This is a genomic window from Streptomyces sp. NBC_01317, from assembly GCF_035961655.1.
In the GTDB taxonomy this organism is placed as follows: domain Bacteria; phylum Actinomycetota; class Actinomycetes; order Streptomycetales; family Streptomycetaceae; genus Streptomyces.
This window is the reverse complement of sequence record NZ_CP108393.1, coordinates 2,277,501-2,392,843: the sequence shown is the minus strand read 5'-3', so window position 1 is coordinate 2,392,843 and position 115,343 is coordinate 2,277,501. Positions and strand designations below refer to the sequence as shown.

94 protein-coding genes and 1 rRNA gene (2 of these 95 cut by a window edge) are annotated in these 115,343 nt (G+C 71.3%); 61 read left to right on the top strand and 34 right to left on the bottom strand.

The features are described from left to right. The 4 genes from OG349_RS09895 to OG349_RS09880 form a co-directional block, all read left to right on the top strand. On the top strand, nt 1–68 hold the end of the coding sequence (locus tag OG349_RS09895; protein WP_327234270.1) for a YifB family Mg chelatase-like AAA ATPase. The gene continues 1,600 nt to the left of window position 1, outside the view; the window shows 68 of its 1,668 coding nt (coding positions 1,601–1,668); the start codon falls outside the window, past its left edge; it ends in the stop codon at nt 66–68. Further along, complete coding sequence (gene dprA, locus OG349_RS09890; RefSeq protein WP_327234269.1) at nt 65–1,261, top strand: DNA-processing protein DprA; 1,197 nt, start codon at nt 65–67, stop codon at nt 1,259–1,261. The genes OG349_RS09895 and dprA overlap by 4 nt, the downstream gene beginning before the upstream one ends. A gap of 154 nt (nt 1,262–1,415) precedes the next feature. Beyond that, on the top strand, nt 1,416–2,252 hold the full coding sequence (gene whiG / locus OG349_RS09885; protein ID WP_161310885.1) for an RNA polymerase sigma factor WhiG: 837 nt from the start codon (nt 1,416–1,418) through the stop codon (nt 2,250–2,252). A 61-nt stretch (nt 2,253–2,313) separates the two neighbouring features. Next, complete coding sequence (locus OG349_RS09880) at nt 2,314–2,883, top strand: TetR/AcrR family transcriptional regulator (RefSeq protein ID WP_327238511.1); 570 nt, start codon at nt 2,314–2,316, stop codon at nt 2,881–2,883. 739 nt (nt 2,884–3,622) lie between these two features. Here OG349_RS09880 and OG349_RS09875 read toward each other — a convergent pair. After that, nucleotides 3,623–4,138, bottom strand: coding sequence for a peptidoglycan DD-metalloendopeptidase family protein (locus OG349_RS09875; protein ID WP_327234268.1), 516 nt, complete (start codon nt 4,136–4,138; stop codon nt 3,623–3,625). 277 nt (nt 4,139–4,415) lie between these two features. On the opposite strand from OG349_RS09875, the gene rpsB reads away from it, so the two are divergent. The 9 genes from rpsB to OG349_RS09830 all read left to right on the top strand — a co-directional run bounded on the left by rpsB (nt 4,416) and on the right by OG349_RS09830 (nt 14,467). Beyond that, on the top strand, nt 4,416–5,375 hold the full coding sequence (gene rpsB / locus OG349_RS09870) for a 30S ribosomal protein S2 (RefSeq protein WP_327234267.1): 960 nt from the start codon (nt 4,416–4,418) through the stop codon (nt 5,373–5,375). A 105-nt stretch (nt 5,376–5,480) separates the two neighbouring features. After that, nucleotides 5,481–6,335, top strand: a complete 855-nt coding sequence (gene tsf, locus OG349_RS09865; RefSeq protein ID WP_327234266.1) for a translation elongation factor Ts — start codon at nt 5,481–5,483, stop codon at nt 6,333–6,335. Nucleotides 6,336–6,490: 155 nt separating this feature from the next. Next, the gene (pyrH, locus tag OG349_RS09860; RefSeq protein WP_327234265.1) at nt 6,491–7,288 is read left to right on the top strand and encodes a UMP kinase; all 798 of its coding nucleotides are present in this window, start codon (nt 6,491–6,493) and stop codon (nt 7,286–7,288) included. 157 nt (nt 7,289–7,445) lie between these two features. Further along, nucleotides 7,446–8,003 carry a ribosome recycling factor gene (gene frr, locus OG349_RS09855; RefSeq protein WP_161310366.1) on the top strand — a complete coding sequence of 186 codons (558 nt, stop codon included), beginning with the start codon at nt 7,446–7,448 and terminating at the stop codon, nt 8,001–8,003. Beyond that, a complete protein-coding gene (locus OG349_RS09850) occupies nt 8,003–9,073 on the top strand; it encodes a phosphatidate cytidylyltransferase (RefSeq protein WP_327234264.1) in 1,071 nt (356 codons plus the stop codon). The genes frr and OG349_RS09850 overlap by 1 nt, the downstream gene beginning before the upstream one ends. Before the next feature lie 170 nt (nt 9,074–9,243). Continuing rightward, nucleotides 9,244–10,356, top strand: coding sequence for a 23S rRNA (adenine(2503)-C(2))-methyltransferase RlmN (rlmN, locus tag OG349_RS09845; protein ID WP_327234263.1), 1,113 nt, complete (start codon nt 9,244–9,246; stop codon nt 10,354–10,356). Nucleotides 10,357–10,638: 282 nt separating this feature from the next. Then, entirely contained in the window at nt 10,639–11,742 is a 1,104-nt protein-coding gene (locus OG349_RS09840) for a thiamine ABC transporter substrate-binding protein (RefSeq protein WP_327238510.1), read from the top strand. A 59-nt stretch (nt 11,743–11,801) separates the two neighbouring features. After that, nucleotides 11,802–13,412 (top strand): ABC transporter permease, encoded by a 1,611-nt coding sequence (locus tag OG349_RS09835; protein ID WP_327238509.1) that lies wholly within the window; start codon nt 11,802–11,804, stop codon nt 13,410–13,412. Beyond that, complete coding sequence (locus OG349_RS09830) at nt 13,412–14,467, top strand: ABC transporter ATP-binding protein (protein ID WP_327234262.1); 1,056 nt, start codon at nt 13,412–13,414, stop codon at nt 14,465–14,467. The genes OG349_RS09835 and OG349_RS09830 overlap by 1 nt, the downstream gene beginning before the upstream one ends. Nucleotides 14,468–15,252: 785 nt before the next feature. On the opposite strand, the gene OG349_RS09825 is transcribed toward OG349_RS09830, so the two are convergent. Beyond that, nucleotides 15,253–16,395 (bottom strand): LOG family protein, encoded by a 1,143-nt coding sequence (locus OG349_RS09825; protein ID WP_327234261.1) that lies wholly within the window; start codon nt 16,393–16,395, stop codon nt 15,253–15,255. A 48-nt stretch (nt 16,396–16,443) separates the two neighbouring features. Next, nucleotides 16,444–17,217 (bottom strand): MBL fold metallo-hydrolase, encoded by a 774-nt coding sequence (locus OG349_RS09820; protein WP_327234260.1) that lies wholly within the window; start codon nt 17,215–17,217, stop codon nt 16,444–16,446. 69 nt (nt 17,218–17,286) lie between these two features. Between OG349_RS09820 and OG349_RS09815 the strand changes: the two genes are divergently transcribed. Next, nucleotides 17,287–17,922, top strand: a complete 636-nt coding sequence (locus tag OG349_RS09815; protein WP_327234259.1) for a TetR/AcrR family transcriptional regulator — start codon at nt 17,287–17,289, stop codon at nt 17,920–17,922. Between the two features lie 3 nt (nt 17,923–17,925). Here OG349_RS09815 and OG349_RS09810 read toward each other — a convergent pair whose 3' ends face one another. The 4 genes from OG349_RS09810 to OG349_RS09795 form a co-directional block, all read right to left on the bottom strand. Then, complete coding sequence (locus tag OG349_RS09810) at nt 17,926–19,128, bottom strand: hypothetical protein (RefSeq protein ID WP_327234258.1); 1,203 nt, start codon at nt 19,126–19,128, stop codon at nt 17,926–17,928. Further along, nucleotides 19,110–19,838: an ABC transporter ATP-binding protein gene (locus OG349_RS09805; RefSeq protein ID WP_327234257.1), complete on the bottom strand. Its 729-nt coding sequence runs from the start codon at nt 19,836–19,838 to the stop codon at nt 19,110–19,112. The genes OG349_RS09810 and OG349_RS09805 overlap by 19 nt, the downstream gene beginning before the upstream one ends. Before the next feature lie 174 nt (nt 19,839–20,012). Beyond that, nucleotides 20,013–21,392 (bottom strand): aspartate aminotransferase family protein, encoded by a 1,380-nt coding sequence (locus tag OG349_RS09800; RefSeq protein WP_327234256.1) that lies wholly within the window; start codon nt 21,390–21,392, stop codon nt 20,013–20,015. Then, nucleotides 21,377–21,880, bottom strand: a complete 504-nt coding sequence (locus tag OG349_RS09795) for an Lrp/AsnC family transcriptional regulator (protein WP_327234255.1) — start codon at nt 21,878–21,880, stop codon at nt 21,377–21,379. Before OG349_RS09795 ends, OG349_RS09800 begins: the two co-directional genes overlap by 16 nt. A gap of 207 nt (nt 21,881–22,087) precedes the next feature. Between OG349_RS09795 and OG349_RS09790 the strand changes: the two genes are divergently transcribed. Next, nucleotides 22,088–23,527, top strand: a complete 1,440-nt coding sequence (locus tag OG349_RS09790; RefSeq protein ID WP_327234254.1) for a gamma-aminobutyraldehyde dehydrogenase — start codon at nt 22,088–22,090, stop codon at nt 23,525–23,527. A 79-nt stretch (nt 23,528–23,606) separates the two neighbouring features. Here OG349_RS09790 and OG349_RS09785 read toward each other — a convergent pair whose 3' ends face one another. From OG349_RS09785 to OG349_RS09760, 6 genes are read right to left on the bottom strand one after another with little or no spacing between them, the layout of a single operon-like run. Next, nucleotides 23,607–24,803, bottom strand: a complete 1,197-nt coding sequence (locus tag OG349_RS09785) for a serine hydrolase domain-containing protein (RefSeq protein ID WP_327234253.1) — start codon at nt 24,801–24,803, stop codon at nt 23,607–23,609. Nucleotides 24,804–24,843: 40 nt separating this feature from the next. Further along, complete coding sequence (locus OG349_RS09780; RefSeq protein WP_327234252.1) at nt 24,844–25,611, bottom strand: response regulator transcription factor; 768 nt, start codon at nt 25,609–25,611, stop codon at nt 24,844–24,846. Continuing rightward, entirely contained in the window at nt 25,608–26,792 is a 1,185-nt protein-coding gene (locus OG349_RS09775; RefSeq protein ID WP_442806372.1) for a sensor histidine kinase, read from the bottom strand. Before OG349_RS09775 ends, OG349_RS09780 begins: the two co-directional genes overlap by 4 nt. Further along, entirely contained in the window at nt 26,789–27,592 is an 804-nt protein-coding gene (locus tag OG349_RS09770; RefSeq protein WP_327234250.1) for an SAM-dependent methyltransferase, read from the bottom strand. Before OG349_RS09770 ends, OG349_RS09775 begins: the two co-directional genes overlap by 4 nt. Continuing rightward, complete coding sequence (locus tag OG349_RS09765) at nt 27,589–28,440, bottom strand: glycerophosphodiester phosphodiesterase (protein WP_327234249.1); 852 nt, start codon at nt 28,438–28,440, stop codon at nt 27,589–27,591. Before OG349_RS09765 ends, OG349_RS09770 begins: the two co-directional genes overlap by 4 nt. A 27-nt stretch (nt 28,441–28,467) precedes the next feature. Then, a complete protein-coding gene (locus OG349_RS09760) occupies nt 28,468–29,493 on the bottom strand; it encodes an adenosine deaminase (protein WP_327234248.1) in 1,026 nt (341 codons plus the stop codon). Nucleotides 29,494–29,655: 162 nt separating this feature from the next. Here OG349_RS09760 and OG349_RS09755 point away from each other — a divergent pair, with 162 nt between their 5' ends. Beyond that, on the top strand, nt 29,656–30,390 hold the full coding sequence (locus OG349_RS09755; RefSeq protein WP_327234247.1) for a DUF4190 domain-containing protein: 735 nt from the start codon (nt 29,656–29,658) through the stop codon (nt 30,388–30,390). 70 nt (nt 30,391–30,460) lie between these two features. On the opposite strand, the gene OG349_RS09750 is transcribed toward OG349_RS09755, so the two are convergent. Then, nucleotides 30,461–31,048, bottom strand: a complete 588-nt coding sequence (locus OG349_RS09750; RefSeq protein ID WP_327234246.1) for an NADAR family protein — start codon at nt 31,046–31,048, stop codon at nt 30,461–30,463. Nucleotides 31,049–31,291: 243 nt separating this feature from the next. On the opposite strand from OG349_RS09750, the gene OG349_RS09745 reads away from it, so the two are divergent. The 8 genes from OG349_RS09745 to OG349_RS09710 all read left to right on the top strand — a co-directional run bounded on the left by OG349_RS09745 (nt 31,292) and on the right by OG349_RS09710 (nt 41,114). Next, nucleotides 31,292–32,809, top strand: a complete 1,518-nt coding sequence (locus OG349_RS09745; protein WP_327234245.1) for a gamma-aminobutyraldehyde dehydrogenase — start codon at nt 31,292–31,294, stop codon at nt 32,807–32,809. Between the two features lie 51 nt (nt 32,810–32,860). Then, complete coding sequence (locus OG349_RS09740; protein WP_327234244.1) at nt 32,861–34,108, top strand: ABC transporter substrate-binding protein; 1,248 nt, start codon at nt 32,861–32,863, stop codon at nt 34,106–34,108. Nucleotides 34,109–34,153: 45 nt separating this feature from the next. Next, nucleotides 34,154–35,338, top strand: a complete 1,185-nt coding sequence (locus tag OG349_RS09735) for an ABC transporter ATP-binding protein (protein WP_327234243.1) — start codon at nt 34,154–34,156, stop codon at nt 35,336–35,338. Beyond that, a complete protein-coding gene (locus OG349_RS09730) occupies nt 35,335–36,288 on the top strand; it encodes an ABC transporter permease (protein ID WP_327234242.1) in 954 nt (317 codons plus the stop codon). The genes OG349_RS09735 and OG349_RS09730 overlap by 4 nt, the downstream gene beginning before the upstream one ends. Then, nucleotides 36,288–37,091 (top strand): ABC transporter permease, encoded by an 804-nt coding sequence (locus OG349_RS09725; protein WP_327234241.1) that lies wholly within the window; start codon nt 36,288–36,290, stop codon nt 37,089–37,091. Before OG349_RS09730 ends, OG349_RS09725 begins: the two co-directional genes overlap by 1 nt. 39 nt (nt 37,092–37,130) lie before the next feature. Beyond that, nucleotides 37,131–38,546 (top strand): NAD(P)/FAD-dependent oxidoreductase, encoded by a 1,416-nt coding sequence (locus tag OG349_RS09720; protein ID WP_327234240.1) that lies wholly within the window; start codon nt 37,131–37,133, stop codon nt 38,544–38,546. A gap of 155 nt (nt 38,547–38,701) precedes the next feature. Further along, the gene (locus tag OG349_RS09715) at nt 38,702–39,139 is read left to right on the top strand and encodes a hypothetical protein (protein WP_327234239.1); all 438 of its coding nucleotides are present in this window, start codon (nt 38,702–38,704) and stop codon (nt 39,137–39,139) included. A gap of 148 nt (nt 39,140–39,287) precedes the next feature. Continuing rightward, nucleotides 39,288–41,114: a chitinase gene (locus tag OG349_RS09710; protein WP_327234238.1), complete on the top strand. Its 1,827-nt coding sequence runs from the start codon at nt 39,288–39,290 to the stop codon at nt 41,112–41,114. On the opposite strand, the gene OG349_RS09705 is transcribed toward OG349_RS09710, so the two are convergent. Next, nucleotides 41,102–41,854, bottom strand: coding sequence for a phosphatase PAP2 family protein (locus tag OG349_RS09705; RefSeq protein WP_442806226.1), 753 nt, complete (start codon nt 41,852–41,854; stop codon nt 41,102–41,104). The genes OG349_RS09710 and OG349_RS09705 overlap by 13 nt on opposite strands. A gap of 281 nt (nt 41,855–42,135) precedes the next feature. Further along, nucleotides 42,136–43,470: a 4-aminobutyrate--2-oxoglutarate transaminase gene (gene gabT, locus OG349_RS09700; protein ID WP_327234236.1), complete on the bottom strand. Its 1,335-nt coding sequence runs from the start codon at nt 43,468–43,470 to the stop codon at nt 42,136–42,138. Nucleotides 43,471–43,750: 280 nt separating this feature from the next. Between gabT and OG349_RS09695 the strand changes: the two genes are divergently transcribed. The 4 genes from OG349_RS09695 to OG349_RS09680 all read left to right on the top strand — a co-directional run bounded on the left by OG349_RS09695 (nt 43,751) and on the right by OG349_RS09680 (nt 52,101). Then, the gene (locus tag OG349_RS09695) at nt 43,751–45,949 is read left to right on the top strand and encodes an ATP-binding protein (protein WP_327234235.1); all 2,199 of its coding nucleotides are present in this window, start codon (nt 43,751–43,753) and stop codon (nt 45,947–45,949) included. Between the two features lie 122 nt (nt 45,950–46,071). Beyond that, nucleotides 46,072–47,622: a PucR family transcriptional regulator gene (locus OG349_RS09690; protein ID WP_327234234.1), complete on the top strand. Its 1,551-nt coding sequence runs from the start codon at nt 46,072–46,074 to the stop codon at nt 47,620–47,622. A 918-nt stretch (nt 47,623–48,540) separates the two neighbouring features. Further along, nucleotides 48,541–49,986: an aldehyde dehydrogenase family protein gene (locus OG349_RS09685; protein WP_327234233.1), complete on the top strand. Its 1,446-nt coding sequence runs from the start codon at nt 48,541–48,543 to the stop codon at nt 49,984–49,986. Between the two features lie 141 nt (nt 49,987–50,127). Then, complete coding sequence (locus OG349_RS09680) at nt 50,128–52,101, top strand: acyl-CoA dehydrogenase family protein (protein WP_327234232.1); 1,974 nt, start codon at nt 50,128–50,130, stop codon at nt 52,099–52,101. Nucleotides 52,102–52,197: 96 nt separating this feature from the next. On the opposite strand, the gene OG349_RS09675 is transcribed toward OG349_RS09680, so the two are convergent. Then, entirely contained in the window at nt 52,198–53,460 is a 1,263-nt protein-coding gene (locus OG349_RS09675; protein WP_442806371.1) for a glycoside hydrolase family 64 protein, read from the bottom strand. A 180-nt stretch (nt 53,461–53,640) separates the two neighbouring features. Between OG349_RS09675 and OG349_RS09670 the strand changes: the two genes are divergently transcribed. The 8 genes from OG349_RS09670 (at nt 53,641) to OG349_RS09635 (ending at nt 62,893) form a co-directional block, all read left to right on the top strand. Next, a complete protein-coding gene (locus OG349_RS09670; RefSeq protein WP_327234230.1) occupies nt 53,641–54,630 on the top strand; it encodes a GNAT family N-acetyltransferase in 990 nt (329 codons plus the stop codon). 66 nt (nt 54,631–54,696) lie between these two features. Beyond that, on the top strand, nt 54,697–55,440 hold the full coding sequence (locus OG349_RS09665; RefSeq protein ID WP_327234229.1) for a hypothetical protein: 744 nt from the start codon (nt 54,697–54,699) through the stop codon (nt 55,438–55,440). A 142-nt stretch (nt 55,441–55,582) separates the two neighbouring features. Beyond that, nucleotides 55,583–56,845, top strand: a complete 1,263-nt coding sequence (gene dxr, locus OG349_RS09660; protein ID WP_327234228.1) for a 1-deoxy-D-xylulose-5-phosphate reductoisomerase — start codon at nt 55,583–55,585, stop codon at nt 56,843–56,845. Beyond that, a complete protein-coding gene (locus OG349_RS09655; protein WP_327234227.1) occupies nt 56,842–58,143 on the top strand; it encodes a M50 family metallopeptidase in 1,302 nt (433 codons plus the stop codon). The genes dxr and OG349_RS09655 overlap by 4 nt, the downstream gene beginning before the upstream one ends. Nucleotides 58,144–58,339: 196 nt before the next feature. After that, nucleotides 58,340–59,497 (top strand): flavodoxin-dependent (E)-4-hydroxy-3-methylbut-2-enyl-diphosphate synthase, encoded by a 1,158-nt coding sequence (gene ispG / locus OG349_RS09650; RefSeq protein ID WP_161309630.1) that lies wholly within the window; start codon nt 58,340–58,342, stop codon nt 59,495–59,497. Between the two features lie 157 nt (nt 59,498–59,654). After that, complete coding sequence (locus OG349_RS09645) at nt 59,655–60,500, top strand: GNAT family N-acetyltransferase (protein ID WP_327234226.1); 846 nt, start codon at nt 59,655–59,657, stop codon at nt 60,498–60,500. 30 nt (nt 60,501–60,530) lie between these two features. Then, a complete protein-coding gene (locus tag OG349_RS09640; protein WP_327234225.1) occupies nt 60,531–61,097 on the top strand; it encodes a GNAT family N-acetyltransferase in 567 nt (188 codons plus the stop codon). Between the two features lie 101 nt (nt 61,098–61,198). Further along, nucleotides 61,199–62,893: a proline--tRNA ligase gene (locus tag OG349_RS09635; protein ID WP_327234224.1), complete on the top strand. Its 1,695-nt coding sequence runs from the start codon at nt 61,199–61,201 to the stop codon at nt 62,891–62,893. Between the two features lie 709 nt (nt 62,894–63,602). On the opposite strand, the gene OG349_RS09630 is transcribed toward OG349_RS09635, so the two are convergent. Genes OG349_RS09630 through OG349_RS09620 form a run of 3 tightly spaced genes read right to left on the bottom strand, consistent with a single transcriptional unit; the run spans nt 63,603 to nt 65,450 of the window. Beyond that, nucleotides 63,603–64,505, bottom strand: a complete 903-nt coding sequence (locus tag OG349_RS09630) for an aminoglycoside phosphotransferase family protein (RefSeq protein WP_327234223.1) — start codon at nt 64,503–64,505, stop codon at nt 63,603–63,605. A gap of 19 nt (nt 64,506–64,524) precedes the next feature. Next, the gene (locus OG349_RS09625) at nt 64,525–64,947 is read right to left on the bottom strand and encodes a ferritin-like domain-containing protein (protein WP_327234222.1); all 423 of its coding nucleotides are present in this window, start codon (nt 64,945–64,947) and stop codon (nt 64,525–64,527) included. Beyond that, the gene (locus tag OG349_RS09620) at nt 64,944–65,450 is read right to left on the bottom strand and encodes a hypothetical protein (protein WP_327234221.1); all 507 of its coding nucleotides are present in this window, start codon (nt 65,448–65,450) and stop codon (nt 64,944–64,946) included. The genes OG349_RS09625 and OG349_RS09620 overlap by 4 nt, the downstream gene beginning before the upstream one ends. A gap of 150 nt (nt 65,451–65,600) precedes the next feature. Here OG349_RS09620 and rimP point away from each other — a divergent pair, with 150 nt between their 5' ends. The 8 genes from rimP (at nt 65,601) to OG349_RS09580 (ending at nt 74,137) form a co-directional block, all read left to right on the top strand. Beyond that, on the top strand, nt 65,601–66,098 hold the full coding sequence (gene rimP, locus OG349_RS09615) for a ribosome maturation factor RimP (protein WP_327234220.1): 498 nt from the start codon (nt 65,601–65,603) through the stop codon (nt 66,096–66,098). A gap of 2 nt (nt 66,099–66,100) precedes the next feature. After that, nucleotides 66,101–67,216, top strand: coding sequence for a transcription termination factor NusA (gene nusA / locus OG349_RS09610; protein ID WP_327234219.1), 1,116 nt, complete (start codon nt 66,101–66,103; stop codon nt 67,214–67,216). Nucleotides 67,217–67,371: 155 nt separating this feature from the next. Next, nucleotides 67,372–67,662 (top strand): YlxR family protein, encoded by a 291-nt coding sequence (locus OG349_RS09605; protein WP_327238508.1) that lies wholly within the window; start codon nt 67,372–67,374, stop codon nt 67,660–67,662. A 177-nt stretch (nt 67,663–67,839) separates the two neighbouring features. Further along, nucleotides 67,840–71,004: a translation initiation factor IF-2 gene (infB, locus tag OG349_RS09600; RefSeq protein WP_327234218.1), complete on the top strand. Its 3,165-nt coding sequence runs from the start codon at nt 67,840–67,842 to the stop codon at nt 71,002–71,004. A gap of 137 nt (nt 71,005–71,141) precedes the next feature. Next, the gene (locus OG349_RS09595; protein ID WP_161311733.1) at nt 71,142–71,435 is read left to right on the top strand and encodes a DUF503 domain-containing protein; all 294 of its coding nucleotides are present in this window, start codon (nt 71,142–71,144) and stop codon (nt 71,433–71,435) included. Between the two features lie 39 nt (nt 71,436–71,474). Continuing rightward, a complete protein-coding gene (gene rbfA / locus OG349_RS09590) occupies nt 71,475–71,969 on the top strand; it encodes a 30S ribosome-binding factor RbfA (RefSeq protein ID WP_327234217.1) in 495 nt (164 codons plus the stop codon). After that, on the top strand, nt 71,966–72,868 hold the full coding sequence (gene truB, locus OG349_RS09585; protein WP_327234216.1) for a tRNA pseudouridine(55) synthase TruB: 903 nt from the start codon (nt 71,966–71,968) through the stop codon (nt 72,866–72,868). Before rbfA ends, truB begins: the two co-directional genes overlap by 4 nt. Before the next feature lie 324 nt (nt 72,869–73,192). Next, nucleotides 73,193–74,137, top strand: coding sequence for a bifunctional riboflavin kinase/FAD synthetase (locus OG349_RS09580; RefSeq protein WP_327234215.1), 945 nt, complete (start codon nt 73,193–73,195; stop codon nt 74,135–74,137). 709 nt (nt 74,138–74,846) lie between these two features. Here OG349_RS09580 and OG349_RS09575 read toward each other — a convergent pair. From OG349_RS09575 to eccE, 9 genes are all read right to left on the bottom strand, one after another. Beyond that, a complete protein-coding gene (locus OG349_RS09575; protein ID WP_327234214.1) occupies nt 74,847–75,845 on the bottom strand; it encodes an ABC transporter ATP-binding protein in 999 nt (332 codons plus the stop codon). A 31-nt stretch (nt 75,846–75,876) separates the two neighbouring features. Beyond that, nucleotides 75,877–76,950 (bottom strand): ABC transporter ATP-binding protein, encoded by a 1,074-nt coding sequence (locus tag OG349_RS09570; protein ID WP_327234213.1) that lies wholly within the window; start codon nt 76,948–76,950, stop codon nt 75,877–75,879. Next, the gene (locus OG349_RS09565) at nt 76,947–77,888 is read right to left on the bottom strand and encodes an ABC transporter permease (protein WP_327234212.1); all 942 of its coding nucleotides are present in this window, start codon (nt 77,886–77,888) and stop codon (nt 76,947–76,949) included. The genes OG349_RS09570 and OG349_RS09565 overlap by 4 nt, the downstream gene beginning before the upstream one ends. Further along, the gene (locus tag OG349_RS09560) at nt 77,885–78,961 is read right to left on the bottom strand and encodes an ABC transporter permease (RefSeq protein WP_327234211.1); all 1,077 of its coding nucleotides are present in this window, start codon (nt 78,959–78,961) and stop codon (nt 77,885–77,887) included. The genes OG349_RS09565 and OG349_RS09560 overlap by 4 nt, the downstream gene beginning before the upstream one ends. 3 nt (nt 78,962–78,964) lie before the next feature. Further along, a complete protein-coding gene (locus tag OG349_RS09555) occupies nt 78,965–80,869 on the bottom strand; it encodes an ABC transporter substrate-binding protein (RefSeq protein ID WP_327234210.1) in 1,905 nt (634 codons plus the stop codon). 198 nt (nt 80,870–81,067) lie between these two features. Next, nucleotides 81,068–84,598 carry an SCO5717 family growth-regulating ATPase gene (locus OG349_RS09550; RefSeq protein WP_327234209.1) on the bottom strand — a complete coding sequence of 1,177 codons (3,531 nt, stop codon included), beginning with the start codon at nt 84,596–84,598 and terminating at the stop codon, nt 81,068–81,070. A gap of 447 nt (nt 84,599–85,045) precedes the next feature. Beyond that, the gene (locus tag OG349_RS09545) at nt 85,046–85,279 is read right to left on the bottom strand and encodes a DUF397 domain-containing protein (RefSeq protein WP_161306834.1); all 234 of its coding nucleotides are present in this window, start codon (nt 85,277–85,279) and stop codon (nt 85,046–85,048) included. A 150-nt stretch (nt 85,280–85,429) separates the two neighbouring features. After that, entirely contained in the window at nt 85,430–86,149 is a 720-nt protein-coding gene (locus tag OG349_RS09540) for a hypothetical protein (RefSeq protein ID WP_327234208.1), read from the bottom strand. Beyond that, nucleotides 86,146–87,504: a type VII secretion protein EccE gene (gene eccE / locus OG349_RS09535; RefSeq protein WP_327234207.1), complete on the bottom strand. Its 1,359-nt coding sequence runs from the start codon at nt 87,502–87,504 to the stop codon at nt 86,146–86,148. The genes OG349_RS09540 and eccE overlap by 4 nt, the downstream gene beginning before the upstream one ends. Nucleotides 87,505–87,687: 183 nt before the next feature. Between eccE and eccB the strand changes: the two genes are divergently transcribed. The 7 genes from eccB to OG349_RS09500 all read left to right on the top strand — a co-directional run bounded on the left by eccB (nt 87,688) and on the right by OG349_RS09500 (nt 94,959). Further along, nucleotides 87,688–89,211, top strand: a complete 1,524-nt coding sequence (gene eccB, locus OG349_RS09530) for a type VII secretion protein EccB (RefSeq protein ID WP_327234206.1) — start codon at nt 87,688–87,690, stop codon at nt 89,209–89,211. A 32-nt stretch (nt 89,212–89,243) separates the two neighbouring features. After that, nucleotides 89,244–90,476 carry a type VII secretion-associated serine protease mycosin gene (mycP, locus tag OG349_RS09525; RefSeq protein WP_327238507.1) on the top strand — a complete coding sequence of 411 codons (1,233 nt, stop codon included), beginning with the start codon at nt 89,244–89,246 and terminating at the stop codon, nt 90,474–90,476. Nucleotides 90,477–90,715: 239 nt separating this feature from the next. Continuing rightward, nucleotides 90,716–91,192: a hypothetical protein gene (locus OG349_RS09520; protein ID WP_327234205.1), complete on the top strand. Its 477-nt coding sequence runs from the start codon at nt 90,716–90,718 to the stop codon at nt 91,190–91,192. A 3-nt stretch (nt 91,193–91,195) separates the two neighbouring features. Continuing rightward, the gene (locus OG349_RS09515; protein ID WP_327234204.1) at nt 91,196–92,851 is read left to right on the top strand and encodes a hypothetical protein; all 1,656 of its coding nucleotides are present in this window, start codon (nt 91,196–91,198) and stop codon (nt 92,849–92,851) included. Nucleotides 92,852–92,900: 49 nt separating this feature from the next. Beyond that, nucleotides 92,901–94,157 (top strand): S8 family serine peptidase, encoded by a 1,257-nt coding sequence (locus OG349_RS09510; RefSeq protein ID WP_327234203.1) that lies wholly within the window; start codon nt 92,901–92,903, stop codon nt 94,155–94,157. Between the two features lie 95 nt (nt 94,158–94,252). Further along, a complete protein-coding gene (locus tag OG349_RS09505; RefSeq protein WP_327234202.1) occupies nt 94,253–94,612 on the top strand; it encodes a WXG100 family type VII secretion target in 360 nt (119 codons plus the stop codon). 47 nt (nt 94,613–94,659) lie between these two features. Next, on the top strand, nt 94,660–94,959 hold the full coding sequence (locus OG349_RS09500) for a WXG100 family type VII secretion target (RefSeq protein ID WP_161312968.1): 300 nt from the start codon (nt 94,660–94,662) through the stop codon (nt 94,957–94,959). Between the two features lie 118 nt (nt 94,960–95,077). Here OG349_RS09500 and OG349_RS09495 read toward each other — a convergent pair whose 3' ends face one another. The 4 genes from OG349_RS09495 to eccCa form a co-directional block, all read right to left on the bottom strand. After that, the gene (locus tag OG349_RS09495) at nt 95,078–95,683 is read right to left on the bottom strand and encodes a hypothetical protein (RefSeq protein WP_327234201.1); all 606 of its coding nucleotides are present in this window, start codon (nt 95,681–95,683) and stop codon (nt 95,078–95,080) included. After that, nucleotides 95,680–97,980 carry a DUF6571 family protein gene (locus tag OG349_RS09490; RefSeq protein WP_327234200.1) on the bottom strand — a complete coding sequence of 767 codons (2,301 nt, stop codon included), beginning with the start codon at nt 97,978–97,980 and terminating at the stop codon, nt 95,680–95,682. The genes OG349_RS09495 and OG349_RS09490 overlap by 4 nt, the downstream gene beginning before the upstream one ends. Continuing rightward, entirely contained in the window at nt 97,980–98,468 is a 489-nt protein-coding gene (locus OG349_RS09485; protein WP_327234199.1) for a hypothetical protein, read from the bottom strand. The genes OG349_RS09490 and OG349_RS09485 overlap by 1 nt, the downstream gene beginning before the upstream one ends. A gap of 151 nt (nt 98,469–98,619) precedes the next feature. Further along, a complete protein-coding gene (gene eccCa / locus OG349_RS09480) occupies nt 98,620–102,597 on the bottom strand; it encodes a type VII secretion protein EccCa (RefSeq protein WP_327234198.1) in 3,978 nt (1,325 codons plus the stop codon). A 274-nt stretch (nt 102,598–102,871) separates the two neighbouring features. Here eccCa and eccD point away from each other — a divergent pair, with 274 nt between their 5' ends. The 6 genes from eccD (at nt 102,872) to OG349_RS09450 (ending at nt 110,076) form a co-directional block, all read left to right on the top strand. Continuing rightward, a complete protein-coding gene (gene eccD / locus OG349_RS09475) occupies nt 102,872–104,371 on the top strand; it encodes a type VII secretion integral membrane protein EccD (protein WP_327234197.1) in 1,500 nt (499 codons plus the stop codon). A gap of 249 nt (nt 104,372–104,620) precedes the next feature. Continuing rightward, nucleotides 104,621–104,911: a 30S ribosomal protein S15 gene (rpsO, locus tag OG349_RS09470; RefSeq protein WP_161312975.1), complete on the top strand. Its 291-nt coding sequence runs from the start codon at nt 104,621–104,623 to the stop codon at nt 104,909–104,911. Between the two features lie 316 nt (nt 104,912–105,227). After that, nucleotides 105,228–107,462, top strand: coding sequence for a polyribonucleotide nucleotidyltransferase (locus tag OG349_RS09465; RefSeq protein ID WP_327234196.1), 2,235 nt, complete (start codon nt 105,228–105,230; stop codon nt 107,460–107,462). Continuing rightward, on the top strand, nt 107,459–108,835 hold the full coding sequence (locus OG349_RS09460) for a M16 family metallopeptidase (RefSeq protein WP_327234195.1): 1,377 nt from the start codon (nt 107,459–107,461) through the stop codon (nt 108,833–108,835). Before OG349_RS09465 ends, OG349_RS09460 begins: the two co-directional genes overlap by 4 nt. Nucleotides 108,836–108,857: 22 nt before the next feature. Next, nucleotides 108,858–109,610 (top strand): 4-hydroxy-tetrahydrodipicolinate reductase, encoded by a 753-nt coding sequence (gene dapB, locus OG349_RS09455; RefSeq protein ID WP_327234194.1) that lies wholly within the window; start codon nt 108,858–108,860, stop codon nt 109,608–109,610. A gap of 13 nt (nt 109,611–109,623) precedes the next feature. Beyond that, on the top strand, nt 109,624–110,076 hold the full coding sequence (locus OG349_RS09450) for a hypothetical protein (RefSeq protein ID WP_327234193.1): 453 nt from the start codon (nt 109,624–109,626) through the stop codon (nt 110,074–110,076). An 89-nt stretch (nt 110,077–110,165) separates the two neighbouring features. On the opposite strand, the gene OG349_RS09445 is transcribed toward OG349_RS09450, so the two are convergent. Beyond that, the gene (locus OG349_RS09445; protein WP_327234192.1) at nt 110,166–110,714 is read right to left on the bottom strand and encodes a PH domain-containing protein; all 549 of its coding nucleotides are present in this window, start codon (nt 110,712–110,714) and stop codon (nt 110,166–110,168) included. A gap of 289 nt (nt 110,715–111,003) precedes the next feature. On the opposite strand from OG349_RS09445, the gene thyX reads away from it, so the two are divergent. The 4 genes from thyX to OG349_RS09425 form a co-directional block, all read left to right on the top strand. Then, nucleotides 111,004–111,741, top strand: coding sequence for an FAD-dependent thymidylate synthase (gene thyX, locus OG349_RS09440; protein ID WP_327234191.1), 738 nt, complete (start codon nt 111,004–111,006; stop codon nt 111,739–111,741). A gap of 218 nt (nt 111,742–111,959) precedes the next feature. After that, nucleotides 111,960–112,859 (top strand): 4-hydroxy-tetrahydrodipicolinate synthase, encoded by a 900-nt coding sequence (gene dapA / locus OG349_RS09435; RefSeq protein WP_161312982.1) that lies wholly within the window; start codon nt 111,960–111,962, stop codon nt 112,857–112,859. A gap of 196 nt (nt 112,860–113,055) precedes the next feature. Further along, entirely contained in the window at nt 113,056–114,741 is a 1,686-nt protein-coding gene (locus OG349_RS09430) for a ribonuclease J (RefSeq protein WP_327234190.1), read from the top strand. Nucleotides 114,742–115,262: 521 nt separating this feature from the next. Next, nucleotides 115,263–115,343: ribosomal RNA gene (locus OG349_RS09425) — 16S ribosomal RNA — on the top strand; it runs 1,445 nt beyond the window's last position.

Sequence of the window (115,343 nt, the reverse complement as noted above, 5' to 3'; positions counted from 1 at the left end):
CGCGGTCCGGAGCCGGCGGGGAGTCGGCGCGCGCCGACGCCGGGGTCGCGAACGGGGGACTGTCATGACGAGGTGGACGGGGACGAGTGACGCGGTGAGCGGTGGGGTCGGACCGGGGGAGCGGCTGGCGCGGGCCGCGCTCACGCGGGTGCTGGAGCCGGGGGACGAACACGGGGGCCGGTGGCTGGCGGAGTTCGGGGCCGCCGGGCTGCTCGCCAGGCTCACCTCCGGGGACGACGGACGCGACGAGCTGACCGGCGTCGGCGAACCACGCCTGGCGGGCTACCGGAACCGGGCCGCCGCCGCCGTGCCCGAGCGGGACCTGGCGGCCGTGCACGCGCTCGGCGGGCGCTTCGTCTGCCCCGGCGACCAGGAGTGGCCCAGCCAGCTCGACGACCTGGGCGACGCGCGACCGGTCGGGCTCTGGGTGCGGGGAAGGCCGGATCTGCGGATCTGGTCCGTGCGCTCCGTCGCCCTGGTCGGCGCCAGGGCGTGTACTCCGTACGGGGCACATATGGCGGCCTCTCTGGGCTCCGGACTCGCCGAGCGCGGCTGGGTCGTCACCTCCGGCGCCGCGTTCGGGGTGGACGGCGCGGCCCACCGGGGCGCGCTGGCGGCGGGCGGGGCGACCGTCGCGGTCCTGGCCTGCGGCGTCGACGTCGTCTACCCCCGGGGTCACGCCGAGTTGATCGGACGCATCGCCGAACAAGGACTGGTCGTCGGCGAATTGCCGCCCGGCGCCCACCCGACCCGCAGCAGGTTCGTCCAGCGCAACCGCGTGATCGCCGCGCTCACCCGGGGAACCGTCGTCGTGGAGGCGGAGTACCGCAGCGGATCACTCGTCACCGCGCGCTGCGCGCAGCGGCTCGGCCGGTTCACGATGGGCGTGCCAGGGCCCGCCACCAGCGGACTCTCGGCGGGCGTGCACGAACTGCTGCGCGGCGAGGGAGTGCTGGTCACGGACGCGGCCGAAGTGGCCGAGCTGGTCGGGGACATCGGCGACCTCGCACCGAGGCGGCGCGGGCCCGTGGTGCCCAGGGACCTGCTGGACCCGGCCAGCGCACGGGTGCTGGAGGCGCTGCCCGCCCAGGGGGCCGCCGACGGACGGGAGATCGCCCGGGGGGCCGGCACCACCGCCGACGAGGCGCTCGGCAGGCTCTACGAACTCCACTCGCTGGGCTTCGTCGAACGGCACGGCGACGGCTGGCAGTTGGCCCGGCGCCCGACACCGGCGGGCGCGGCGCGGCGAGGCGGTACTTGACCTGGGGCATTCGGGTGAAAAGGTGTGAGCGGCGCCGCTCCCCGTTCCGACAGCGGTCGCGCCCCGCTACTCCCCAGTCACGCTACGCTCACCTGGATTCCGGCCCAGAAAGATGTCCCCCCGCACGTCACAGCAGAACGGCTCAAGGGAACGCATGCCCCAGCACACCTCCGGGTCTGACCGCGCGGCGGCGCCCCCCGCTGCCCGGGGCGCCGTGCGGCCCCCCGCGCCCACGTCTCTCGACGAGCTGTGGCGGTCGTACAAGACCACGGGCGACGGCCGGCTGCGGGAGCAGTTGATCCTGCACTACTCACCCCTGGTGAAGTACGTCGCGGGCCGGGTGAGCGTGGGACTGCCGTCCAACGTCGAGCAGGCCGACTTCGTCTCCTCCGGCGTCTTCGGCCTGATCGACGCGATCGAGAAGTTCGACATCGAGCGGTCGATCAAGTTCGAGACCTACGCGATCACCCGCATCCGCGGCGCGATGATCGACGAACTCCGTGCCCTGGACTGGATCCCCCGCTCCGTACGGCAGAAGGCGAGGGCCGTCGAACGCGCCTACGCCACGCTGGAGGCGCAGCTGCGCCGGACGCCCTCCGAGAGCGAGGTCGCCGCCGAGATGGGGATCGCGCTGGAGGAACTGCACGCCGTTTTCAGCCAGTTGTCGCTGGCGAACGTGGTGGCGCTGGAGGAACTGCTGCACGTCGGCGGCGAGGGCGGCGACCGGCTCAGCCTGATGGACACCCTGGAGGACACCGCCGCCGACAATCCGGTGGAGGTCGCCGAGGGGCGCGAGCTGCGGCGGCTGCTCGCCCGCGCGATCAACACGCTCCCCGACCGGGAGAAGACGGTGGTCACGCTCTACTACTACGAGGGGCTCACGCTCGCCGAGATCGGCAACGTCCTGGGCGTCACCGAGAGCCGGGTCAGCCAGATCCACACCAAGTCCGTCCTGCAACTGCGGGCGAAGCTGGCCGACGTCGGGCGCTGACGGCGGGCGGGTGCCGCGGGATCCGTAGAGTGGAACCGTGCCCAGGATTCGAGCGGCCTCCGTGGCCGAGCACCGGACGATGCAGCGAGGCGCCCTGCTGGACGCCGCACGCTCCCTCCTGTCGGAAGGCGGCACGGACGCGCTGACCTTCCCCGCCCTCGCCGAACGCACGGGCCTCGCCCGGTCCTCGGTCTACGAGTACTTCCGCTCCCGCGCGGCCGTGGTCGAGGAGCTGTGCACCGTCGACTTCCCGGTCTGGGCGGCGGAGGTCGAGGCGGCGATGGCGGGCGCGGGGTCGCCGGAGGCGAAGGTGGAGGCGTACGTACGAACGCAGCTCGCGCTGGTGGGCGACCGGCGCCATCGCGCGGTCGTCGCGATCTCCGCGAGCGAGCTGGACGCGGGCGCCCGGGAACAGATCCGCGCGGCGCACGGGGGCCTGGTCGCCATGATCGTCGAGGCGCTGTCGGAACTGGGCCAGTCGCGGCCACGGCTCGCCGCGATGCTGGTGCAGGGGGTGGTGGACGCGGCGGTGCGCCGCGTCGAGCTGGGCGATGCGCCGGTGGACGCCGCGGAGGTGGCGGTGGGGGTGGCGCTGAGGGGTGTTTGCGGCCCGGTGGGCGCGGGTTCTTGACTGTGGCCTCTGCCACGGTGTCCGTTGCGCTTACTGCTTGTCCTCAAGCGCCGGACGGGCTTGGTTTGGCGTCTGCCTGGTGCGCGGGCGCGGGTTACTGATGTCCTCAATCGCCGGACGGGCTGGGTGTGTCGTGGTGGCGGGGGGTGGGGCCTGCGGAGGTGCGTATGTCCGGACTGCATGTTTTACGGCGCCTCAGGAGCTCTGGACATTCACGGTAGTCATGCGCCACAAAACACGCTTTACGTCCGGACACACGCACCTCCTCCGACCCCACCCCCCTCACGCCGGACGGGAGACGCAACGACCCCCCGCTGCGGGGTGGGTCAGTTTCCGCCGGTGGGCGGTGCCGCTTACTGATGTCCTCAAACGCCGGACGGGCTGGATTTTGGCCTCTGCCCGGTGCCGGGTGCGGGTTACCGCGTCCTCAATCGCCGGACGGGCTGGAGTTGTCTTGGCGCGGGCGTGGAAGGGGGACGGGCAGGGGTCGTGTCCGGAACGTAGAGCGTGTTTTGTGTCGCGTGACTACCGGTGAACCAAACAAGGTCCCGAACGCGACGTAAAACATGCAGTGCAGGACACGACCCCTGCCCGGCCCCCGGCAACAACCCGCACCCAAACCACCGGCCCGCAGCGGGCACAATCAAGCCCGTCCGGCGATTGAGGACAATCAGTAAGCCGCACCCACCCGCACCGGGCAGAGGTACAACCAGGCCCGTCCGGCGCTTGAGGAACGCGGTCACCACCCGAACGTCGGGAGTAGCCGCAGCCGAGGCCGGGTCAGGAGCGACACCGGGTTCAGATACGCGTCGCCCCGGCGCAGGCCCCAGTGGACACACCCCCGCGCGCAATGGGACGGCGTTCCCGCCCGACGAGCCACCACCTCCCCCGCCCCCACCTCGTCGCCCCTCGCGACCAACGGGTCCACCGGCTCGTAGGTGATGCGGAGAGGAGGGTCGCCCGTGTTCGTCAGGGTGATGGAGACGACTCCCCGGCCCGCCACCCGGCCCGCGTACAGGACCCGGCCCGCCGCCGCGGCCCGTACCGCCGTACCGGGGGGCGCCGCCAGGTCCACCCCCCGGTGGCCGGGGCCGTACAGGGACGCGGGTGGGTCCCAGGGCCGCAGGACGGACGCCGGGGTCACCGGCCAGACCGCGCCCGGTCGCGGCGGGGTGGGCGGGCTGCCCGGCGGTGGTGCCGGGGCGGCGCCGGTGAGAGTGAGCAGGGTCAGCGTCAGCAGCAGCGTGGGGAACATGGGGCCAGACTGGCCCGGACAGCGCGGCCCGCGCTGATCATGGTCCCGATCTGTGGACGGCGGCCCCGTTGTGGATATCGCCGTCACTCGGCAGTGCGCGGGTCCCGTACACTTCATGTGGCGATCCGGGTCACCGGGTCGACTTCGCACGCCCCGCCAGCGGCCTCTTCGAGCCGCCGGCCGCGCTACTCGGTCCTCCGTGGCACAGCGCGTCGGGGCGTCAGGCGCATCCGCCGTCCGGCGGGTGCGACAACCGAGAGCCTCTAGGAGTACGGCCATGGCCGTCGTCACGATGCGGGAGCTGCTGGAAAGCGGCGTCCACTTCGGTCACCAGACCCGTCGTTGGAACCCGAAGATGAAGCGATTCATCTTCACGGAGCGCAACGGCATCTACATCATCGACCTGCTCCAGTCGCTGTCGTACATCGACCGCGCCTACGAGTTCGTCAAGGAGACCGTCGCCCACGGCGGCTCCGTCATGTTCGTCGGCACCAAGAAGCAGGCGCAGGAAGCGATCGCCGAGCAGGCGACGCGCGTGGGCATGCCCTACGTCAACCAGCGCTGGCTCGGCGGCATGCTGACCAACTTCTCCACCGTCTACAAGCGCCTCCAGCGTCTCAAGGAGCTTGAGCAGATCGACTTCGACGACGTGGCGGCCTCCGGCCTCACGAAGAAGGAGCTGCTCGTCCTCTCCCGCGAGAAGGCCAAGCTGGAGAAGACCCTCGGCGGTATCCGCGAGATGCAGAAGGTGCCCAGCGCCGTCTGGATCGTGGACACCAAGAAGGAGCACATCGCCGTCGGTGAGGCGCGCAAGCTCCACATCCCGGTCGTCGCGATCCTCGACACCAACTGCGACCCCGACGAGGTCGACTACAAGATCCCCGGCAACGACGACGCGATCCGCTCCGTCACGCTGCTCACCCGCGTGATCGCCGACGCCGTCGCCGAGGGCCTCATCGCCCGTTCCGGCGTGGCCACCGGTGACTCGAAGCCGGGCGAGAAGGCCGCCGGCGAGCCCCTCGCCGAGTGGGAGCGCGACCTCCTCGAAGGTGAGAAGAAGGACGACGCCGAGAAGCCCGCCGACGAGGCCGTCGCCGCCGAGGCCGCTCCGGCCGACGCCGACGTCCAGACCTCCGCCGAGACGGAGAAGGTCGCCGACGCCGAGCAGGTCGACGAGGCCGCCGCCCCGGCCGAGCCCGAGGCTGCCGCCCCGGCTGCGGACAACGAGCAGGCCTGACCTTCACCGGTTCGGTTGCTGACAGCGGGAGCTGGTGCCGTACCCCGGCGCCGGCTCCCCGCCGTCCACCCGTAGATCTTCGACTTCCGAGAGAGATTCACAGACATGGCGAACTACACCGCCGCTGACGTCAAGAAGCTCCGCGAGCTCACCGGCGCCGGCATGATGGACTGTAAGAAGGCCCTGGACGAGGCCGACGGCAACGTGGACAAGGCCGTCGAGCTGCTCCGCGTGAAGGGGCAGAAGGGCGTCGCCAAGCGCGAAGGCCGTTCGGCCGAGAACGGCGCCGTCGTCTCCCTCATCTCCGAGGACAAGACGTCCGGTGTGCTGGTCGAGCTGAAGTGCGAGACGGACTTCGTCGCGAAGAGCGAGAAGTTCCTCACCGTCGCCAACACGCTCGCCACGTTTGTCGCCTCGTCCCAGCCGGCCGACCTGGGTGTCCTGCTCGCCTCCGAGATCGAGGCCGGCAAGACCGTTCAGGCGTACGTCGACGAGGCCAACGCCAACCTCGGCGAGAAGATCGTCCTGGACCGCTTCGCGCAGTTCACCGGCGGTTACGTGGCCGCGTACATGCACCGCACCATGCCCGACCTCCCGCCGCAGGTGGGCGTCCTGGTCGAGCTGGACAAGGGCTCCGCGTCGGACGAGACGGCCGCCACGGCCGCCAAGGATGTCGCGCAGCACATCGCCGCCTTCGCGCCGAAGTACCTCACGCGTGAGGACGTCCCCGCCGACGTCGTCGAGAACGAGCGCCGCGTCGCCGAGGCCACCTCCCGCGAGGAGGGCAAGCCCGAGGCCGCCCTCCCGAAGATCGTCGAGGGTCGCGTCAACGGCTTCTTCAAGGACGTCGTCGTCCTGGAGCAGGCGTTCGCGAAGGACAACAAGAAGTCGGTCCAGAAGGTCCTGGACGAGGCCGGTGTCACCCTGAAGCGCTTCTCGCGCATCAAGGTCGGCATCTGAGTCCGTACCGCGTTCGACGCAGGACCCCGCTAGGGTCTTACGGAGTCGTCACACGCGAACGCGACGGACGACCGCAGATCTGACGAGGAGGCCATTGCCGCACGGGACACACCCCCACCGGCAATGGCCTTCGTCGTATGTACGAGGAGATCCCCATGAACAAGGGCGCGGACGCCACCCAGTCTGCCGACGGCAAGGACCACACAGTGGGCAGCGGCGACCCGGCCAAGGGCGCCGGCCGCTTCATGCTCAAGCTGTCCGGTGAGGCGTTCGCCGGCGGGGGCGGCCTCGGCGTCGACCCCGACGTCGTACACGCCATCGCCCGTGAGATCGCGGCCGTCGTACGGGACGGTGCCCAGATCGCGATCGTCCTCGGCGGCGGAAACTTCTTCCGCGGCGCCGAACTCCAGCAGCGCGGCATGGACCGGGCCCGCTCCGACTACATGGGCATGCTCGGTACGGTCATGAACTGCCTGGCCCTCCAGGACTTCCTGGAGAAGGAGGGCATCGACTCCCGCGTCCAGACGGCCATCACCATGGGCCAGGTCGCGGAGCCGTACATCCCGCTGCGCGCCGTACGGCACCTGGAGAAGGGCCGCGTCGTGATCTTCGGCGCGGGCATGGGCATGCCGTACTTCTCCACCGACACCACCGCCGCCCAGCGCGCCCTGGAGATCGACGCCGAGGCGCTGCTGATGGGCAAGAACGGGGTGGACGGGGTCTACGACTCCGACCCCAAGACCAACCCGAGCGCGGTCAAGTTCGACGCGCTGGAGTACAGCGAGGTCATCGCCAAGGACCTGCGGGTCGCCGACATGACCGCGATCACGCTGTGCCAGGACAACAAACTGCCGATCCTCGTCTTCGAATTGCTGACCGAGGGCAATATCGCGCGCGCGGTCAAGGGTGAGAAGATCGGCACGCTCGTGAGCGACCAGGGCACCCGGAGCTGAGTCGCGCGGGACACACCGCGGGACACTTGATCCGTACGGCCCCGCACGGGGATGGACAAAGCCCTGACGGTCGGACACCGTGCAGGGCAGGACGCGACGCAGGATCCGCCAGGACCGGTAGCAGGCCCGGCCCACTCAAGACACGCAGGAGCAAGTGGTGATCGAAGAGACCCTCCTCGAGGCCGAGGAGAAGATGGAGAAGGCCGTCCTGGTCGCCAAAGACGACTTCGCCGCGATCCGCACAGGGCGGGCGCACCCGGCGATGTTCAACAAGATCGTGGCGGACTACTACGGTGCGACGACCCCGATCAACCAGCTGGCGTCGTTCTCCGTACCCGAGCCGCGCATGGCCGTCGTGACGCCGTTCGACAAGAGCGCCCTGCGCAACATCGAGCAGGCGATCCGCGACTCCGACCTCGGGGTCAACCCGAGCAACGACGGCAATATCATCCGGGTGGTCTTCCCCGACCTGACCCAGGAGCGCCGCAAGGAGTACATCAAGGTCGCCAGGACCAAGGCCGAGGACTCGAAGGTCTCGATCCGCGCCGTGCGCCGCAAGGCCAAGGAGACGATCGAGAAGCTCGTGAAGGACGGCGAGGTCGGCGAGGACGAGGGCCGCCGCGCCGAGAAGGAGCTCGACGACACCACCGCGAAGTACGTGTCGCAGGTGGACGAGCTGCTCAAGCACAAGGAAGCCGAGCTGCTCGAAGTCTGATGAACGACTCTTCCTGGGGTTCCCCGCCGACCGCCGACCTCTGGGGACAGCCCGACCAGGGGGCCGGCCCGGCGGGTCCCGCCTACGATGAGCCTGCCGCACAGCAGACTCGGCCCATGCCCATCGTGCCCGACGGACCCGCCCACGGCGGGGGCCAGGACAACGACCGGGGGGCGGCGCGGCCGGGCGGCCCCCTGTTCCGCGACCAGATCCCTCAGGAGCCCATGTCCGCGCCCCCGCCACCCCCGCCGAAGAAGCGGGCGGGCCGTGACCTGCGTGCGGCCATAGGGGTCGGCGTCGGACTCGGTGTGGTGGTCGTGGCCTCGCTCTTCATCGTCAAGGCCGCCTTCGTCGGGGTCGTCGCGGTCGCCGTCGTGGTCGGGCTGTGGGAGCTGACCTCCCGCCTCCACGAGAAGAAGGGCATCAAGGCCCCGCTCGTCCCGCTGGCCGTCGGCGGCGCCGCGATGGTCGTCGCCGGATACGCGCGCGGGGTCGAGGGTGCCTGGGTCGCGATGGCCCTGACCGCGCTCGCCGTCCTGGTGTGGCGGATGACCGAGGAGCCCGAGGGGTATCTGCGGGACGTCACGGCCGGGGTGTTCGCCGCGTTCTACGTCCCGTTCCTGGCCACCTTCGTCGCGCTGATGCTCACCGCGGACGACGGCGCCCGGCGCGTGCTGCTGTTCCTGCTGCTGACGGTGGTCAGCGACACCGGCGCGTACGCCGTCGGCTGGCGCTTCGGCACCCACAAGCTCGCGCCGCGCATCAGCCCCGGCAAGACCCGGGAAGGGCTGCTCGGAGCGGTCGCCTTCGCGATGGTCGCGGGCGCCCTCTCCATGCAGTTCATGATCGACGACGGCGTCTGGTGGCAGGGTCTGCTGCTCGGCATCGCGGTCGCCGCCAGTGCCACCCTCGGTGACCTGGGCGAATCCATGATCAAGCGCGACCTCGGCATCAAGGACATGGGGACGCTGCTGCCGGGCCACGGCGGCATCATGGACCGGCTCGACTCCCTGCTGCCCACCGCGCCGGTGGTCTGGCTGCTGTTGGTGATCTTCGTCGGCTCGGGGTGAGCCGCACCGGTACTCTTGAAGGGCTCGCCACTCACCGGTGGCGAGCCCTTTTGGTCCCCGCGCCCCGCGCGGGGCTGATCCCGTGAGGTCTCCCGGCACCGGCAACGTGGTGCCGCTCTTCCCCGTGGCACCGGGGAGCGGGCCTCGCCGCACCGAGGAGACTTGCGTTCATGGCCCCGCCGACCCCCGGAGAACTCACTTTTGTCGCGCCCCGCGGAGCCAAGAAGCCGCCGCGGCACCTCGCCGACCTCACCCCCGCCGAGCGCCGTGAGGCCGTCGCCGCGACAGGCGAGAAGCCCTTCCGCGCCCAGCAGCTGTCCCAGCACTACTTCGCGCGCTACGCGCACGACCCCGAGCAGTGGACCGACATCCCCGCCGGGGCGCGGCAGAAGCTCGCGGCGGAGCTGCTGCCCGACCTGATGTCCGTCGTACGGCACATCTCCTGCGACGACGACACGACCCGTAAGACCCTGTGGCGCCTCCACGACGGCACGCTGGTCGAGTCCGTGCTCATGCGCTACCCGGACCGGGTCACCATGTGCATCTCGTCCCAGGCGGGCTGCGGGATGAACTGCCCCTTCTGCGCGACCGGCCAGGCCGGACTCGACCGCAACCTGTCCACCGCCGAGATCGTGCACCAGATCGTCGACGGCATGCGCGCCCTGCGCGACGGCGAGGTGCCCGGAGGTCCCGCGCGGCTCTCGAACATCGTCTTCATGGGCATGGGCGAGCCGCTCGCCAACTACAACCGGGTGGTCGGCGCGATCCGCCGGCTCACCGACCCCGAGCCCGACGGCCTCGGCATCTCGCAGCGCGGGATCACCGTCTCGACGGTCGGCCTGGTCCCGGCGATGCTGCGCTTCGCCGACGAGGGCTTCAAGTGCCGCCTCGCGGTCTCGCTCCACGCGCCCGACGACGAGCTGCGCGACACCCTCGTACCGGTCAACACCCGCTGGAAGGTGCCGGAGGTGCTGGACGCGGCGTGGGAGTACGCGGCGAAGTCCGGCCGCCGGATCTCCATCGAGTACGCCATGATCCGGGACATCAACGACCAGGCGTGGCGGGGCGACCGGCTGGGCCGGCTGCTCAAGGGCAAGCGGGTGCACGTCAACCTGATCCCCCTCAACCCGACCCCGGGCTCCAAGTGGACGGCCTCGCGCCCCGAGGACGAGAAGGCCTTCGTCGAGGCGATCGCACGGCACGGCGTGCCGGTGACCGTACGCGACACCCGCGGCCAGGAGATCGACGGAGCGTGCGGACAGCTGGCCGCTTCCGAACGCTGAGGGGCAGCTGTGTAATCTGGCTTTGAACAACAGATTTTCCGTACGACACATATTCCGACAGGGGAGCGCCACAGCGCTGAGAGTGCGATACGGATCCGGCTCCACGAGCGGACACCGGTCGCAGACCCTCTGAACCTTGCCCAGGTCATTCTGGGTAGGAAGTTCGGACATCACTCAAGCTGTTGCGCCCTGCCCGGCGCCCGGCCCGCGTCCGTCGCGGCAGGGAGCCGGGCAGGGCCGCGTCTTCTCCTGGACTTCCCAGGAGGAAAACCAGTGCTGCGTATCACTCACGCAAGAAGAACAGCGGGCCTCGCGCTCGTCGCCGCGCTCGGGGTCTCGACCCTCGCCGCCTGCGGCGGATCCGACGGTACGGAGTCGTCCGGCGGCGACGGGGGCGGGACGAAGTCCAAGACCGTCACCCTCGTCAGCCACGACTCGTTCAACGCCTCGCCCGCCGTGCTCAAGGCGTTCACCAAGGAGACGGGCTACACGGTCAAGGTCCTCAAGAGCGGGGACGCCGGCGAGGCGCTCAACAAGGAGATCCTCACCAAGGGCTCCCCGCAGGGCGACGTCTTCTTCGGCGTGGACAACACCCTCCTCTCCCGCGCCCTCGACAACGGTCTGTTCACGCCCTACCAGGCGAAGGGACTCGACCGGGTCGCCGCCGACACGCGGCTCGACGCGGCGAAGAACCGGGTCACCCCGATCGACACCGGTGACATCTGCGTCAACTACGACAAGAAGTACTTCGCGGACAAGAAGCTCGCGCCCCCGCAGAGCTTCGACGACCTGATCAAGCCGGAGTACAAGAACCTGCTCGTCACCGAGAACGTGGCGACGTCCTCGCCCGGCCTCGGCTTCCTGCTCGGTACGGTCGCCCACTCCGGCGACTCCGGCTGGCAGGACTACTGGAAGAAGCTCAAGGCCAACGGCGTCCAGGTCGTGGACAGCTGGGAGCAGGCCTACAACGAGAGCTTCTCCGGATCGGCCGGCGGCAAGAAGGCCAACGGGGACCGCCCGCTCGTCGTCTCGTACGCCTCCAGCCCGCCCGTCGAGGTGCTGTACTCCGAGCCGCGGCCCAAGGTCGCGCCGACCGGCGTCGCCACCGGCACCTGCTTCCGGCAGATCGAGTTCGCGGGCCTGCTCGGCGGCGCGAAGAACGAGGCCGGCGGCAAGGCGCTGCTGGACTTCCTGATCAGCGACCGGTTCCAGGCGGACATGCCGCTGAACATGTTCGTGAACCCGGTGGTCAAGGCCGTCCCGCTGCCCCCGCTGTTCACCGAGTTCGGCGCGACCGCCGACCGGCCGGAGACGGTGGCGCCCGACAAGATCGCCGCCAACCGGGAGCAGTGGATCCAGACGTGGACCTCACTCGTAGTGAAGTAGTCCGCGAGCGCGAGCCGGATCGCCGGGCCGTACGGGCACACGCCGTACGGCTCGGCCTCATGGCCGTGCCCGTCGTGTTCTTCGCGGTCTTCTTCGCCTATCCCGTGACCGCGATCGTCGGCCGCGGGCTGCGGACCGGTGGCGTCTGGCAGTTCGGCCGCGTCGGTGACGTGCTGAGCCGCCCCGACATCCTCGACGTCCTGTGGTTCACGACCTGGCAGGCCCTCGCCTCCACGGCGCTCACCCTGGTCGTCGCCCTGCCCGGCGCGTACGTCTTCGCGCGCTTCGACTTCCCCGGCAGACAACTGCTCCGGGCGGTTGTCACCGTGCCGTTCGTCCTGCCGACCGTCGTGGTCGGTACGGCCTTCCTGGCCCTGCTCGGGCGCGGCGGACTCCTCGACGAACTGTGGGGCGTCCGGCTCGACACCACCGTCTGGGCCATCCTCCTCGCCCACGTCTTCTTCAACTACGCGGTGGTCGTACGGACCGTCGGCGGCCTGTGGTCGCAGCTCGACCCGCGCCAGGAGGAAGCCGCGCGGGTGCTCGGCGCGAGCCGCCTCGCGGCCTGGTGGCGCGTGACCCTGCCCGCCCTCGGCCCCGCCGTCGCGGCCGCCGCCCTGATGGTCTTCCTCTTCACCTTCACCTCCTTCGGCGTCGTGCAGATCCTCGGCGGTCCCGCGTACTCCACGCTGGAGGTGGAGATCTACCGGCAGACCGCGCAACTCCTCGACCTGCCGACCGCCGCCGTGCTCACCCTCGTCCAGTTCGCCGCCGTCGGCGCCATCCTGGCGCTGCACGCCTGGACCGTGCGGCGGCGGGAGGCCGCGCTGCGCCTGGTCGACCCGGCGCTGACGGCGCGCCGCCCGAAGGGGCCGGGGCAGTGGACGCTGCTCCTCTGCGTACTCGGTGTGGTCCTCGTCCTGATCCTGCTGCCGCTCGGGGTGCTGGTCGAGCGCTCCTTCGACGGCCCCGGCGGGTACGGCTTCACCTTCTACCGGGCGCTCACGTCCGTGGGGACGAGCGGCACCTTCCTCGTCCCGCCGCTGGACGCGGTACGGAACTCCCTGGAGTACGCGGTGGTCGCGACGGCGATCGCGCTGCTCGTGGGCGGGCTGGCCGCCGCCGCGCTGACCCGGCGCGCGGGCCGGCTCGTCCGCGGGTTCGACGCCCTGCTGATGCTGCCGCTCGGCGTCTCGGCGGTGACCGTCGGCTTCGGCTTCCTGATCACTCTCGACAAGCCGCCGCTGGACCTGCGGGCGTCCTGGATCCTGGTGCCGCTCGCGCAGGCGCTGGTCGGGGTGCCCTTTGTCGTACGGACCATGCTGCCCGTGCTCCGGGCGGTGGACGGACGGCTGCGCGAGGCGGCGGCGGTGCTGGGCGCGTCGCCGCTGCGGGCCTGGCGCGAGGTCGATCTCCCTTTGGTACGGCGGGCGCTGCTCGTCGCGGCCGGGTTCGCCTTCGCGGTCTCGCTCGGCGAGTTCGGCGCGACGGTCTTCATCGCCCGACCCGACCGGCCGACGCTGCCGGTGGCCGTGGCGCGGCTGCTGGGCCGGCCCGGGGAGCTCAACTACGGGCAGGCGATGGCCCTGAGCACCGTCCTGATGGTGGTGTGCGCGGTGTCGCTGCTCGTGCTCGAACGTATCCGTACCGACCGCTCGGGGGAATTCTGATGACGCTGCTCAGCCTCGCGGGGGTGACGGTACGGTTCGGCGACCGCAAGGCGCCGCGAACGGCGCTCGACGCGGTCGATCTGGAGATCGCCGAGCACGAGATCGTGTGTGTGCTGGGGCCGAGCGGCAGCGGCAAGTCGACGCTGCTGCGGGTGGTCGCGGGGCTCCAGGAGGTCGACGGCGGACGGGTGTCGCTCGACGGCGCGGACCAGGCGGGGGTGCCGGTGCACCGGCGGGGGGTGGGCCTGATGTTCCAGGACCATCAGCTCTTCCCGCAGCGTGACGTGGGCGGCAATGTCGCCTTCGGGCTGCGGATGCGGGGGGTTTCGCGGGACGAACAGGCCCGGCGCGTGGAGGAGTTGCTCGACCTCGTCGGGCTCCCGGGGGCTCGTGGCCGGGCCGTCTCCTTGCTCTCGGGCGGTGAGCAGCAGCGGGTCGCGCTGGCGCGGGCGCTGGCCCCTAGCCCCCGGCTGCTGATGCTGGACGAGCCGCTGGGTCAGCTCGACCGGAGCCTGCGGGAGCGGCTGGTCGTCGAACTGCGTTCGCTGTTCGGGCGGTTGGGGACGACGGTGCTCGCGGTCACCCATGACCAGGGGGAGGCGTTCGCTCTCGCGGACCGGGTGGTGGTCATGCGCGATGGGCGTATCGCCCAGACCGGGACGCCGCTGGAGGTCTGGCAGCGGCCGGCGTCCGCGTTTGTGGCGCGCTTCCTGGGCTTTGACAATGTGGTGCCGGCGACGGTTGTGGGGGCGGTTGCGGATACGCCCTGGGGGCGGGTTCCGGTGCCGCCTGGTTCTGCGCAGGGCGCGGTGACGTTGCTGGTGCGGCCGGGTGGGGTCCGCCTGTCCCCCACGCCCGACCCGGCGGCGGCCGGGCTGCGCTGCACGGTCTCGGCGCGTACGTTCCGGGGGAGCCGGGTGGTTGTTGTGCTCCGGCCTGAGGCGGGGCCGCTGCTGGAGGCGGAGTGCGGGTTGCGCGAGGCGCCGGTGGAGGGGGGTGAGGTGGGCGTGACGTTCGGGGTGGACGAGGTGGTGGTGCTCGCGTCTGCCCGGTGACCGGTTGCGCGTGTTGCTTGTCCTTGCGCCGGACGGGCGTCTGCGCCCCGGTGGTGGGCGCGGGTTACTGATGTCCTCAATCGCCGGACGGGCTTGGGTTTGTCGTGGTGGCGGGGGGTGGGGCCTGCGGAGGTACGTATGTCCGGACTGCATGTTTTACGGCGCCTCAGGAACTCGTCCAGTTCACCGGTAGTCATGCGCCACAAAACACGCTTTACGTCCGGACACACGCACCTCCTCCGACCCCACCCCCCTCACGCCGAGGGTGAGCTCAACGACCCCCCGCTGCGGGGAGCGCCTGGCGCCCGGTGGGCGAGCGCGGCTTACTGATGTCCTCAAACGCCGGACAGGCTGGAGTGTGCCCCTCCGCGGTGCGCGGGTGCGGCTTACCGATGTCCTCAATCGCCGGACGGGCTGGATTTTGGCCTCTGCCCGGTGCCGGGTGCGGGTTACCGCGTCCTCAAACGCCGGACGGGCTTGATTTGCCTTGACGCGGGCGTGGAAGGGGGACGGGCAGGGGTCGTGTCCGGAACGTAGAGCGTGTTTTGTGTCGCGTGACTACCGGTGAACTAAACGAGGTCCCGAACGCGACGTAAAACATGCAGTGCAGGACACGACCCCTGCCCGGCCCCCGGCGACAACCCGCGCATACGCAACCGGCCCGCAGCGGGCACAACCAAGCCCGTCCGGCGATTGAGGACAATCAGTAAGCCGCGCCCGCGCCCCGGGCAGACGCACAAACAAAGCCCGTCCGGCGATTGAGGACAACAAGAACCGCAACCCGGTCACCGAGAACGCGCGCCACCCGCCAGGCGGGACAGCGCCGCCGGGACCTCCTCGACGGAGTCCACGAGGGCGATCCGCGGCTCCATGGACCGGCGCCGCGCGAGCGACAACAGCAGCGGCCACGCCGGCAACCGCTCCGTCCAGTGCTCCCGGTCCACCAGGACCATCGGCGTCGGCTCGCCCCGTGACTCGTAATAGTTCGGCGTCGCGTTGTCGAAGATCTCCTGGACCGTTCCCGCCGCGCCCGGCAGGAAGATCACGCCCGCGTTGCACCGGGCCAGCAGCCCGTCCTCGCGGGTGGCGTTGGCGAAGTACTTGGCGATGTGCGCGGCGAACGCGTTCGGCGGCTCGTGGCCGTAGAACCAGGTCGGGATACCCACCGACTCCTCGCCCTTGGGCCACCGCGCCCGCACGTCGAACGCCGCCTGGGCCCAGTCGGAGACGGACGGGACGAACGACGGGGTCTCGGCCAGGAGTTCGAGGGCCTCGTCCAGCATGTCGTCGGGGTGGGGCGCCGCGTAAGCGCCCAGGTTCGCCGCCTCCATCGCGCCCGGCCCGCCCCCGGTCGCGACGGTCAGCCCGGAACGGGTCAGCGCACGGCCCAGACGCGCCGCCCCCGCGTACGCGTCCGTGCCACGGGCCATCGCGTGGCCGCCCATCACGCCCACCACCCGCGCCCCGAACAGCAGTTCGTCCAGGGCGTCGGAGATCGCGTCGTCGTGCACCGAGCGCAGCATGGAGGCGAAGATGTCGCCGTCCGACTTGGTGCGCTGGAACCACGCGTAGGCCCGCGCGTCCGGCGTGGCGTCGTACCCGTGGTCCGCGAGCCCGTCGAAGAGGTGGTCGGGGGAGTAGAGCAGCCCCCGGTACGGGTCGAAGGGGAGGTTCGGCACCGGCGGGAACACCATGGCCCCGTCGGCGCGGACCTTGGCCAGGGCGGCGGCCTCCATGGGGCAGCCGAGGAAGACGGCGCCGGAGGTGTCGGTGGCGATCAGGGTGTCCGTACGGCCGGTCAGGTCCACGGACTGGAGCCGGAAGCCGTCGAGCTTCCCGCCGGTTTCGACGATTCTGCGGTCGAACTCGTCGAGGGTCTCTATCTCCCGGTCCGTCGGCTGCGGTTGGAGGTCATCGCCATTCACCATGGCGTCACGATAGCGGCCGGTCCTTCACACCGTCCGCCCCGCCCGCACTCAGTGCCGCCCCGCCTCCCGCGCCCGCTCCACGGCGGCGCGCGGCCCCTCCGTGAAGGGGTCGCCGTGCCCGGGCAGGACAAGCGCCCCGGCCGGACCGGACAGCAGTTCCAGCGAGGCGAGGGCGGCGGCGCTGTTGTGGGTGAACCCGCGTGCGACGAGCGTCGGCCCGGTGTGACCGGTGAGGCCGTCGTACGTGACCAGCGCATCGCCGGTGAAGAGCAGCCCGCGCTCCGCGAAGAGGTAGGCGGTGCTCCCCGGGGTGTGGCCGGGCACGGGAACGGCCCGCGGGCCGCCGGGCAGCGTGGCGGGCAGCCCGGCCGTACCGAAGCTGTGTGCCTTCTCGACCGCCGGGGCCGTGAACGCGCCCCCGCGCGCCAGGTGCAGCGGGGCGCCGAGCGCGGCGGGCCGCCGCAGCAGGTACGGCAGCAGGCTCCGCTCCGGTTCGGCGTGCCGCATCGCGCTGCGGGGCCCGTCGCCCAGGGCCGCGGCGTCCCTCTCCTCGATCCAGATCCCGGCGCCCGCCCGGCGCAGCCGCTCGGCCAGGCCGGTGTGGTCCGGGTGGGCGTGGGTGAGGAGGACGGCCCGGATGTCCCCGGGCGTGCGGCCGAGCCGCTCCAGGACGGCCTGGAGTCCGTCGAAGTGGCGGGGGAGTCCGGTGTCGACGAGCGTGAGGCCGTCCTCGTGCTCGACCAGGTAGAAGTTGACCGTGCGGTCGCCGAGGCGGTGGACGCCCGGGGCGATCTCGGTGCGGTGGGGCGTCGGCTTCGCCATGGATCCTCCTGGGGATATTTTCATTACAGTTCACTGTACTGAATCTCGAACGAAGGAGGCGGCCGTCCGATGACCCGGCCCTACGACTCCACCCGCCGCCGCGCCTCCGCCCGCCACAACCGGGGTGTGATCCTCGACGCCTGCCGGGAGCTGCTGTTCCGGGACGGCTACCGGGCCACCACCGTCCGCGCCGTCGCCGAGCGGGCCGGGGTCTCGCCCGAGACCCTCTACAAGACGTTCGGCAGCAAGGCACAGCTCATGAAGGCGCTGTGGGACGTCACCCAGGCCGGTGACGACGAACCCCTCACCCTGGCCGAGCGGCCCGTCCTCCAGGAGGTGCTGCGCACCCGCGACCCGTACACAAAACTCAGGCTCTACGCGGGGTTCGTGCGGGGCGTCCACGAACGGCTCGCCCCGCTCTTCACGCTGCTGACATCGGCCAGCGGTGAGGTGGCCGAGCTGCTGGCCGGGGCGGAGGAGGAGCGGCTCACGGGGATCACGGCCTTTGTCGGGCACCTCGCGAGCGTGGACGTGCTCCCCGCCGGTGCGGACCGCGCGTACCTCGTGGACGCGTGCTGGGTCCTCACCGGACCCGACCTCTTCCAGCGGTTCACGGTCGCGCGCGGCCGGCACGCGGACACGTACGAGAAGTGGCTGGCGGACACACTGTCCGCGACGCTGCTCCCCGGCGTCGGCCCGGCGTGACCCTCAGACCGTCAGGGGGACCGCCGCCAGGGACGCCACCGCCCAGGTCAGCGGTACGAAGACCGCGAGCAGGGTCGCGGTCCGTACCGCCGCCGCCGTGCGGAGCATCGCCGCCGGGGCGCCCTGCCGTACCAGCTGTTCCGTCGTCGTCGCCCGCGCCTGGCGGGATTCCAGCGCGGCCGTGAGCAGGGTCGCCACCGTGCAGCCGATGACCAGCCCCGCGCCCAGCCCGGTCAGCGGGCCGAAGGGCCGTTCGCCGCCGGGCCCGTACAGGCTCGCCGCCGCGAACGCGCCGGAGACCACCGCGCACAGCACGCCCAGCGGACGGCCGATCCGCCCCGCCTCGGTCATCAGCGTGCGGCCCGCCAGCAGCCGGACCGCGCCGGGGCGCAGCGTCTGGAGCAGCCAGCCGCACAGGTGGGTGATGCCGGGCCCGGCCAGCGCGAGGCCGACGGCGGTCAGCGCCCAGCCCGCCAGTACGCCGGCCGAGCCGCCGTCGAAGCGGCCGGGCAGCGGCAGCGCGCCCGCGTTCCCGTTCCGGCTCGCGTACGTCTCCACCGCGAGGCCCGCCGCCGCGAGCGCGAACCCCCACGGCAGGCCGCCCGGCGCGGACGTCGGTGCGAAGGCGTCGGGCCGCCTGGGCTTCTCCCCGCCCGCGTCCGCCGCCTCCGTACCGCCTGCGGACCGGTCGGCCACGGAGAGGGTGGGGCGCGGTCGCAGTGCCAGTCCCGCGGCGACGGTCGCCAGCAGCGGCGCCGCCGCCAGCAGGGTCAGCGCCGCGCCCAGCGGCAGTGGCCGGTCGGCGGAGAGCAGGTCGGCCGCGTCGCCGTCGAACGGCATGCCCGTCAGATCGCCGCGCAGGTGCAGGAAGACGAGCAGCGCCACCGCGCTGCCGAGGGTGGTGGCCACGGCCGTCGACGCGACGGCCAGCACCGTGAGCCGTGCCGGGCCCAGGCCGACCGCGGACAGTCCGCGGCGGGGCCGGGTGCTCGGGTCGGTCCTGGCCACCGCCACCGCGAACTGGACGGTGGCGGCCAGCGGGACCAGGCACCACAGCAGCCGCAGATAGGACCCGGCCGGATGGCCGAGGGCCCAGCCGAGCGTGCACAGCAGCAGGAAACCGACCCCGGCGGAGGCCGCGGCGACCAGCAGCCGGCGCAGCAGGACCAGCGGGTGGGTGCCGCGGGTCAGACGGAGAGAGAGCACGCGTCCTGGCCTTCCGCCTCGGACGGCTGGAGGGAGCCCACCCGCCGGCCGTCGAGCAGCGAGACCGTACGGTCGGCGAGGGTCGCGACCTCCGCGTCCAGGGTCGCCAGCACCACCGTGATGCGGTGCGAGCGGGCGGCGGTGGTCAGCGTACGGAGCACCTGGGCCCGGTCCGCCTGGTGCAGGGGCGCGGTCGGTTCGTCGGCGAAGAGCACCGACGGCTTGGTCACCAGGGCCCGCGCGACGGCGACCCGCTGGCGCTGGCCCTGGAGCAGGGCGTGCGGTCGTTTACGGGCGCACGCGCCGATGTCCAGGCGCTCCAGCCACTCCATCGCGGCGGTCTTGGCCGCGCGGTGGCCGGCGCCGCGCATCAGCAGGGGCAGGGCCGCGTTCTCCCAGGCGCTCAGCTCGGGGACGAGGCACGGCTCCGGGTCGATCCAGCTGAAGCGGTCGCGGCGCAGGCGTTCGCGCAGGACCGCGTTCATGGTGTGCACGGGCGAGCTGTTGAACCAGACCTCGCCCTGGTCCGGCACCAGTTGGCCGGACAGACAGCGCAGCAGCGTCGACTTGCCGCTGCCGCGCGGGCCGTTCACAGCGAGGATGTCGCCCTCGCGCACGCCCAGCGAGACACCGGTGAGGGCGGGCGAGCCGTTGTGGGAGTAGTGCAGGGAACGAGCCCAGAGCACGTCGTTGTCCGGCGGGGCCACCATGGCGCACACCTCCACCTCGGTCGGATCGGTCTCTCGGCACGGTAGGTAACCCGGACCGGGTGCGCGCACAGCACACGGCCCGGATGCCACCCTTCTCACTCGAAAGGGGTCACCCGGGCCGTCGATACGATCAGACGCTCAGCGCTATCAGATGCTCAGCGGTCGAGGGGATGATCAGAGCTTCGTCCACGCCTCCGTCAGCACCGACCGCAGGATCCCCTCGATCTCGTCGAACGTCGACTGGTCGGAGATCAGCGGGGGCGCCAGCTGGACCACCGGGTCCCCCCGGTCGTCGGCCCGGCAGTACAGGCCGCGGTCGAACAGCTCCTTGGAGAGGAACCCGTACAGGACACGCTCGGTCTCCTCGTCGGTGAACGTCTCCTTCGTCGCCTTGTCCTTCACCAGCTCGATGCCGTAGAAGAACCCGTTGCCGCGGACGTCGCCGACGATCGGCAGGTCGTGGAGCTTCTTGAGGGTGTCGAAGAACGCGCCCTCGTGGTCGAGGACGTGCTGGTTGAGGCCCTCGCGCTCGAAGATGTCGAGGTTGGCCAGGCCCACCGCCGCCGAGACCGGGTGGCCGCCGAACGTGTAGCCGTGCAGGAAGGTGTTGTCACCCTCGTAGAACGGTTCGGCGAGCCGGTCGGAGATGATGCAGGCGCCGATCGGGGAGTAGCCCGACGTCATGCCCTTCGCGCAGGTGATCATGTCGGGTACGTAGTCGAACTTGTCGCACGCGAACATCGTGCCGAGCCGCCCGAACGCGCAGATGACCTCGTCGGAGACGAGCAGCACGTCGTACTGGTCGCAGATCTCGCGGACCCGCCGGAAGTACCCGGGCGGCGGCGGGAAGCAGCCGCCCGCGTTCTGCACCGGCTCCAGGAAGACCGCCGCGACCGTCTCGGGGCCCTCGAAGAGGATCTCCTGCTCGATCTGGTCGGCGCACCAGCGGCCGTACGCCTCCGGGTCGTCCCCGAATATCGGCGCGCGGTAGATGTTGGTGTTGACGACCTTGTGCGCGCCGGGGACCAGCGGCTCGAAGGGCGCCTTGAGCGCGGGCAGTCCGGTGATGGACAGGGCGCCCTGCGGGGTGCCGTGGTAGGCCACCGCGCGGGAGATGACCTTGTACTTGGTCGGCTTGCCGGTCAGTTTGAAGTACTGCTTGGCGAGCTTCCAGGCGGTCTCGACCGCCTCACCGCCGCCCGTGGTGAAGAAGACCTTGTTGAGGTCGCCGGGCGCGTAGTGGGCCAGCCGCTCGGCCAGCTCCACCGCGTTCGGGTGGGCGTACGACCAGATCGGGAAGAACGCCAGCTCCTGCGCCTGCTTGTAGGCGGTCTCGGCCAGCTCGTGACGGCCGTGGCCGGCGTTGACCACGAACAGCCCGGAGAGGCCGTCGAGGTAGCGCTTGCCCGTGTCGTCGTAGATGTAGGTGCCCTCGCCCCGCACGATGGTGGGCACGGGTGCGTTCTTGTACGACGACATGCGGGTGAAGTGCATCCACAGGTGGTCGTACGCGGTCTTGGAGAGGTCCTTGCTCACGACTATCGGGTTCCCCACATGTAGGTCTGCTTCTTCAACTTGAGGTAGATGAAGCTCTCGGTGGAGCGCACGCCGGGGAGCGCGCGGATCCTTTTGTTGATCACTTCCAGCAGGTGTTCGTCGTCCTCGCAGACGATCTCCACCATCAGGTCGAAGGAGCCCGCGGTCATCACCACGTACTCGCACTCGTCCATCGCCGCCAGCGCGTCGGCCACCGCGTCCATGTCGCCCTCGACGTTGACGCCGACCATCGCCTGCCGCCGGAAGCCGACGGTGAGCGGGTCGGTGACGGCGACGATCTGCATCACGCCCTGGTCCAGCAGCTTCTGCACCCGCTGGCGCACGGCCGCTTCGGAGAGTCCGACGGCCTTGCCGATCGCCGCGTAGGAGCGCCGGCCGTCCTCCTGGAGCTGTTCGATGATCGCGAGGGACACGGCATCGATGGAGGCGGAGGATCCGTTCCCGCTCCTGGACTCTGGTCTGGGATCTGCGCTGCGACTGGCCACGCAGCTCACTGTGCACTGCGACTCGACCGTCCCGCAACCCTGTAGCGATGAAATTCGTTGTTACGGGACCCCAGGAGAACCGAATCCGAAGTTGATGGGGGTCGGGCCTGTCGAAAGCGTCGACCGAACGATTAGGCTGGGTGTCTCACCCACCGGACACCGGACATCTGACCGCAGGACAACAGGACATCTGACAGGAGGGTGGCAGTGACCACCGAACCGCGCCGTCTGCGTAACTACATCAACGGGGAGTTCCGGGACGCCGCCGACGGGCGGACCATCGAGGTGGTCAACCCGGCCACGGGCGAGGTGTACGCCACGTCGCCGCTCTCGGGCCAGGCCGACGTCGACGCCGCCATGGAGGCCGCCGCGGCCGCCTTCCCGGCCTGGCGCGACGCCACCCCCGCCGAGCGCCAGAAGGTCCTGCTCGCGATCGCGGACGCCGTCGAGGAGCGGGCGGAGGAGCTGATCGCGGCCGAGTCGGAGAACACGGGCAAGCCGCTGGAGCTGACCCGTACCGAAGAGATCCCGCCCATGGTCGACCAGATCCGCTTCTTCGCGGGCGCCGCCCGGATGCTCGAAGGCCGCTCGGCCGGCGAGTACATGGAGGGGCTGACCTCCTTCGTACGGCGCGAGCCCCTCGGCGTCGTCGCGCAGGTCGCGCCCTGGAACTACCCGATGATGATGGCCGTGTGGAAGTTCGCGCCCGCCCTCGCGGCCGGCAACACGGTGGTCCTCAAGCCGTCGGACACCACCCCCGCCTCGACGCTGCTCCTGGCCGAGATCATCGGCGCGATCGTCCCCAAGGGCGTCTTCAACGTCCTGTGCGGCGACCGGGACAGCGGCCGGCTGATGGTCGAGCACCCCACCCCGGCGATGGCGTCCATCACCGGTTCCGTACGGGCCGGCTCCCAGGTCGCCGCGTCGGCGGCCAAGGACGTCAAGCGGGTCCACCTGGAGCTGGGCGGCAAGGCGCCGGTCGTCGTGTTCGAGGACGTCGACATCGCGAAGGCCGTCGAGGACATCGCGGTGGCGGGATACTTCAACGCGGGCCAGGACTGTACGGCCGCCTGCCGGGTCCTCGTCCACGAGTCGATCCACGACGAGTTCGTGACGGCCCTCGCCAAGGCCGCCGCCGACACCAAGACGGGCGCGGCGGACGACGAGGACGTGCTCTACGGTCCGCTCAACAACGCGAACCAGCTCGCCCACGTCTCGGGCTTCATCGAGCGGCTGCCCGCGCACGCCAAGGTCCAGGCGGGCGGCCACCGCGTCGGTGACCAGGGGTACTTCTACGCCGCGACCGTCGTCTCCGGGCTCCGGCAGGACGACGAGATCGTCCAGCACGAGGTCTTCGGCCCCGTCATCACCGTCCAGTCCTTCACGGACGAGGAGCAGGCCGTGGAGTACGCGAACGGCGTCGACTTCGCCCTCGCGTCGTCCGTGTGGACGAAGGACCACGGCCGCGCGATGCGGATGTCGAAGGCGCTGGACTTCGGCTGTGTGTGGATCAACACGCACATCCCGCTGGTCGCCGAGATGCCGCACGGCGGGTTCAAGCAGTCCGGGTACGGCAAGGACCTCTCCGGGTACGGCTTCGACGACTACACCCGTATCAAGCACGTCATGACGTCGCTCGACAGCTGACGACAGCGGGGATCCGGCGTGGCGGTGAACGCCCGGTCGCGGGACGGCGACCGGGCGTTCGCCTGCGTCTTGTGTGCCTTTACGCGGACGGCTCCCCGAACGCCGCCACCATCAGCGACAGCGCCCTCGGGTTCATCCCCTCGCCCTTCGCGTCCGTCGCGTTGACGCTGTAGACGAGCGTGCGCGAGAGGTCGCGGGTCGCGGCGATCGCCGTGGTGTAGCCCCAGCGGCTCCCGGTCTTGCCCCACACCTGACGGCCCCCGAGCGTGATGACCGACAGCCCCGCGCTGTACGCGGCCGGCTCGCCCGAGCCGTACTGGCGCACGGACCCGCCGGGCAGCGTGAACATCTCCGCCAGCTGCGGCCGGGGGACGACCCGCCCCCGGAACAGCGCCCGGACGAAGCGCTCCAGGTCCGCCGTACTGGAGATGAGGTCGCCCGCCGCCCAGGACTCCGTGGCGCCCCACACCGTCACGTCGCGCAGCTCCGTGCCCCCGCCGGGGAGGGGGAAGGACTGGTAGCCGTGGTTGTGCGGGCCGCTGATCCGCGGATCGGCGCCGGGGAAGTACGTGTCGCGCAGCCCGAGCGGACGCAGCACCCGGCGGGTGGCCTCGTCGGCGAAGGGGCGGCCGGTGACCTTCTCGGTCAGCAGGCCCAGCAGGGTGTAGTTGATGTTGAGGTAGTGCTGCTGCGCGCCCGGCGCGAACTCCGGCTCCTCCGCGAGGGCCGAGGCCGCCATGTCCCTGGGGTCGTGGAGGTCGAAGCGGTGCGCGTAGCGCTCCTCGGGGGTGGTCCCCGGCAGGTCGGCCGCCGGTATCCCGCTGGTGTGGTCGAGCAACTGCCGTACGGTCACCTGCCCGTACGCCGAGGGGACCAGGTCCGGCAGGTAGGAGCGGATCGTCCGGCCGAGGTCGACCTTGTGCTCGGCTGCCAGCTGGAGCACCACCGCGGCCGTGAACACCTTCGTCACCGAACCCGCCCGGAAGCGGGCGTGCGGGTCGGCGGCCGCGCCCGAGACCAGATCGTGCACCCCCGCGCTGCCGCGCCAGACGCCGTCCGTGCCACCGACCCGGACGAGCGCGGCGGTGGAGTCGGAGTCCGGGAGTCCGGCGAGGGCGGCGAGCAGGGCCGCGGCGTCGGGCGCTTCGGCGCGGGTGCCGGCGCCGGCCGCGTGGCGCGAGCTGTCCGCCGTGGCGAGCGCGGCCGGGGCCGGGGGACCCGCCGCGATCCCCAGGATCAGTGCGGTGGCCAGGGCGGTTCTGGTACGGGCGTTCATGGCGTGGTCTCCAGGTGAGGGGCCGACGTGCTGGCACTCCTCATCCTGGGGAACCCGGCGCCCCGGCGGATCGCCGGACCGAGCGGTTCTCGGCGTCTCGATCCCTCGCCGGTACGGGGGAGTCGGCGGCCCGGTCTCCCCCGCCGGAGGGACGGCCCGCGACGACCAGTCCCGTCTCGTACGCGCGGATGACCGCCTGGATGCGGTCCCGCAGTCCCAACTTCGCCAGCACATGGCCCACATGCGTTTTCACCGTGTGCTCGCTCACGGTGAGCGCGGCGGCGATCTCCGCGTTCGACAGCCCCCGCGCCAGATGGAGGAGCGTCTCGCGCTCCCGGGCCGTCAGGACACCCAGCCCCGCGCCGGGCACGACCGCCGCCGGCCGGGGCCGCCGTACGTACTCCTCGACCAACCGCCGTGCCACCGACGGCGCCAGCAGCGAGTCGCCCGCCGCCACCACCCGTACCGCGTGCACCAGATCGTCCCGCCGGACGTCCTTGAGCAGGAAACCGCTCGCGCCCGCGTGCAGCGCCTCGTACACGTACGCGTCGGAATCGAAGGTCGTGAGCATGACGGTCCGGCAGCCGCCCGCCCCGGTGATGGCCCGGCACGCCTCGATACCGTCCGTCCCCGGCATCCGGACGTCCAGCAGCGCCACCTCGGGGCGCAGCCGCCGTACGGCCTCGACGGCCTGCGCGCCGTCGCCCGCCTCCGCCACCACCTCGATGTCGGGCTGCGCGTCCAGGATCATCGCGAACCCGCTGCGCACCAGCTCCTGGTCGTCCGCCACCACCACCCGGATCGTCAACGCCCCACCTCCGCCCGGGAGTCCACGAGCGGCAGCCGTACCGCCAGCCGGAACCCTCCGCCCTCAGGACCGGGGCCCGCCGTGACCGTCCCGCCGTGCGCGGCCACCCGCTCGCGGACCCCGACCAGGCCGTGGCCCGTGGAGTCGCCGGGGCCGCGCCCGTCGTCGGTGACCGTGACGTCCAGGGCGTCGGGGCCGTACTCCAGCCGGATCAGGACGGAGCCGGCGGCGGCATGCCTGACCACGTTGGTCAGCGCCTCCTGGACCACCCGGTAGACCGTGGCCTCCGTGTCGAGCGACAGCGGCACCGGCGGCCGGCCGGCTGTCACGCGCGTGATCTCGATCCCGCCCGCGGCGACCCGCTCCACCAGCCCGGGAAGCTCCGCCAGGGTGGGCTGGGGGCGCAGGGGCGCGGTTCGGTCCTCGGCGGGCCCGCCCTCACGGAGCACACCCAGCATCCTGCGCAGCTGCACCATCGCGTCGCGGCCCGTTTCCGAGATCGCGTCGAACGCCGCCTCGGCGCGCTCGGGCGCTGTCCGTACCGCCACCGGACCCGCCTCCGCCTGGACGATCATGATACTGACGGCGTGCGACAGGATGTCGTGCATCTCCCGGGCGATCCGGGCCCGTTCCCGCGCGGTCGCCTGCTCGGCCTCGATCCGGTTCGCCCGCTCCAGCTGCGCCGCCCGGTCCTCGACGGCCGCCGTGTAGTCCTGGCGAATCCTCGTCAGCCGGCCGAAGCCGTACGCCGCGCCGAAGACGAGCAGCGAGAACAACAGCTCCCTCGCCTCACCGGAGTTGAGCGCGACGGACGGGAAGATGAGCACGAGCGTCAGGGCGGCCGTGGGCAGGCGCCTGCGCGCCGGGGAGAGCGCGGCCACGGTGTAGACCGCCAGCAGCGCGGTGTACGGGAGCGTCTGGCCGGGGCCGTCCCAGGCGACCTCGTACAGGACCTGCGCCGCCAGCACGGCCAGCAGGACGGTCACCGGGGCGCGCCGCCGCCACACCAGCGGCAGGACGCCCAGGGTCGTCAGGCCGTACGCGGGCCAGTCGGCCGGCGGCAGCGAGGCGGCGCGCGGGACGACGAACGGGATGGTCACCGCGGCCTGGACGAGCAGCGCGATCCCGAGGTCCACCCCCCAGGCACCGGCCCGGCCGCGAAGGGCTCCGAGTGTCTTCAGGGCTTGCGCCCCACCACGCCGAACTGCGCCACCTCGCCCACGCCGTCCTCCATGCTCGGCTCGGGACGCCAGCGGGAGCAGGAGACGAGGCCGGGCGGCAGCAGCTCCAGGCCGCTCAGCAGCGACAGGACCTTCGAGCGGCTGCGGGCCACGATCCGCGGGGACGCGTGCTCGTTCCAGAACCGCATCGCCTCCGCGTTCCCGCCGCCGCCCAGCTCCAGCGTCGGGTGGGTGAGGACCAGATAGCTGCCGGACGGTACGGCGTCCATCAGGCGGCCCACGATCGACCGGGCCTCCACCGTGTCCATGACGAAGTTCAGGATCCCCAGCATCATCACGGCGACCGGACGGCGCAGGTCCAGGGTCGGTTCGACGGCCGCGAGGATCCGCTCGGGGTGGTGGACGTCCTCGTCCAGGTACGTGGTGGCGCCCTCGGGCGTGCTGGTGAGCAGTACCCGGGCCAGGGCGAGCACGGTCGGGTCGTTGTCGACGTACACGACCCGCGACTCGGGGGCGATCCGCTGGGCGACCTGGTGGGTGTGGTCGGCGGTGGGCAGCCCGGTGCCGAGGTCCAGGAACTGCCGTACGCCCAGGTCCCGGGTCAGATGGGTGACCACGCGGCCGAGGAACGCCCGGTCGGCGCGCGCCACTTCGCCGATGGACGGATACATGCTGGTGACCTGGTCGCCCACCGTACGGTCGACCGGATAGTTGTCCGTGCCGCCCAGCCAGTAGTTCCAGACACGGGCGTTCTGCGCGACGTCGGAACGCACGCCTTCCGGGAGATCCTGGCCGGTCACGACTGCTCCAGGTGAGAGGCGGTGGGGGAGGTGGGGTCGGAGGCGGGCTCGGGGGTGGGGTCGGGGGCGGGGCGGGGGGCGCGGCCCAGCAGTCCTGCCAGGATGTCGATCCGGTTGGTGGTGATCGAGTCGGCGCCCCGGGCGATCAGCCGCCGCATGGAGCGTCCGGTGTCGACGGTCCAGGCGGAGACCAGCAGGCCGTCGCGGTGGTTGCGGTCGGCCAGCTCCCTGCTGACCAGGCCGAAGCGGTAGTTGAGCCAGCGCGGCCGCACGGCGTCGAGCAGCGTGGGCCGGGGCGGGGCGACCGTGGTCCACGTCATCGCGATCTCCGCGTCCGCGTCCGCCGCGCGGACGGCGAGCATCGTCGTGGGGGACGCGCAGTAGTACACCCGGTCGGCGGCCCCGCCGTCCCGTACCGTCCCGACGACGGTACGGACCGCTGCCGGGGAGGCCCCCGGCAGATCGATCATCAGCCGCGCGCCGGGCAGCGCGTCCAGCGCCTCCGCGAGGGTCGGCACCCCGCCGCGCGTGTGCTCGCGCACCTCGTCGTGGGTCAGGTCGGCCAGCCGCCGCTCGTCGCCCCACAGCCGCTCCAGCGTGGAGTCGTGGAGCAGGACGGGCACCCCGTCGCGGGTCAGCCGCACGTCGAGCTCGACGGCGTCCGCGCCCCGCGCCAGCGCGGAGCGCAGCGAGGGGAGGGTGTTCTCCCGGATCCGGTACGGATCACCCCGGTGCCCCACGGCGACGACGGGCCGCTCGTCCTCCGTGTTTCGTATGTCCTGCTCTGCCCGCCCTGCTTGTCCTGCCCGCCCGGCCCGCTCGTGTCGCTCGTCCCGCTTCGTGCGCATGGGAGCAATTGTGGCCACAGGCGGGCCTCAGCGCGCCAGCCAGGCCGAGGTGTACGTGTCGATCTCGGCGATCAGCCGCTTCTTGCCGTCCGTGTCGAGGAAGGACGCCTCGACACCGTTCCTGGCGAGGGCCGCCAGCCCGCGCTCGTCCAGGCCCAGGAGCCGTGCGGCCACGCCGTACTCCTGGTTGAGGTCCGTGCCGAACATCGGCGGGTCGTCGCTGTTGACCGTCACCAGCACACCGGCCGCGACCATCTCCTTGATGGGGTGCTCGTCCAGGTCGGCCACCGCGCGGGTCGCGATGTTGGACGTCGGGCACACCTCCAGCGGGATGCGGTGCCGGGCCAGGTGCGCCAGCAGCTCCGGGTCCCGCACGGAGCTGGTGCCGTGGCCGACGCGCTCGGCGCGCAGGTCGCGCAGCGCGTCCCAGACCGTCCCCGGCCCGGTCGTCTCCCCGGCGTGCGGCACGGAGTGCAGGCCCGCGTCGATCGCCCGGTCGAAGTACGGCTTGAACTGCGGCCGGGGCACGCCGATCTCGGGGCCGCCGAGACCGAACGAGACCAGGCCCTCGGGGCGCAGGTCCACCGCCAGCCGCGCGGTCTCCTCGGCCGCCCGGAGGCCCGCCTCGCCGGGGATGTCGAAGCACCAGCGCAGGACGACGCCCAGCTCGGCCTCCGCCGCCTTCCTGGCGTCCTCGATCGCCTCCATGAAGCCCGCCTCGGGGATGCCCCGGCTGGTCGAGCTGTACGGCGTGACCGTCAGCTCGGCGTACCGGATGTTCTGCCGGGCCATGTCACGGGCGACCTCGAAGGTCAGCAGCCGTACGTCCTCCGGTGTGCGGATCAGGTCCACGACGGAGAGGTACACGTCGATGAAGTGCGCGAAGTCGGTGAAGGTGAAGTAGTCGACCAGCGCCTCGGGGTCGGTCGGCACCTTCGAGTCGGGGTGGCGGGCGGCCAGTTCGGCCACGATGCGCGGCGAGGCGGAGCCCACGTGGTGGACGTGCAGCTCGGCCTTGGGCAGACCCGCAATGAAGGGGTGCAGATCGGTCATCGTGGATCCTCCGGGGGTGGCGCGGGTACGGCGGCGGGCGGCGCCCGAGGGGCGGGGTGTCCGCCCTCTGCCCAGGGCCGCTCGGGTCGGGGAACATGGTAGGCCGGGCCGTTCGCGTGCCCGGAGGGGCCTTAGCATGACGGGACGACGTAGGGGGGGACCATGCCGGACCAGAGTGACCGGCCGCCGGGCGGCTTCGAGGACAACGATCCCTGGGCACCGCCGGAGCGGCGCGTACCGCTGGACAAGCAGGCGCCCGGATCGGTGCACGACCAGCCCACGGTGATCGGTGGGCCGCTGCCCGGCGCCGTACCCCCGCCGCCGCCCGCGCCCGGCGGACCCGGCGCGGGTGCGCCGGGTCCGTACGGCTACCCCGGCGCCCCGCCCGGGACCGTCCCGCCGCAGCCCGGCGCCCCGTACGGCCCGCCCTACGCCACCGGTACGGGCGGGACCCACGACACCGGGGCCGGCTACGGCTACCCGGCGGCGGGACCGCCCACCGGGGCGACCCACACCGGCTACCCCGCCGGCGGCTACGTCGCCCCGTACCCCGGCTACGGAGCGGGCGGCTGGCAGCAGGCTCCCTCCAACGGGATGGGCGTCACGGCCCTGGTGCTCGGCATCGTCGGGCTGGTCGTCGGCTGCTTCTGGGGCGTTGGGATCCTCCTCGGTGTCCTTGCCCTGATCTTCGGCATCATCGGCCGCCGCAAGGCCCGCAGGGGCGAGGCGACCAACGGGGGTGTGGCGCTGGCGGGGGTCATCCTCGGAGCCGTCGCGACCGTGCTCGGCGCGGTGTTCCTCGCCCTTCTCATCTGGGTGGTCAACAGCGAGGAGGGGTCGGACTTCTCCGACGAGGACCCGTTCTCCACCTCGTCCGTGGTGCTCGTGACCCCGTGACCCCGTGACCCGGTGACCCCGTGACCCGGTGACCCCGTGACGCCCTGACCCCCGGCCGACCCCGTAACCCTCAGGTCCGGAGCCGTTCCCGCGCCTCCATCAGGGCGAAACCCAGCAGGTTCAGGCCGCGCCACCGGGCGGGGTCCCGCGCCCGCTCGTCCCGCGCCGACAGTCCGATGCCCCAGATCCGGTCCCTGGGGCTGGCCTCGACGAGCACCCGCCCGCCCGTGCCCAGCAGGAACTCCCGCAGCGCGGGGTCCTGCCCGAACTTGTGGACGCTGCCCTCCACCACCACGGCGAACCGCTCGCGCTCCCAGACGGCCTGGTCGAAGCCGCGCACCAGGCGGCCCGCCTTCTTGGCGAGGGCCGGGTTCGCCGCCGCCACGGCCTCGCGCTCGGCCTCCGGGTCCTCGAAGAGCCGGGCCTTGGCCGCCATCATCCAGTGCTCGGCCGTCGCGTACTCCACCCCGTCCACCGTGAACGGCGACGGCCACCACTGGCTGAGACAGCCGGCCCCGAGCGTGCCGTCCGCCTTCGGTGTGTGCCCCCAGAAGCACAGATACTTCACCGTCCCGCCGCGCTCCGCCCGCGTGACCAGGTCGGCGGCCGTGCGGACCGTGCTCCCCGTGTGTTCCGTGCTCCCCGTGTGTTCTTCCATGCACGGGAGTCTGCCGGTCACCACTGACACTCCGTACGGCGATCAGCCCCCCGACACGACACACGGTCCACCGATTCCGTCGCGTAACCAAAAGGCAACAACGGAATCCCTTGTTGAGGTGGACGTGCTCTGTCAGGATCGGCACTCAATTGAAGCCGGACAACGACTGGAACCACGACCGGCGTGCGGGACCGCCGGTACGGGGGCACCGCCGGAACGCCGGCCGGAACATCGGAGAGCGTCATGGGCAACCGCTTCCAGGTGCGGGACCGCTTCGCGGCCGGCGCGCAGTTCATCGGGGGCCGGCTGCGCCCCGGCACCTCGGGGCGCATGCAGGCGGTCACCGACCCGGCGACCGGTGAAGAGGTCCACACGTACGAACTGGCGGGCACCGCCGACGTGGACGACGCCGTCGCCGCCGCGCGCGCCGCCTTCCCCGGCTGGTCGGCCGCCACCCCCGGTGAGCGCTCCGACGCCCTGCACCGCCTCGCCGCCGTCCTCACCGAGCAGGCCGCGGACTTCGCGTACGCGGAATCGCTCCAGTGCGGCAAACCGATCAGGCTCGCCACCGAGTTCGACGTACCGGGCACGATCGACAACACCGCGTTCTTCGCGGGCGCCGCCCGCCACCTCGACGGCGTCTCCGCCGGTGAGTACAGCGCCGACCACACCTCCTACGTACGCCGCGAGGCCCTCGGGGTCGTCGGCTCGATCGCCCCCTGGAACTACCCGCTCCAGATGGCCGCCTGGAAGATCCTCCCGGCCGTCGCCGCGGGCAACACCATCGTGCTCAAGCCCGCCGAGATCACCCCGTTCACCTCGCTGATGTTCGCCCAGGCCGCCCAGCGGGCCGGACTGCCCGACGGGGTCATCAACATCGTCTCCGGCTCGGGCCGGGACGCGGGGGAGCGGCTCGTCGCCCACCCCGACGTCGTGATGACCTCCTTCACCGGCTCCACGCCGGTCGGCAAGCGGGTCGCCGAGATCGCCGCCGCCACCGTCACCCGCCTCCACCTCGAACTCGGCGGCAAGGCGCCCTTCCTGGTCCTGGACGACGCCGACCTGGAGGCCGCGATCCACGGCGCCGTCGCCGGAGCGCTCATCAACGGCGGCCAGGACTGCACCGCCGCCACCCGCGCGTACGTGCAACGCCCCCTGTACGAGGCGTTCGTCAGCGGGGTCGCCGCACTGATGGAGACCGTCCGCCTGGGCGACCCCGCCGACCCGGCCACCGACCTCGGCCCGCTGATCACCCACACCCACCGCGACCGCGTCGCGGCCGTCGTCGACCGGGCCCGCGGCTACGCGCGTGTCGTGACCGGCGGCGAGGCACCGGGCGGCGTATTCAAGGACGGCGCCTACTACCGGCCCACGCTGATCGCCGACGCCCCGCAGGACAGCGAGGCCGTCCAGTCCGAGATCTTCGGCCCGGTCCTGGTCGTCCTCCCCTTCGACACCGACGACGAAGGCATCGCCCTCGCGAACGACACCCCGTACGGTCTCGCCGCCTCCGTCTGGAGCCGTGACGTCTACCGCACGGGCCGCGCCACCCGGGAAATCCAGGCCGGCTGCGTCTGGGTCAACGACCACATCCCGATCATCAGCGAGATGCCGCACGGCGGCTACAAGGCCAGCGGCTTCGGCAAAGACATGTCCGCGTACTCGTTCGAGGAATACACGCAGATCAAGCATGTGATGTTCGACAACACCGCGGTGGCACGGAAGGACTGGCACCGCACGATCTTCGGGGACCGCCCCTAACGGGTGCCTTGTGGATCCGGCCGTAACCACCCACCCGAAAGGGCACAGCGCATGGAGCAGTACGAGCCCGACCGTCCGTCGGCCGCCCAACTGGCCGCGATGCGGCGCACCCTGACCAGCGGCAGGGGCGCCCTCTCCCGCCGCTCGCTGCTGCGCGCCACCGGTGTCGGCGCGCTCACCGTCGGCGGCCTCGCCGGTCTGAGCGCCTGCGGGATCCCGCCCGCCAAGCGGGACGAGGACGGCCCGGCGTCCACGGACCACTCGGCGAAGGAGAAGCGGGTCGTCTTCTCCAACTGGACCGAGTACATGGACACCAGCGAGGACGAGAAGCACTACCCGACGCTGGAGGCCTTCACCCGGCGCACCGGGATCGCGGTGAAGTACACGGCGGACATCAACGACAACGTCGAGTTCTTCGGCAAGATCCAGCCGCAGCTCGCGGCCGGCCAGGACACCGGCCGTGACCTCATATGTGTCACGGACTGGCTGGCCGCCCGCATGATCAGGCTCGGGTACGCGCAGAAGCTCGACCCCTCGAACCTCCCGCACGCGTTCGCCAACCTCGCCGAGCAGTTCCGCATGCCCGACTGGGACCCGGGCCGGGCCTACTCGTACCCCTGGACCGGTATCCCGACCGTCATCGCCTACAACGCCAAGGCGACCAAGGGCCGCAAGGTCGAGTCGGTCAGCCAGCTGCTCGACGACCCGGCGCTCAAGGGGCGGGTCGCCTTCCTCTCCGAGATGCGCGACTCCGTCGGGATGACCCTCCTCGACCTCGGCAAGGACCCCGGGTCGTTCACGGACGACGACTTCGACGCGGCGATCGCCCGGCTCCAGAAGGGCGTCGACAACCAGCAGATCCGCCGCTTCACCGGCAACGACTACACCGCCGACCTCGACAAGGGCGACATCGCGGCCTGTGTCGCCTGGGCCGGGGACATCGTCCAGCTCCAGGCGGACAACCCGGACATCAAGTTCACCATCCCGGAGAGCGGTTACATCATCTCCAGCGACAACCTGCTGGTCCCGGCCAAGGCGCGGCACAAGACCAACGCCGAGAAGCTCATCGACCACTACTACCAGCCGCCGATCGCCGCCCAGCTCGCCGCGTACATCAACTACGTCTGTCCGGTGGACGGGGTACGCGCGGAGCTGACGAAGATCGACAAGTCGATGGCGGACAACACCCTGATCCTCCCGGACGCGGCCATGGCCGCCGCCTCGCACGCCTTCCGCTCCCTCAGCAGCAAGGAGGAGACGGCGTACGAGGGGAAGTTCGCCAAGCTCATCGGCGCCTGAGCCGCTCGCCCGCCCACTCCCTCCCAGCCCCCGGGATCGTGACCCATGACAGAGACCGCACCCACCGGCCACGGCGGCGACGACGTCCGCCTCACCGGGATCAGCAAGACGTACGGCTCCTTCCACGCCGTCAAACCGCTCGACCTCACCGTGCCCCAGGGCTCGTTCTTCGCGCTCCTCGGCGCCTCCGGCTGCGGCAAGACCACCACCCTGCGGATGATCGCGGGACTGGAGGAACCGACCACCGGCTCGGTCTTCCTCGGCGACAAGGACGTCACCGACCTGCCGCCGTACAAACGCCCCGTCAACACCGTCTTCCAGAGCTACGCGCTCTTCCCGCACCTCGACATCTACGAGAACGTCGCCTTCGGTCTGCGCCGCCGCGGGGTGAAGTCCGTACGCAAGCAGGTCGGCGACATGCTCGACCTCGTCCAGCTCGGCGACTTCGCCCGCCGCAAGCCCCACCAGCTCTCCGGCGGCCAGCAGCAGCGCGTCGCCGTCGCCCGCGCCCTGATCAACCACCCGCAGGTGCTCCTGCTCGACGAGCCGCTGGGCGCCCTCGACCTCAAGCTGCGCCGCACGATGCAGCTGGAGCTCAAGCGGATCCAGACCGAGGTCGGCATCACCTTCATCCACGTCACCCACGACCAGGAGGAGGCCATGACGATGGCCGACACGGTCGCGGTGATGAACGGGGGTGTGGTGGAGCAGCTGGGCAGCCCCGCCGACCTGTACGAGAACCCCAACACCACCTTCGTCGCCAACTTCCTCGGCACCTCCAACCTCATCGAGGCCGAGGTCGCCGAGAAGAACGGCGGGGACGTCGTGGTGACGGTCGGCGGCGCCAAGCTGCTGCTCCCGGCGGGCCGGTGTTCGGCGCCGACGACCAGCGGCGGCACGCTCCTCGTCGGCGTACGCCCCGAGAAGATATCCCTCGCGCACGCGGACGACGCCGGGAGCATCCCCGAGGGCCGCAACCGGGTCGCGGGCCGGATCGTGGACTCCAGCTTCATCGGCGTCTCGACGCAGTACGTCATCGACAGCCCGGCCGGTGCCGGCCTGGAGGTGTACGCGCAGAACATCGAGCGCGACACCCGCCTGGTGGCCGGCGCGGAGGTCGTCCTGCACTGGAACCCCGCGCACACCTTCGGCCTGGACGCCGCGCAGTCCCCGCTCGCCGGGACGACGGGCGCCGACGGTACGGAGACGGCGGACGGGGAGGCCTCGTGACCGCCACAGAAGCGCCGCCCGCGCCGCCGGGCCCGCCCACCCCGCCGGCCGCCGGGCCGGCCGGGATCCCCCCGCACAAGGTCTCCCGGCGCAAGCGGCTCGTCCCGTACTGGCTGCTCCTGCCCGGCATCCTCTGGCTGCTGGTCTTCTTCGCCCTGCCGCTCGTCTACCAGGCCTCCACGTCCGTCCAGACCGGGTCCCTCGAAGCGGGCTTCGAGGTCACCTGGCACTTTCAGACGTACTGGGACGCGCTCCAGGAGTACTGGCCCCAGTTCGTGCGCTCCCTGCTGTACGCGGGCACGGCGACGATCCTGTGCCTGCTGCTCGGCTACCCGCTCGCGTACCTCATCGCCTTCAAGGCGGGACGCTGGCGCAACCTGGTGCTGGTCCTGGTCATCGCACCGTTCTTCACCAGCTTCCTGATCCGCACGCTCGCCTGGAAGACGATCCTCAGCGACGGCGGCCCGGTGGTCGAAGTCCTGAACTCGCTGCACCTCCTGGACGTCACCAGCTGGCTCGGCTGGACCGAGGGCGACCGCGTCCTCGCCACGCCGATGGCGGTCGTCTGCGGTCTGACGTACAACTTCCTGCCGTTCATGATCCTGCCGCTCTACACCTCGCTGGAGCGGATCGACGGCCGGCTCCACGAAGCCGCCGGCGACCTCTACGCCCGGCCCCTGACCACCTTCCGCAAGGTGACCTTCCCGCTCTCCCTGCCGGGGGTCGTCTCCGGCACGCTGCTCACCTTCATCCCGGCGAGCGGCGACTACGTCAACGCGGAACTGCTCGGCTCCACCGACACCAAGATGATCGGCAGCGTCATCCAGACGCAGTTCCTGCGGGTCCTCGACTACCCGACGGCGGCCGCGCTCTCCTTCATCCTGATGGCCGTCGTCCTGCTGATGGTCACCTTCTACATCCGCCGCGCGGGGACGGAGGAACTGCTCTGATGGGTGCTGTTCGCTGGATCAGGCGGAACCTGGTCGTCATCGCGGGCCTGCTGACGCTCGCGTACATGATCGTCCCGAACGTCGTCGTGATGGTCTTCTCGTTCAACAAGCCCCAGGGGCGCTTCAACTACTCCTGGCAGACCTTCTCCCTGGACGCCTGGAAGGACCCCTGCGGGGTGGCCGACCTGTGCGGCTCGCTGAGCCTCTCGCTGCAGCTCGCCACGTTCGCCACGATCGGCGCCACCGTCCTCGGCACGATGATCGCCTTCGCGCTCGTCCGCTACCGCTTCCGGGCGCGCGGCGCGATCAACTCGCTGATCTTCCTGCCGATGGCCATGCCCGAGGTCGTCATGGCGGCCTCGCTGCTCACGCTCTTCCTCAACCTGGGCGCGCAGCTGGGCTTCACGACCATCCTCATCGCCCACATCATGTTCTGCCTCAGCTTCGTGGTGACGGCCGTCAAGGCGCGGGTCCTGTCCATGGACCCCCGGCTCGAAGAGGCGGCCCGCGACCTCTACGCGGGGCCGGTGCAGACGTTCGTACGGGTCACCCTGCCGATCGCCGCCCCCGGCATAGCGGCGGGCGCGCTGCTCGCGTTCGCGCTGTCGTTCGACGACTTCATCATCACCAACTTCAACGCCGGCCAGACCGTGACCTTCCCCATGTTCGTCTGGGGCTCGGCGCAGCGCGGCACGCCGGTGCAGATCAACGTGATCGGCACGGCGATGTTCATCATTGCCGTGGCGCTGGTGGGCGCCGGGCAGCTGATCAGCAACCGCCGGCGGAAGACCGCCACCACCTGAGCACTTCACCACCTGAGAACTCCGAGGGAGTTGGAAGACATGGCCCCAAGCGCCATGCGTACCGCCGCCGCCTCACTGTCCGACGCGCAGCCGCTCTCGTACTGGCTGGACGACCCCGGCCGCCCCGGGGCCCTGCCCGCCCTCACCGGCGACGAGCGCTGCGACCTGCTGGTGATCGGCGGCGGGTACAGCGGGCTGTGGACCGCCCTCCTCGCCAAGGAGCGCGACCCGGACCGTGAGGTCGTCCTGATCGAGGGCCGTGAGGCGGGCTGGGCCGCCTCGGGCCGCAACGGCGGCTTCTGCGCCGCCTCCCTCACCCACGGGTTCAGCAACGGCCTCGCCCGCTGGCCCGGTGAGCTGGCCACCCTCGAAGAGCTGGGCGCGCGCAACCTCGACGCCATCGAGGCGGCCGTCGCCCGCTACTCCCTGGACTGCGACTTCGAGCGCAGCGGCGAGATCGACGTGGCGACCGAGCCGTACCAGCTGGCCGACCTGCGCGAGACGTACGAGGCGGCGGTGACGTCCGGCGCCACCGGGCTCGAACTGCTGGACCGGGACGCGGTCAGGGCCGAGGTCGACTCGCCGACCTTCCTGGGCGGGCTGCACGACCCCCACGGGGTGGCCATGCTGCATCCGGCGAAGCTGGTGTGGGGCCTCAAACGGGCCGTCACCGCCCTGGGCGTACGGATCTACGAGAACACCCGCGGCCTGGAACTGGCCCGCACGGCCACCGGCATGGCGGTCCGCACCCCGTACGGACGGGTCTTCGCCCGGCGGGTCGCCCTCGGCACCAACATCTTCCCGTCGCTGGTCAAGCGGGTGCGGCCGTACACGGTGCCGGTGTACGACTACGCCCTGACGACCGAGCCGCTGACGGACGCCCAGCTCGCCTCCGTGGGCTGGCGCAACCGCCAGGGCCTGGGCGACAGCGCGAACCGGTTCCACTACTTCCGTATCACCGCCGACCACCGCATCCTGTGGGGCGGTTACGACGCGATCTACCCGTACGGAGGCCGGCTCGACCCCGCCCTCGACCACCGGCCCGAGACGTACCTGACGCTCGCCTCCCACTTCTTCCGCTGCTTCCCGCAGCTGGAGGGGATCCGCTTCAGCCACGCCTGGGGCGGCGCGATCGACACCTGCTCGCGCTTCTCGGCCTTCTTCGGTACGGCGTACGACGGCCGGGTCGCGTACGCCGCCGGATACACCGGCCTCGGGGTCGGCGCCACCCGCTTCGGCGGGGAGGTGATGCTCGACCTGCTGGCGGGGAAGCGGACCGTACGCACCGAACTGGAGATGGTGCGCACCAAACCGCTGCCGTTCCCGCCGGAACCCGCCGCCTGGGCCGGGATCGGCCTCACCAAGTGGTCGCTGGCCCGCGCCGACGCGCACGGCGGGCGGCGCAACGTGTGGCTGCGGACGATGGACCGGCTGGGGCTCGGCTTCGACAGCTGAGTTGGCTGTGGGCGGACTCGCAATTCGGTTGCGCCGTCAGTAGGTTGGGCCGCGCGTTTCAAATGGGCCGCCGAACCCGCGTCATCATCGGGCGCCACCTGTGTCTCTCCCCGTATGGACGTACTGTCCAACAACACGGATGGGAGGCCGGACAGATGACTGGCTCGGGGGCCAAGAGCGCGGTGGAGTGGCTGGTATCGGTGGCACCGGATCCCGATGCCTGCCGGTGGGAGTGGGAGCGCAGCCCGCTCGGGGTGGCGCTGCTGCCGGCCGGCCGGCGCTGGGACGTACTGATTCTGCCGGGGGAGCTGGGCTATCCGACGCTCGACGTGCTCACCCGGCTCATCGAACGGCCGGGCCCGGTCCTCGCCGGCTTCGGCGATTCCCGCATGGGGTTCTTCGTACCACCGGGCACGGCGGCCCGCTGGCTGGGTACGGGGGTGCGCGGCGCGGGCCACGGGACCTGGATCGTCGTGCCGTACCCGGGACGTGCCAGCGGCGGGGTGCGCTGGCTGATCCCGCCGGACGGCTCGGGCACCCTGACCGACCCCGCGCTGCTGGAACTGGCGATGCACGAGGCGGCGGCAGGTTAGAGCCTGTCCGGCGGGTGGTGGGCGGGAGAGCGGCGCGTAGGGCATCCGATGCGCGGCCGATGCCCTCAGAGGTCTTGACCACACCAATTGGTCTGGACCATGCTGTGCGCCACCCGCCCCCTCATTTCCCCCATGCCCGGAGGCAGTTGTGGAACGCACGAGACGTCCTGCTCTGTACCCAAGACTGGTGGCCGCCTTCGCGGCGGCCCTGCTCGCCGCGGGCGGCCTCGTCGCCACCGCGCAGACCGCGCGCGCCGCCGACGCGGACCTCGCCGTCAACGGCGGCTTCGAGTCCGGCCTGAGCGGCTGGAGTTGTACCGCGGGCAGCGGCGCGGCCGTCACCACCCCCGTCCACGCCGGCACCGGCGCCCTGCGCGGCACGCCCGCGGGCAACGACAACGCCAAGTGCTCCCAGACCGTCACGGTCAAGCCCGACTCCGCGTACACGCTGAGCTCCTGGGTCCGGGGCAGCTACGTCTACCTCGGCGCCTCCGGCACCGGCACCACCGACGTCTCCACCTGGACGCAGTCCGCGCCCGACTGGCAGAAGCTCACCACGAGCTTCCGCTCGGGACCGTCCACCACGTCCGTGACGATCTACCTCAACGGCTGGTACGGCACGCCGACCTACTACGCCGACGACGTCACGCTCGTCGGCCCCGGCGGCACGCCCACCCAGCCCCCGGCCGTCCCCGCCGGCCTCAGGTCCACCGGCGTCACGTCGTCCTCGGTCAGCCTCTCCTGGACGGGCGTCACCGGCGCCACCGGCTACACCGTCTACCGCGGCGGCACCAAGGCCCTGGACGTCACCGGCACGTCCGCGACCGTCTCCGGGCTCAACGCGTCCACCGCGTACAGCTTCCAGGTCGCCGCGACCAACAGCGGCGGCGCCTCGGCGCTCTCCCCGGCGGTCTCCGCCACCACGAGCGCCTCGGGCGGCGGCGGAGGCGGCGGTACGACCCTGCCCGCGCACGCCCTCGTCGGCTACCTCCACTCCAGCTTCGCCAACGGCTCCGGCTACACCCGCATGGCCGACGTCCCCGCCTCGTGGGACGTCATCAACCTGGCCTTCGGCGAGCCCACCTCGGTGACCTCCGGCGACATCCGGTTCAGCCTCTGCCCGGTCGCCGAATGCCCGAACGTCGAGTCCGTCGCCGACTTCAAGGCCGCCATCAAGGCCAAGCAGGCGGCCGGCAAGAAGGTGCTGATCTCCATCGGCGGCGCCAACGGCCAGGTCCAGCTCGCCACGACCGCCGCCCGGGACACCTTCGTCTCCTCGGTCTCGAAGATCATCGACGAGTACGGCCTCAACGGCCTGGACATCGACTTCGAGGGCCACTCCCTCTCCCTCAACACCGGCGACACCGACTTCCGCAGCCCCACCACCCCGGTCATCGTCAACCTGATCTCCGCGATCAAGACCCTCAAGGCCAAGTACGGGGCGGGCTTCGTCCTCACCATGGCCCCCGAGACCTTCTTCGTACAGCTCGGCTACCAGTACTACGGCTCGGGCCCCTGGGGCGGCCAGGACCCGCGCGCCGGCGCGTACCTGCCGGTCATCCACGCCCTGCGCGACGACCTCACCCTGCTGCACGTCCAGGACTACAACTCGGGCTCGATCATGGGCCTCGACAACCAGTACCACTCCATGGGCGGCGCCGACTTCCACATCGCCATGACCGACATGCTGCTCACCGGCTTCCCGGTGGCCGGCAACACGTCACGGGTCTTCCCGGCGCTGCGCCCCGACCAGGTCGCCATCGGCCTCCCGGCCTCGACCCAGGCGGGCAACGGCTACACCACCCCGACCGAGGTCAACAAGGCGCTGAACTGCCTCACGAAGAAGACGGACTGCGGTTCCTACCAGACCCACGGCACCTGGCCCGCGCTGCGCGGACTGATGACCTGGTCGATCAACTGGGACCGGTTCAACGGCCAGGAGTTCTCGCGGAACTTCGACGCCTACTTCCCGTGACCGCTGACGCCCGCCGCTTTCCCTGACCGCTCCGCTCGCCGGGAGTCCGCTGCCCGCAGCGCCCGGTCCAGCAGGAGCAGCAGCATCCCGCCGAGCGCCAGACTGCCGAGGACGTCCAGCGGCCAGTGGTAGCCACGCAGGAGCAGACCGGTGCCCGTCGCCAGGGTGAGCAGGACGGCGACGGGCACCGTCCGTCTGAGGCCGGCGTACGGGGCGAGGAGCAGCGCCGCCGCTCCGTACGCGACCATCGCGGTCGCCGTATGGCCGGACGGGTAGTACCCGGTGGCGTCGGTCAGCGGTCCCCGCCGGTCGATCCAGAACTTGAGCGGGACGACCAGGACGGGCACGGCCACCATGGTGAGCGCGGCGGCCAGAGCCCGGTCGGGCCGCCCGCGCCACACCACGTACCCGAGAACCAGCGCCAGGACGGGCAGGGCGACGACCACACTGCCGAGATCGGCGAAGAGTTCGGTCAGGGGCCGGGGGCCGTGACCCGCGAGGGACAGCTCCAGACGCTCGTCGGCCCGGCGTACCGGACCGCCGGCGGCGGCCTGCCAGGTGACGAGGGCGAAGAGGACCGCGCACAGCGTGAAGAGCCACGCGCGCCGGGAGTGCCACGGGCGGCGCGGAACGGAGAAGACCGAGAAGAAGCGGGAGAGGACCGCGAAGGGATGAGAGAGCGGCCGCCCTGGAACAGGGGGGGTGGTTCCAGGGCGGCCGACAGGACCGGTGTGCCGCACGCCCCGGGGGGTTTGGGCCGTGCGGCCGTCCGATCCGTGAGGAGATCCGGAGCCTGAAGCTCCGGTGGTGTGCGCGAAGGCACGGCCGGAACGGTGCTGGGGACGCCCCGAACCGGTGTCGCCCGCAGTCCCCTGCGAGCGGGGTGTTTCTCTCATCTGCCCGAACCGTACGTCAGGGCGGGGACGACGGACAGCGGCAGAACAGAGCCGCCATCGCCCTCGCACACCTTCTTCACACGCCCTGACCAGCGGCTCCTGACCATGACACCCGTTTCGCCCGCTCAGAGCGCGGCGAGCGCCGACTCGATGATGTCCAGGCCCTCGGTGAGCAGGTCCTCGCCGATCACCAGCGGCGGCAGGAAGCGCAGCACATTGCCGTACGTACCGCAGGTGAGGACCAGCAGCCCCTCGGCGTGGCACGCCTTCGCCAGCGCGCCGGTCGTCTCCGGGTCCGGCTCCTTGGTGCCCCGGTCCTTCACCAGCTCGATCGCGATCATCGCGCCGCGGCCCCGGACGTCGCCGATCACGTCGTACTTCTCGCTCATCGCGGAGAGCCGGGCCTTCATGATCTCCTCGATGCGCCGGGCCTTCGAGACGAGGTCCAGCTCCTTCATCGTCTCGATCGCGCCGAGCGCGGCGGCGCAGGCCACCGGGTTCCCGCCGTACGTACCGCCCAGCCCGCTCGCGTGCGCCGCGTCCATGATCTCCGCGCGGCCTGTCACGGCGGCGAGCGGCAGGCCGCCCGCGATGCCCTTCGCCGTGGTGATCAGGTCGGGCACGACGCCCTCGTCCTCGGACGCGAACCACTGGCCCGTACGGCAGAAACCGGACTGGATCTCGTCCGCCACGAACACGATGCCGTTGTCCTGCGCGAACCGCGCGAGCGCGGGCAGGAATCCCTTGGCCGGCTCGATGAAACCGCCCTCGCCGAGCAGGGGCTCGATGATGATCGCGGCGACGTTCCGGGCGCCGATCTGCTTGGTGATCTGATCGATGGCCTGCGCGGACGCCTCGGCGCCACAGTTCTCGGGGCCGGTCGGCCAGCGGTAGCCGTAGGCGACCGGCACCCGGTAGATCTCCGGGGCGAACGGCCCGAAGCCGTTCTTGTACGGCATGTTCTTCGAGGTCAGCGCCATGGTGAGGTTCGTACGGCCGTGGTAGGCGTGGTCGAACACGACCACCGCCTGCCGCTTCGTATAACTGCGCGCGATCTTCACGGCGTTCTCGACGGCCTCGGCGCCCGAGTTGAAGAGCGCGGACTTCTTCGCGTGGTCGCCGGGAGTCAGCTCGGCGAGCCGCTCGCAGACCTCGACGTACCCCTCGTACGGCGTGACCATGAAACAGGTGTGGGTGAAGTCCGCGAGCTGCGCGGTGGCCCGGCGCACGACGGCCTCGGCGCTGGCGCCGACCGTGGTGACCGCGATCCCGGACCCGAAGTCGATCAGCCGGTTCCCGTCCACGTCCTCCAGGACCCCGCCCCCGGCGCGCGCGGCGAACACGGGCAGCGTGGACGCCACCCCGGCGGCGACCACGGCGGTACGCCGGGCCTGCAACTCCAGCGACCGGGGTCCTGGGATGGCGGTGAGAAGACGGCGCTCCTGCGGGATGGCGGTCATGAGGGGCTCCTGGGGGGTGTTCCGGCGATGCTCCGGACTCGGACGTGGACGCGGCGCTTTCCCGCAGGCTAGGCGCGCGACACCGACCCGGGCATGCGCCGTTCGGTAGTGGTCCGGGCGTGTCGTTTGTCCGTGGCGGACATAGGGGGGTGGGCGGGGGTGGGGGAGGGGCGACACCTGTGCGACCGCGGAACGGCCAACTACCCGTCAATTCCATGCGATGGCCATACATTGAGTCGGGTACACAGATCGGACCTGGCTGGTCAGGGGGCAGGAGCTCATGGACACCGACGGCACGTACGAGGCGCGGGGCGATGCGAGGCCCGGTTCACCGGGCGGCCGGCGGGACGACTCCCAGGGCCCCCGCGCCCACCCCGTGCCCCGCCCGGCGGGGCCGCCGCCTCCCATGCCGCCCTCGGTGCCCCCGCCGATGGTTCCCCTGGCCGCCACCGGACCCCGTCCGAGGCCCGTGGACCCTCCGCCCGCCCCGGAACACCGGCCCGTCACCGGACCCACGCTGCGTGACTGGCTGCACGTCCCCCGCGTCCACGCGGGGCCGGGGACCTGGGCGTACGGCCATGTCGTACGGGCGGATCAGGAACCGGAGAGGGCCCCCCTGCGCCAGCTCATCAGCGGGGCCCTGATCTCACTCCTCGCGGGAGTGCTGCTCTGGTCGCTGATCTACAACGGCTACCTCGGCAGCGTCTGGGTCTGGCCGCTTCTCGCGTTCACCCCCGACTCCTGGCCGGGGACCACCACGGGCGAGACCTCCCTCAAGGTCTACTACGCACTGATGATCATCGTGATGCTCGTCGTCTTCGGCCGCCTCGGCCGCTGGGCCGAGCTCGCCCGCCGCCTCCTCGGCCCCCGCACCCAGAACACCGCGACCGCCCCCGCCCCGCCGGGCCCCGAGGACGACCTCGCCGAGTGGCCCGAGCTGCGGGCCGCCGGGCAGGGGGAGATCGCCGCGCGGCTCGCCGCCGAGGTGCGGGACGGGCGGATGAACGACGTCGACTACACCCGGATCCGCCGCGCCTGGCAGTCCGTACGCGCCGACCCCTCCCGGCTCACCGCCTTCACCGACGAGGTCCGCGCGCACGGCGCGGCGGCCTGCGTCCACCCCTCCCACGCCCGCGACCTCCCCGTCCGCGCGGCCCGGCACGACCTGCTCGGGCGGCAGGTGCTGCTCGGCACGGTCCAGGACGGGCAGCGCAATCCGTACGCCCGCCGCGGGACCGGACTGGCCCTGGACCCCGACCTGCTCGGGACCTCCCTGCTGGCCGTCGGCCCGCCCGGCACGGGCAAGACCCGCGCCCTCGTCCGCCCTGTCGTCGAGTCGCTCGCCCTCCAGGCCCTCGCCGGCCGCGCCGCCGTCATCGCCGTCTGCGCCACCGGCACCCGCCTCGGCCCCGACGACGCGTACGACGTCGTCGTCGGCCTCGGCGACCCCGCCTCCGCGTACGACCTCGACCTGTACGGCGGTACGAACGACCCGGACGAAGCCGCCACCCTTTTGGCCGAAGGCCTGGTCGGCGACCTCGCCGACACCGACGGCCGGCGGGCCACCACCGCCCTCGCCCAGCTGCTCGGCCCCTTCCGCGCCGCCCACGACCGCCTGCCGTCCGTACCGGAACTGCGGGAACTGCTCGACGGCGAACCCACCGCCCTGGCCGCTCTGCGCGAGGCGCTCGACACCAAGGGCCAGTACGGCATGCGGCGCGAACTCGACACCAGGGAACGGCAGTCGGGCACCCCCGGCGACCCGGGACCCGCGCTGGCCGACCGGATCGCCCTGCTCGACCGTCCCGCCTTCGCCGGGTTCTTCGACACCAGCGGCCGCACCAGGCCGTTCTCCCTGCGCACCCTGGAGCACCCGCTGCGGGTCCGCATCGACCTGCCCGAGCGCGGGCACGCCGAGGCCTCCCGGATGCTGGCGCGGCTCGTCCTCGCCCAGTTCACCGCCAACGCCGCAGTCCGGGCCGACCGCTCGCTCTTCGCCTGCCTCGTCCTGGACGACGCCACCCGTACCCTCACCGCCGGGACACTGCGGGGCGTACAGCGGTTGCGGTCCGCCAACGCGGGCGCCGTGCTCACTCTCCGTACGCTCGATGACGTACCGGAAGCACTGCACACCTCCCTGCTCGGGGCCGTCGGCTGCCGGATGGCGTTCTCCGGGATCACGACCTGGGACGGCAAGCGGTTCGCCGAGGCGTGGGGCACGGAATGGGTCGAGACCCGGGACGTCACCCAGCGCACGGTCTTCGCCGACCAGCCGCTGACCAGGGCCATCCACGCCTTCCGCAAGCTGGTCACCGGCAAGGCCGTGACGACGGACGCGGTGACCGTACGGCAGGTCGAACGCGAGCGGTGGTCCGCCTCCGACCTCGCGCACGCGGTGCCCGCCGGGCACGCCGTGCTGTCGCTGCGCACGGTCGGCGGCGAGCACGCGCCGCCGCTGCTGGTGGATCTGGGGGGCTGAGACCGGCACGGCGTTCGTACAAGCTGGCAGGATTGGGGGACGCCGTTCGTACGGGACGGCGTACTCGCCCGCCGGTTTCCCGGACGTCCCCGACGTTCCCAGACAAAGGCCTAGGGTCCCCCATGCCGCCCACGCTCGCCTCGCTCGTGCAGCACTCGGCCCTCCACCTCAGGGTGCGCGCGGGCGAGGACCGGCTGCGGACGCCCGTGCGCTGGGCCCACGCCAGCGAGCTGGCCGACCCCGTGCCGTACATGGAGGGCGGTGAACTGCTCCTCGTGACGGCCACCACGCTGGACGCCGAGGACCCGGAGGCCATGACGGCGTACGTACGGCGGCTCGTCGGCGCGGGGGTCGCGGGGCTCGGCTTCGCGGTGGGCGTGAACTACGACTCCGTCCCGGAGGCGCTGGTCGCCGCGGCGCGCGCCGAAGGGCTCCCCCTACTCGAAGTGCCCCGGCGCACGCCCTTCCTGGCGATCAGCAAGGCGGTGTCGGCGGCGATCGCGGCGGACCAGTACCGGGCCGTCACGGCGGGCTTCGAGGCCCAGCGCGAACTGACCCGCGCCGCGCTCGCCGACGGACCCGCCGCGCTGCTCGCCCGGCTCGCGGCGCACGTGGACGGCTGGGCGGCGCTGTACGACGCCACCGGCGCGGTCGTCGCCGCCGCGCCCGAGTGGGCGGCGCGGCGCGCGGCCCGGCTGACGGCGGACGTGGAACGGCTGCGGGAGCGGCCGGCGCCGGCGAGCGTGGTCGTCGGGCACACGGGCCACGGCGACGGCGCCGAGGACCGGGTCGAACTCCAGTCCCTCGGCACGGGCCGCCGGGCCGGCGGAGCACTGGCGGTCGGTACGGGCGCGGCGCTGGGCACCGCCGAGCGGTACGCCGTGCACTCGGCGGTCGCGCTCCTCACGCTGACGACCGAGCGCTCTCGGGCCCTCCAGGAGGCCGAGCAGCGGCTGGGCGCGGCGGTGCTGCGGATGCTGCTGTCCGGGCAGCCCGACCACGCGCGCTCCGTGGCGGGCGAGCTGTACGGCGGGCTTCTCGACGCCCCGTTCCGCCTGCTGATCGCCGAACCGGAGTCCGACACGACGGAGCCCGGCGCCCTGGAGGCCCTGTCGGACGCGCTGGAGGCGGCGGGGGCGCGGGCGGGCGAGGCGGTGCTGGCGGTGCCGGACGGGGAGCGGCTCGCGGTGCTCGCGGTGGACGGCGGCGCGGTGGTGGCCTCCTTGGGGGACCCCGCGACCCCCGCGGTCGGCGGCGTCGTGATCGGGCTCTCGGCGCCCACGGGGCCCATCGCGGTGGGCGGCGCGTACAAACAGGCCGAGGCGGCGCTGACCGTGGCGCGGCGGCGGGGCCGGGTGCTCGTCGAGCACGAGGAGCTGGCCGCGGGCTCGATCCTCCCGCTCCTGGCGGACGACGCGGTGCGGGCGTTCGCGGACGGCCTGCTGCGGGCGCTGTACGAACACGACGCGAAGGGCCGGGGCGATCTGGTGGCCTCGCTCCGGGCGTGGCTGTCCCGCCACGGCCAGTGGGACGCGGCGGCGGCGGATCTTGGCGTCCACCGGCATACGCTGCGCTACCGGATGCGGAGGGTGGAGGAGATCCTGGGGCGCTCCCTGGACGACCCGGATGTCCGCATGGAGCTGTGGCTGTCCCTGAAGACGTCTGAGCGCTAGCTTCTGCCACGGTGTTCGTTTCGCGTGTTGCTTGTCCTTGCGCCGGACGAGCGTCTGCGCCCCGGTGCGTTTGGCGCGGCTTACTGATGTCCTCAATCGCCGGACGGGCTGGGTTTGTCGTGGTGGCGGGGGGTGGGGCCTGCGGAGGTACGTATGTCCGGACTGCATGTTTTACGGCGCGTTCGGGGACCCCGGACATTCACGTTCGCCATGCGCCACAAAACACGCTTTACGTCCGGACACACGCACCTCCTCCGACCCCACCCCCCTCACGCCGAGGGGAGACGCAACGACCCGCCCGCCAGGGGCGCCTCGCCTCCGCCCGGTGGACGGTGCCGCTTACCGATGTCCTCAAGCGCCGGACGGGCTTGATTGTGGCTCTGCCCGGTGCGCGAGCGCGGGTTACCGATGTCCTCAATCGCCGGACGGGCTGGATCGTGCCGCCGGTGTCCTCCAACTCCGGACGGGCTGGATGGTGCCCCCGGTGCCCTCCAAGGCCGGACGGACCTGGTCTTGTTTTGGCGCGGGCGTGGAAGGGGGACGGGCAGGGGTCGTGTCCGGAACGTAGAGCGTGTTTTGTGTCGCGTGGCTACCGGTGAACTGAACAAGTCCCCGAACGCGACGTAAAACATGCAGTGCAGGACACGACCCCTGCCCGGCCCCCGGCAACCGACCCGCACCCAAACAACCGGCCCGCAGCGGGCACAACCAAGCCCGTCCGGCGATTGAGGACAATCAGTAAGCCGCACCCGCCCGCACCGGGCAGACGCCACAAACAAGCCCGTCCGGCGACTGAGGACAACACCAATCGCAACGCGGCCACCAGGCAGGCAGGCCTGCCAAAGCGGCGTCCCACGCCCCGCCACTACTCCACCGCGGCCAAACCGGCCAACCCCCGCCCACCCCTACCGTTGACCCATGACTCCCACCACCGCCTTCTGGCTCGCCGGCCGCCAGGCCACCGGCGAGGACACCTTCGACGTGACCTCCCCCTGGGACGGCCGCCCCGTCGGCACCGTCGCCGTGCCGACCGAGCAGCAGGTCGAGGAGGCCGTCGCAGCCGCCCACGCCGTGCGCGGCACCTTCGCCGCGACGCCCGCGCACCAGAGGGCGACCGCCCTCGACCACGTATCGCGCCGGATCGGCGAACGCGCCGAGGACATCGCCCGCCTCATCTCCGCCGAGAACGGCAAGCCCCTCAAGTGGGCCAGGGGCGAGGTCGGCCGCGCCGTCTCCGTGTTCCGGTTCGCCGCCGAGGAGGCCCGCCGGTTCAACGGCGGCGAGGCGCAGCGCCTCGACACCGACGCGGGCGGCGCCGGCCGCCTCGCGCTGACCCGGCGTTTCCCCAAGGGCGTCGTCCTCGGCATCGCGCCGTTCAACTTCCCGCTCAACCTCTGCGCCCACAAGGTCGCCCCCGCCCTCGCCGTCGGCACCCCGATCATCCTCAAGCCCGCCCCGGCGACCCCCCTGTCCGCGCTGCTCCTCGGCGAGCTGCTGGCGGAGACGGACCTGCCGGCCGGCGCCTGGTCGGTCCTGCCCGTGCCGAACGACCGGATGCCCGCGCTCGTCCAGGACGACCGGCTGCCGGTGATCTCGTTCACCGGCTCCGACAAGGTCGGCTACGCGATCATGGACTCCGTCCCGCGCAAGCACTGCACGCTCGAACTCGGCGGCAACGGCGCCGCCGTCGTCCTCGCCGACTACGCGAGCGACCAGGACCTTGACCACGCGGCGACCCGCATCGCCACGTTCTCGAACTACCAGGGCGGCCAGTCCTGCATCTCCGTGCAGCGTGTGATCGCGGACGCGGCCGTGTACGAGCGGCTCGTGCCGAGGATCGTCGCCGCCGTCGAGGCCCAGGTCACCGGCGACCCGTCCGACGACACCACCGACGTCGGCCCGCTCGTCAGCGAGGAGGCCGCCCGGCGCGTCGAGTCCTGGGTCGACGAAGCCGTACAGGCGGGCGCCCGGCTGCTCACCGGCGGCAAGCGGGACGGCTCCTCGTACGCGCCCACCGTCCTCGCCGACGTCCCCGAGGACGTCACGCTCGCCCGCGAGGAGGTCTTCGGCCCGGTCCTGACCCTCCGCAGCGTGACGGGCGAGGAAGCCGCCTTCGAGGCCGTGAACGAGTCCAAGTACGGCCTCCAGGCAGGGGTGTTCACCCGCGACCTCCAGGCCGCCTTCCGCGCCCACCGCGCCCTGGAGGTCGGGGGTGTGATCATCGGCGACGTCCCCTCGTACCGCGCCGACCAGATGCCGTACGGCGGTGCCAAGCAGTCCGGCGTCGGCAGGGAGGGTGTGCGGTTCGCGATGGAGGACTACACGTACGAGCGTGTGATGGTCCTGACGGGCCTGGACCTCTAGCCGGGCGTACAGGACCGTGGTGGGCCGAACGATTGGTCGGCCCACCACTGGTGCACCTGTCGGATATCGGGTAGATACGGACGAGTAGAACCGGCCGGTACCCGTCCATCGCTCCCGACATCGCGGCGAGGTGAGTTCCTCATGTCCGCCCCATCCGCACCCTCAGAAGCATCCGCACCGAAGGACCCGCAGGGCAGGCCCACAGTCTCCGAGCGTGAGGCCCGACAGGTCGCCGAGGACGCCCGCGAGCAGGGCTGGCGCAAGCCCAGCTTCGCCAAGGAGATGTTCCTCGGCCGCTTCCGTCTCGACCTCATCCACCCGCACCCCTTGCCCGCGTCCGAGGACGTCAGGCGGGGGGAGGCGTTCCTGGCGAAGCTGCGTGAGTTCTGCGACCGGGAGATCGACGGCGCCCTCATTGAGCGCGAGGCGAGGATCCCCGACGAGGTGATCGCCGGCCTCAAGGAGCTGGGCGCGCTCGGCATGAAGATCGACGTCAAGTACGGCGGTCTCGGCCTCACCCAGGTGTACTACAACAAGGCCCTCTCCCTCGTCGGCTCCGCGAACCCCGCCGTCGGCGCGCTGCTCTCCGCCCATCAGTCGATCGGCGTACCGCAGCCGCTCAAGATGTTCGGCACCCAGGAGCAGAAGGACACCTTCCTGCCGCGCCTGGCCCGTACGGACATCTCCGCCTTCCTGCTCACCGAGCCCGACGTGGGATCCGACCCCGCCAGGCTGGCCACCACGGCCGTCCCCGACGGCGACGACTACGTGCTCGACGGCGTGAAGCTGTGGACCACCAACGGCGTCGTCGCCGACCTCCTCGTGGTGATGGCCCGGGTGCCGAAGGCCGAGGGCCGCAAGGGCGGCATCACGGCGTTTGTCGTGGAGGCCGACTCCCCGGGCATCACGGTCGAGCACCGCAACGCCTTCATGGGCCTGCGCGGCCTGGAGAACGGCGTGACCCGCTTCCACCAGGTCCGCGTCCCGGCCGCGAACCGCATCGGGGAGGAGGGCGCCGGTCTCAAGATCGCGCTCACCACCCTGAACACCGGACGCCTCTCGCTGCCCGCCATGTGCGTCGGCGCGGGCAAGTGGTGTCTCAAGGTGGCCCGCGAGTGGTCGGGGGCCCGCGAGCAGTGGGGCAGGCCGGTCGCCCGCCACGAGGCCGTGGGCGAGAAGATCTCCTTCATCGCGGCGACCACGTTCGCGCTGGAGGCGGTGGTCGACCTCTCCTCGCAGATGGCCGACGAGGACCGCAACGACATCCGGATCGAAGCCGCGCTGGCCAAGCTGTACGGCTCCGAGATGGGCTGGCGGATGGCCGACGAACTGGTCCAGATCCGCGGCGGCCGGGGCTTCGAGACCGCCGAGTCGCTGGCGGCGCGCGGCGAACGGGCCGTCCCCGCCGAGCAGATGCTCAGGGACATGCGCATCAACCGCATCTTCGAGGGCTCGACGGAGATCATGCACCTGCTGATCGCCCGCGAGGCCGTCGACGCCCACCTCGCGGTGGCCGGCGACATCATCGATCCCGACAAGTCCCTCTCGGACAAGGCCAAGGCGGGCGCGCAGGCGGGCAGGTTCTACGCCCGCTGGCTGCCCAAACTGGTCGCCGGTACGGGCCAACTCCCCGGCTCGTACGCGGAGTTCCACCCGAGCGGACACGCCGACCTGTCGGTCCACCTGCGGTACGTCGAGCGGACCTCGCGCAAGCTCGCCCGGTCCACGTTCTACGCGATGTCCCGCTGGCAGGGCCGCATGGAGACCAAACAGGGTTTCCTGGGGCGGATCGTGGACATCGGCGCGGAGATCTTCGCGATGAGCGCGGCCTGTGTACGGGCCGAGATGCTGCGGACCGGCGGCGACCACGGCCGCGAGGCGTACCAACTGGCCGACGTCTTCTGCCGCCAGGCCAGAATCCGGGTCGAGGAGCTGTTCACGCGGCTCTGGTCCAACACGGACGAGATCGACCGCAAGGTCGTGGACGGCGTCCTGTCCGGTACGTACACCTGGCTGGAGGAAGGCATCGTCGACCCCAGCGGGGACGGCCCCTGGATCGCGGACGCGACGCCGGGCCCGTCCGGGCGGGAGAACGTCCACCGCCGGATCGGCTGACCCGGCGGGGGAGTGGGTGGCAGTGGCGGCAGGGCCGCGTCCGTGACGGTGGACGCGGCCCTGCCGTATGTCCGGGCAAAGCTCTTGGGACAGGCCCTAGTTGAACGGGTCGAGCGTGATGTACGCCTGCTGCGGATTGCCGTCGTTCACCAGCGACTCGTGCGCGCCGACGTCGTCGAACGCGAAGGCGTACGCCTTGCCGTCCGCCATCCGGTCGTGCAGCAGCCGGGCGTAGTGGTTGGTCACCGCGTCCTTGTAGAAGTTCGCCGCGCTCGTGTCCGGCTGGTTCGGGTTGGTCAGCAGCGTGGAGCGGTTGAACCCGGCGCACAGGGTGCGGGAGATCGGCCCGCGGACCAGGTCGTTGGGCGCGTCCAGCAGCTTGTAGCAGCCGAAGATGCTGTCGGAGTCCGGCTTCTGGAAGGACGTGACCACGGCCCCCGCGCTGTTGGTGAAGTTCATGACGTTGCCGGAGACCCGCCCGAAGTACTTGGTGTTCGGCTGGTCCGTGAACGGGGTCACCGTCAGCGTCGAGGACGCGTACTTCGTCCAGACGCGGTTGATGTAGTCGTTCATGACCGTGGCGGACAGGGTGCCCGACCCCACGCCGTGGCCGGGCGAGAGCGCGCGCAGGACCGTTCCGTCGGACCGGGTCTGGATCAGGCCGCCCCAGCCCGACTGGGCGCGCAGCGCGCTGTAGAAGCCGTTGTAGCCGCCCGCCTTGAGGTGCCCGGTGGTCTTGGTGGTGCCGTTGGGGATCTTGACGCCGACCGCGTACGGCGCCGAGAACATGTCGACCTGGGTGCTGTTGATCCAGATGCCGGCGTCGTTGAGCGTGTACTCGGTCCAGTTGAAGAGGATGTTCCGGTTCGGGTCGGCCGGGTTCTGCACCGCGGGCTGCACGAGACCGCCGGTGGTCAGCTTGAAGACGAGTTTCTGACCGTACGAGAAGTAGACGCGGCCGGAGAACTTCGGCAGCCGGATCGTCTTGGACTGCCCGTTGGCGGGCCCGGCGATCGACGCGTCGGGCGCGGGGGTCGGCGGGTTCCCGCCGGCGGGCCAGGCGTGGAAGGTGCCGTTCTCGTCGGCCCAGCCCTGCTGGCCCGTGGTGAGCAGGGTGCCGAGGTTGTAGACGTAGACCGGGTCGGTGCGCCCGGAGTTGTTGGTGAGGGTCAGGGGGATCGTCGTCGGGACGGCGGCCTCGGCGGGTTCGGCCGGTGCCGCGGCGGTGAATCCCGCGGCGAGGATCACCGCCGCCGCTAGAGACGCCAGCACCTTTTTCAGGGAGAGCACGCTCTGCCTCCTGCATGTGGGGGTCGAGGGGTTGAGAGCGCTCTCAGAATCGATCCGGAGGGTGGTCATGTCAATGGACATGACACAACTGCCCCACCCCGGGCGGCCGTTCCCCCCATCCCGTACGGCCCTGCCCCCGGCCCCGAAAACCGTTGGGAGCGCGCCCGCCGACCGCGTATCGTCTCGGCGGACTTCCGGCCAGGGGTACGGCGACGGACACGAGGACACGGCGATGAACAGGGTGACGCGATGACGGACTTCGGCCTGGTGGACGACCCCTCCCGCTGGCAGGCGGGATTCGAGCGGCGGCTGCGCGCGGCGTACGACTCCGCCGGGCATCCGGCCACCGCCGTGGAGCGCCGTATCGAGGAGGTCCGGGCCGGCGAGGCCCGGCGGACGGTCGCCGAACTGACCGCGGACGGCGGGGAGACGGTGGGCTGGGTCGCCGTGTCCCTCGACGAGGACGAACCGGGCCCCTCCCTCACCGGCCGGATCGAAGACCTCTGGATCGATCCCGCGTACCGGGGGCAGGGACACGGCGAGGCCGCCCGTACGTGGGCCGAGGACCGGTGCGCGGCGGCGGGGGCGACCCGGCTGACCGTACAACTCACGGAGGCGGAACCGCTGTTCGCGCACTACTCCGTCCGGGGCCAGACCCGCCTGCGCCACCTCGCCGGGCCGGGCCGGGAAGCCGCGCCGGGCCGGGAAGCCGCGCCGCGCCGCGAAGCTACGCCGGGCCGTGCGTCCGGGCCCGCCCTCACCGCCCGCCCGATGACAGCGGACGAGTACGGGCCCTGGCTCGTGGCGGGCAAAGACGAATACGTCGCCGACATCGTCCGCTCCGGGTCCCTCACCCCCGACGAGGCGCGGGCCACGTCGGACCGCGACTTCGCGGACCTCCTGCCCGCGGGACTGGCCACCCCCGACCACAACGTCGTTGTCCTGGAGGCGGCGGGTGCCCCGGTCGGCACCCTCTGGCTCAAGCACCACCACCTGCCGGGGGTGACCTTCGGCTTCTCGCTGGAGATCGACGGGAGTCACCGGGGCAAAGGGTTCGGCCACGCGTCGATGGCGGTCGCCGAGAGCGAGACGCTCGGCGCGGGTGACTCGGCGCTGATGTTCAACGTGTTCGGCGGGAACACCGTCGCGATGGGCCTGTACGACGCGTCGGGCTACCGCGTGGTCCTGGAGCACCGCTACGCCGCGCTGCCGCGCGAGACACCCGGCGCCGGGTTGTGAGCCGGCCGCCCCCGTGCCGCACAATCGAGCCTCGGTCGTCGTGATCAACACAGCAGGGGGAGACGCATGGTCGGGGCAGCGAAGCGGGGCGGGCGCGGGCGCATGCGGAGCCGCCTGGCGGTGGCCGTGCTCGCCGTGAGCGTCCTGGCCGGTGCCGCCGGGTGCACCGGCGGCGGTACGGCCGACAACAAGCCGTCCCCCGCCGCCTCCCCGGCGGACCCGCCGCCCCGCACCGAACGCCAACTGACCGCCGCCGCCCTCTCCGACGGCGAACGGGCCGGCGCCTACACCGTGTCCACGTACCCCCTCGGCGGGCCTCTGGACACGGACTACACCGCCGCCCCCGCCGTCTGCCAGCCCCTCGTCAGCCTCGCCCCCGGCGTCAGCGGATTCCGCCCCGCCGCCGAGGTCGGCCGCCGGGCCGAGGACCCCCGCGAGACGCTCGGCGTCACCGTGGACGTCCGGCTGCGCTCGTACGCGGGACAGGGCGCCGCCCGGGTCATGAAGGCACTCACCACCGCGGGCCGTGCCTGCGCCGGCGGGTTCACCGAGGACCGGCTCTCCCCCGTGCGGGCGAAATACCTCGCCGTGGAAACGGTCAAGGCGCCCTACCTGGGGGACGACTCCGTCGCGTACCGCTTCACGATCCTCGACGTCCGGGGCAAGAAGAAGCTGTACGAATACCTGACCGTCGTACGGTCCGGCTCCACCACCCTCTCCTTCCGCGCCGAGGTCACCGGCACGAAGGACGTCGGCGCGGTGCCAGCCGACGTGATCCGCGCCCAGTGGGCCACGTTCGACGCCTCCTGACCGGCTTCGGAAGGCACCCCCTTGACCGGCTCCGGAAGCACCCCACGGACCGGCCTCCGACGCCAGCCGCCCGGCGTCCGCGGGTCCTGATTCGGTCGTGTGGAGGGGCGCGCTGTCCTGACGCGGCGCCGATGGGGCAAGAATGGGGCCCATGAGCGACAGCCCAGCCCCTCTCGCGGACCCGCACATCGCCTTCGACCCGGCAGAAGGCCGCCGGGACATCGTCGTCCTCGGCTCGACAGGCTCCATCGGCACCCAGGCCATCGACCTGGTCCTGCGCAACCCCGACCGCTTCCGCGTCACCGCGCTGTCCGCCGCGGGCGGCCGGGTGGCGCTGCTCGCCGGACAGGCCCGGCGGCTCGGAGTGCGTACGGTCGCCGTCGCGCGCGAGGACGCCGTGCCCGCGCTCAGAGAGGCCCTGCGGGCGGAGTACGGCCCGGGCGAGCCCCTCCCCGAGATCCTCGCGGGACCGGAGGCGGCCACCCAGCTCGCCGCGTCCGACTGCCACACCGTGCTCAACGGCATCACCGGCTCCATCGGCCTCGCCCCCACGCTGGCCGCCCTCGAAGCCGGCCGTACCCTCGCCCTTGCCAACAAGGAATCGCTGATCGTCGGCGGCCCGCTCGTCAAGGCCGTGGCGAGACCCGGCCAGATCATCCCCGTCGACTCCGAACACGCCGCGCTCTTCCAGGCGCTGGCCGCCGGCACCCGCGCCGACGTCCGCAAGCTGGTCGTGACGGCCTCCGGGGGACCCTTCCGGGGCCGTACGAGAGCGGAGCTGGCGGACGTCACCCCCGAGGACGCGCTCGCCCACCCCACCTGGGCCATGGGCCCGGTGATCACGATCAACTCGGCGACCCTCGTCAACAAGGGGCTCGAGGTCATCGAGGCACATCTGCTGTACGACATCCCGTTCGAACGGATCGAGGTCGTCGTCCACCCGCAGTCGTACGTCCACTCCATGGTGGAGTTCACCGACGGCTCCACCCTGGCCCAGGCCACCCCGCCCGACATGGGCGGACCGATCGCCGTCGGACTCGGCTGGCCCCGGCGCGTCCCGGACGCGGCCCCCGCCTTCGACTGGACCACGGCGTCGGCCTGGGAGTTCTTCCCGCTCGACACCGAGGCCTTCCCCTCGGTGGGACTGGCCCGGCACGTCGGTACGCTCGGGGGCACGGCTCCCGCGGTGTTCAACGCCGCGAACGAGGAGTGCGTGGACGCTTTCCTGGGGGGCCGGCTCCCGTTCAACGGCATCATGGACACGGTCACCGAGGTCGTCGCGGAGCACGGGAATCCCCTCGCGGGAACCTCGCTCACCGTGCCGGACGTCCTTGAAGCGGAGACCTGGGCCCGTGCCCGGGCCCGGGAACTCGCGGTGAAGGCGACAGCGGAGGCTCGCGCATGACGATCCTGTTGACGATTCTCGGCATCGCCGTCTTCGGCGTGGGGCTGCTGATCTCCATCGCCTGGCACGAACTCGGCCACCTCTCGACGGCCAAGCTCTTCGGCATCCGCGTGCCCCAGTACATGGTCGGCTTCGGGCCGACGGTGTGGTCACGCAAAAAGGGCGACACGGAGTACGGCCTCAAGGCCATCCCGCTCGGCGGCTACATCCGCATGATCGGCATGTTCCCGCCCGACGCCCAGGGCCGTATCGAGGCCAGGTCCACCTCGCCGTGGCGGGGGATGATAGAGGACGCGCGCTCCGCGGCCTTCGAGGAGCTGGAGCCGGGCGACGAGACGCGCCTCTTCTACACACGCAAGCCGTGGAAACGCGTCATCGTGATGTTCGCGGGCCCGTTCATGAACCTGATCCTCGCCGTCGCGATCTTCCTCGGCGTGTCCATGAGCTTCGGCTTCGCGACCCAGACCACCAAGGTCGCCGGCGTCCCGAAGTGCGTCATCGAGCAGAGCCAGAACCGCGAGACGTGTGCCAAGAGCGACCCCGTGTCGCCCGGGTACGCGGCGGGACTCCGTACGGACGACCGGATCGTGGCCTTCAACGGCCGGCCCGTCAAGGACTGGTCGGCGCTCTCCGACCTGATCCGGAAGACCACCGGGCCCGCCACCGTCACCGTCGACCGCGACGGTACGGAGAAGGTCCTGCACGCCACCCTCGTCTCCAACCAGGTCCTCGCGAAGGACTCCGACGGTCAGGCCATAGAGGGCGACTACGTCACGGCGGGCTACCTCGGCTTCATCTCCGCCACGGAGATCGTCCCGCTCTCCTTCACCGATTCCGTCGACCGGATGGGGACGATGCTCCAGGACGGCGTCGACTCGATCGTCGCCCTCCCGTCCAAGATCCCCGATCTGTGGAACGCGGCCTTCGACGGCGGTGAGCGCAAGGCCGACTCACCGGTCGGCGTGGTCGGCGCGGCCCGCATCAGCGGTGAGGTGATGAACCTCGACCAGCCGACGCCGAACCTGATCGCGACCCTGCTCTTCGTGGTCGCCAGCTTCAACCTCTCGTTGTTCCTCTTCAACATGCTGCCGCTGCTGCCGCTCGACGGCGGGCACATCGCGGGGGCGCTCTGGGAAGCGGCCAGGCGCAACCTCGCCCGGCTCTTCAAGCGGCCCGACCCCGGCCCGTTCGACGTGGCGAAACTGATGCCCGTGGCCTATGTCGTCGCCGGCATCTTCATCTGCTTCACCGTGCTCGTCCTGATCGCCGACGTGGTCAACCCCGTCAAGATCAGCTGATTCTCCCGCTTCGCCACGGCCGGACACCTTTCGTGTCCGGCCGTTGGCCTTTGGGTGGACTTTTCGCGGCGATGTGCCCCGGCGTGGCGGGGTGGCGTAATCTCGGGGTTCCGGAGCCCGCCGGTCCCGCCCGGCCGGGCCGCCCGACCAGCCCGTCCGATCCGCATCTGAACCACACCTTGGGGTTGCACACCAGATGACTGCAATTTCTCTCGGAATGCCCGCCGTTCCGACGAAGCTCGCCGAACGAAGGGTCAGCCGCAAGATCCAGGTCGGATCGGTCGCGGTCGGCGGGGACGCGCCGGTGTCGGTGCAGTCGATGACGACCACCCGTACGTCGGACATCGGCGCGACGCTCCAGCAGATCGCGGAGCTGACCGCCTCCGGCTGCCAGATCGTCCGGGTGGCGTGCCCGACGCAGGACGACGCGGACGCGCTGGCGACCATCGCCCGCAAGTCGCAGATCCCGGTGATCGCCGACATCCACTTCCAGCCGAAGTACGTCTTCGCGGCGATCGACGCGGGCTGCGCGGCGGTACGGGTGAACCCGGGCAACATCAAGCAGTTCGACGACAAGGTCAAGGAGATCGCGAAGGCGGCCCGGGAGACCCGGACGCCCATCCGGATCGGCGTGAACGCCGGATCGCTGGACGCGCGCCTCCTCAAGAAGTACGGCAAGGCCACCCCCGAGGCCCTCGTCGAGTCGGCGCTGTGGGAAGCCTCGCTCTTCGAGGAGCACGGCTTCCAGGACATCAAGATCTCGGTCAAGCACAACGACCCCGTCGTGATGGTCAACGCGTACCGCCAGCTCGCCGCCCAGTGCGACTACCCGCTGCACCTCGGCGTCACCGAGGCGGGACCGGCGTTCCAGGGCACGATCAAGTCCGCCGTCGCGTTCGGCGCGCTGCTCAGCGAGGGCATCGGCGACACGATCCGCGTCTCCCTGTCGGCCCCGCCGGCGGAGGAGGTCAAGGTCGGCATCCAGATCCTGGAGTCGCTCAACCTCAAGCAGCGCCGCCTGGAGATCGTCTCCTGCCCGTCCTGCGGCCGCGCCCAGGTCGACGTCTACAAGCTCGCGGACGAGGTGACGGCGGGCCTCGACGGCATGGAGGTGCCGCTGCGCGTCGCCGTCATGGGCTGTGTCGTCAACGGGCCCGGCGAGGCGCGCGAGGCCGACCTCGGCGTCGCCTCCGGCAACGGCAAGGGCCAGATCTTCGTCAAGGGCGAGATCATCAAGACCGTCCCCGAGTCGAAGATCGTGGAGACGCTCATCGAAGAGGCCATGAAGATCGCCGAGCAGATGGAGCGCGACGGCATCCCCTCGGGCGAGCCCGAGGTCTCCGTCTCCGGCTGACCGGACGGCACCCTCCCCTCACCGAACTCCCGCTCCACTCCCACCGGATCCCGCGGCCCCGCACCACCGGGGCCGCGGGATCCGCTGCCTGGGGGCGGCGCTCCGCCCGGCCGCCAGGTACAGTGCGGAGATCAGCAGACCGTTCGGTGAGGCCCTCGTGTTGACGCACACCACCACCCGGGTCCTCGAACCCAGCGAACTCGGCGCGGCGCTCGCCATCCTGGAGAGCGATCCCGTCACGAACGCCTTCGTGACCTCCCGCGTGCAGGTCGCCGGGCTCGACCCCTGGCGCCTCGGCGGCGAGATGTGGGGCTGGTACGCGGACGGGCGCCTGCGCTCGCTCTGCTACTCCGGTGCCAACCTCGTCCCCATCTGCGCCACCCCCGAGGCCGTACGCGGCTTCGCCGACCGTGCCCGCAGGACCGGCCGCCGCTGCTCCTCCATCGTCGGGCCCGTCGAGGCCACCACCCAGCTCTGGCGCCTGCTCGAACCCAACTGGGGCCCGGCCCGCGAGGTCCGCGCCAACCAGCCGCTGATGGTCACCGAACACCTCCCCGCCACCGTGCCGCCCGACCCTCTCGTCCGCCGGATCCGCAAGGACGAGCTGGACGTGATCATGCCGGCGTGCGTCGCCATGTTCACGGAGGAGGTCGGCGTCTCGCCGCTGGCCGGCGACGGCGGGCTGCTGTACCAGGCGCGCGTCGCCGAACTCGTGGGCGCGGGACGGTCGTTCGCCCGGATCGAGGACGGCAGGGTCGTCTTCAAGGCCGAGATCGGCGCCGCCACCCCGCGCGCCTGCCAGATCCAGGGCGTCTGGGTCGACCCCGCCCACCGGGGCCGGGGCCTGTCCGAGACCGGCATGGCCGCCGTCGTACGGTACGCGCTCGCCGACGTCGCGCCCGTGGTGAGCCTGTACGTCAACGACTACAACACCCCCGCCAGGGCCGCCTACCGCCGCGTCGGGTTCCGCGAGGTCGGCGCGTTCATGAGCGTGCTGTTCTGAGCGTGCCGCGCGGTCAGTAGGGTTCGGCCCATGCTGCGCATCCCCGGGGACAACCCCCGGACCCCCGACGTACAGGTGGGCCCGGTCGACCTCGCCGCCCGCGTCGACGAGGCACTCGCTGTGCAGGCGCTCGCCTTCGGGCTCAGCGACGACGAGATCGAGGTACGCCGCCACATCGTGCTGCGGCACCTGATGTACCCCGGCTGCCGCGCGCTCGGCGCGACCACGGACGAAGGCCGCCTCGTCGGGTTTGTGTACGGGCTGCCGAACGACCGCGCGCACTGGTGGTCCTCGGTCGTCGAGCCGTACCTCCGCTCGGCGGGCACCGACAGCTGGCTGGACGACACGTTCGTGATCACCGAACTCCACGTCCATCCCGGCTTCCAGGCCCGGGGCATCGGCCGCGCCCTGATCACCACCCTCACCGACGGCGCGGCCCAGCCCCGGTCGATCCTGTCCGCGATCGACATCGAGAGCCCGGCCCGGCGGCTGTACCGCATGCTGGGGTACGAGGATCTCGCGCGGCGGGTGCTGTTCCCGAGCGCCCCGAAGCCGTACGCGGTGATGGGCGCGCACCTCCCGCTGCGCCGGTCCTAGGGCGTGTCCGCGACCCGCGCCCGCGCCTTACTGATTACCGCCCGCCCGTGCCGCCCGGCTAACCTCCAGGCATCAGCCGAGAGAACGCAGGAGTGCTCCCCATGTCCCAGGTCCAGCGCATGTCCCGATTGATGGCCAAGACATTGCGCGACGACCCGGCGGACGCCGAGACCCTCAGCCACAAGCTGCTCGTCCGCGCCGGTTACGTACGCCGCACCTCCGCCGGCATCTGGAGCTGGCTGCCCCTGGGCAAGAAGGTGCTCGACAACATCTCGCGCGTCGTCCGCGAGGAGATGGACGCGATCGGCGCGCAGGAAGTGCTGCTGCCCGCGCTGCTGCCCAAGGAGCCGTACGAGGCGAGCGGGCGCTGGGACGAGTACGGCGACCTGCTGTTCCGCCTCAAGGACCGCAAGGGCGCGGACTACCTGCTCGGCCCGACGCACGAGGAGATCTTCACCCAGCTGGTCAAGGACCAGTGCTCGTCCTACAAGGACCTGCCGGTGATGCTCTACCAGATCCAGACCAAGTACCGCGACGAGGCCAGGCCCCGCTCGGGTGTGCTGCGCGGGCGCGAGTTCCAGATGAAGGACTCGTACTCCTTCGACACCACGGACGAGGGCCTCGCCGAGTCGTACGCGCTGCACCGCGCCGCGTACCAGAAGATCTTCGCCCGCATCGGCCTCGACTTCCGGATCGTCTCGGCGGTGTCCGGTGCGATGGGCGGCTCCGCGTCGGAGGAGTTCCTGGCGCCGGCGGCGGCGGGCGAGGACACGTTCGTGGACTGCCCGAACTGTGACTACGCGGCCAACACGGAAGCCGTCACCTTCGCCTTCACCCCGCCCGCCGGGGCCGTCGAGCACGGACCGGTCGAGGAGCTGGACACCCCCGACACCCCGACCATCGAGACGCTGGCCGCGCACCTCGGCGTGCCCGCCTCCGCGACGCTGAAGAACCTGCTCGTCAAGATCGACGGCGAGATCACGGCGGTGGGCGTGCCCGGCGACCGCGAGGTCGACCTCGGCAAGCTGGGCGAGCACCTCGCGCCCGCGGTGGTGGAGGTCGTGACGGCCGAGGACTTCGAGGAGCGGCCCGACCTGGTACGCGGTTACGTCGGCCCGCAGGGCCTCAAGATCCGCTACATCGCCGACCCCCGGATCGCGGCGGGCACGGCGTGGGTGACGGGCGCGAACAAGCCCGACACACACGCGCGCAACGTCGTGGCCGGGCGGGACTTCGAGGTGGACCAGTACCTGGACGTCGTCGTGGTCGAGGAGGGCGACCCCTGCCCCGCGTGCGGTACGGGCCTCAAGCTCGACCGCGCGATCGAGATCGGTCACATCTTCCAGCTCGGCCGCAAGTACGCCGACACCTTCCAGCTCGACGTGCTGGGCCAGCAGGGCAAGCCCGTACGCGTGACGATGGGTTCGTACGGCATCGGCGTCTCGCGCGCGGTCGCGGCGGTGGCGGAGCAGTCCGCCGACGACAAGGGTCTGTGCTGGCCGCAGGAGATCGCGCCGGCGGACGTGCACGTGGTCGCGGCGGGCAAGGCGCTCCAGACGGAACTGGCGCTGGACGTCGCGGAGCAGCTGGCGGCGGCGGGGCTGCGGGTGCTGGTGGACGAGCGGGCCGGGGTCTCCCCCGGCGTTAAGTTCACGGACGCGGAACTGATCGGCGTCCCGCACATCCTGGTGGCGGGCCGTCGCTCGGCGGAGGGCGTGGTGGAACTGAAGAACCGCCGCACGGGCGAAAAGGAGGAGCTCCCGGTGGCGGACGCGGTAGCGCGCCTGCGCGCGTAGCGCGCCCCGGGAGCCTGCTCCCGCACCCCCAGGGCCCCCACCTCGCCCCTCCGCCCCGGTCCCGCTCCGTGACTCGGCCCGCGTACCGGCTCCGGGGGCGCTGCCCCCAGGCCCCCGCGCCTCAATCGCCGGCGGGGCTGGATGTGCCTTACGGGTGGTGCCGAGCCTCGCTCCGGGAATTGGCCGGCGTACCGGCTTCGGGGGCGCTGCCCCCGGGCCCCCGCGCCTCAATCGCCGGCGGGGCTTGATATGCCCTCCGGGCATCGGCACCGCCGGTGGTGCGGGGCCCCGTTGTGGGACTTCGCCCGGGCCCGCTCCGTGACTCGTCCCGCGTACCGGCTCCGGGGGCGCTGCCCCCAGACCCCTGCGCCTCAATCGCCGGCGGGGCTGGATGTGCCCTGCGGGCATCGACCCCGCCGGTGGTGTCCGCGCCGCTGGGGGCTTCGCGCCCGCAGGGGAGATCGGCGCCGAGCGCGCACTCAAGCCCGTCCGGCGATTGAGGACATACGCGCGCAGCGCGTGCGGAACACGGCGGCCCGGGTGGGGGCGGGGCGGCCCCAGCTTCTCCGGGGCCCGCGCCTGGGCGCACATCAAGCCCGTCCGGCGATTGAGGACAAACGCGCGCAGCGCGTGCGGGACGCGGCGGGCAACCCCAGCCCGTCCGGCGATTGAGGACACGCGGGCGCAGCGCATGCGGCGGCGGACACCGCTACAGCCAGCTCGCGTACTCCAGCAGAACCTCCGCGTTCTGGCGATGCCCCAGCGCCACCGCCCGCGTCCCCGACTCCACCGCCCGGAACAGCGCCCACCCCCGCAGCCGCTCCTGGTCCATGTCCAGCGACTCCGCCAGCCGGCGGACACGGCGGCGCGTCGACGAGGCGCCGGGGGCCGCCGCCACCAGGTCCTCCACCCGGTCCCGCGCCAACCGCGCCAAGTCGTACGCGCGCTCCCCGACCAGCGGCTCCGGGCCCACCGCCAGCCACGGCGACCGGTCGCCCGCCAGCACCTTGCCCTGCCGGAACGCCCCGTGCAGCAGCAGCGTCTCGCTCGCCGACGCGCACAACTCGTCGCGGGCGGCGAGCGCCGCCGTGACCAGCGGGGCCAGCCCCGCGTCCGCCGCCCCGGCCGCCCGCATCGCCGACGCCTGGCGCGCGGTCCGGTCCGCCACCGACTCGAAGCCGTGCTCCGGCGGCGGCGCGACCCACAGTTTCCGTACGGTGTCCGCCGCCTCCAGCAGCGACTTCGCCTCCGGCAGCGAGCGCAGGGACATCTCCGGATGCAGACGCTCCAGCAGCAGCGAGCTGTCGGTGCTGTCCAGCAGCTCCGCCGCCCCCCAGCCCTTCCACCGCGCCAGCGCCGCCTGTTCCAGGGAGGGCGCGGCGAAGGGCGGGACGATCTTCAGCGTGGCGGGGGCGCCGTCGGAACGCCGTACCAGCAGCACCAGGCCACTGCGCCCGCCCGGCTCCACCACCCGTTCCACGGTCAGCCCGTGGTGCGCCACGGCCTCGGCCGCCAGCGCGGGCAGCCCCGCCAGCCAGGCGGCGGCCCGGTCGCCGTACGTCTCGCCCAGCGTGCGGGCCAGCCGTTCCGGCGCTTCAGAAGCGCAAGCCATACGTCCCTTTCGTCAGCTCTCAGCGTCGCTCGGCGAGCCCGGGAAAGGTCACGCCGCTGCCGCGCCAGCGGACCGCCCGTACCGCCGCCTCCCGGAGCGCGCCCGCGGCCTCCCGCCGCGTGGGGCCCTCCGAGGCCCGTACCAGGTCGGAGTAGACGTCCGCGACCCGGTCCTCCAGCTCGGCGGCGAGCCGGACGGCCGCGGCCCGGTCGGGGACCGCGAACGGCAGAGCGTACGCGGCCGCCGCCACAGCGGGCTCACCGCCCAGGTCACGCACGGTCCTGGCGAGCGCGTCCCGGCGGGCCCGGTGCGCGGCGTAGGCGGCGGTGGCCTCGGCCCCGCGGTCCTCGCCGACCCGGGCGCCGACGATCCCGTACCCGTACACGGCGGCGTGCTCCGCCGCCAGCGCCGCCTGCGTGGCGTCCAGCCTGCCGGTGCTCACGAGACGGAACCTTTCGTCAGCAGGTAGACGTGGGCGGCGCCGGCCGCGGCCAGCGAGGCGAGGAGGCGGGCGAGTTCGGGAGGCGCGTCCAGCAGCGCGGCGGAGTGCGCGTCGGCGGTACGGCGCTCCGCCGCGGCCAGCGCCTTCAGCGCGTCGGCGGGATCGTCCGCGATCGTGAGCGCCCCCGCCGCCGTGGCGGACGCCGAGGGGGACGGGGAAGGGGACGGGGAGGCCGTGACGACGGGTGCCGGCGCCAGCGCCTTCACGTGCGCCGCCACCGCCGTACGCAGCGGGCTCAGCGGGCCCGCCAGGTCCGGATGCCGGTCCAGGACCGCGTCGTACTCGACCAGCAGCGCCCGGCTGTCCCGCGCGGCGCGCAGGCGCCGGGTGTCCTCCGCCTTCTTCACCGCCGCGGGACCGGGACCCTCCGAGGAGCAGGCCGTCAGCAGCCCCGCTCCTCCGGCGATGAGGGCATGCCTGCGTGTTGTCCCCGTGCGCCCCACGCGTCTCTCCTCGGGCTCGCGATGATCACCGCAGGCGAGCGTACCCGCGGGTCACTCTCCGGTGGACGGCAACACCCCCCGGGACCGGATACCCTTTGATCTGACACACGACGATCCCACAACAGCACACGCGGCCGAGGAGTCACCCGGATGAGCACCACCGAGAGCGAGAGGCTGCGCGTACTGCTGGAGCCGCTCGTCAGCGCGAAGGACCTCGATCTGGAAGAGGTCGAGGTGGCCCGGGCCGGCCGGCGTCGTGTGCTGAGGGTCGTGGTCGACTCCGACGAGGGCGTGGACCTCGACGCGTGCGCCGAGCTGAGCCGTGACATCTCCGACGAGCTGGACGAGACCGACGCCATGGGCGAGGGCGAGTACCAGCTGGAAGTGACCTCCCCGGGTGCCGAGCGACCGCTGACCGAGCGCCGCCACTACGTGCGCGCCGTCGGCAGGCTCGCCCGGTTCCAGCTGGACGAGGGCGACGAGTTCGTCGCCCGCATCCTCACCGTGGACGACGAAGGACTCGACCTCGAAGTGCCCGGTGTGAAGGGGCGCAAGCCCACCGCCCGGCGCGCCGAGTTCGCGCGGATCGCCAAGGCGCGCGTGGAGCTCGAGTTCAACCGCAAGGACAAGAAGGAAGAGGAGGCGTAGCCGTGGACATCGATGTGAAGCTCCTGAAGGGCTTGGCACAGGAGAAGGAGATCGCCTTCGACCTGCTGGTCGAGGCGATCGAGTCGGCCCTCCTCATCGCCTACCACCGCACCGACGGCAGCCGCCGCCAGGCCCGGGTCGTGCTGAGCCGGGACAACGGCCACGTCACGGTATGGGCCAAGGAGGACCCGGCGGACCTGGAGGAGGGGCAGGAGGCCAGGGAGTTCGACGACACCCCGTCGGACTTCGGCCGGATCGCCGCCACCACCGCCCGCCAGGTCATCCAGCAGCGGCTGCGGGACGCCGAGAACGACGTCACCTTCGGCGAGTACGCGCGCCGCGAGGGCGATGTCGTCGCCGGCATGGTCCAGCAGGGCAAGGACCCCAAGAACGTCCTGGTCCGGCTGGACGACAAGATGGAAGCCATCCTCCCCGTACAGGAACAGGTCCCGGGCGAGCAGTACACCCACGGCCTGCGGCTGCGTACGTACGTCGTCCGGGTGGTCAAGGGGGTACGCGGGCCGTCGGTCACGCTGTCCCGTACGCACCCCAACCTCGTGCGCAAGCTCTTCGCGCTGGAGGTCCCCGAGATCGCCGACGGTTCTGTCGTGATCGAGGCGATCGCCCGTGAGGCCGGCCACCGTACGAAGATCGCCGTCCGGTCGACACGATCCGGTCTCAATGCCAAGGGCGCCTGCATCGGCCCGATGGGCGCCCGGGTCCGCAATGTCATGGCCGAACTGCTCGGCGAGAAGATCGACATCGTGGACTGGTCGGACGACCCGGCGGAGATGGTGGCCAACGCCCTGTCGCCGGCCCGGGTCAGCAAGGTCGAGGTCGTCGACCTCGGCGCCCGCTCGGCGCGGGTGACCGTACCGGACTACCAGCTGTCGCTGGCGATCGGCAAGGAAGGGCAGAACGCCCGCCTGGCCGCCCGTCTCACCGGCTGGCGCATCGACATCCGGCCGGACACGGAGGAGCCGAGCGAGAGCGACGCCGAGACCGACCGGGGCCGCGACCGCGGCGGCGACTGGGACCGCGAGCGCGACGGCGGACCCGACCGGGACCGGGAGCGGGGCCGTACCGCGGACCGCGGCGGCGACCGGAGCCGAGGCTAGACCGGGCCGGAGCAGAGGCCGGACCGGATCTGAGCAGAGTCCGGATCGAAGGATCTCCCCGGCCCGGGAGATCTTTTCGGTCAGAGTTGCCCGTCGGCGGGCGTTCGAATCCTGGCCCGGAGGGGTGAGGTCGGTGCGGGGAGGTAGACTTGAACGTGTCTGGCCGGACGAGCGACCGAGCCTGCCCTGAGCGAACGTGCGTGGGGTGCAGGGAGCGAGTGGCCAAGAACGATCTGCTGCGCATCGTGCTGAGCGGAGAACAATGTGTTCCCGATCAACGCGGTACGCTGCCCGGCCGGGGTGCGTATGTGCACCCCGCCTTGGTCTGTCTGGACCTGGCGGTCCGCCGTAGGGCGTTTCCCCGGGCCTTCAAGGTCCAGGGACCGCTCGACAGCGCGGAGCTGCGCAGGGCCGTCGAAGCCCTCACGGCGACGACGGCCCGGTAGGAACGGTGCACTGCAAGAAGCACCGCAAGAAGACGTACGGCACGGAACCCCGTGCGGTTCAGGTACCTCGCGAGTTGGAAGTAGGTCGAGATTGCGATGAGCACTCGATGAGTACGCGATGAGTACGCCCATGAAGTAGCGACGGTCCGGCGGTAACCCGGACCTAAAAGGAGCGAAGTGGCTAAGGTCCGGGTATACGAACTCGCCAAGGAGTTCGGGGTTGAGAGCAAGGTCGTCATGGCCAAGCTCCAAGAACTCGGTGAATTCGTCCGTTCGGCGTCCTCGACGATCGAGGCGCCGGTTGTACGTAAACTGACCGACGCATTGCAGGGCCCCGGCGGCAACGCCGGCAAGGCCCCCGCGAAGCCGGGAGCGCCGCGCAAGGCGACCCCCGCGAAGCCCGGCGCACCGTCGCCGGCCCAGGCGGCGCGTCCCGCCGCCCCCAAGCCCGGTGTCCCGGCTCCCAAGCCGGCCGTCGCCGAGGCTCCCAAGAGCAGCGCGCCCCCCGCGTCCGCCGCACCGGCCCCCGGACCCCGTCCGCCGACCCCCGCGACGCCCGCTCCGGCCGCGCCGAGGCCCGCGGCGGCCGCCAAGCCCGCGCCGGCCGTCCCGGAGTTCACCGCGCCCCCGTCGGCCCCGGCCGCGGCACAGCAGCGTCCCGGTGCGACCCCCGGCCCCCGTCCCGCCACCCGCCCCCAGGGCGGTCAGGGCGAGCAGCGCCAGGGTGAGCAGCGCCAGAACGAGCGTCCGGCGGACCGTCAGGGCGATCAGCGTCAGGGTGGTCGCCCCACGGGCGCCCGTCCCGGCCAGGCCCCGCGTCCCGGTGCCCGCCCCGCGGGCCCGCGTCCGGGCAACAACCCCTTCACCTCAGGTGGCTCCACCGGCATGGCGCGTCCGCAGACGCCCCGTCCCGGCGGCGCGCCTCGCCCCGGCGGCGCCGGAGCCCCCGGCGGCGCCCCGCGCCCGCAGGGTGCCGGCCAGGGTGGCCCCCGTCCGCAGGGCGGACCCGGCCAGTCCGGCCGTCCGTCCCCCGGCGGCATGCCCCGGCCGCAGCAGTCGGCACGCCCCGGTGGCGCGCCCGGCGGCGGCCCCGGTGGCAACCGTCCCAACCCGGGCATGATGCCGCAGCGTCCCGCTGCCGGTCCTCGTCCCGGTGGTGGTCCCGGCGGCGGTGGCCGCGGTCCCGGTGGTCCCGGCCGTCCGGCCGGTGCCGGCGGTGGCGGCGGTCGTCCCGGTGGCGGCGGCTTCGCGGGCCGTCCGGCCGGTCCCGGTGGCGGTGGCGGCGGTTTCGCCGGACGCCCCGGTGGCGGCGGCGGTGCCCCGGGTCGTCCCGGTGGCGGCGGTGGCTTCGGCGGTGGCGGCGGAGGCCGTCCCGGCTTCGGCGGGCGTCCGGGTGGTCCCGGTGGCCGTGGTGGCACACAGGGCGCGTTCGGCCGTCCCGGCGGGCCCGCCCGCCGTGGCCGCAAGTCGAAGCGGCAGAGGCGCCAGGAGTACGAGGCCATGCAGGCCCCGTCCGTCGGCGGTGTGATGCTGCCCCGTGGCAACGGCCAGAGTGTCCGGCTGTCGCGCGGTGCGTCGCTCACCGACTTCGCGGAGAAGATCAACGCCAACCCGGCGTCGCTCGTCGCCGTGATGATGAACCTCGGCGAGATGGTCACCGCCACGCAGTCCGTCTCCGACGAGACCCTCCAGGTCCTCGCCACCGAGATGAACTACGTGCTGGAGATCGTCAGCCCGGAGGAGGAGGACCGCGAGCTTCTCGAGTCCTTCGACATCGAGTTCGGCGAGGACGAGGGCGGCGAGGAGTTCCTCGTGTCCCGTCCGCCGGTCGTCACCGTCATGGGTCACGTCGACCACGGTAAGACCCGGCTGCTGGACGCGATCCGCAAGACGAACGTCGTCGCGGGCGAGGCCGGCGGTATCACGCAGCACATCGGCGCGTACCAGGTCGCCACCGAGGTCAACGGTGAAGAGCGCAGGATCACCTTCATCGACACCCCCGGTCACGAGGCGTTCACCGCCATGCGTGCCCGTGGTGCGAAGTCCACCGACATCGCGATCCTCGTGGTCGCGGCCAACGACGGTGTGATGCCCCAGACGATCGAGGCGCTGAACCACGCCAAGGCGGCCGACGTGCCGATCGTGGTCGCGGTCAACAAGATCGACGTCGAGGGCGCCGACCCGACCAAGGTGCGCGGACAGCTCACCGAATTCGGGCTGGTGGCCGAGGAGTACGGCGGCGACACCATGTTCGTCGACATCTCCGCCAAGCAGGGTCTGAACATCGACAGCCTGCTGGAGGCCGTGATCCTTACGGCCGACGCCTCGCTCGACCTGCGGGCCAACCCGGAGCAGGACGCGCAGGGCATCGCGATCGAGGCCCACCTCGACCGCGGCCGCGGCGCCGTCGCCACCGTGCTCGTCCAGCGCGGAACGCTCCGCGTCGGTGACACGATGGTCGCCGGTGACGCGTACGGACGTGTCCGGGCCATGCTCGACGACAACGGCGACAACGTGGACGTGGCGACACCGTCGACCCCCGTCCTCGTCCTGGGACTCACCAACGTCCCCGGTGCCGGTGACAACTTCCTGGTGGTCGACGACGACCGCACCGCCCGGCAGATCGCCGAGAAGCGTGCCGCCCGTGAGCGGAACGCGGCCTTCGCCCGCAGGGGCATCCGGTTCTCCCTGGAGAACCTGGACGAGGCCCTCAAGGCCGGCCTGGTGCAGGAACTCAACCTCATCATCAAGGGCGACGCGTCCGGTTCGGTGGAGGCTCTCGAGTCCTCGCTGCTCCAGCTCGACGTCGGCGACGAGGTCGACATCCGGGTCCTGCACCGCGGTGTGGGTGCGGTCACCGAGTCGGACATCGACCTGGCGATGGGCTCCGACGCCATCGTGATCGGCTTCAACGTGCGCGCCGCCGGGCGTGCCGCGCAGATGGCCGAGCGCGAAGGGGTGGACGTCCGGTACTACTCGGTCATCTACCAGGCGATCGAAGAGATCGAAGCGGCCCTCAAGGGCATGCTCAAGCCGGAGTTCGAAGAGGTCGAGCTGGGTACGGCGGAGATCCGCGAGGTCTTCCGCTCGTCCAAGCTCGGCAACATCGCGGGTGTTCTCATCCGGTCCGGCGAGGTCAAGCGCAACACCAAGGCCCGGCTCGTCCGCGACGGCAAGGTCATCGCGGAGGACCTCAACATCCAGGGTCTGCGCCGCTTCAAGGACGACGTCACCGAGATCCGCGAAGGCTTCGAGGGCGGTATCAACCTCGGGAACTTCAACGACATCAAGATCGACGACGTCATCGCGACGTACGAGATGCGCGAGAAGCCGCGAGGCTGATGCGCGGCTGGTAGCCGGGGCCGGTCGGCGGGAGGTATTTCCGTCGACCGGCCCCGGCCGCTGCGTTACGGTTCTGAATGTCCCTGCCAAGCGTTGGCAGGCGTCTGAACCCGCACCGGCGGGACATCCGGATACGCATGTACGTGGGGACTCTGTCCTTCGACCTGCTCCTCGGCGACGTACGGTCGTTGAAGGAGAAACGCTCCGTCGTCCGGCCGATCGTCGCGGAGCTCCAGCGGAAGTTCGCGGTGAGCGCGGCGGAGACCGGTGACCAGGACGTCCATCGCAGGACCGAGATCGGCCTGGCGGTGGTGTCGGGGGACTGGACCCATCTCAGGGACGTCCTCGACCGGTGCGAACGCATGGTCGCCGGGCACCCGGAGGTGGAACTGCTGTCGGTACGACGGCGGCTGTACGGCGACGAAGACTGACTTGTACACCAGAGAACCGATAGGAAGAGTGACGGACCGGTGACCGACAACGCGCGGGCCCGCAAGCTGGCCGATCGCATCCAGGTCGTGGTCGCGGAGACCCTGGACCGGCGAATCAAGGACCCCCGACTCGGCTTCGTGACCATCACGGACGCCCGCGTCACCGGCGACCTGCGGGAGGCCACGGTCTTCTACACGGTCTACGGCGACGACGAGGAGCGCGCGGCGTCCGCGGCGGCCCTGGAGAGCGCCAAGGGCGTGCTGCGCTCCGAGGTGGGCCGGCAGACCGGGGTCCGCTTCACCCCGACGCTGGCCTTCGTCCCGGACGCCCTCCCGGACAACGCCCGCACCATAGAGGACCTCCTCAACAAGGCGCGGGCGAAGGACGCGGAGGTACGGGAGGTGTCGACCGGCAAGACGTACGCGGCGGGCGCGGACCCGTACCGCAAGCCGGAGGACGACGCCGACGACGCTGACGCCGCCGACACTGAGGACAGCACGCTCACCGACGAGGACGGCTCCACCAAGGAATGACTGACCACACCATCCCCACACCCGACGGACTTGTCATCGTGGACAAGCCGTCGGGTTTCACTTCGCACGACGTCGTCGCCAAGATGCGCGGGATCGCCAGGACCCGCCGCGTCGGCCACGCCGGCACGCTCGACCCCATGGCGACCGGCGTCCTCGTCCTCGGCGTGGAACGGGCCACGAAGCTCCTCGGACACCTCGCGCTGACCGAGAAGGAGTACCTCGGCACGATCCGGCTGGGCCAGGACACCGTCACCGACGACGCGGAGGGCGAGATCCTCTCGTCCACCGACGCGTCGGCGGTCACCCGTGAGGGTATCGACGCGGGGGTCGCCGCCCTCACCGGACCCCTGATGCAGGTGCCGTCCAAGGTCAGCGCCATCAAGATCAACGGCAAACGGTCGTACGCGCGCGTGCGCGGCGGCGAGGAGTTCGAGATCCCGGCCCGCCCCGTGACCGTCTCCTCGTTCCGGGTGTACGACGTGCGCGAGGCCGTCGCCGGGGACGGCACGCCCGTGGTCGACCTCGTCGTCTCGGTCGTCTGCTCCTCGGGGACGTATATCCGCGCCCTTGCCCGTGACCTCGGGGCAGGCCTGGGGGTCGGCGGCCACCTCACCGCGCTGCGCAGGACCCGGGTGGGTCCCTACGCCCTGGACGCGGCGAGGACGCTCGACCAGCTCCAGGAGGAGCTGACCGTCATGCCCGTCGCGGATGCCGCCGCGGCGGCGTTCCCGCGCTGGGACGTGGACGAACGGCGCGCGAAGCTGCTGCTCAACGGAGTACGCCTCGACATACCCGAGTACGGGACGGGACCGGTGGCGGTGTTCGGGCCCGAGGGGCGGCTCCTGGCACTGGTGGAGGACCAGCAGGGCAGGGCCAAGAGCCTCGCGGTCTTCGCCTGAGGCCCGGGCGGCCGTGCGTGGGGCCGTGCCGTGGGGCCTTCCCCCTCGTCACGCCGGCCATACCGTGGGGCGCCCGAGCAAGCCCGGCCGCCCCACGATCCCCCTCCCGGAAGGGGTCTATCCATCTCCGGCCCCCGCATCACTCCTTCGGCGGGGCGCGTGGGGTGCGCGCCGGGTGCACCGGGGGGCGCGTTCTCCCCGGGAGGGTGCCGGGCGGACCTCCGGACCTCGGTGCCGATGCGGGGGGCGGGCTCCGGGCATGGCAGTCTTAGAGCTGCGTAATCCGGCAATCACGTACACAGTTTCGGGCGAGGAGCGGTCACAGTGCAGCGCTGGCGTGGCTTGGAGGACATCCCCCAGGACTGGGGGCGCAGCGTCGTCACCATCGGTTCCTACGACGGGGTGCACCGGGGACACCAGCTGATCATCGGCCGGGCCGTGGAGCGGGCGCGGGAGCTGGGGGTGCCGTCGGTCGTCGTCACCTTCGACCCGCACCCCAGCGAGGTCGTACGCCCCGGCAGCCACCCGCCGCTGCTCGCCCCGCACCACCGGCGCGCGGAACTGATGGCGGAGCTGGGCGTGGACGCGCTGCTGATCCTGCCCTTCACCGTCGCGTTCTCGAAGCTCTCCCCGGCCGACTTCATCGTGAAGGTCCTGGTCGACAAGTTGCACGCGTCGGCGGTCATCGAGGGCCCGAACTTCCGCTTCGGGCACCGGGCGGAGGGGAATGTCGCGGTGCTCTCCGAGCTGGGGGCGACGTACGACTACGAGGTCGAGGTCGTCGACCTGTACGTCACCGGCGAGGCGGGGGGCGGCGAGCCGTTCTCCTCCACCCTGACGCGCCGGCTGGTCACCGAGGGCGACGTGGCGGGCGCGGCGGAGATCCTGGGCCGCCCGCACCGCGTCGAGGGCATCGTCGTACGGGGCGCGCAGCGGGGGCGCGAGCTGGGCTACCCGACGGCGAACGTGGAGACGCTGCCCCACACCGCGATTCCGGCGGACGGGGTGTACGCGGGGTGGCTGACGGCGGCGGGGGAGCGGATGCCGGCGGCGATCTCGGTGGGCACGAACCCGCAGTTCGACGGGACGGAACGTACGGTCGAGGCGTATGCGATCGATCGCGTGGGGCTGGATCTGTACGGGCTCCATGTGACGGTGGACTTCTTGTCGTACGTGCGGGGCCAGCAGAAGTTCGACTCGATCGAGGGGTTGCTGGTGGCGATCGCGGACGACGTGAAGCGAGCGCGGGAGCTGTTGGAGGCGGTGTAGTTGGCCTGGCGCTAGCTCGGCCTGGCGGCCGTGCTGTTGTCCTCAATCGCCGGACGGGCTTGGTTGTGCACGCTGGGGGCCGGCTTCTATGCGCGGGCCGGTTGCCGGGGGCCGGGCAGGGGTCGTGTCCTGCACTGCATGTTTTACGTCGCGTTCGGGACCTTGTTTGGTTCGGGTTCGCCACGCGACACAAAACACGCTCTACGTTCCGGACACGACCCCTGCCCGTCCCCCTTCCACGCCCGCGTTCAAGACAAAACCGGGTCCGTCCGGCCTTGGAGGGCACGGGGGCACCACCCAGCCCGTCCGGCGTTTGAGGACATCAGTAAGCCGCGCCCGAGCACCGGGCAGGGCCACACTCCAGCCCGTCCGGCGTTTGAGGACGTTGGTAAGCGGCACCGTCCACCGGGCGGAGGGGAGGCGCCCCGGGCGGGCGGGGTCGTTGAGCTCACCCTCGGCGTGAGGGGGGTGGGGTCGGAGGAGGTGCGTGTGTCCGGACGTAAAGCGTGTTTTGTGGCGCATGGCTACCGTGAATGTCCGGAGCTCCTGAGGCGCCGTAAAACATGCAGTCCGGACATACGTACCTCCGCAGGCCCCGCCCCCCGTCACCACGACAAACCCAGCCCGTCCGGCGATTGAGGACATCAGTAAGCGCAACCAAACGCACCGGGCAGAGGCCAAACCAAGCCCGTCCGGCGATTGAGGACAATCAGTGAGCCGCGCCCACCACCGGGCGGACCACGTGACACGCCGCCTGGGCGACCGCCGCCCCCGACAGCACCGGCAGCGCAGTCGTACCACACGCGTCCGCAACGCCCACCGCGCCCGCCTCGCCCGACGCCAAGACCTGGCACCGCGCATGGAACCGGCACCCCGCAGGGATCCGCGAAGGATCCGGTGGCTCGCCCGTGAGGACGACCGGGGCGCCGGGGGACTCCGGCAGGACGGACAGCAGCGCGCGCGTATACGGGTGCTGAGGGGCCGTCAGGACCTCCTCCACCGGCCCGGTCTCCACGATGCGGCCGAGGTACATCACCGCCACCCGGTCCGCGATGTTCCACGCCAACCCCAGGTCGTGCGTCACGACCACCGCGGAGAGGCCCAGTTCGTCCCGCAGCGACAGCAGCAGCGCCAGGATCTCGCCCCGCACGGACGCGTCCAGGGACGCCACGGGCTCGTCCGCGACGAGGAGTTCGGGTTCGAGGACCAGCGCGCCCGCGATGACGACACGCTGCCGCTGGCCCCCGGACAACTCGTGCGGGTAGCGGAGGAAGAAGCGTTCCGGGGGCCGCAGCCCCGCCCGGGACAGCGCTGAGGCGACCGCCTCGCGTTCGTCGCCCGCGTACCCGTGGATCCGCAGGCCCTCCGCCACCGCGTCGTACACGGTGTGGCGTGGGTTGAGGGACCCGCTGGGGTCCTGGAGGATCAGTTGGACCCGCTTGCGGTGCGCCTTGAGGGCGCGCGACGTGTGGGCGAGCGTCTCGCCCGCGAAGCTGACACTCCCGGACGTGGGCGGCACCAGACCCAGCAGCGTGCGCGCCAGCGTCGTCTTGCCGCAGCCGGACTCGCCGACCAGGGCCACGATCTCCCCGGGGGCGATGTCGAGGTCGACGCCGTCGACCGCGCGTGCGGGCGCCCCGCCGCGCCGCCCGGGGAAGGTGACGTGCAGGCCGGTGGCCGAGAGCAAGGGGACCGTGGTGGTGGTCATGGGTGGCTCCTCAGGAGGCCGTGGGACCGCCTCATGCCGGGTCGGCGGAGGCATCGGCGGCGGTGGCATCGGCGGCGGTGTCGGCGGAGGCATCGGCGGAGTCGGACGCGGCGGAGTCCCGGAAAGCGTGCCCCGGCGACACGTGCACACACGCCGCCCGGCGGTCCGGCCCCGCCTCCCGCAGCACAGGATCGTCGTCCGCGCACGAATCCAGCGCGACCGCGCACCGCGGATGGAACGTACAACCGCCCGGCAGCGCCGAGGGGTCCGGCGGGTCGCCGGGCAGGCCGCGCGGCGCCCGCCGGGAAGCCGGGTCGCCGACGCGCGGGAACGCGGCGGACAGCGCGCGCCCGTACGGGTGCTCGGCCGCGTCGTACACCGCCCGCGCCGGGCCCTCCTCCACGACGCGCCCCGCGTACATCACGGCGAGCCGGTCGCAGGTGTCCGCGAGGACCGTCAGGTCGTGGCTGATCATCAGCAGGCTGATGTCCTGCTCGGCGACGAGCCGCTCGATGAGCCGCAGGATCTGCGCCTGGATCATCACGTCGAGCGCGGTGGTCGGCTCGTCGGCGACGATCAGCCGGGGATCGCATGCCAGGGCCATCGCGATCATCACGCGCTGGCGCTGTCCGCCGGAGAGTTCGTGCGGATAGGCGCCCGCGCGGGCCGCGGGCAGCCCGACCTGTTCGAGGAGGGCGCCCGCCCGGCGGCGGGCCGCCGCCGGGGTGGCGTGCTGGTGCAGCACCACCGGTTCGGCGATCTGGTCGCCGATCCGGTGCACCGCGTTGAGCGAGTGCATCGCGCCCTGGAAGACGATCGACGCCCCCGCCCACCGTACGGCGCGCAGCCGCCCCCACTTCATGGTGAGGACGTCCTCGCCGTCGAGGAGGATCTCGCCGGTCACTTCCGCCGAGGCGGGCAGCAGGCGCAGCAGTGCCAGCGCCAGGGTGGATTTGCCGCAGCCGGACTCGCCGGCGATGCCGAGCTTCGTACCGGCGCCGACGGTCAGGTCGACGCCGCGTACGGCCGCCGCGCCGGAGGCGTAGGTGACATGGAGATCCTTGATCTCCAGCAGCGTGGGGGCGGGTGTGGTCGGAGTGGTCAACGAGTCGCCCCTAGCTTGGGGTTGAGCACGGCCTCGACGGTCCGGCCGCAGAGTGTGAAGGCCAGCGCGACCAACGCGATCGCGATGCCGGGCGGTGCGAGATACCACCAGTGCCCGGAGGAGACGGCGCCCGCCTCCCGCGCGTCCTGGAGCAGGCCGCCCCAGGAGACGACGGTGGGGTCGCCGAGCCCGAGGAAGGCCAGGGTGGCCTCGGTGAGGATCGCGCTGGAGATGCCGAGGGTGGTCTGCGCGAGCACCAACGGCATGACGTTGGGCAGCACATGGCGCGTCATGATGTGCCGGTGGCCGCCGCCCAGCGCACGGGCCCGCTCGATGTACGGCCGGGACTCGACCGCGATGGTCTGCGCCCGTACGAGCCGTGCCGTCGTCGGCCAGCTGGTCACACCGATCGCCACGACGACGGTCCAGACGGACCGGGACATCACGGTGGCGAGCACGATCGCGAGGACCAGGGTGGGCATCACCAGGAACCAGTCGGTGATCCGCATGATGACGGTGGAGTACCACCGCCCGTAGTGCCCCGCGATGATGCCGACCAGGGTGCCGATGGCGACGGACAGGGCGGCCGCCAGCAGTCCGACGGTGAGCGAGATGCGTGAGCCCCAGACGAGCAGGCCGAGGAGCGACCGCCCGAACTGGTCGGTGCCCAGGGGGAACGCGCCGCTCGGCGACTCCAGCGCCGTCCCGGGCGCGTGGGTCACACTCTGCACGTCGTCGCCGACGAGCAGCGGTGCGAGGAGGGCGGTCAGTGTGATCAGCGCGAGGGCCGCGAGACCGAAGAGCCCGGCCCGGTGCGTACGGTACTGCCGCCAGAAGCGGGCCACCGAGTCGCGCCGCCGGGTCCAGGCGAGGGAGGACGCGGTCGGCAGGGCGGGACGCGGTGCGGAGGGGAGCGGAGGGGTCTTCTCCGGTGTCATCGGCCCACCCGGGGATCGAGCAGCGGATAGAGCAGGTCGGCGAGCAGGTTCATCAGGATCATCGCGCCGGCGAAGACGACGAACAGGCCTTGTACGAGGGGGAGATCAGGCACGCTGAGCGCCTGGTAGAAGAGACCGCCGAGGCCCGGCCAGGAGAAGACCGTCTCGACGAGGATCGAACCGGCCGCCACATGGCCCAGGTTGATGAACACCACGGTGACGGTGGGCAGCAGGGCGTTGGGTACGGCGTGCCGGCGCCGTACGAGATCGTCCCGCAGGCCCTTCGCGCGGGCCGTCGTCAGATAGTCGCTGCCCATCTCGTCCAGCAGGGAGGAGCGCATGACCAGAAGCGTCTGCGCGTATCCGACGGCGACCAGGGTCACGACGGGCAGCACCATGTGGTGGGCCACGTCGGTGACGTACCCGAAGCCGCTCGAACTGCCCGACGACATACCGCCGGTGGGGAACATCCCGGGGATCTGGCCGATGCCGACGGAGAAGACGATGATGAGCAGCAGTCCCAGCCAGAAGGACGGGACGGACCACAGGGTCAGCGCCACGCCCGTGTTGATCCGGTCGCCGAGGCCGCCGTTGTGCCACGCCGAGCGGGTGCCGAGCCAGAGCCCGAGCGCCGAGTAGATCACCGCGGCGACCCCCATGAGCAGCAGGGTCGCGGGCAGCTTCTCCCCGATCAGCTCACCGACCGGCGCGTGGAACTGGTACGAGGTGCCGAGGTCGCCGGTCAGGGCGTTGGCGCAGTAGTCGCCGAACTGCCGCCACATGGGCAGGTCGAGGCCGAACTGCCTGCGCATCGTGGCCAGTTGCTCGGCCGACGTCGGCTTGCCGCGTGTCATGGCCTTCACCGGGTCGCCGGGGATGATCCGGAACAGGAAGAAGCTGGTGACGAGCACGGCGATCAGCGAGACGACCGCGCCACCCAACTTGCCCGCCACATAGAGGAGATAGGCGGTCGCGGCGCCGGACGAGCGGCGGTCCGCCGCGTCCGGCGGCCCGGTCCTCCCCGGGCCGTCGGCGGCGTCCCGCACCGCACCGGGGGTGCTTGCGGTACTCATCGCTTATTCACGGTCTTCCGCGGTGGAACGGCGGCGCATCACGACGAAGAGCCCGAGAGCGGCCACGAGCACCACGGCTGCTCCGATCCCGATCACCACACCGGTGGAGGACGAACTGTCCGCGCTGCCGCCGCCCGCTGCCGGTACCGCGGACCACCAGCTCCAATAGCCGTCCTGGCCCCAGAGGTTGCCGGCGGCCTCCGGCATTGTCGTGATCGACTTGATCTGGTCCGTACGGTACGCCTCGACGGCGTTCGGGTAGGCCATGACGTTCATGTACCCGGTGTCGTACAGCCGCGACTCCAGCTGCTTGACCAACTCCGCGCGCCGGGCGGGGTCGTACTCCGCGGCCTGTCGCGCGTAGAGGCCGTCGTACGTCTTGTCGCAGATGAAGTTGTCGGTGGCGCCGCTGTCCTTGGGCGTGGCGGGCAGGGCGTCGCACGTGTGAATGGAGAGGACGTAGTCGGGATCGGGGTTCACGGACCAGCCGTCGAAGGCCAGGTCGTAGTCATCGGCGAGCCAGGGGTCCGAGACGTTGTCGAGGCACTCGACCTCCAGCCCGATGCCCAGATCGCCCCACCACTCCTGGAGGTACTTGCCGACGGCCTTGTCGTTGGGGTCGGTGGCGTGGCAGAGGATGCGGAAGTCGAGCGGCTTGCCGTCCTTGCCGACGCGCTTGCCCGCGCTGTTCTTCTTGTAGCCCGCCTGGTCGAGAGTCTTGGCCGCGGCGGCCGGGTCGTACGCGAGCACTTGGTCGGGCGAGGGCTGCCAGAAGTACGAGCCGAAGCGGGGCGGGATGTAGCCCTGGCCCTCAACGGCGTGGCCCTGGAAGACCTTGTCGATGATGGTCTTGCGGTCGACGGCCCGGAAGAGCGCTTCCCGTACGGCCGGGTCGAGGAGCGCCGGATGGCCGTTGCCGAACTTCTTGCCGTCCTTCGACCGCGCGCCGGGGTTGGTGGCGAGGGCGTAGAAGCGGCGGCCCGGCGCGTCGTTGACCTTGATGTCGGCGGTGGCCTTCAGTGAAGCGGCCTGCGCCGGGGTGAGGTTGGGGACGAACGAGACCTCGCCCTTGCGCAGCGCGGCGACGGCCGCGTCCCCGTCCTTGTAGTACTTGAGCACCAGCTCGTCGAACTTGGGCGCACCGCGCCAGAAGGTCTTGTTCGGCTTGAGCTTGATGTACTGGTCGACCTTGAAGTCCGTGACGACGAAAGGCCCGTTGCCGACGATCGGGAACTCTTTGTCGTTGTTGAACTTGGAGAAGTCGCCGACCTTCTCCCAGATGTGCTTCGGCACGATCGGCACGTCGAGCGCGGTCATCGTGGCCTGCGGCTTGTTCAGCTCGATGACGAGCGTCCGCGGGTCCGGGGCGGTCACCTTCTTGAAGTTGGAGGTGAAACTGCCGTTGGCGGTCGCCGCGTTGTCGTCCGTCATCATCTTGTTGAACGTCCAGGCGGCGTCCTCGGCCGTCGCCTGCCGGCCGTCGGACCACTTCGAGTTGTCGCGGATGGTGAACGTCCACGTCAGCTTGTCCGCCGACGGCTTCCACGCCGTCGCGAAACCCGGGACCGTGTGCGCGTCCTTGGGGTCGTAGTTCGTCAGGTACTCGTACGTCAGGCGGTGCAGTGTCGTACCGAGCAGCGTCTGGGACAGGAACGGGCTGAGGGAGTCGACACTCTGGCTGACCGCGACCGTGAGGACCTTGTCGCCGTCGGCCGCCTGGGCCTGCTGGGGCGCCGGGAGCAGTGGGGTGAACGGAATCACGGTCCCGGCGACGAGCGCGCCGGACAGGGCGCCGGAAGCCAGGAGCAGACGGGATCGGGAGGAGCGGGAGGAGCTGGAAGAGCGGGAGGAGCCGGAGGAGTGCCTCAGGGGCTGCGGCGTCGGGCGTGGGGGAACGCTGTGGACCATAAGACGGTGACCTCGTGTCATCACTCGCACGGAGAAGCCGGGTGGATTCTGGATCGCCAACTGGTGAAGCGCAGGTCTATCAGCGCTCGTCCGGCCGCGTCAACGGCGGCCGGACACCCCGTGTGGGCTGCGGGAATGCCCAGAGGGTCCGCTCCTCGAACCAGGAACGGACCCTCATTGGTATCTACCTCTGCCGCCTTACTGCTGAGGCGCTGGCGGTGCCTGCGGGGGCTGCTGCCAGCCGGGCGGGACGCCGGGGTGGCCTTGCTGGGATTCGGGCTGGTGGGGCGGGTGTTGGGGTGACTGCTGGGGTGCGTGGTGTGGTGCCTGCTGGGGTGTCTGCTGCGGCGGCTGCTGTCCCGGTTGGGCGTACGGCTGCGGGGGCTGGGGCTGCGGGGCCTGCCCCTGGTACTGGGGCTGCTGGGTCGCGTACTGCTGGGGGTACTGCGGCTGCTGATAGGGCTGTTGGGCGTACGGCTGCTGCTGCGGGTACGGCTGCCCCTGCTGCGGCTGCCCCGGTCCGCCGCCCGGCCCCGGCATCGGAGGCGCGTACTGCGGCGGCGGGTTGTTGCCGTCCGACGTCCACAGCCCCTGCGCCTGCTGGGCCCGCGCGAAGTCCTCCGCGACCAGCGCCGAGAGGTGGAAGTACGCCTCGCGCGTCTTGGGCCGCATCATGTCGAGGTCCACCTCGGCGCCGGCGGCCAGGTGTTCGTCGAACGGCACCACGACCACCCCGCGGCAGCGGGTCTCGAAGTGCTGCACGATGTCGTCGACCTTGATCATCTTTCCGGTCTCGCGGACCCCCGAGATGACCGTGAGGGAGCGCTGCACCAGATCGGCGTAGCCGTGCGCGGACAGCCAGTCGAGCGTCGTGGAGGCGCTGCTGGCGCCGTCCACCGACGGCGTCGAGATGATGATCAGCTGGTCGGCGAGGTCCAGCACCCCGCGCATCGCGCTGTAGAGCAGACCGGTGCCGGAGTCCGTCAGGATGATCGGGTACTGCTTGCCGAGCACCTCGATCGCACGCCGGTAGTCCTCGTCGTTGAACGCCGTGGAGACCGCCGGATCCACGTCGTTGGCGATGATCTCAAGACCGGACGACGCCTGCGAGGTGAAGCGGCGGATGTCCATGTAGCTCTGGAGGTACGGGATCGCCTGGACCAGGTCGCGGATGGTCGCCCCGGTCTCGCGCCGGACGCGGCGGCCGAGCGTACCGGCGTCCGGGTTGGCGTCGATCGCCAGGATCTTGTCCTGCCGCTCGGTGGCCAGCGTGGACCCCAGGGCGGTGGTGGTCGTCGTCTTGCCGACCCCGCCCTTGAGGCTGATGACCGCGATCCGGTAGCAGGAGAGCACCGGCGTACGGATCAGCTCCAGCTTGCGCTGCCGCTCGGCTTCCGCCGCCTTGCCGCCGATCTTGAAGCGGGAGGCGCCGGACGGATTGCGACTGCTCTTCGCCTTCGGCTTGTTGTTCCTCAGGAGCCGGTCGGAGGACAGCTCGACGGCGGCGGTGTAGCCGAGCGGCGCGCCCGGCACGGACCGCTCACGCTGGTCGTGCGACACGGCGGACGGCCAACCGGCCCCGGTACGGGGGTCGACGGGAGGCGCGGCCTGGCCCGGGGGCTGGGGGTGCGGCTGGGGCTGGTGGATCTGCTGCGGGGGGATGTACGGAGCCGCCTGCGCGGGCGGCTGGGGTACGGGGCCGGGCTGGGCGGGGTAGCCGGGATGCGGGAAGCCGTAACCGGCCTGCGGCGGCACGGGCGCGGGCGGGTACGGACCGGGCTGCCCTTGCTGCGGGAAGCCGTAACCGGCCTGTGGGGGTTGGGTGTTCGGCCCGGGGGCGGTGGGGGCCTGGGGTGCTGTGGGGCCGGGTTGCCCTGGCTGGCCCTGCTGGGGGAAGCCGTAACCCGTCGGCGGGGGCGGGGTGTTCGAACCCGGGACGGCGGGTGCCTGCGGCGCCGCAGGTCCGGCGTGACCGGGCTGTCCCTGCTGGGGGAAGCCGTAACCGGCCTGTGGGGGTTGGGTGTTCGGCCCGGGGGCGGTGGGGGCCTGGGGTGCTGTGGGGCCGGGTTGCCCTGGCTGGCCCTGGTGCGGGAAGCCGTAACCCGGCGGCAGGGGTGGGGTGTTCGGCCCCGGCCCGGCGGATGGCTGCGGTGCGGCAGGACCGGGCTGACCCGGTCGTCCCGGCTGCGGGAAGCCGTAACCGCTGGTGTCCTGGTGCGGCTGCGCGGGCCAGCCGTACGGAGGCTGGGGCGCGGGGGGCTGCGGCTGGGCCGGTACGGGCCACTGCGGCGCGGCCGTCGGCGCGGCGGGCTGGAACGCGGGCGGCAGCGGCGGCAGTGCGACCGCCTCGGGGGCGGCCGGAAGCTGCGGCGTCCGCGGCGACCACGGCGGGCCGGGCGCGGGGGCCGGGGGAGCGAGGGGGGCGGCGCCCACCGGCGTGGAGTTGTCGGGACCGTCCTGCGGTGCCGGGGCGCCGTGGGCCGGATCGTCCCCGTCGGACGAGGCGGCGGCAGCAGGCGTCTCCTGGCCGGCCTCGGCCTTGGAACCGGCTTCCTGCTCCGGTCCGGCCTCCGGTGCTGTTTCGCCCGCCGTCGTGTCCGGGGCCTCGGCCCCGTCCGTACCGTCGGCCGGTTCGTTTTTTTCGCCGTTCGCGGAGTCCGAGCCGTCCGAGGCGGCGGTGGCGGGAGCGCCCGCACCGGGGCTTCCGGTGCCTTCCCCGCTCGCCGCGGCCTTCGCCGCGTCGCGTTCCGCGAACTCCCGCTTGAGCGCGGCGGGGGAGAACCGCATCGTCGCCCCGCTGTCCAGCTCTCCCCCGCCAAAAGGCTCCGCCGCCGGGGGAGCCACGGGAGCCGCGGGGACGGCCGGGGTGGCGCCCGGGCCGGTGCCGGCCACCGGAGCGGGCCCAGAGGCCTGACCGGCGGCCGCGACCGGCCCGGGGCCCGGCGCGCCGGCCGGGGGCTGACCAGCAGGTGGAAGCGGACCAGCAGCAGGGTCCGGCACTGGTCCGGCGGCAGGTACGGGACCTCCCGTCCCGACCGGACCGGTGGCGGGATCGCCGGCGGCCACCGCATCGGCGGCCGGGGCCGAGTGGGGAGCCAAGAGCGCACCGGCAGCCGCATCTTGCCCCGGCACGGCGGCCTGCGGGCCCCCAGGCCCGCCCACCGGCCCCGTCGGAGGCGACGGCGTGGTGCCTGGTCCAGGCCCGGGTCCCCGGGCGGCACCGGAAGCCGGGCCGGCAGCTGACGCGTGGCCGGCCGCCGACGCGGTGCCGGGAACGCCGGCCGCGGCCGGGTCTCCTACCGGAGCCGGACCGGCGGCCGGGACCGCGCCGCCGGCCGATGCCGGCTCGGGCGTGGCAGTCGACGCGCCCGCAGGCGCGCCCGGTGGCGTCTCGGGCGACGGACCCGTATCCGTACCCGTACCCGGAATCCGCCCCGGTGCCGGAGGCGCAATCGTCCAGTTCGGCTCGAAGCCGCTCCCCGTCGGCAGCCCCGGCACCGCCACCGGCGCGCCCACCGGCGGCGGAGGCGGCGTCGGGTCGTACGCGGGCGCGGGCGGCCCCGCCGTCGCGGCGCCACCGGCCGTGTCCCCCGGCGTGTTCTGCGTGTACCAGGCGGGAGGGGTGTAGTCGATGGTGAACTCACCCGTCACCTCGGGCTCCGCGTCGGACTGATCGTCCACGGGCGGCCGGTCCCAGCCTCCGCGGATCTCGTCCCGATCGCCGTTCACTTTGCCTCCTGAGGTGGTCGAGCACCCTTGTGCCGTGGTGGGCGGGGGCGGTCGTCCCTGGTGTCCGGTCCGCCCGGCTCTCCCCCTGGGCCCTGTCAGGACCCGGTGACGCGGCATACGTGCCTGTCGGTTCTCCTCCCGCGCCTCCACCCACCCTAATCATCCCCGGTGTCGCTCCGGCAGGGCGGACGGGTCCGCCGGCGAGCGGCCCGTACGTCACGTCCTGCCCCCAAGTGAACACGTAAGGAACCCGGGTGGGTACAGCGATCGGTCAAATCGGTACATGTCTGGGGGAGATCGCGGCAGAACCCGCGCAGAACGGGCGTACGAAGCCGACTTTGGCCCGTACGTCCCCGCACACCCCCGCACGCCGGAGGGGCACGCCCCGGACGGAGCGTGCCCCTACCTGTTGCCCGCTGTTCGCCGCCGGCCCCGGGCCGACCGGGCTCAGCGCAGATCGAACTCCCCGTCGCGTGCCCCGAGGACAAAGGCCCGCCACTCGGCCTCGGTGTACCTCAGCACGGTGTCCGGGTCCACGGACGACCGCATGGCGACGGCGCCTTCCGGCAGGTACGCGATCTCGACCCGCTCCTCGTCCGCACTGGTGCCGGGCGCGCTGTGCCACTCGACGCCAGAGATGTCCAGGGCATACAGCTCGTCCTTCTCCTGCGCGCTCCCCATCAGACAAGCTTCCTTTCGGTGACGGCTCGGTGCTGCCCTCTGCCGGCTGTTCCGGTTTCTCCGGCATCTTAGGACGCTTCGCCGTACGTCCGCGACGGAACGATTACAGCGCGTGCGGGCCGGGTAGGAAGGCCGGCCGATCCGGCGGGCTCAGTCCATCCGGCGGGCCACGCCCAGCAACCCCGTCTCCGCGTCCGTACCGCTCGTCATCACCCAGTGGTGCTCACGCCCCGCGCACCAGAGGGTGACGCCGTCCGCCAGTGTGGGCAGCGCGTCGGTCTCGGCGCGCGACAGGCCCAGGATGCGGCCGACCTGTTCGGCCTCCTGCGGCGAGACCCGCTGGACGCCCACCAGCGTGGAGCCCCGCATCAACCGCGGTGCCACCGGGCTCATGTAGGGCAGCAGGGTCATCACCGACTGCCACGGTGAGGACACCACCCGGCCGCGCGGGGGGCGCATCCCGCAGTCCCGGATCACCACCACGGGGCTGCCGACCGTCGCGCCCATCGGCGGCACCCGGCCGACCTCGTGCAGTGTGACGCAGTCCAGGCCCGCGCCCGCGGCCTGCGCCAGCAGCGTCCAGGACGGGGCGCGCCCGGTCTCGACCGCGACCCGCGCGCCGGTGGCCGCCGCGCGCAGCGCCAGCACCTGGGCCGTCCACAGGCCGCCGATCAGCAGGATGTCGTACGGGGTCGAGCGGTGGAAGCCCACCATCTGCGGCCGGCCGTCGCCGTCGTCGCCGATCACCACACCGTCGTCCCCCACCGGCAGCGACAGCGCGCCGAGGTGGTCCAGCGCGATGGTGTGTCCCGCGTGGTGGGGGCCGCGCAGCCCCCGCAGGCCCCGCTTCGTACCGTTGGCAGCGGTCATCGCGCGCCTCCCAGAGGCAGTGTGGCCAGCACACCGGGCAGCTGCTCGCGGTCCAGCCGTACCAGACCGACCTTCGCGTGCCGCGCGGCCTGCTCCAACGTCCGCCGCACCCGCACCAGTTCGGTGTCCGAGCCGCCGGTGATCCGTACGTGCCCGCCGATCGACATCGTCCCCCGGTGCGCGCCCGGGCGCAGGGTCAGGCTGAACGTGGTGGCGTACGCGGGGGCCGAGGTCAGCAGCGCCACCAGCTTGGGCAGCGGAGTGGCGCCGCGCCCCAACTCGGGCCAGCGGCCCACGGCGTAGGTGGTGTGCCAGCGGTCGTCACACCGCCAGACCCGCGCCGTCTCGGCGGTGCGCCGCCGCGCCGCCGCGTCCGGCCGGCCCGCGCGGGCCGACAGCGCGGGGCTGGCGCAGGCCGAGGTGGCCACGGTGGAGTTCAGCTCTTCCTGGTCCAGCACCACGGCCCGGAACCCGGCGCCGGTGATCCGGCTGGCGACGTGGTCCGCCACCCGCACCAGACACCGCTGGGCGCCTTCGATCCCGCCACCGCGCGCGTCCACGGCCTCCCGGCACAGCTCGGGGTCCAGCTTGATCGCCACCCAGGTGAGCCGCAGCGCGGGGGCGCCGGTCTGTTCCTGGAGGGGTGCGTACGAGAGTCGGGCCACGGCCTGTTGGGGCAGGTGCGGTGCGGGCGCCGAGCGCACCTGCTGCACCAACTGCACCGATTCCAGGGTGATGTCGTCCACGGAGAGGGCGTCCGCGAGCAGGGTGAGCGGCAGCGAGCGCGCGCCGAACACCGGGCGCAGCCCGTCGCCGCTGGCCTCGACCCGTACCACCACGGTCAGGAACGTGCCGTCGCCGAGCATCCCGACCGTGCGGCGGTTCCGGTCGACGTAGGTGTACGGGCGGAATCCCGGCACACTCTCCGCGACAGGCGCCAGCAAGGGGTCGACGTCAGGCCCGCACGGCTCGGCGGGCCGGGTGCGCGCCCGCAGCGCGAGAGCCGTGGACAGCCAGTCCTGTACGGCGTGGCCCCGGCGGCGCGACACGGCGACCAGCACCAGCACACAGGCCACGGTCGCGGCCGGCACGAGCCAGAGCCCGCCGAGCGCCAGGCCGATCCCCGTCAGCGCGAGAGCGACTTCGATGAGCACCAACTGCCGTAGCTGGAAGGGCCCGAGGTGGCCGGCGCGGGGCCGGGAGCGCAGGGTCGTCCGCGCCGGAGCGACCCCTGGGGCCGTACGCACAGCGCCGGCCTCCGCGCGTCTGCCGCGCCGTCGTCCGGGTCGTCCGGACGGAGCGGGGACCCGCGCGGTGCTGCTCCGCCCGTCGCGCTCGCGCGTCGCCGTACTCATCGCCGCCGTGCCCCCTTGCGCCGTAACCGCCGTCCGCCCATGGGCGTTGACCGGTCGATCACCCTACCTGAGCGGTGGGACACGAGCGGCGGCATGCATAGTAGGGGGCCGGCGCGACACACTGGTCCCTCCGGTGCACGAGGGAACCTGGTCGCTCAGCGGGGGAAGAGGGACAGCGGACAGATGGCATCACGACGGGACGAACTCAACGCCTACACCTTCGCGAAACGAAGGCTGATCGCGCAGTTCGTGCAGCCGAACTCGACCGGTTCGGAAGAGGGCGCGCCCCGGCCGCTTCGTGCGGTGCTGCCCGGTGTCATCGTCGGTGTGGTGATCCTCGCGGCCTTCGGTGCGTGGGGGATGTTCAAGCCCGTGGCGCCCAAGGGATGGGACGCGGTGAACGAGAACGTCATCATCGCCAGCAAGTCCACCACCCGCTATGTGGTGTTGCGGACCGGGAAGACGAGTCAGCTGCACCCGGTGCTGAACATGGCCTCCGCCAAGCTCCTGCTCGACCAGGACAAGGGCAAGGTCATCAACGTCAGCGAATCGGTCATCGACCGCAGCGACCTCGCCCACGGCCCGACCGTCGGCATCCCCTACGCCCCCGACCGGCTCCCCGACGCCAAGGAGGCCGGGGGGGCCAAGCGTTGGGCGGTCTGCGAACGGCCGAGCGCGGGCGGCAGGGCCATCCAGAAGGCGGCGTTCGTCCTGGCGCAGCGCGAACAGGGCAGGACCGAAGGGGCAGATCGTCTGCGCGGCGGTGAACTCCTCTACGTCGAGGGCCCGGACAAGGTCCGGTACGTGGTGGACGCCGAGGGCAAGGCGTACCGCGTGAAGAAGGACGAGCTGCTCCTGCGCCAGGTGGTGGGCGCCGACCGCAGGCCGCAGCGTGTCACGGCCGCCTGGCTGGAGACCCTGCACCAGGGCGGCACCATCGACTTCCCGGCGATCACGGGCACCCCCGGCGCCGACGCGAACGCCCCCGGCGCGCTGCTGCCGAAGGAGGCGAACAAGGTGGGCATGGTCCTCGTCGCCCCCGTCAACTCCAAGAACCAGCAGTACGTGGTGCTGCCCGGCAGGGTCGCCCCGGTCACGGACTTCACCGCGAAGCTGCTGCTCAGCAGCAAGGAGCTGGTCACGGTCGGCCAGGCGGGCAGGGCCACGTCGGTGAGCCCTGGTGCCATCGAGCCGGGTGAGCCGTTCGGACAGGACAAGGACTGGCCGGAGAGCGACCCCGCACCGGTCAACGAGGCGGGCACCGGCGCGGGAAGCCGTAACACCGTGTGCAGTGTGCTGCGGGACGTGAACGGCGCCGACGGCGCCACCACACTGAGCACCTGGGCGGGCACGGACTTCCCGAAGCCGCTGCCCACCGGCTCCAGCGCGTATGTCACCCCGGGGTCAGGGCAGTTGTTCCGGCAGTTCCAGGGATCGTCGACCGCCTCGGGATTTGTTTTCCTCGTCACCGACACGGGCCTGCGCTACGGCATGCAGTCCAACGGCGACAGCGCCGGGGACGAGCCCGGCATCGGAGCCGGTACGGCCCAGGAACGGCAGGCGCGGCAGCAGGAGGCCCAGCAGGCGCAGAACCGGCTCGGCTACAAGGACGTCGCCCCGGCACCGGTCCCCGCCGCGTGGGCCACGTTCCTGCCGACGGGGCCCCGGCTGTCGACGGCGGCGGCCCGGCAGATCCAGGGCTCGTGAGAGGGAGCGTGAGAGTGAGGGGAAGAGCGCAGATGGCCGACCGGCGGCTCCTCGCCACCACCGCCACCGTGGTCACCGCGGCGGCCGCCCTCCTCGTCCTGCCCGCGTCCGCCGCGGCCGAGGGCCCCACCGACACCCAGTGCACGTTCCCCAGCAAGCCGTACGCGGGCCGTCCCTGGGCGCTGCAACGGGTGCTGCTCGACGAACTGTGGTCGCAGTCCACCGGCAAAGGGGTACGGGTCGCGGTCATCGACACCGGGGTCGACGTCAGGAATCCCCAACTCACCCCGGCCGTCGACGTGAAGAGCGGCCGCAACAAGATGAAACGGGGGCTGAAGGACGACTTCGGCGGCACGATCGAGCGCGGCAAGGAGGACGGCACCACGGACACCGTGGGCCACGGCACCAAGGTCGCCGGGATCATCGCGGCCCGCCCCAGGGAGGGCACCGGCTTCGTCGGCCTCGCGCCCGGGGCCACCATCATCCCCATCCAGCAGAACGACGCCGAGGGCCACGGCACCGCCGAGACCCTCGCCGACGCCATCACCTACGCCGTCGAGGCGCGCGCCGACGTCATCAACATCTCCCAGGACACGGCCAACGCGGTCGAGCCCGCACCCGAGTTGAAGCAGGCGGTGGACAACGCCCTCGACCAGGACGTCGTCGTGGTGGCCTCGGCGGGCAACGACGGCCTCGGCGGGAACGTCAAGGAGACCTACCCGGCCTCGTACAAAGGTGTGTTGGCCGTGGCGTCGTCCGACAGGAACAACGAACGGGCTGCCTTCTCCCAGTCCGGCGAGTTCGTCGGGGTCGCGGCCCCCGGCGTCGACATGGTCTCCACCGTTCCCGGCGGCGGCCACTGCGCGGACAACGGTACGAGTTTCTCCGCCCCGTACGTCGCCGGCGTCGCCGCGCTCATCAAGGGCAAGCACCCGGACTGGACGCGGGAACAGATCGTCGCCCAGATCGAACAGACCGCGGAACGCTCCATCGCGGGCCACGACCGCCTGGTGGGCTGGGGAGTCGTGGACCCGGTACGGGCCCTGACCGAGGACGACAAGCCCCTCGGCGCACCGGTCGCCGACCGGGGCGCCGACCCGGTGGCGGCGCCCGCGGCGGCCCGGTTCCAGGTCGGCGAGTCGCCGGAGGAACGCGCGACACGCCTCGCGACGTACGTGCTCGTGGGCGCGGGAGTGCTGGTGGCGGCGATAGCGGGCGGCGCGGTGGCTCTGCGCGACGCACGGAGGCGTACGCGGCGGGCCTGACGTGCCGCGTGCGGTGCCGTGTGAAGTGCCGCGTGAGGAGTTGCGCGTGCACAGTCCCCGCACCCCCGTATTGAAGCCGTAACAGGAAGTCCCGGCGCGGACAACGTCCTTGGGGCTGTCGGAGCCGATCGCTAGAGTGAGATGTACAGGTGCGGTTGTTGTGTGCGGCGCCACGATCGCAACGTAGGACCACTGAGGTGACTGAGGCAGTTGAGGTAAACGGGGAGAGGAACAAAGGCATGGTGATCCCTGCGGACGGCGGGGGAGGCGGGGGAGCCTCGACCGGTGGGAGCGACCTCGAACGCGGTGTCGGCGCGCTGAAACGCTTCCAGAGCCGGGTGAAGGATCTGCTGGCGGACCTGGAGCGCGGGGCGGCCGGAGACACGAAGGTGGCGGCACAGACGGTCGCCAGGACCTCGCTGAGCGGGAGCAACGCGACATTCGCCGAGGCGGACGGGCTGTACGCCCAGTACAGCCGCGTGCACCAGTCGCTCGTCTCGCTCTCCCGGACGCTGGGGGATCAGATCGAGACGCTGAGCATCGGGGTGCACGCGGCGGAGGTCGGGTTCGACAACGTCGAGGAAGACGTGCGGCGGCGGTACGCGAGGATCCAGACCCGCATCCTTGAGGACCGCAGGGCGGAAGAGAAACGCGCGCAGCAGGGCGAGCACGGGCCGGAGAAGAGCGGCAAGTCGAACTCTGAACAGGGGTGGTGACCCATGACTGACGGAAATACGGAGGAACTGACCCCCGAGGAACAGCACCAGCAGGACCAGGCGCGGGTCCAGGGTCAACTCGGTGCCATCGACATCACCCAGAAGGTGTCGTCGATCATCGGCGGCCTCTTCGGATCCGGCGGCGGCCCAGGCCCCTTCGCCAGGACCAGCTTCGAGGGCCACGACCTCAACGCCATGATCGACCTGGTGGAGACCGCGAACCCGGCGGATCTGGAGACCGCGGGCAACGCCCTCTGGAAGGCCAGGGACGCGCTCGCCGACGCCGCGCAGGAACTCCAGGACTACGTCGAGAAGGTCGAGTGGAAGGGCCAATCGGGCGACGAGTTCCGCTCGTTCGGCCGAGGGCTCGCCGAACACGCCCGGGGACTGGGCGCGTTCGCCGATGTGGCCGCGACGCAGATCACCGCCGCGGGCACGGGCCTGGCGTCGGTGCACAAGTCCATGCCGCCCCGCGACACCCGGCTGCGCAAGCAGAGTGTCGAGGACATCGAGATGGTCAAGCAGGTGGACGGCAATCCGGACTACGAGGCCGCGAAGAAGGTGGAGAGGGACCGCCAGGAGGCCATCAACCAGATGAACCGCCTGGCGTCGTTCTACGCGGTCTCCGAGGAGACCCTGGCGGCCCAGGAACCACCGAAGTTCGACCGGGTCCTCAAGGCGAACGTGCCCCCGCCGAGCAAGGTGGGCCCTTCGGTCCGCGCCAAGAGTGCGAGGGACGTGGGCGACGGCCCGTCGGACGAGTCCGAGGTCTCGTCGGTGTCGACGCGTTCGGATTCCCTCGGCGACGCGGACCGGTCGCAGAGGGATCTGGACACCGTCCGCCCGATCACCCCCGCGCCCGAGCGGGAGACGTCGGTGGAGATCGACAACGTGGTGGCACCGCCGGTTGCCCCCGCGCTCCCGGACGCGTCGACACTTCCGTCCTCGACAGGAGGACCTGGCTCCGGGGGCGGGACCGTGCCTCCCCCGGCCGGCGGACCGGCGAACCTCGTCTCCCGGGGCGGATCCGGATCGAAGGGCCCGCAGGGCTACGCCAAGTCCGTGGGCCAGAGCGCCGGATCGCTCGGCAAGGGCGGCGCGGCCGGACGTACGCCGACGGCATCGGGCGGTTCCGGTACGGCCGGCCGGGCGGGAACGATCGGCGGCGGCTCCGGAGCGGCAGGACGCGCCGGTGCGTCAGGTGCTGGTACGGGCCAGACCCCCGCCGGTCGCGCGGGAGCAGGCCGTGGGAACGGCATCGTGGGCGGAAACCCGCAGCGTGCTGCCGGCGCCACCGGCTCCCGTATGCCACGGGGGAACGTCATCGGCGGTGAGGGAGCGGCCTCCGGCCGTGCCACCGGCGCAAGGACCGGTCGGGGTGGTGTGGTCGGGGCGAACCCCGCGAACACACCCCGGTCCGGCGCGCGGGGCACCGCCAGTACGAACGGGGTCGTCGGCACGCCGCGCGGCGCCGCCTCCCGGTCCCGCCCCGGTGCGGGCTTCACCCAGGGAGGCTCGGGCCTCGTCCGAGGTCCCGGCGGACGGCGGCCGGAGGAAGAAGAACAGGACGATGCCGTATCGCGTCCTGACTACCTGACGGAAGACGAAGAGACATGGACGGCCGGCCGGCGCCCCGCCGGGCCGCCGGTGATCGATTAGGCGCCGAACAGGCACCGAGGAAGGTTCGGAAGCCAGGATGACGGCAGGAATGAGCCCCGCCCGGAAGCGTGGCAGCAGGTCCCGTCCGGTGCGGCGGGAACTGCTCTGCGTGGTGGCCGCGCTGAGCGCGTGGACCCTGGGCATCGCCGGTACGGCCCCGGACGCCTCGGCGGCGGACCAGCGGTCGAAGCAGTGGTACCTGGACGCGATGCATGCCGAGGACATGTGGAAGGTCACCACGGGTGAGGGCATCAAGGTCGCGGTCATCGACTCCGGCGTCAACCCGTCCACTCCGTCGCTCAAGGGCCAGGTGTTGAAGGGGGTCGACGCCACGACCGAAGGCGGCGGTGGCTCGACGGCGGACACGAACGGCCAGGGGACCACCACGGCCGAGCTGATCGCGGGTACGGGGAAGGGTGGCGGACTGCGCGGCCTGGCGCCGGGCGCCAAGATCATTCCGATCAAGCTGCCTCTTCTCAAGTACGACGAGGTGCCCCAGATCAACGATCCGTTGAAGCAGGCCATCCGGGCCGCGGCGGACAGCGACGCCCAGATCATCCAGATCTCGGTGGGAAACCAGTACGCGATCGGTCTGGACACCTTCGCCCAGACCACCGCGTTCGAATACGCCCTGAGCAAGGGCAAGCTGCTGATCGCGGGCACGGGCGACAACGCGAAGAAGGGGAACAAGCCGCAGTACCCGGCCCGGTTCTCCGAGGTTGTCGGCGTGGCTTCCGCGGATCGGAAGGGCGGTGTGGCCGACTTCTCGCAACATGGCGACGACGTCGACATCGCCGCTCCCGGAACCGACATCCCGCGCTGGTGCGACGCGACGTTCCAGAGCTACTGCGAAGACGGGGGAGGGGCGACCGCTGCCGCAGCGCTTTTCTCGGCGTCGGCAGCGCTTGTGTGGTCCCAGCACCCCGACTGGACGGCGAACCAAGTACTCCGCGTTCTGTACGACACAGCCAGTCGGGACTGGGACAAGAAGACCGTCAGCACCTACCTCGGCCACGGCCTGATCCGCCCCCGCGAGATCATCCTCAACGGCAAGGGCAACCCGGGCCCTCCCGACGCCAAGCTTCTCGCCGACGAGATCTTCCCCGTCGCCTCTGCGTCCCCCTCCCCGTCCGCACCGGCATCGTCACAGCCCGAGAAGGGCAAGCCCGGCTCCGAAGCCGTCGTGGCAGGCTCGGCCGAGAACACGTCGGACGGCGGGCAGTTGGGCCTGATCCTCGGCGGTGTCGCCGTGGTGGTCCTCGCGGGAGGGACCTTCGCCGTGCTCCGCCGGCGCCGTACGGCCTGACGACCGTACGCACGCGAGCCACGTACGTACACACACTCCTCGACCGGTGGGACACCGACCCACCGCGACCCCAGCCCCAGGAAAGGAACCATCGCATGGCAGTCCAGAAGGTGAACGGTGTAGCGCTCAAGTCGCTCCAGGGCGAACTCACCAAGAGCTTCGACGACGTCAAGGGCCAGCTCCACAAGCTCCAGGCGACGATCGACAGCCTCGAAGGCCACTGGGCGGGCATCGGCGCCGGGGCGTTCAACGCCAAGCAGACGCAGATCAACAACAACATGGTCGGTATCGGCAATCTGCTGCTCAACTTCCAGGAAGCCATCGAGGCGGCCCGCACCATCGCCGGCAACACCGACGACGAGGTCGAGGCGGCGCTGCGCGGTGTGGACGTGGTCGACGGCTACTCGGGCGACCCCGGCGCGGAGAAGGCGACGTCCAACCTCAACCACTACTGACAGCTGACCCGACCGAGTGAACCGGTAAGCAGAGAGGCAGGACTTCCATGGCGCAGAACGACGGCACGATGATCGTCACGTACACCCGGCTCGACGAGGCCGCCCGGGACATCAAGACCCAGGCCGACCGGCTCGACCAGAGCCTCAAGGCCATCCAGGCGAAGATCCGTTCGGTGTCGGACCTCTGGGAGGGCGAGGCCCGCGAGGCGTACAACGGCGCCCAGGCCAAGTGGGACAAGGACGCCATGGCCATTCACACGGCGCTCCTCCAGATCTCCCGCGCCGTGCAGGAAGCGGCTCCGGCGTACAAGGCCGGAGACCAGAAGGCGGCCTCGAACTTCCACTGAGCGGAAGAGCGGGGCAGGACCGGGGCAAACGAACGAAGCGAGACGAGGGCGGGGTGGGCACGCGCGGGAGGCGCCCACCCCGCCTCGTCTTCGTGTACGGGTGCGGCGGTGCGGCGGGCTACTTCAGCCTCCGCCGCGCACACTCGGCAGAGCCTGCCACGCCCTCGGTGAACGCGGTGATCAGCTTCTTCATCTCCGCTTCGCTGCCGGATTTCTTCATGACGCGTACAGAGGCGACAAGTTGCTGTTCGGGCCGTTTGGGATCCTGGCAGTCGACCAGCCCGATACCACCCAGGCGGGTATACGTATAACGCTTGTCCGGTGTGGTCGTGCTGTTCACGTCGACACCGTTCAACGGATCGCCCGCCACCTCGCGCAGCGAGCCCTCCTCCCACTTGGTGTTCGCGGACAGGACCCGCGTGCCGTCGACACCCACGTCACACAGCATCCATCCCTGAATGCTGTTGTCGGGGTGCATGGAGATCTTTTTCCCCGCCGGCAGGAAGGGCGCGACCAGTCCGGGGTCGACAGAGACTCCGCAGAGGGCGTCAGGAGTTTCGTACTCCTTCTTCGGCGGCGACGAACAGGAGGCCGAGCAGACCGCGAGGAGCAATACTCCGGCCAGTGCGATGGTTCCGCCCCGGCCGCGGCCGCGGGGTTTCTCCGGGTGCTTCAAGGTGTCCCCTGAGGTGGAAGGAGCGATTTCTCGGAAGGAGACGGTCATCCCGGCTGAATCTCCGTTTCGAGGTCATCGGCCATCTGGGCCACGTTCACGGAAGCGTCTCCGAAACCGTCCAGGGTGCCGATCCTTGCCCATTCGAGCGCCTGTTCGCCGTACGGTGCGCCATGGGCCTTGACCGCGGTTTCCGCTGCCAGCTGGCTGATACCCACATTGCTCTTCGTGCTGGCTTCCCAGATCGCCCCGGCGCTTTTGCCGGCTTCCTGGAGTTGGTCCGGCTCGGACTGCTGGAAAATGTGTTCAAGAACCACGCTGCTCACCGTCCCGGCGACGCCACTCGCGACAGCGCCACCGACGGGCGTCGCGATGAAGCTGACCCCTACGCCGACACCTGTTCCGATAGCACCGGACCAGGTGTTCTTCTTCTGGGCCACGGCGTCCTCGAAATCTCCGTCCGCCTGGCTCGCCGGGCCCAGCACCGCTTCCTGCCGGCCGACGGCGATGGTTCCGCCCACCTCACCCGACCTGCGCGCGATCTCTTTGATGGTGTCCTCGGGTGAGTGGGGATAGCGCAGATCGGCAGGTAGATCGGGATTCATGTGGTAGTCGAGGAGGTTGGCCATGTACGCCTTCTGGCCGACCTCCACATTCGCGAATCCCTCCGGGTTCTGGCCCACGCTGACCAGGAAACGCGTCACGGAGGCGTGACTCAGATCGGCCCTTTCTCCGGCGATGGGGAAGAGGTTCTTGGCACTGCCACGGGTGTCCTCCGTCGTGGCCAGCGTGATGTCCGGCAAGTACTCCGCCGCGATCTGCCCGATGCTGTCCGACATGTAGCCGTGCTTCGTCAGACGCTCCGAGTCGTCGGCGATGGACGCCACCAGGCTCTCGACCAGCTTCGCCTGCCGCGCGTTGTGGGCCGGCGTGTCCGGGCCCGGTAGTTCGCCGGCCGGGTGGCCCGTGGTGGCGGCCTCCAGGGCCAGTGCCATCGCGTTGCGGCCCGTGTCGCTCCGCTCACCCTCGCTGTTCTGTTCCTGCGGCCAGTCCCGCTCCTCGAAGAGGTAGTCGAAATTACTGAGCCCGGCCTTCACCTCCTTGCCGTCCGCGCCCTCACGCTTGAAGTCGTGGTCCTCGTCCTTCGTCACGAAGGAGTCGCTGAAGAAGTCGGTCGCCGCGTCCGGGCTGTTCGACAGGGCCTTCATGAAGCCCGTCATCGGGTCCGAGCCGGAGTCGGTCCCTGTGCGGTTCAGGAACGGGTCCATCCCCATGCGCTGCCAGGCCAGCGGCGCGTGACCGCCGTTGTCGGTGATCTTCTTCTCGGTCTTGATCAGCTCACCGCCGTAGCTCTTGAGGAACCCGTCGTCGAAGTCGCCCCACCGCATCAGGTTGCTCATGACCTGGAACCCCATGGGACCGCCCGGCCTGCCCACCGGCTGGCTGCCGAGGCCCGTCATGTCCCGCTTCCAGTCCGTCATGCTCTGGCTGTCGCTCTGGCTGGCCGTCGCGAGCGTCAGGCTGAGGTTCTTCTGCAACTCGCCGTACTGCCCGACCCGTTCATGGCCCAGCCGGGCGCCGTCGTGCGGATCGTTGATGCCGGCCCAGAACTCCAGCGTGCCCTTGGCGCCCAACTGCGCGGCGAAGCGCTCCGCGAAGAGTTCGTCGTCCGCGTACTTCTTGAGTCCCGCGTTGAGTTCGTCGAACTCCTTGACGCTGAGATCCCCCGGCTTCTGCCGTGCCAGCCGTGCCAGCCGGTCCGCTTCCTTGAGCGCGCCGTCCGCGGAGTCCCGGTCCTTGTACGCGGCCCCCGAGAAGCCGTACCTGCTCTGGTCGGCGAGCGCTCTGAGCACCGTGGCGGCCGAGTTGTCGCTCTGCGTCGCCCGGTCGAGGATGCCCTGGATCTCGTCCCGGAAGAGGGTGACGTCACTCTCGCTGTGTTCGGGAACGGTTGTTCCCTTGGCGGCCCGGTCGGGGTGGATGTTCATGGTGACCGTGAAACCGCCGCCCGCGGTCGACGTCACGGTGAGGTTCTTCTTCAGCGCGCGGTCGAGGGCCGCCTCCAGGGCCCGCTGATGCTCTTTCAGCTCGTCCCGCGTGTCGCTCAGAATGTTCTTGATCGAGGTTGCCTGGGTGTGGGCGTCCTTGAACTCCTCGGCCGTCCTGCCGATGAACTTGCGGGAGACAGTGGCGTTGACACCGGTCCAGTTGGCTTTGTTCGCCTGCCCCCTGAGCCCGTTGTCCGCCTCCGTCTCCAGGTCCACGAGGTTGCGCACCATCGCCGCCCAGTCGGCGATCGCGCCGTCGAGCAGCTTGAAGCGAGCGAAGCGCAGGTCCTCCAGGTTCATCAGTCGTCCCCCTTGTTCGTCTTGCCCGGTTCGCCGTACGCCTCGTCAAAGCCCTGGTCAAGCGTGGCGATACCGCTCAACTGACCCTGAATGAAGTGCTCGTCACCGGTGTGCGCGTTCTTCGTGTAGTCCATGTGGTTCGAAATATGGGCACACGCGTCCATCAGCGACTTCAGCTGGTCCTCCCAGCGGACCGAGACATGCTGGAGCGCCGCACCCAGTGCGAACCCTTGCGTCGTCAGGTCACCGGCGGCCTTGTCGCTGCTCGGCACGGCGACCCGCGCTTCCTTCCACAACCGGTTGTACAGCTTGAACGCCCTGTCCCCGATCGCGGCGAGATCGGACTGGGTGACCTTGAGATCGCCCTGTGCGTCGCCGGCGGTTCCGCCGCCCCCGCCCATGTCGGCCGGAAGCTGATTCAGTCGCATCTGCGTCGACCGGCTCTCGGCCGCCGCGGTCTTCAGCTGTTCCCACTCGTCCCACGCCATGTGCGGGCTCCTTCCCCCGTGCGCCCGGTACTCCGGTGCGCGCCATTCACTCGGACCGACCGCGTTCTCAGCTCATCCTCGGTCCGGCGCGCGCGACCACCCTCCGCCTCACACGCCCCGGCCTGCCCGGACCGCCTCCACCGCCGGCCCGTCACGACACGGGCCCCTCCGCCACCAGCCCCGTCTGGACCAGGGGATTCCCCCGCCGCCGGGAGACGAACACCCCGCGGCCCGCCGGCATCGGGCGGGGTCGTACGCCCGCCAGCACATCGCCCTCGTTCGGGTCGCCGGACAGCAGGACACCCTGGGCGCCCAGCTCCTGCATCCGCTGCATGAACGGTTCGTACGCCGCCCGGCTCGCGCCCGCCGTGTTGCGGGCGATGATGAACCGGACCCCCACGTCCCGCGCGAAAGGCAGCAGTTCGGCGAGCTTGGCCAGTGGATTGCCGCTCGACGTGGAGACCAGGTCGTAGTCGTCCACGACCACGTACACCGTCGGACCCCGCCACCAGCTGCGCTCGCGCAACTCCTCCGCCGTGACATCCGGGGACGGTGTACGGCGCTGCATCAGATTCACCAGCGCGTCGACGTGGTGCTCCATGTTGTTGGACATCGGCACGTACTCCGCCAGGTGGCTCGGCGGAGTGACACCCAGCAGCCCGCGCCGGTTGTCGATGACGAAGAGCTTGCAGGCGTCGCCGTCGTACCGCTCGGCCAGCTGCTTGATCAGCAGCCGCAGCAGGTTGGACTTGCCGGACTCGCTCTCCCCGAACACCAGGAAGAACGGGTCGCGTTCGAAGTTGACGAAGACCGGCTCCAGGTTGTTCTCGTCGATGGCGAAGGCGATCCCGTGGTCAGGCCGCTCCGCGCCCCCGGGCAGCTCCGCCGCCGGCAGCTCGCGCGGCAGCAGCCGTACGGCAGGGGCCCCCGGCGCCGTCCAGTGCCGGGTGACCTCCTGGGCCATCGCGGCGGTCGCCTCCGACAGGTCGCTGTCCGAGTTGATGCCGTCGATCCTCGGCACCGCGGCCATGAAGTGCAGCTTCTCCGGTGTCAGACCGCGTCCCGGCACCCCCGCCGGCACGTTGACGGCCGACTTGCGGTCCAGCTCCGAGTCCATCGTGTCGCCGAGCCGCAGCTCCAGCCGGTTCATCAGGTGGTCCTTGAGGTTGGCGCGGACCTCCATCGAGCGGGACGCGGTCAGGACGACGTGGATGCCGTACCCGAGGCCGCGCGCCGCCATCTCCAGGACCGCCTGCTCCAGACCCTCGTAGTCGGAACGGAAGTTGCCCCAGCCGTCGATCACCAGGAACACATCGCCCCACGGCTGCTCCGCCGGCGAGATGTCACCCCGCGCCCGCATCCGCCGGAACGTCGCGATCGAGTCGATCCCGGCGGCCCGGAAGTACTCCTCGCGGCGCGTCAGGATGCCGTACACCTCGGCGACCGTACGCCGCACCCGCTCGGGATCGAGCCGTGAGGCCACCCCGCCGACATGCGGCAGGCGCGCCACCGACGACAGGCCGCCCCCGCCGAAGTCCAGCCCGTAGAACTGCACTTCCTGCGGCGTGTGCGTGAGCGCGAACGCCGAGATCAGGGTCCGCAGCAGGGTGGACTTGCCCGACTGCGGACCGCCCACGATCTGCATGTGTCCCGCCGCCCCCGAGAAGTCCCGGTAGAGCGTGTCACGCCGCTGCTCGAACGGCTTGTCGACCACCCCGAGCGGTACGACGAGCCGCCCCGCCCCCTCGTACCCGGGCTGAGTCAGCCCCCGCCCCGGCACGTCCGCGAGCCCGGGGAGCACCTCGTCCAGCGGCGGCGGGTTGTCCAGCGGCGGCAGCCACACCTGGTGCGCCTCCGCGCCCCGCCCCTCCAACCGCCGCACGATCACGTCCAGTACGGAGTCGGCGAGCGCGTCGTCCTCCGCCGCCCGCGCCTCCGGTACGACGGGCCCCGGGGCCGGTTCCACGTACCGCACCGGTACGGGCGCCGCCGTGAACGCCACCGGCCTGCGGTCCACCGGAAGCGGCCCGCCGGGCACCGCGTCCCGCTGCGCGCCCGTGCGGTACACCCCGGAGACGTACGCGGCCTTGAAGCGCACCATTTCGTCCGTACCGAACTTCAGATACCCCGAACCCGGCACGTTGGGCAGCTGGTAGGCGTCCGGCACCCCCAGCGCCGCCCGCGACTCGGCGGCGGAGAAGGTCCGCAGACCGACGCGGTACGAGAGGTACGTCTCCAGGCCGCGCAGCCGCCCCTCCTCCAACCGCTGGGAGGCCAGGAGGAGATGGACACCCAGCGACCGCCCGATGCGGCCGATCTGCACGAACATCTCGATGAAGTCCGGCATGGCGGTGAGGAGTTCGCTGAACTCGTCGATCACCAGGACGAGCGACGGGATCGGCCGGAGCGGGGCACCCGCCGCGCGCGCCTTCTCGTAGTCGTGGATGTTGGCGTAGTTCCCCGCGTCGCGCAGCATCTCCTGACGGCGGTTCAGCTCACCGCGGATGGAGTCGCCCATGCGGTCCACCAGCGTCAGGTCGTCCGCCAGGTTGGTGATCACCGCCGCCACGTGCGGCATCTGCGACATGCCCGCGAAGGTGGCGCCGCCCTTGAAGTCCGCCAGGACGAAGTTGAGGGTCTCCGAGGAGTGTGTGACGGCGAGACCCAGTACGAGGGTACGGAGCAGCTCGGACTTGCCGGAACCGGTCGCGCCGACACACAGTCCGTGCGGCCCCATGCCCTCCTGCGCGGCCTCCTTGAGGTCCAGCATCACCGGACTGCCGTCCTCGCCGACCCCGATCGGCACCCGCAGCCGCTCCGCCTGCGAGCGGGGCCGCCAGGTCCGGGTGACGTCGACGGACGCCGCGTCGCCCAGGTTCAGCAGATCGGTGAAGTCCAGGTTGGCCAGCAGCGGTTCGTCGTCGTCGCCGCCCGACGCCACCCGCAGCGGGGCGAGCTGCCTGGCCAGCGCCTCGGCCGCCGCCACACTGAGCAGGTCGGGCTCCCCGTCGTACACCAGGCCGTTCCCGACCTCCAGTTGGAGCGCGTCCGGGCGTACGACCACGGAGAGGCTGCCGCGCGCGCCGGTCACCTCGCCGGGCACGACCTCGATCACCGTCACCCCCTGGAGCCCCTCGGCCGCCGCGAGCGCCGAGGCCGGCGGTACGGTCCTGCCGTCCAGGACGACCACGACGTGCGGCCGGTCCAGCAGGGGCTGGCCGCCGGGCTGGAAACGGGGGCGGCCTTCGAGGTGCCCGGCCAGGAGCGTCTCCAGCTCCCAGGGGTCCGGGGTGATGAGGCGGCGGCTGCCCGCCCCGTCGGTGGTGCCGGCGGACTGGACGTGCGGCAGCCACTTCGCCCACTCCCACGCGGCGGCCTCCTCACGCCCGGTGGCGAACGCGATCACCAGGTCGTCGGGGGAGTGGAGGGAGGCGAGCGAGGCGACCATCGCGCGGGCCGTGGACCGCACAGACCCGGCCTCGCCGCCCACCGTCACGTGGTAGAAGGCGCGCAGCGAGACGGCCATCGGCAGCCCGTCCAACGTGCCGTGGGCGGTGAGGAACTGTCGCATGGCGCCGGCGGTCAGCGGCTCCAGCTCGTCGACCGGCGCGGTCTCGGGCGCGATCAGCGGCGTGGCCAGCTCCTGGCTGCCCAGACCGATCCGTACCTGCCCGAAGTCGTGGTCACCGACCCGCCGTTCCCACACCCGGCTCCCCTCGGCGACCAGCGCCCACAACTGCTCGGGGGACGGGTGGAGGTAGTACTGCGCGTCGCGCTGGAGACGCGCCGTCCGTAGCACCGCGCGCCGGGTCTGCGTCAGGTACTTGAGGTAGTCGCGCCGCAGGTCGGCGAGTTGTCCCTGGGTGCCGCGCCGGTAGCGCACCAGCATCGCGATCGCCATGGCCACCGTCGACGCGATCATCACCATGCCCATGATCCGCATGATCGGATTCGGGGTCATGAAGAAGAAGACGACGGAGCCGCCCATCCCCAGCATCGGGAGCAACTGCATCAGCGCGCCCTCCTGCTGCCCGCGCGGGAGTTCGGGCGGAGGCTGCACCTGCACCTGGTCGCCGGGCACCTCGGACGGCAGGACCCGCGGTGGGCGCTTGACGACGATCTGACTCACAGCTCACCCATTCCCTCGCCGGACGGAATGTTTCTGTCGGCGCCCCCGTGGCGACGGGTTCCATCCGCGGCAGGGATCCTACTTGCGCCCGGACCCAGGGGTTGGCGGTAGTGTGACCCGACGCGTTCACCCCCCTCGCCAACTCGTGAACTACCGCAAGAAGAGGGGCATTCGGGGCGCACCCGCGAGGCCCCCGGGACCGGTGTCCCCACACCGCACACCACATCTCCACGGCGGGCACGACCAGAACCACGAGGGGAAGCAGCAGGTGAGTATGACGGCCCCAGCGGCGGCCACGGGAACCGGCCGCCCCACCTCCCCGGCCCCGTCCGGCGGCGGAACCGGCTTCTGCCGGGTCACGGTCGTCGCCCCGGACAGCCGCGTCGACGTGGCACTGCCCGAGGACATCGCGGTCGCGGACCTCTACCCGGAGATCCTGCGGCTCTCGGGCCAGAGCCCCGCCGACGGCGCCCCCGTCGGATACCACCTGGTACGCCGCGACGGCACCGTACTGGACAGCGCCCTGTCCCTGGCCGCCCAGCGCATCCTCGACGGCGAGCTGCTGTCCCTGCGCCCCTTCGCCGAATCCCTGCCGCCGGCCGTCTTCGACGACGTGTCCGACGCCGTCGCCTCCGCCGTCGCCCGCGACCGCGCCCTGTGGACCGACCGGCTGATGCGCGCCGCCGGACTCCTCGGCGGCGCGGTCCTCCTCGTCCTCCTCGGCTTCGTCCTCTGGACGGCCGACCCCCGGCACGACATGCACGGCCTGCCCGGCGTCCTCGCCGGCGTCACCGCTGTCCTGCTGCTCGCGCTCTCCGCCGTACGGGCCCGGGTGTACGACGACCGCGCCTCCTCCGTCGCGCTCGGCATCGGCTCCCTCGCGAACATGGCGGTCGGCGGATCAGGACTGCTGCCCCTCGGCGCGGGAGAAGGAATCGGGCGGCTCCAGTTCCTGCTCGCCTGCGCCGCCGTCCTGGTCGCCTCCGTGATCCTGGTGATCGTCTCCCCGGGCGGCGACGGCCCCTTCGTCGCCTTCGTCCTCGCCGCCGCCACCGGTCTCCTGCTCACCTTCGTCGCGATCACCCGCCACCTGGAGCCCGCCGAGACCGCCGCGCTCTGCGCCCCCCTCGCCGTCGGCGCCCTCGCCTTCCTGCCCGGCCTCTCCACCCGCTTCGCCCGGCTCCCGATCGGCTTCGAACCGCCCCGTACCGGCGTCGGCGGGTACGGCACCGACCCCGAGCCCCAGGGCACCGTCGACGCCGGGCGGATCGCCGCCCAGGCCCGGCGCGGCCACGAACTGCTCGTCGGCCTGGTCGGAGGCTGCGCGCTGGTGGCCGTGGCCGCCGCAGCGGTGCTCGGCTTCTCCGACGACGTGTGGGGACAGCTCCTCGCCCTCGCCACCGGCGTCGCCATGCTCATGCGCGCCCACCTCTTCCGCTACACCGCACAGGTCGGCTGCGCCCTGGCCGCGGGCCTCGGGGCGCTGGTGCTCCTCGTGCTCGGCCTCTGCCTCAACCCGCCCGCCGGCCTGATGCGCGAGGCCCTCGCCGGTGACGGCCGGGCCCTGGACATCCGTACGGTCTGGCTCACCACCGCGGTCGCCGCCGTCGCCGCGCTGATCACGGCCATCGGGCTGATCGTGCCGCGCAAGGGCGTCACCCCGTTCTGGGGCCGCTTCCTGGAGATCGCGGAATCCTGCGTGCTGCTCACGCTCGTACCGCTCTGCCTCGCCGTCTTCGACGTCTACCACTCGATCCGGGCCATGACGTCCTGACGCGGACCGTCCGAGCTGACGCGGACCGCCCGAGCCGGTGCCGTACCCGGGTGAGAAGTGCGTGAACCGGCTGGTACTCTGGGCGACGGCCGTCTGTGTACGTGACCCCGGCGCCCCGACGGATCCTTCACGGATCCCAAGGCTCCCCGGTCGGCACACAGCGGATCCCCAGCCTCCCGAGTTACGGAAGCTCCCCAGAGTATTCGACCTGGGGCACTCGATGGCCACGAAGACCCACGAGGAGTACGCGTGCCGCTCGACGCCGCTACAAAGAAGACGATCATGACCGAGTTCGGCCAGAAGGAAGGCGACACCGGCTCCCCCGAGGTCCAGGTCGCCATGCTGTCGCGCCGGATCTCGGACCTGACCGAGCACCTCAAGGTGCACAAGCACGACCACCACTCCCGCCGTGGCCTGCTGATCCTGGTCGGCCAGCGCCGCCGCCTCCTTCAGTACCTGGCCAAGAAGGACATCCAGCGCTTCCGTGTGCTGGTGGAGCGCCTGGGCATCCGCCGCGGTGCCGCCGGCGGTGCCAAGTAATCCCGACGCCGTGACAGGGAGCGGTTCCCCCATCCCGGGGACCGCTCCCTTCGCCGTATGACGACCCGCACCACGTAATCTGGTGCGGGAGCACCACAGAAGAGCACAACCGAAGCACCACCGAAGAGCACAACAGAAGAAGAAGAGGAGAAGCGAACTCCGCCGCCGCCGGTCCTCGGTAGTGGCGCCCGGAAAGGCGCGCGGCCCACGCCGCGGCCCCGGGTGCTTCGATCGAAGACCGGCCCGCACCAAGGAGCGCTTCTCCGCCACGTCCCCTGCCACACGGGCACCGGACGAAGACGAGGAGAGAACACTAGTGGAGAACGAGACCCACTACGCCGAAGCCGTGATCGACAACGGAACCTTCGGCACCCGCACCATCCGCTTCGAGACGGGCCGACTGGCCCGTCAGGCCGCCGGCTCCGCCGTGGCCTACCTGGACGACGACACCATGGTGCTGTCGGCCACGACCGCCTCCAAGAAGCCCAAGGACCAGCTCGACTTCTTCCCCCTCACGGTGGACGTCGAGGAGCGGCAGTACGCGGCCGGCAAGATCCCCGGCTCGTTCTTCCGCCGCGAGGGCCGGCCGTCCGAGGACGCGATCCTCACCTGCCGCCTCATCGACCGCCCGCTGCGCCCGTCCTTCAAGAAGGGCCTGCGCAACGAGATCCAGGTCGTCGAGACGATCATGGCGCTCAACCCCGACCACCTGTACGACGTGGTCGCGATCAATGCCGCCTCCTGCTCCACGATCCTCGCGGGCCTGCCCTTCTCCGGCCCGATCGGCGGCACCCGCGTCGCCCTGATCAAGGGCCAGTGGGTCGCCTTCCCGACGCACACCGAGCTTGAGGACGCCGTCTTCGACATGGTCGTCGCGGGCCGCGTCCTGGAGGACGGCGACGTCGCGATCATGATGGTCGAGGCCGAGGCCACGCCCAAGACGATCCAGCTGGTCAAGGACGGCGCCGAGGCTCCCACCGAGGAGATCGTCGCCGCCGGCCTCGAAGCCTCGAAGCCCTTCATCCGCTCGCTCTGCAAGGCGCAGTCGGACCTCGCCGCCAAGGCCGCCAAGCCCACCGGCGAGTTCCCGATCTTCCTCGACTACGAGGACGACGTCCTGGAGGCGCTCACGTCCGCCGTCCGCGGCGAGCTGGCCAAGGCGCTCACCATCGCCGGCAAGCAGGAGCGCGAGTCCGAGCTGGACCGCGTCAAGGGCCTCGCCGGCGAGAAGCTGCTCCCGCAGTTCGAGGGCCGCGAGAAGGAGATCTCCGCCGCGTACCGCTCGCTCACCAAGACCCTGGTCCGTGAGCGCGTCATCAAGGACAAGGTCCGCATCGACGGCCGTGGCGTCACGGACATCCGTACGCTCGCCGCCGAGGTCGAGGCCATTCCGCGCGTGCACGGTTCCGCGCTGTTCGAGCGGGGCGAGACCCAGATCCTGGGCGTCACCACCCTCAACATGCTCCGCATGGAGCAGCAGCTGGACACCCTCTCCCCGGTGACCCGCAAGCGCTACATGCACAACTACAACTTCCCGCCGTACTCCACCGGTGAGACGGGCCGCGTCGGTTCGCCGAAGCGCCGCGAGATCGGTCACGGCGCCCTGGCCGAGCGCGCGCTCGTGCCGGTGCTGCCGACGCGCGAGGAGTTCCCGTACGCGATCCGCCAGGTCTCCGAGGCGCTGAGCTCCAACGGCTCGACGTCCATGGGCTCGGTCTGCGCCTCCACGATGTCCCTGCTGAACGCCGGTGTGCCCCTCAAGGCCCCCGTCGCCGGCATCGCCATGGGCCTGATCTCGCAGGAGATCGACGGCGAGACCCACTACGTCACCCTCACCGACATCCTCGGTGCGGAGGACGCCTTCGGCGACATGGACTTCAAGGTCGCCGGTACGAAGACGTTCGTCACCGCGCTCCAGCTCGACACCAAGCTCGACGGCATCCCCGCCTCGGTCCTGGCCGCCGCGCTGAAGCAGGCCCGCGACGCCCGCCTCCACATCCTCGATGTGATGAACGAGGCCATCGACGTCCCGGACGAGATGTCCCCCAACGCCCCCCGGATCATCACCGTCAAGATCCCGGTGGACAAGATCGGTGAGGTCATCGGCCCCAAGGGCAAGATGATCAACCAGATCCAGGAGGACACCGGCGCCGACATCACGATCGAGGACGACGGCACCATCTACATCGGTGCCGCCGACGGCCCCGCCGCCGAGGCCGCCCGCGCCACGATCAACCAGATCGCCAACCCGACGATGCCGGAGGTCGGCGAGCGCTACCTGGGTACGGTCGTCAAGACCACCACCTTCGGTGCCTTCGTCTCCCTGCTCCCCGGCAAGGACGGACTGCTGCACATCTCGCAGATCCGCAAGCTCGCCGGCGGCAAGCGCGTCGAGAACGTCGAGGACGTCCTCGGGGTGGGCCAGAAGGTCCAGGTCGAGATCGCCGAGATCGACCAGCGCGGCAAGCTCTCCCTCATCCCCGTGATGGAGGACGAGGAGTCCGCCGACGGTACGGCCACCGAAGACGCGAAGGACGAAGCGACCTCGTGACAACCGGCTCCAGGGCAACGGCCCGCACCTCCTCGGAGGCGCGGGCCGTTGCCCGTACCCAAACGCTCCTCAAGGGCGAGAACGGCATCGGGACGGTCCGCCGTACGACCCTGCCCGGCGGCCTGCGCGTGGTCACCGAATCCCTGCCGTCGGTGCGCTCCGCCACCTTCGGCATCTGGGTCCAGGTCGGTTCCCGGGACGAGACGCCCACGCTCAACGGGGCCACCCACTACCTGGAACACCTCCTGTTCAAGGGCACGAACCGGCGCAGCGCCCTCGACATCTCCTCCGCCATCGACGCGGTCGGCGGTGAGATGAACGCCTTCACGGCGAAGGAGTACACCTGCTACTACGCGCGTGTCCTCGACACCGACCTGCCGCTCGCCATCGACGTCGTGTGCGACATGCTCACCGGCTCCCTCATCGAGGCCGCCGACGTCGAGGCGGAACGCGGGGTCATCCTCGAAGAGATCGCCATGACCGAGGACGACCCGGGTGACGTGGTGCACGACCTGTTCGCGCAGACCATGCTCGGCGACACCCCCCTCGGGCGCCCGGTCCTCGGCACCGTCGAGACCGTCAAGGCCCTGGACCGCGACCGCATCGCCCGCTTCTACAAGAAGCACTACGACCCCACCCACCTGGTCGTCGCGGCCGCGGGCAACGTCGACCACGCCACGGTCGTACGCCAGGTCCGCAAGGCGTTCGACCGGGCAGGCGCCCTGTCCCGTACGGACGCGGTCCCCCTCGCCCCCCGCGAAGGCACCCGCGCCCTGCGCACCGCCGGCAAAGTCGACGTCCTGAACCGCAAGACGGAACAGGCCCACGTCGTCCTCGGTATGCCGGGACTCGCCCGCACCGACGAGCGGCGCTGGGCCCTCGGGGTCCTCAACACCGCGCTCGGCGGCGGCATGAGCTCCCGGCTCTTCCAGGAGGTACGGGAGAAGCGCGGCCTCGCCTACAGCGTCTACTCGTACACCTCGGGCTTCGCCGACTGCGGACTCTTCGGCGTGTACGCGGGCTGCCGACCGAACCAGGTCCACGACGTCCTCAAGATCTGCCGGGACGAACTGGACAAGGCCGCCACCGAAGGCATCAGCGACGACGAGATCGGGCGCGCGGTGGGCCAGCTCTCCGGCTCCACCGTCCTCGGCCTGGAGGACACGGGTGCGCTGATGAACCGTATCGGCAAGAGCGAACTGTGCTGGGGCAGCCAGATGTCCGTGGACGACATGCTGGCGAAAATCGCCGCCGTCACCCCGGACGAGGTACGCGCGGTCGCCCGCGATGTACTGGGACACCGCCCCTCGCTGTCCGTCATCGGACCGCTCAAGGACAAGCAGGCGGCCCGTCTTGACGAAGCGGTCTCCTGACCGCGGTAAGGAAAGCAGAACGATGAACAAGCTGCGCGTGGCCGTCCTCGGAGCCAAGGGCCGTATCGGCTCCGAGGCCGCACGGGCCGTCGAGGCCGCCCAGGACCTGGAACTGGTCGCCGCCCTCGACCAGCACGACACGCTGGAGGCCCTCACGGCGAGCGGGACCCAGGTCGCGGTCGACCTGACCCACCCCGACGCGGTCATGGGCAACCTGGAGTTCTGCGTGGGCCACGGCATCCACGCCGTCGTCGGCACCACGGGATGGAACGACGAGCGTCTCGGGCGGCTGACCTCCTGGCTGGAGGCCTCGCCCGAGACCGGGGTGCTCGTCGCGCCGAACTTCTCCATCGGGGCCGTCCTCACGATGAAGTTCTCGCAGTCGGCGGCCCGTTACTTCGAGTCCGTCGAGGTCATCGAGCTGCACCACCCGAACAAGGCCGACGCCCCGTCCGGTACGGCGGGCCGCACCGCCCAGCTCATCGCGGCGGCCCGCGAGGAGGCGCAGCTGCCTCCGCAGCCCGACGCGACGGTCACCGGACTGAAAGGCGCGCGGGGAGCGGACGTCGACGGCGTGCGCGTGCACTCCGTACGCCTCCGGGGGCTTCTCGCCCACCAGGAAGTGATCTTCGGCGGCGAGGGCGAGACGCTCACCGTCCGCCACGACTCCCTGCACCACAGCAGCTTCATGCCGGGCATCCTGCTCGGCGTGCGGCGTGTGGTGTCCACCCCGGGCCTCACCTACGGCCTGGAACACTTCCTCGACCTGAGCTGACGAGACCGCACCCATGCGCGCGAAGATCACCTACTGCGTCACGGCCGCCGTCCTGGTCGTCTACTTCGTCCTGGTCGGCAGCCGTGGTGTGCTGCTCATCGAACAAGGCACCGCGCTCACCGTCGCCTTCGGGATCGCGGTGCTGATCCTGCCGGCCATCGGCCTGTGGTTCCTCTGGAAGAACACCCAGTTCGTCAGCCGCGCCAACCGCCTCGCCGAGGAGCTGGACGCCGAAGGCGGCCTGCCGGTGGACGAGTTGACCCGTACGGAGAGCGGTCGCATCGACCGCGACTCCGCCGACGCCGTCTTCGCCAGGCGCCGCGCGGAGACGGAGGACGCGCCGGGCGACTGGCGCTGCTGGTTCCGGCTCGCGGTCGCCTACCACGACGCCCGCGACACGCCCCGGGCTCGCAAGGCGATGCAGCGCGCGATCGCGCTCCACGACAACAAGCCCGTACGCGCCTGAGCGGCGCGGAACAGTCCGTACACGCCCGAGCGGGGCCCGGCCGGGTGGCCGGGCCCCGCTCGGGGTCGGTGATGTGACGCGGCGAGCCGTCAGGGACGGCGGTACTCGTCCCCCCACGCCTCGACCGTGTCCGCGGCCCGGTCGAACGCCTCCGTACGCGACAGGAAGTCCGCGTTGTGGTCCGTCAGCAGCGGCAGCGGCGTTCCCTGCCGCAGGACGAGGGAGAGCGCCTGGCCCTGCACGGTGCGCGGCAGGCCGAGCCACCGTACGGGCTGCTGGACGGTACGGACCTCGGTGACCTGGTCCCAGGCCACGGTCCGCGTCCTGAGCAGCAGGACACGGCGGACGCCGTGCCGGCTCACCCAGGCGCCCACCCGCAGCAGCCGCAGGGCGACCGCGATGCCCACGCCGGCGAGGGCGAGGCAGAGATAGGCGCCCGAGGCGCTGCCCGCGGCCGCGGTGACCGTCCCCGCGAGCAGGACGAACGAGGCCAGCAGCAGGAGCAGCGCCGCCGCCGCCACCCGCCAGGGGCCGGGGCGGTACGGACGCCGCCATTGATCATGATCGTCGAACGGCAACGCGACATCGTCCGTGGTCGCGTCAAAAGCCCGGTCGGCCGTCAGGAAGGGCAGGGGCACGACTGATCCTCACTCACAAGCACGCTCGATTGCTGTGCCCGGTGAGGCTACCGACCAGGTCCCCGCCCGGACCACCCCAGGGGGGCCGGGCGCGCCATCGGGGCCCGAACGGCTGCGGACCGTCGCCGTGAGGTGCGTATGAGTAGCCGTCCGATCCCTTGCCGGCGCGGGCAGTCCGGCGAACGGCGGTCCGAACGGCGGCGGTCCGGCGCGCTGTCGCGGGGGCGCTGTCAGTGCCGCGCCGTAGAGTGGGCGCCGCCCGAGCGACGTAACTGGAAGGACCCCGCCGGTGAGCGACACCCCCGCAGAGACCAAGCCGAGCTTCCGCAGCGATGTGACCGTCGAGTTGGTGAAGCACACCGCCGGCGACTCCGACGTGCTGTGGGCCGCGCGCGTCTCCACCGCAGGTGAGCAGTCCCTGGAGGAGCTCTCGAAGGACCCCGAGCGCTCGAAGGGACTCATCAATTACCTGATGCGGGACCGCCACGGCAGCCCCTTCGAGCACAACTCCATGACGTTCTTCGTCAGCGCCCCGATCTTCGTCTTCCGCGAGTTCATGCGTCACCGGGTCGGGTGGTCGTACAACGAGGAATCGGGCAGGTACCGGGAGCTCCAGCCGGTCTTCTACGTCCCCGGCGCGGACCGCAAGCTGGTACAGGAGGGCCGCCCCGGGAAGTACGTGTTCGTGGACGGCACCCGGGAGCAGCAGCACCTGACCGGCCGCGTGATGGAGGACTCGTACCTCCGGGCGTACGAGGCGTACCAGGAAATGCTCGCGGCCGGCGTCGCGCGCGAGGTGGCGCGGGCGGTGCTACCGGTCGGCCTGTTCTCGTCGATGTACGCGACGTGCAACGCGCGCTCGCTGATGCACTTCCTCGGCCTGCGCACCCAGCACGAACAGGCGAGGACGCCGTCCTTCCCGCAGCGGGAGATCGAGATGGTGGGGGAGCGGATGGAGGCGCACTGGGCGGCGCTCATGCCCCTCACCCACGCGGCTTTCAACGCCAATGGCCGAGTCGCCCCCTAGAACGATCCTGCGGCTCGGAGCCCGTTCCGTGGCCCGTCCGGGGCACAGATGTACGGTCGGCGGGGTGAAGTGTCCGTATTGCGGGGTTTCGAGAAGTTCATCTAGGCTGATCAAACGGACCCGGCACTGCCTGAACCCCCGAGCAGGCAGTGCCGGGCTCCTCTTGTCCCGTCCCCCAAGGGGACACGGCGAGCTGAGCAGCGAGTAGCGTGTTACCCATGGCTCCGATCTCCACTCCGCAGACCCCCTTCGGGCGGGTCCTCACCGCGATGGTCACGCCCTTCACGGCGGACGGCGCGCTCGACCTCGACGGTGCCCAGCGGCTCGCCGCGCACCTGGTCGACGCAGGCAACGACGGCCTGGTCCTCAACGGGACCACCGGCGAGTCGCCGACCACCAGCGACGCGGAGAAAGACCAGCTCGTACGGGCCGTCCTGGACGCCGTCGGCGACCGCGCCCACATCATCGCGGGCATCGGCACGAACGACACCCGCCACAGCGTGGAACTGTCCCGCGCCGCCGAGCGCGCCGGCGCGCACGGCCTCCTCGCCGTGACCCCGTACTACAGCAAGCCGCCGCAGGAAGGGCTCCACCGGCACTTCACCGCGATCGCCGACTCCACCGGCCTGCCGGTCATGCTCTACGACATCCCGGGCCGCAGCGGCGTTCCCATCGACACCGAGACGATTGTCCGTCTCGCCCAGCACCCGCGTATCGTCGCCAACAAGGATGCCAAGGGCGACCTCGGCCGCGCCAGCTGGGCCATCGCCCGGTCCGGCCTCGCCTGGTACTCCGGCGACGACATGCTGAACCTGCCCCTCCTGGCCGTCGGCGCGATCGGCTTCGTCTCCGTCGTCGGCCATGTCGCCACCCCCGAGCTGCGCCAGCTGCTCGACGCCCACCTCACGGGCGACGTCCAGAAGGCCACCGAGATCCACCAGAAGCTGCTCCCGGTCTTCACGGGCATGTTCCGTACCCAGGGCGTCATCACCACCAAGGCCGCGCTCGCCCTGCTGGGCCTGCCGGCCGGACCGCTGCGCCTGCCGCTCGTCGAGCTGTCGGCCCCCGAAACGGACCAGCTCAAGATCGATCTGGCGGCCGGCGGGGTACAGCTCTGACACCGGACTCCACACGGACTCCACCACCGACTTCACAACTGAATACTTCACAACTGAACAAGCGGGACAGCACGACAGCACGGAGCACGACAGCACCACACCGAGAAATCGGTCCACACAGACAACAGCAAGTGCACAAATGTCATGCGCGCCACGTGCCTCAGCGGCACGTGGCGTGCGTGGTGAGGAGAGTCTTTTGAGTCATCCGCATCCCGAACTCGGCGCACCGCCGAAGCTTCCCAAGAACGGCCTTCGCGTCACCCCGCTCGGCGGGCTCGGCGAGATCGGCCGCAACATGACGGTCTTCGAGTACAACGGCCGACTGCTCATCGTCGACTGCGGCGTCCTCTTCCCGGAGGAGGAGCAGCCCGGCATCGATCTGATCCTGCCGGACTTCACCACCATCCGGGACCGCCTCGACGACATCGACGGGATCGTGCTCACGCACGGTCACGAGGACCACATCGGGGGTGTCCCCTTCCTGCTCAGACTGAAGGCCGACATCCCCCTGATCGGCTCCAAGCTGACCCTCGCTCTCATCGAGGCGAAGCTCCAGGAGCACCGCATCCGCCCGTATACCCTTGAGGTCACCGAGGGCCATCGCGAGCGCATCGGCCCCTTCGACTGCGAGTTCGTCGCGGTGAACCACTCCATCCCGGACGCGCTGGCCGTGGCCATCCGCACCCCCGCGGGCATGGTGGTCCACACCGGCGACTTCAAGATGGACCAGCTGCCGCTGGACCGCAGGCTCACCGACCTGCCGACCTTCGCCAAGCTGGGCGAGGAAGGCATCGACCTGCTGCTGGCGGACTCCACGAACGCCGAGGTCCCGGGATTCGTCCCGCCCGAGCGGGACATCTCCAACGTCCTGCGCCAGGTGTTCAGCAGTGCCCAGAAGCGGATCATCGTGGCGAGCTTCGCGAGCCACGTCCACCGCATCCAGCAGATCCTCGACGCGGCCCACGAGCACGGCCGCAGGGTCGCCTTCGTCGGCCGCTCGATGGTCAGGAACATGGGCATCGCCCGTGACCTGGGCTATCTGCGGGTGCCGGCCGGCCTGGTCGTCGACGTGAAGACGCTGGACGACCTCCCGGGCGAGCAGATCGTGCTCGTCTGCACGGGCTCGCAGGGCGAGCCGATGGCCGCGCTGTCCCGCATGGCCAACCGCGACCACCAGATCCGCATCGTCGGCGGCGACACGGTGATCCTCGCGTCGTCCCTGATCCCGGGCAACGAGAACGCGGTCTACCGCGTGATCAACGGCCTGACCAGGTGGGGCGCGAACGTCATCCACAAGGGCAACGCCAAGGTCCACGTCTCCGGACACGCCTCGGCGGGCGAGCTGCTGTACTTCTACAACATCTGCAAGCCGAAGAACCTGATGCCGGTCCACGGCGAATGGCGCCACCTGCGCGCCAACGCCGAACTGGGCGCGATGACGGGGGTCCCCAAGGACCACATCGTCATCGCCGAGGACGGCGTGGTCGTGGACCTCGTGGACGGCAAGGCCAGGATCGTCGGCAAGGTCCAGGCGGGTTACGTGTACGTCGACGGCCTCTCGGTCGGCGACGTCACGGAGACCTCCCTCAAGGACCGCCGCATCCTCGGCGAGGAGGGGATCATCTCGGTGTACGTGGTGGTCGACTCCACCAGCGGCAAGGTCGTCGGCGGACCCCACTTCCACGCCCGAGGCTCCGGCATCGAGGACGCGGCGTTCGGCGCCGTCCTGGCGAAGGTCGAGGAGGCCATCGCCAAGTCCGCCGCCGACGGCGTCGCGGAACCGCACCAGCTCCAGCAGCTCGTGCGCCGCGTGGTCGGCAAGTGGGTCTCCGACACCTACCGCCGGCGCCCGATGATCCTGCCCGTGGTCGTCGAGGTCTGACGGTCCGTCCGACGGTCCGTCCGAGGCTCAACCCCGGAGCGGGGGGCCCGATTTGCATCGGCGCCCCCCGCTCCAGTACGTTTGCGTCTCCACCGAACGGGAACCCGGGTTAATCATGAGCCCGGAACGCTCCCCGACAGGTGGGGGAATCGGCCTCAGACACTCTGATAAAGTCGGTTCAGCCGAAAGGCAGAGAAACAAAGGCCCATCCAAAGGCCACCGGAATTCAAGCGGCAAGAACAGCCAAATGAATCTGGTAAGGTTGGAAACACGAAATACCGAAGGGAAGCGCCCGGAGGGCCCTGGAGACGGGACCGAAGGAAGCGTCCGTTCCTTGAGAACTCAACAGCGTGCCAAAAGTCAACGCCAGATATGTTGATACCCCGGCCTGCTCAACCCTTGTGGTTGGTGGGTTGGTGGTTCCTTTGAATGAAACACAGCGAGGACGCTGTGGATCACGGGTCTTATTCCGACCGGTGGTCCCGGCTCTTACGTGGTGTCTACCGGATTACCGGTGAACATTTACGGAGAGTTTGATCCTGGCTCAGGACGAACGCTGGCGGCGTGCTTAACACATGCAAGTCGAACGATGAAGCCTTTCG

What these genes read in the sequence shown, in the direction of transcription:
- dprA (WP_327234269.1), top strand. Translation starts at nt 65, where the DNA reads ATGACGAGGTGGACGGGGACGAGTGACGCGGTGAGCGGTGGGGTCGGA.
- whiG (WP_161310885.1), top strand. Translation starts at nt 1,416, where the DNA reads ATGCCCCAGCACACCTCCGGGTCTGACCGCGCGGCGGCGCCCCCCGCT.
- OG349_RS09875 (WP_327234268.1), bottom strand. Translation starts at nt 4,138, where the DNA reads ATGTTCCCCACGCTGCTGCTGACGCTGACCCTGCTCACTCTCACCGGC.
- rpsB (WP_327234267.1), top strand. Translation starts at nt 4,416, where the DNA reads ATGGCCGTCGTCACGATGCGGGAGCTGCTGGAAAGCGGCGTCCACTTC.
- tsf (WP_327234266.1), top strand. Translation starts at nt 5,481, where the DNA reads ATGGCGAACTACACCGCCGCTGACGTCAAGAAGCTCCGCGAGCTCACC.
- pyrH (WP_327234265.1), top strand. Translation starts at nt 6,491, where the DNA reads ATGAACAAGGGCGCGGACGCCACCCAGTCTGCCGACGGCAAGGACCAC.
- OG349_RS09850 (WP_327234264.1), top strand. Translation starts at nt 8,003, where the DNA reads ATGAACGACTCTTCCTGGGGTTCCCCGCCGACCGCCGACCTCTGGGGA.
- rlmN (WP_327234263.1), top strand. Translation starts at nt 9,244, where the DNA reads ATGGCCCCGCCGACCCCCGGAGAACTCACTTTTGTCGCGCCCCGCGGA.
- OG349_RS09835 (WP_327238509.1), top strand. Translation starts at nt 11,802, where the DNA reads ATGGCCGTGCCCGTCGTGTTCTTCGCGGTCTTCTTCGCCTATCCCGTG.
- OG349_RS09830 (WP_327234262.1), top strand. Translation starts at nt 13,412, where the DNA reads ATGACGCTGCTCAGCCTCGCGGGGGTGACGGTACGGTTCGGCGACCGC.
- OG349_RS09825 (WP_327234261.1), bottom strand. Translation starts at nt 16,395, where the DNA reads ATGGTGAATGGCGATGACCTCCAACCGCAGCCGACGGACCGGGAGATA.
- OG349_RS09820 (WP_327234260.1), bottom strand. Translation starts at nt 17,217, where the DNA reads ATGGCGAAGCCGACGCCCCACCGCACCGAGATCGCCCCGGGCGTCCAC.
- OG349_RS09815 (WP_327234259.1), top strand. Translation starts at nt 17,287, where the DNA reads ATGACCCGGCCCTACGACTCCACCCGCCGCCGCGCCTCCGCCCGCCAC.
- OG349_RS09805 (WP_327234257.1), bottom strand. Translation starts at nt 19,838, where the DNA reads ATGGTGGCCCCGCCGGACAACGACGTGCTCTGGGCTCGTTCCCTGCAC.
- OG349_RS09785 (WP_327234253.1), bottom strand. Translation starts at nt 24,803, where the DNA reads ATGAACGCCCGTACCAGAACCGCCCTGGCCACCGCACTGATCCTGGGG.
- OG349_RS09765 (WP_327234249.1), bottom strand. Translation starts at nt 28,440, where the DNA reads ATGCGCACGAAGCGGGACGAGCGACACGAGCGGGCCGGGCGGGCAGGA.
- OG349_RS09760 (WP_327234248.1), bottom strand. Translation starts at nt 29,493, where the DNA reads ATGACCGATCTGCACCCCTTCATTGCGGGTCTGCCCAAGGCCGAGCTG.
- OG349_RS09755 (WP_327234247.1), top strand. Translation starts at nt 29,656, where the DNA reads ATGCCGGACCAGAGTGACCGGCCGCCGGGCGGCTTCGAGGACAACGAT.
- OG349_RS09750 (WP_327234246.1), bottom strand. Translation starts at nt 31,048, where the DNA reads ATGGAAGAACACACGGGGAGCACGGAACACACGGGGAGCACGGTCCGC.
- OG349_RS09745 (WP_327234245.1), top strand. Translation starts at nt 31,292, where the DNA reads ATGGGCAACCGCTTCCAGGTGCGGGACCGCTTCGCGGCCGGCGCGCAG.
- OG349_RS09740 (WP_327234244.1), top strand. Translation starts at nt 32,861, where the DNA reads ATGGAGCAGTACGAGCCCGACCGTCCGTCGGCCGCCCAACTGGCCGCG.
- OG349_RS09735 (WP_327234243.1), top strand. Translation starts at nt 34,154, where the DNA reads ATGACAGAGACCGCACCCACCGGCCACGGCGGCGACGACGTCCGCCTC.
- OG349_RS09725 (WP_327234241.1), top strand. Translation starts at nt 36,288, where the DNA reads ATGGGTGCTGTTCGCTGGATCAGGCGGAACCTGGTCGTCATCGCGGGC.
- OG349_RS09720 (WP_327234240.1), top strand. Translation starts at nt 37,131, where the DNA reads ATGGCCCCAAGCGCCATGCGTACCGCCGCCGCCTCACTGTCCGACGCG.
- OG349_RS09715 (WP_327234239.1), top strand. Translation starts at nt 38,702, where the DNA reads ATGACTGGCTCGGGGGCCAAGAGCGCGGTGGAGTGGCTGGTATCGGTG.
- gabT (WP_327234236.1), bottom strand. Translation starts at nt 43,470, where the DNA reads ATGACCGCCATCCCGCAGGAGCGCCGTCTTCTCACCGCCATCCCAGGA.
- OG349_RS09695 (WP_327234235.1), top strand. Translation starts at nt 43,751, where the DNA reads ATGGACACCGACGGCACGTACGAGGCGCGGGGCGATGCGAGGCCCGGT.
- OG349_RS09690 (WP_327234234.1), top strand. Translation starts at nt 46,072, where the DNA reads ATGCCGCCCACGCTCGCCTCGCTCGTGCAGCACTCGGCCCTCCACCTC.
- OG349_RS09685 (WP_327234233.1), top strand. Translation starts at nt 48,541, where the DNA reads ATGACTCCCACCACCGCCTTCTGGCTCGCCGGCCGCCAGGCCACCGGC.
- OG349_RS09680 (WP_327234232.1), top strand. Translation starts at nt 50,128, where the DNA reads ATGTCCGCCCCATCCGCACCCTCAGAAGCATCCGCACCGAAGGACCCG.
- OG349_RS09675 (WP_442806371.1), bottom strand. Translation starts at nt 53,460, where the DNA reads ATGACCACCCTCCGGATCGATTCTGAGAGCGCTCTCAACCCCTCGACC.
- OG349_RS09670 (WP_327234230.1), top strand. Translation starts at nt 53,641, where the DNA reads ATGACGGACTTCGGCCTGGTGGACGACCCCTCCCGCTGGCAGGCGGGA.
- OG349_RS09665 (WP_327234229.1), top strand. Translation starts at nt 54,697, where the DNA reads ATGGTCGGGGCAGCGAAGCGGGGCGGGCGCGGGCGCATGCGGAGCCGC.
- dxr (WP_327234228.1), top strand. Translation starts at nt 55,583, where the DNA reads ATGGGGCCCATGAGCGACAGCCCAGCCCCTCTCGCGGACCCGCACATC.
- OG349_RS09655 (WP_327234227.1), top strand. Translation starts at nt 56,842, where the DNA reads ATGACGATCCTGTTGACGATTCTCGGCATCGCCGTCTTCGGCGTGGGG.
- ispG (WP_161309630.1), top strand. Translation starts at nt 58,340, where the DNA reads ATGACTGCAATTTCTCTCGGAATGCCCGCCGTTCCGACGAAGCTCGCC.
- OG349_RS09640 (WP_327234225.1), top strand. Translation starts at nt 60,531, where the DNA reads ATGCTGCGCATCCCCGGGGACAACCCCCGGACCCCCGACGTACAGGTG.
- OG349_RS09635 (WP_327234224.1), top strand. Translation starts at nt 61,199, where the DNA reads ATGTCCCAGGTCCAGCGCATGTCCCGATTGATGGCCAAGACATTGCGC.
- OG349_RS09630 (WP_327234223.1), bottom strand. Translation starts at nt 64,505, where the DNA reads ATGGCTTGCGCTTCTGAAGCGCCGGAACGGCTGGCCCGCACGCTGGGC.
- rimP (WP_327234220.1), top strand. Translation starts at nt 65,601, where the DNA reads ATGAGCACCACCGAGAGCGAGAGGCTGCGCGTACTGCTGGAGCCGCTC.
- OG349_RS09595 (WP_161311733.1), top strand. Translation starts at nt 71,142, where the DNA reads ATGTACGTGGGGACTCTGTCCTTCGACCTGCTCCTCGGCGACGTACGG.
- truB (WP_327234216.1), top strand. Translation starts at nt 71,966, where the DNA reads ATGACTGACCACACCATCCCCACACCCGACGGACTTGTCATCGTGGAC.
- OG349_RS09575 (WP_327234214.1), bottom strand. Translation starts at nt 75,845, where the DNA reads ATGACCACCACCACGGTCCCCTTGCTCTCGGCCACCGGCCTGCACGTC.
- OG349_RS09565 (WP_327234212.1), bottom strand. Translation starts at nt 77,888, where the DNA reads ATGACACCGGAGAAGACCCCTCCGCTCCCCTCCGCACCGCGTCCCGCC.
- OG349_RS09560 (WP_327234211.1), bottom strand. Translation starts at nt 78,961, where the DNA reads ATGAGTACCGCAAGCACCCCCGGTGCGGTGCGGGACGCCGCCGACGGC.
- OG349_RS09555 (WP_327234210.1), bottom strand. Translation starts at nt 80,869, where the DNA reads ATGGTCCACAGCGTTCCCCCACGCCCGACGCCGCAGCCCCTGAGGCAC.
- OG349_RS09545 (WP_161306834.1), bottom strand. Translation starts at nt 85,279, where the DNA reads ATGGGGAGCGCGCAGGAGAAGGACGAGCTGTATGCCCTGGACATCTCT.
- OG349_RS09540 (WP_327234208.1), bottom strand. Translation starts at nt 86,149, where the DNA reads ATGACCGCTGCCAACGGTACGAAGCGGGGCCTGCGGGGGCTGCGCGGC.
- eccE (WP_327234207.1), bottom strand. Translation starts at nt 87,504, where the DNA reads ATGAGTACGGCGACGCGCGAGCGCGACGGGCGGAGCAGCACCGCGCGG.
- eccB (WP_327234206.1), top strand. Translation starts at nt 87,688, where the DNA reads ATGGCATCACGACGGGACGAACTCAACGCCTACACCTTCGCGAAACGA.
- mycP (WP_327238507.1), top strand. Translation starts at nt 89,244, where the DNA reads ATGGCCGACCGGCGGCTCCTCGCCACCACCGCCACCGTGGTCACCGCG.
- OG349_RS09520 (WP_327234205.1), top strand. Translation starts at nt 90,716, where the DNA reads ATGGTGATCCCTGCGGACGGCGGGGGAGGCGGGGGAGCCTCGACCGGT.
- OG349_RS09515 (WP_327234204.1), top strand. Translation starts at nt 91,196, where the DNA reads ATGACTGACGGAAATACGGAGGAACTGACCCCCGAGGAACAGCACCAG.
- OG349_RS09510 (WP_327234203.1), top strand. Translation starts at nt 92,901, where the DNA reads ATGAGCCCCGCCCGGAAGCGTGGCAGCAGGTCCCGTCCGGTGCGGCGG.
- OG349_RS09505 (WP_327234202.1), top strand. Translation starts at nt 94,253, where the DNA reads ATGGCAGTCCAGAAGGTGAACGGTGTAGCGCTCAAGTCGCTCCAGGGC.
- OG349_RS09500 (WP_161312968.1), top strand. Translation starts at nt 94,660, where the DNA reads ATGGCGCAGAACGACGGCACGATGATCGTCACGTACACCCGGCTCGAC.
- OG349_RS09495 (WP_327234201.1), bottom strand. Translation starts at nt 95,683, where the DNA reads ATGACCGTCTCCTTCCGAGAAATCGCTCCTTCCACCTCAGGGGACACC.
- OG349_RS09490 (WP_327234200.1), bottom strand. Translation starts at nt 97,980, where the DNA reads ATGAACCTGGAGGACCTGCGCTTCGCTCGCTTCAAGCTGCTCGACGGC.
- OG349_RS09485 (WP_327234199.1), bottom strand. Translation starts at nt 98,468, where the DNA reads ATGGCGTGGGACGAGTGGGAACAGCTGAAGACCGCGGCGGCCGAGAGC.
- eccD (WP_327234197.1), top strand. Translation starts at nt 102,872, where the DNA reads ATGACGGCCCCAGCGGCGGCCACGGGAACCGGCCGCCCCACCTCCCCG.
- dapB (WP_327234194.1), top strand. Translation starts at nt 108,858, where the DNA reads ATGAACAAGCTGCGCGTGGCCGTCCTCGGAGCCAAGGGCCGTATCGGC.
- OG349_RS09450 (WP_327234193.1), top strand. Translation starts at nt 109,624, where the DNA reads ATGCGCGCGAAGATCACCTACTGCGTCACGGCCGCCGTCCTGGTCGTC.
- dapA (WP_161312982.1), top strand. Translation starts at nt 111,960, where the DNA reads ATGGCTCCGATCTCCACTCCGCAGACCCCCTTCGGGCGGGTCCTCACC.